Origin of the sequence: Veillonella sp. oral taxon 158 (genome assembly GCF_018376515.1) — a bacterium.
GTDB classification, from domain to species: Bacteria; Bacillota; Negativicutes; order Veillonellales; family Veillonellaceae; genus Veillonella; species Veillonella rogosae.
This window is the reverse complement of sequence record NZ_JAHABE010000009.1, coordinates 1-97,527: the sequence shown is the minus strand read 5'-3', so window position 1 is coordinate 97,527 and position 97,527 is coordinate 1. Positions and strand designations below refer to the sequence as shown.

87 protein-coding genes, 3 tRNA genes and 1 riboswitch are annotated in these 97,527 nt (G+C 39.0%); of the genes, 79 read left to right on the top strand and 11 right to left on the bottom strand.

The features are described 5' to 3' along the window. Positions 1 to 167: 167 nt before the first annotated feature. Genes KH364_RS07005 through KH364_RS06995 form a run of 3 tightly spaced genes read right to left on the bottom strand, consistent with a single transcriptional unit; the run spans position 168 to position 1,207 of the window. Positions 168 to 611: a hypothetical protein gene (locus KH364_RS07005; RefSeq protein WP_273299090.1), complete on the bottom strand. Its 444-nt coding sequence runs from the start codon at positions 609 to 611 to the stop codon at positions 168 to 170. Next, positions 611 to 916: a TM2 domain-containing protein gene (locus KH364_RS07000; protein ID WP_009351153.1), complete on the bottom strand. Its 306-nt coding sequence runs from the start codon at positions 914 to 916 to the stop codon at positions 611 to 613. Before KH364_RS07000 ends, KH364_RS07005 begins: the two co-directional genes overlap by 1 nt. A 15-nt stretch (positions 917 to 931) precedes the next feature. Beyond that, entirely contained in the window at positions 932 to 1,207 is a 276-nt protein-coding gene (locus KH364_RS06995; RefSeq protein WP_273299089.1) for an XRE family transcriptional regulator, read from the bottom strand. 142 nt (positions 1,208 to 1,349) lie between these two features. After that, positions 1,350 to 1,522, top strand: a riboswitch (cobalamin riboswitch). A gap of 387 nt (positions 1,523 to 1,909) precedes the next feature. On the opposite strand from KH364_RS06995, the gene KH364_RS06990 reads away from it, so the two are divergent. From KH364_RS06990 to KH364_RS06965, 6 genes are all read left to right on the top strand, one after another. Then, positions 1,910 to 1,994: transfer RNA gene (locus KH364_RS06990), tRNA-Leu, on the top strand. 237 nt (positions 1,995 to 2,231) lie between these two features. Further along, positions 2,232 to 5,528, top strand: coding sequence for a transcription-repair coupling factor (mfd, locus tag KH364_RS06985; RefSeq protein WP_273299088.1), 3,297 nt, complete (start codon positions 2,232 to 2,234; stop codon positions 5,526 to 5,528). Further along, positions 5,525 to 7,132: a polysaccharide biosynthesis protein gene (locus KH364_RS06980; protein WP_273299087.1), complete on the top strand. Its 1,608-nt coding sequence runs from the start codon at positions 5,525 to 5,527 to the stop codon at positions 7,130 to 7,132. The genes mfd and KH364_RS06980 overlap by 4 nt, the downstream gene beginning before the upstream one ends. Then, the gene (gene mazG / locus KH364_RS06975; protein ID WP_273299086.1) at positions 7,116 to 7,898 is read left to right on the top strand and encodes a nucleoside triphosphate pyrophosphohydrolase; all 783 of its coding nucleotides are present in this window, start codon (positions 7,116 to 7,118) and stop codon (positions 7,896 to 7,898) included. The genes KH364_RS06980 and mazG overlap by 17 nt, the downstream gene beginning before the upstream one ends. Before the next feature lie 52 nt (positions 7,899 to 7,950). Further along, positions 7,951 to 8,250 (top strand): HU family DNA-binding protein, encoded by a 300-nt coding sequence (locus tag KH364_RS06970; RefSeq protein WP_009351071.1) that lies wholly within the window; start codon positions 7,951 to 7,953, stop codon positions 8,248 to 8,250. Between the two features lie 82 nt (positions 8,251 to 8,332). Then, on the top strand, positions 8,333 to 9,487 hold the full coding sequence (locus tag KH364_RS06965; RefSeq protein ID WP_273299085.1) for a glycosyltransferase: 1,155 nt from the start codon (positions 8,333 to 8,335) through the stop codon (positions 9,485 to 9,487). Positions 9,488 to 9,542: 55 nt separating this feature from the next. Here KH364_RS06965 and KH364_RS06960 read toward each other — a convergent pair whose 3' ends face one another. Next, complete coding sequence (locus tag KH364_RS06960; RefSeq protein ID WP_054748625.1) at positions 9,543 to 9,863, bottom strand: hypothetical protein; 321 nt, start codon at positions 9,861 to 9,863, stop codon at positions 9,543 to 9,545. Between the two features lie 112 nt (positions 9,864 to 9,975). Here KH364_RS06960 and KH364_RS06955 point away from each other — a divergent pair, with 112 nt between their 5' ends. The 5 genes from KH364_RS06955 (at position 9,976) to KH364_RS06935 (ending at position 16,150) form a co-directional block, all read left to right on the top strand. Next, positions 9,976 to 11,997: an ABC-F family ATP-binding cassette domain-containing protein gene (locus KH364_RS06955; RefSeq protein WP_273299084.1), complete on the top strand. Its 2,022-nt coding sequence runs from the start codon at positions 9,976 to 9,978 to the stop codon at positions 11,995 to 11,997. 133 nt (positions 11,998 to 12,130) lie between these two features. Further along, the gene (locus KH364_RS06950) at positions 12,131 to 13,597 is read left to right on the top strand and encodes a [FeFe] hydrogenase, group A (protein WP_273299083.1); all 1,467 of its coding nucleotides are present in this window, start codon (positions 12,131 to 12,133) and stop codon (positions 13,595 to 13,597) included. A gap of 297 nt (positions 13,598 to 13,894) precedes the next feature. Then, complete coding sequence (locus KH364_RS06945) at positions 13,895 to 14,524, top strand: DUF47 family protein (RefSeq protein WP_009351206.1); 630 nt, start codon at positions 13,895 to 13,897, stop codon at positions 14,522 to 14,524. Then, entirely contained in the window at positions 14,517 to 15,515 is a 999-nt protein-coding gene (locus KH364_RS06940) for an inorganic phosphate transporter (RefSeq protein WP_273299082.1), read from the top strand. Before KH364_RS06945 ends, KH364_RS06940 begins: the two co-directional genes overlap by 8 nt. A 461-nt stretch (positions 15,516 to 15,976) precedes the next feature. After that, positions 15,977 to 16,150: a hypothetical protein gene (locus KH364_RS06935; protein WP_199176261.1), complete on the top strand. Its 174-nt coding sequence runs from the start codon at positions 15,977 to 15,979 to the stop codon at positions 16,148 to 16,150. Between the two features lie 282 nt (positions 16,151 to 16,432). Here the strand turns inward: KH364_RS06935 and KH364_RS06930 are convergent, their stop codons facing one another. Genes KH364_RS06930 through KH364_RS06920 form a run of 3 tightly spaced genes read right to left on the bottom strand, consistent with a single transcriptional unit; the run spans position 16,433 to position 19,237 of the window. Then, positions 16,433 to 17,437, bottom strand: coding sequence for an ABC transporter substrate-binding protein (locus KH364_RS06930; RefSeq protein ID WP_273299081.1), 1,005 nt, complete (start codon positions 17,435 to 17,437; stop codon positions 16,433 to 16,435). A gap of 19 nt (positions 17,438 to 17,456) precedes the next feature. After that, positions 17,457 to 18,203, bottom strand: coding sequence for an ABC transporter ATP-binding protein (locus tag KH364_RS06925; RefSeq protein WP_273299080.1), 747 nt, complete (start codon positions 18,201 to 18,203; stop codon positions 17,457 to 17,459). 26 nt (positions 18,204 to 18,229) lie between these two features. Continuing rightward, complete coding sequence (locus tag KH364_RS06920) at positions 18,230 to 19,237, bottom strand: iron ABC transporter permease (RefSeq protein ID WP_273299079.1); 1,008 nt, start codon at positions 19,235 to 19,237, stop codon at positions 18,230 to 18,232. A gap of 370 nt (positions 19,238 to 19,607) precedes the next feature. Between KH364_RS06920 and KH364_RS06915 the strand changes: the two genes are divergently transcribed. The 18 genes from KH364_RS06915 to KH364_RS06830 all read left to right on the top strand — a co-directional run bounded on the left by KH364_RS06915 (position 19,608) and on the right by KH364_RS06830 (position 44,997). Then, complete coding sequence (locus KH364_RS06915; RefSeq protein WP_273299078.1) at positions 19,608 to 20,063, top strand: PTS sugar transporter subunit IIA; 456 nt, start codon at positions 19,608 to 19,610, stop codon at positions 20,061 to 20,063. A 21-nt stretch (positions 20,064 to 20,084) separates the two neighbouring features. Continuing rightward, positions 20,085 to 20,360 (top strand): PTS sugar transporter subunit IIB, encoded by a 276-nt coding sequence (locus KH364_RS06910; protein WP_009351056.1) that lies wholly within the window; start codon positions 20,085 to 20,087, stop codon positions 20,358 to 20,360. 31 nt (positions 20,361 to 20,391) lie between these two features. Continuing rightward, positions 20,392 to 21,759 (top strand): PTS ascorbate transporter subunit IIC, encoded by a 1,368-nt coding sequence (locus tag KH364_RS06905; RefSeq protein ID WP_009351123.1) that lies wholly within the window; start codon positions 20,392 to 20,394, stop codon positions 21,757 to 21,759. Further along, positions 21,759 to 22,154, top strand: coding sequence for a YbaN family protein (locus tag KH364_RS06900; RefSeq protein WP_273299077.1), 396 nt, complete (start codon positions 21,759 to 21,761; stop codon positions 22,152 to 22,154). Before KH364_RS06905 ends, KH364_RS06900 begins: the two co-directional genes overlap by 1 nt. 301 nt (positions 22,155 to 22,455) lie before the next feature. Then, positions 22,456 to 23,346, top strand: a complete 891-nt coding sequence (locus KH364_RS06895; RefSeq protein ID WP_337957112.1) for an AraC family transcriptional regulator — start codon at positions 22,456 to 22,458, stop codon at positions 23,344 to 23,346. A 260-nt stretch (positions 23,347 to 23,606) separates the two neighbouring features. Further along, positions 23,607 to 28,631, top strand: coding sequence for a TonB-dependent receptor (locus KH364_RS06890; protein WP_273299075.1), 5,025 nt, complete (start codon positions 23,607 to 23,609; stop codon positions 28,629 to 28,631). A gap of 186 nt (positions 28,632 to 28,817) precedes the next feature. After that, the gene (locus KH364_RS06885; RefSeq protein ID WP_273299074.1) at positions 28,818 to 33,902 is read left to right on the top strand and encodes a TonB-dependent receptor; all 5,085 of its coding nucleotides are present in this window, start codon (positions 28,818 to 28,820) and stop codon (positions 33,900 to 33,902) included. A 35-nt stretch (positions 33,903 to 33,937) separates the two neighbouring features. Further along, the gene (locus KH364_RS06880) at positions 33,938 to 34,555 is read left to right on the top strand and encodes a MotA/TolQ/ExbB proton channel family protein (RefSeq protein ID WP_265138623.1); all 618 of its coding nucleotides are present in this window, start codon (positions 33,938 to 33,940) and stop codon (positions 34,553 to 34,555) included. A 2-nt stretch (positions 34,556 to 34,557) separates the two neighbouring features. Next, positions 34,558 to 34,965 (top strand): biopolymer transporter ExbD, encoded by a 408-nt coding sequence (locus tag KH364_RS06875; RefSeq protein WP_039969325.1) that lies wholly within the window; start codon positions 34,558 to 34,560, stop codon positions 34,963 to 34,965. A gap of 2 nt (positions 34,966 to 34,967) precedes the next feature. Next, a complete protein-coding gene (locus KH364_RS06870) occupies positions 34,968 to 35,768 on the top strand; it encodes a TonB family protein (protein ID WP_273299073.1) in 801 nt (266 codons plus the stop codon). A 45-nt stretch (positions 35,769 to 35,813) separates the two neighbouring features. After that, entirely contained in the window at positions 35,814 to 36,332 is a 519-nt protein-coding gene (locus tag KH364_RS06865; RefSeq protein ID WP_273299072.1) for a flavodoxin family protein, read from the top strand. A 19-nt stretch (positions 36,333 to 36,351) separates the two neighbouring features. Next, positions 36,352 to 37,992 (top strand): heme anaerobic degradation radical SAM methyltransferase ChuW/HutW, encoded by a 1,641-nt coding sequence (gene hutW / locus KH364_RS06860; RefSeq protein ID WP_273299071.1) that lies wholly within the window; start codon positions 36,352 to 36,354, stop codon positions 37,990 to 37,992. Positions 37,993 to 38,204: 212 nt separating this feature from the next. Beyond that, a complete protein-coding gene (locus KH364_RS06855; protein ID WP_273299070.1) occupies positions 38,205 to 39,221 on the top strand; it encodes a PfkB family carbohydrate kinase in 1,017 nt (338 codons plus the stop codon). A gap of 10 nt (positions 39,222 to 39,231) precedes the next feature. Further along, positions 39,232 to 40,593 carry a potassium transporter TrkG gene (locus KH364_RS06850; RefSeq protein WP_273299069.1) on the top strand — a complete coding sequence of 454 codons (1,362 nt, stop codon included), beginning with the start codon at positions 39,232 to 39,234 and terminating at the stop codon, positions 40,591 to 40,593. Between the two features lie 34 nt (positions 40,594 to 40,627). Beyond that, a complete protein-coding gene (locus KH364_RS06845; RefSeq protein ID WP_273299068.1) occupies positions 40,628 to 41,278 on the top strand; it encodes a TrkA family potassium uptake protein in 651 nt (216 codons plus the stop codon). 113 nt (positions 41,279 to 41,391) lie between these two features. After that, on the top strand, positions 41,392 to 42,198 hold the full coding sequence (locus tag KH364_RS06840; RefSeq protein ID WP_273299067.1) for a DUF4116 domain-containing protein: 807 nt from the start codon (positions 41,392 to 41,394) through the stop codon (positions 42,196 to 42,198). A 12-nt stretch (positions 42,199 to 42,210) separates the two neighbouring features. Then, positions 42,211 to 43,311 carry an AAA family ATPase gene (locus KH364_RS06835; protein WP_273299066.1) on the top strand — a complete coding sequence of 367 codons (1,101 nt, stop codon included), beginning with the start codon at positions 42,211 to 42,213 and terminating at the stop codon, positions 43,309 to 43,311. 42 nt (positions 43,312 to 43,353) lie between these two features. Further along, positions 43,354 to 44,997, top strand: coding sequence for a VWA-like domain-containing protein (locus tag KH364_RS06830; RefSeq protein ID WP_337957114.1), 1,644 nt, complete (start codon positions 43,354 to 43,356; stop codon positions 44,995 to 44,997). Between the two features lie 105 nt (positions 44,998 to 45,102). Here the strand turns inward: KH364_RS06830 and KH364_RS06825 are convergent, their stop codons facing one another. Further along, entirely contained in the window at positions 45,103 to 45,780 is a 678-nt protein-coding gene (locus KH364_RS06825; protein WP_273299064.1) for a metal-dependent hydrolase, read from the bottom strand. Positions 45,781 to 45,888: 108 nt separating this feature from the next. On the opposite strand from KH364_RS06825, the gene moaC reads away from it, so the two are divergent. The 9 genes from moaC to KH364_RS06780 all read left to right on the top strand — a co-directional run bounded on the left by moaC (position 45,889) and on the right by KH364_RS06780 (position 54,546). Further along, entirely contained in the window at positions 45,889 to 46,401 is a 513-nt protein-coding gene (gene moaC / locus KH364_RS06820) for a cyclic pyranopterin monophosphate synthase MoaC (RefSeq protein WP_105098502.1), read from the top strand. 28 nt (positions 46,402 to 46,429) lie between these two features. Then, positions 46,430 to 46,915, top strand: a complete 486-nt coding sequence (trmL, locus tag KH364_RS06815; RefSeq protein ID WP_009351231.1) for a tRNA (uridine(34)/cytosine(34)/5-carboxymethylaminomethyluridine(34)-2'-O)-methyltransferase TrmL — start codon at positions 46,430 to 46,432, stop codon at positions 46,913 to 46,915. A gap of 104 nt (positions 46,916 to 47,019) precedes the next feature. Beyond that, positions 47,020 to 47,388 (top strand): YlbF family regulator, encoded by a 369-nt coding sequence (locus KH364_RS06810; RefSeq protein WP_009351130.1) that lies wholly within the window; start codon positions 47,020 to 47,022, stop codon positions 47,386 to 47,388. Continuing rightward, positions 47,360 to 48,292, top strand: a complete 933-nt coding sequence (gene murB, locus KH364_RS06805; RefSeq protein ID WP_273299063.1) for a UDP-N-acetylmuramate dehydrogenase — start codon at positions 47,360 to 47,362, stop codon at positions 48,290 to 48,292. The genes KH364_RS06810 and murB overlap by 29 nt, the downstream gene beginning before the upstream one ends. Positions 48,293 to 48,587: 295 nt before the next feature. After that, a complete protein-coding gene (gene typA / locus KH364_RS06800) occupies positions 48,588 to 50,399 on the top strand; it encodes a translational GTPase TypA (RefSeq protein ID WP_265138640.1) in 1,812 nt (603 codons plus the stop codon). Between the two features lie 315 nt (positions 50,400 to 50,714). Continuing rightward, positions 50,715 to 51,434, top strand: a complete 720-nt coding sequence (locus KH364_RS06795) for a DUF4198 domain-containing protein (RefSeq protein ID WP_105098498.1) — start codon at positions 50,715 to 50,717, stop codon at positions 51,432 to 51,434. A 135-nt stretch (positions 51,435 to 51,569) separates the two neighbouring features. Further along, positions 51,570 to 53,816: an autotransporter outer membrane beta-barrel domain-containing protein gene (locus tag KH364_RS06790; protein WP_273299062.1), complete on the top strand. Its 2,247-nt coding sequence runs from the start codon at positions 51,570 to 51,572 to the stop codon at positions 53,814 to 53,816. A gap of 67 nt (positions 53,817 to 53,883) precedes the next feature. Then, the gene (locus KH364_RS06785; RefSeq protein WP_273299061.1) at positions 53,884 to 54,342 is read left to right on the top strand and encodes a low molecular weight protein-tyrosine-phosphatase; all 459 of its coding nucleotides are present in this window, start codon (positions 53,884 to 53,886) and stop codon (positions 54,340 to 54,342) included. A gap of 129 nt (positions 54,343 to 54,471) precedes the next feature. Further along, positions 54,472 to 54,546: transfer RNA gene (locus tag KH364_RS06780), tRNA-Arg, on the top strand. An 81-nt stretch (positions 54,547 to 54,627) separates the two neighbouring features. Here the strand turns inward: KH364_RS06780 and KH364_RS06775 are convergent. Next, on the bottom strand, positions 54,628 to 55,047 hold the full coding sequence (locus tag KH364_RS06775; protein ID WP_273299060.1) for a hypothetical protein: 420 nt from the start codon (positions 55,045 to 55,047) through the stop codon (positions 54,628 to 54,630). Between the two features lie 230 nt (positions 55,048 to 55,277). Here KH364_RS06775 and KH364_RS06770 point away from each other — a divergent pair, with 230 nt between their 5' ends. From KH364_RS06770 to KH364_RS06760, 3 genes are all read left to right on the top strand, one after another. After that, on the top strand, positions 55,278 to 56,030 hold the full coding sequence (locus tag KH364_RS06770) for a LemA family protein (protein ID WP_265138646.1): 753 nt from the start codon (positions 55,278 to 55,280) through the stop codon (positions 56,028 to 56,030). A 365-nt stretch (positions 56,031 to 56,395) separates the two neighbouring features. Beyond that, entirely contained in the window at positions 56,396 to 57,211 is an 816-nt protein-coding gene (locus KH364_RS06765) for a class I SAM-dependent methyltransferase (protein WP_273299059.1), read from the top strand. A 9-nt stretch (positions 57,212 to 57,220) separates the two neighbouring features. Further along, positions 57,221 to 57,550 (top strand): nitrous oxide-stimulated promoter family protein, encoded by a 330-nt coding sequence (locus KH364_RS06760; protein WP_054746914.1) that lies wholly within the window; start codon positions 57,221 to 57,223, stop codon positions 57,548 to 57,550. A gap of 52 nt (positions 57,551 to 57,602) precedes the next feature. Here the strand turns inward: KH364_RS06760 and KH364_RS06755 are convergent, their stop codons facing one another. Then, positions 57,603 to 57,881, bottom strand: a complete 279-nt coding sequence (locus KH364_RS06755) for a glutaredoxin (protein WP_273299058.1) — start codon at positions 57,879 to 57,881, stop codon at positions 57,603 to 57,605. A 192-nt stretch (positions 57,882 to 58,073) separates the two neighbouring features. On the opposite strand from KH364_RS06755, the gene ilvB reads away from it, so the two are divergent. The 14 genes from ilvB to KH364_RS06685 all read left to right on the top strand — a co-directional run bounded on the left by ilvB (position 58,074) and on the right by KH364_RS06685 (position 73,192). Further along, positions 58,074 to 59,801, top strand: coding sequence for a biosynthetic-type acetolactate synthase large subunit (ilvB, locus tag KH364_RS06750; protein ID WP_273299057.1), 1,728 nt, complete (start codon positions 58,074 to 58,076; stop codon positions 59,799 to 59,801). 8 nt (positions 59,802 to 59,809) lie between these two features. Further along, positions 59,810 to 60,322, top strand: a complete 513-nt coding sequence (gene ilvN, locus KH364_RS06745; RefSeq protein ID WP_105082012.1) for an acetolactate synthase small subunit — start codon at positions 59,810 to 59,812, stop codon at positions 60,320 to 60,322. Between the two features lie 164 nt (positions 60,323 to 60,486). Continuing rightward, positions 60,487 to 61,074 carry a carbonic anhydrase gene (locus tag KH364_RS06740; RefSeq protein WP_273299056.1) on the top strand — a complete coding sequence of 196 codons (588 nt, stop codon included), beginning with the start codon at positions 60,487 to 60,489 and terminating at the stop codon, positions 61,072 to 61,074. Between the two features lie 177 nt (positions 61,075 to 61,251). Continuing rightward, a complete protein-coding gene (locus tag KH364_RS06735) occupies positions 61,252 to 61,470 on the top strand; it encodes a hypothetical protein (protein WP_273299055.1) in 219 nt (72 codons plus the stop codon). Between the two features lie 91 nt (positions 61,471 to 61,561). Further along, entirely contained in the window at positions 61,562 to 62,884 is a 1,323-nt protein-coding gene (locus KH364_RS06730; protein WP_273299054.1) for a metallophosphoesterase family protein, read from the top strand. 312 nt (positions 62,885 to 63,196) lie between these two features. Further along, positions 63,197 to 64,381 (top strand): M20 family metallopeptidase, encoded by a 1,185-nt coding sequence (locus KH364_RS06725; RefSeq protein WP_273299053.1) that lies wholly within the window; start codon positions 63,197 to 63,199, stop codon positions 64,379 to 64,381. Between the two features lie 28 nt (positions 64,382 to 64,409). Further along, positions 64,410 to 65,423, top strand: coding sequence for an ornithine carbamoyltransferase (argF, locus tag KH364_RS06720; RefSeq protein ID WP_288188093.1), 1,014 nt, complete (start codon positions 64,410 to 64,412; stop codon positions 65,421 to 65,423). Between the two features lie 122 nt (positions 65,424 to 65,545). Then, positions 65,546 to 66,496, top strand: a complete 951-nt coding sequence (gene argC, locus KH364_RS06715; protein ID WP_273299052.1) for an N-acetyl-gamma-glutamyl-phosphate reductase — start codon at positions 65,546 to 65,548, stop codon at positions 66,494 to 66,496. Positions 66,497 to 66,506: 10 nt separating this feature from the next. Then, positions 66,507 to 67,364: an acetylglutamate kinase gene (gene argB / locus KH364_RS06710; protein WP_273299051.1), complete on the top strand. Its 858-nt coding sequence runs from the start codon at positions 66,507 to 66,509 to the stop codon at positions 67,362 to 67,364. Positions 67,365 to 67,454: 90 nt separating this feature from the next. Then, positions 67,455 to 68,642: an aspartate aminotransferase family protein gene (locus KH364_RS06705; protein ID WP_009351042.1), complete on the top strand. Its 1,188-nt coding sequence runs from the start codon at positions 67,455 to 67,457 to the stop codon at positions 68,640 to 68,642. Positions 68,643 to 68,780: 138 nt separating this feature from the next. Next, entirely contained in the window at positions 68,781 to 68,963 is a 183-nt protein-coding gene (locus tag KH364_RS06700; RefSeq protein ID WP_009351246.1) for a hypothetical protein, read from the top strand. A 95-nt stretch (positions 68,964 to 69,058) separates the two neighbouring features. Further along, the gene (locus KH364_RS06695; protein WP_273299050.1) at positions 69,059 to 70,237 is read left to right on the top strand and encodes an amidohydrolase; all 1,179 of its coding nucleotides are present in this window, start codon (positions 69,059 to 69,061) and stop codon (positions 70,235 to 70,237) included. Positions 70,238 to 70,416: 179 nt separating this feature from the next. Next, complete coding sequence (dcuC, locus tag KH364_RS06690) at positions 70,417 to 71,772, top strand: C4-dicarboxylate transporter DcuC (RefSeq protein WP_265138656.1); 1,356 nt, start codon at positions 70,417 to 70,419, stop codon at positions 71,770 to 71,772. Positions 71,773 to 72,007: 235 nt separating this feature from the next. Next, complete coding sequence (locus KH364_RS06685) at positions 72,008 to 73,192, top strand: MFS transporter (RefSeq protein WP_009351289.1); 1,185 nt, start codon at positions 72,008 to 72,010, stop codon at positions 73,190 to 73,192. 154 nt (positions 73,193 to 73,346) lie between these two features. Here KH364_RS06685 and KH364_RS06680 read toward each other — a convergent pair whose 3' ends face one another. Further along, positions 73,347 to 74,333, bottom strand: coding sequence for a GMP reductase (locus tag KH364_RS06680; protein WP_009351075.1), 987 nt, complete (start codon positions 74,331 to 74,333; stop codon positions 73,347 to 73,349). A gap of 198 nt (positions 74,334 to 74,531) precedes the next feature. Here KH364_RS06680 and thiT point away from each other — a divergent pair, with 198 nt between their 5' ends. The 24 genes from thiT to mscL all read left to right on the top strand — a co-directional run bounded on the left by thiT (position 74,532) and on the right by mscL (position 97,380). Beyond that, positions 74,532 to 75,062, top strand: a complete 531-nt coding sequence (thiT, locus tag KH364_RS06675) for an energy-coupled thiamine transporter ThiT (protein ID WP_273299049.1) — start codon at positions 74,532 to 74,534, stop codon at positions 75,060 to 75,062. Continuing rightward, positions 75,055 to 76,179 carry a molybdopterin-guanine dinucleotide biosynthesis protein MobB gene (locus KH364_RS06670; RefSeq protein WP_273299048.1) on the top strand — a complete coding sequence of 375 codons (1,125 nt, stop codon included), beginning with the start codon at positions 75,055 to 75,057 and terminating at the stop codon, positions 76,177 to 76,179. Before thiT ends, KH364_RS06670 begins: the two co-directional genes overlap by 8 nt. After that, on the top strand, positions 76,160 to 77,395 hold the full coding sequence (locus KH364_RS06665) for a molybdopterin molybdotransferase MoeA (RefSeq protein ID WP_273299047.1): 1,236 nt from the start codon (positions 76,160 to 76,162) through the stop codon (positions 77,393 to 77,395). Before KH364_RS06670 ends, KH364_RS06665 begins: the two co-directional genes overlap by 20 nt. A gap of 300 nt (positions 77,396 to 77,695) precedes the next feature. Next, the gene (locus KH364_RS06660) at positions 77,696 to 78,031 is read left to right on the top strand and encodes a cupin domain-containing protein (RefSeq protein WP_273299046.1); all 336 of its coding nucleotides are present in this window, start codon (positions 77,696 to 77,698) and stop codon (positions 78,029 to 78,031) included. Between the two features lie 71 nt (positions 78,032 to 78,102). Further along, entirely contained in the window at positions 78,103 to 79,170 is a 1,068-nt protein-coding gene (locus tag KH364_RS06655) for a zeta toxin family protein (RefSeq protein ID WP_273299045.1), read from the top strand. A 14-nt stretch (positions 79,171 to 79,184) separates the two neighbouring features. After that, a complete protein-coding gene (locus tag KH364_RS06650; protein ID WP_273299044.1) occupies positions 79,185 to 80,216 on the top strand; it encodes an AraC family transcriptional regulator in 1,032 nt (343 codons plus the stop codon). A 375-nt stretch (positions 80,217 to 80,591) separates the two neighbouring features. Next, positions 80,592 to 80,858: a SemiSWEET family transporter gene (locus tag KH364_RS06645; RefSeq protein ID WP_009351082.1), complete on the top strand. Its 267-nt coding sequence runs from the start codon at positions 80,592 to 80,594 to the stop codon at positions 80,856 to 80,858. Positions 80,859 to 81,029: 171 nt separating this feature from the next. After that, entirely contained in the window at positions 81,030 to 82,058 is a 1,029-nt protein-coding gene (locus KH364_RS06640) for an AraC family transcriptional regulator (RefSeq protein WP_273299043.1), read from the top strand. Positions 82,059 to 82,441: 383 nt separating this feature from the next. Beyond that, a complete protein-coding gene (gene ttdA, locus KH364_RS06635; RefSeq protein WP_054746885.1) occupies positions 82,442 to 83,344 on the top strand; it encodes a L(+)-tartrate dehydratase subunit alpha in 903 nt (300 codons plus the stop codon). After that, the gene (gene ttdB / locus KH364_RS06630) at positions 83,344 to 83,955 is read left to right on the top strand and encodes a L(+)-tartrate dehydratase subunit beta (RefSeq protein WP_095066276.1); all 612 of its coding nucleotides are present in this window, start codon (positions 83,344 to 83,346) and stop codon (positions 83,953 to 83,955) included. Before ttdA ends, ttdB begins: the two co-directional genes overlap by 1 nt. Before the next feature lie 100 nt (positions 83,956 to 84,055). Beyond that, on the top strand, positions 84,056 to 85,324 hold the full coding sequence (locus KH364_RS06625) for an SLC13 family permease (RefSeq protein ID WP_273299042.1): 1,269 nt from the start codon (positions 84,056 to 84,058) through the stop codon (positions 85,322 to 85,324). A gap of 270 nt (positions 85,325 to 85,594) precedes the next feature. Further along, positions 85,595 to 87,265, top strand: a complete 1,671-nt coding sequence (locus KH364_RS06620) for a formate--tetrahydrofolate ligase (RefSeq protein WP_265138669.1) — start codon at positions 85,595 to 85,597, stop codon at positions 87,263 to 87,265. Between the two features lie 150 nt (positions 87,266 to 87,415). After that, complete coding sequence (locus KH364_RS06615) at positions 87,416 to 88,033, top strand: cyclodeaminase/cyclohydrolase family protein (RefSeq protein ID WP_273299041.1); 618 nt, start codon at positions 87,416 to 87,418, stop codon at positions 88,031 to 88,033. A gap of 260 nt (positions 88,034 to 88,293) precedes the next feature. Next, positions 88,294 to 88,734: an MOSC domain-containing protein gene (locus tag KH364_RS06610; protein WP_265138671.1), complete on the top strand. Its 441-nt coding sequence runs from the start codon at positions 88,294 to 88,296 to the stop codon at positions 88,732 to 88,734. A 26-nt stretch (positions 88,735 to 88,760) separates the two neighbouring features. Continuing rightward, the gene (gene moaA, locus KH364_RS06605) at positions 88,761 to 89,726 is read left to right on the top strand and encodes a GTP 3',8-cyclase MoaA (protein WP_265138672.1); all 966 of its coding nucleotides are present in this window, start codon (positions 88,761 to 88,763) and stop codon (positions 89,724 to 89,726) included. 1 nt (position 89,727) lies between these two features. Further along, positions 89,728 to 90,030: a hypothetical protein gene (locus KH364_RS06600; RefSeq protein WP_009351283.1), complete on the top strand. Its 303-nt coding sequence runs from the start codon at positions 89,728 to 89,730 to the stop codon at positions 90,028 to 90,030. Between the two features lie 74 nt (positions 90,031 to 90,104). Further along, positions 90,105 to 90,180: transfer RNA gene (locus KH364_RS06595), tRNA-Lys, on the top strand. A gap of 218 nt (positions 90,181 to 90,398) precedes the next feature. Further along, positions 90,399 to 90,602, top strand: a complete 204-nt coding sequence (locus KH364_RS06590) for a helix-turn-helix domain-containing protein (protein ID WP_009351164.1) — start codon at positions 90,399 to 90,401, stop codon at positions 90,600 to 90,602. 157 nt (positions 90,603 to 90,759) lie between these two features. Then, positions 90,760 to 90,987 carry a hypothetical protein gene (locus KH364_RS06585; RefSeq protein ID WP_273299040.1) on the top strand — a complete coding sequence of 76 codons (228 nt, stop codon included), beginning with the start codon at positions 90,760 to 90,762 and terminating at the stop codon, positions 90,985 to 90,987. A 143-nt stretch (positions 90,988 to 91,130) separates the two neighbouring features. Next, on the top strand, positions 91,131 to 92,072 hold the full coding sequence (locus KH364_RS06580; protein WP_265138675.1) for a Dyp-type peroxidase: 942 nt from the start codon (positions 91,131 to 91,133) through the stop codon (positions 92,070 to 92,072). A gap of 196 nt (positions 92,073 to 92,268) precedes the next feature. Next, on the top strand, positions 92,269 to 93,768 hold the full coding sequence (gene thrC, locus KH364_RS06575) for a threonine synthase (RefSeq protein WP_273299039.1): 1,500 nt from the start codon (positions 92,269 to 92,271) through the stop codon (positions 93,766 to 93,768). Positions 93,769 to 93,845: 77 nt separating this feature from the next. After that, entirely contained in the window at positions 93,846 to 94,733 is an 888-nt protein-coding gene (locus tag KH364_RS06570; RefSeq protein WP_265138677.1) for a DMT family transporter, read from the top strand. Between the two features lie 174 nt (positions 94,734 to 94,907). Continuing rightward, entirely contained in the window at positions 94,908 to 96,581 is a 1,674-nt protein-coding gene (locus KH364_RS06565) for an AAA family ATPase (RefSeq protein WP_273299038.1), read from the top strand. A gap of 331 nt (positions 96,582 to 96,912) precedes the next feature. Next, positions 96,913 to 97,380 (top strand): large conductance mechanosensitive channel protein MscL, encoded by a 468-nt coding sequence (gene mscL, locus KH364_RS06560; protein ID WP_009351093.1) that lies wholly within the window; start codon positions 96,913 to 96,915, stop codon positions 97,378 to 97,380. The last annotated feature ends 147 nt before the right edge of the window (positions 97,381 to 97,527 follow it).

Below are 97,527 nucleotides of genomic sequence, written 5' to 3'. Positions count from 1 at the left end.
TCAATGGGGTGATGCTCCTGTTTGGAATGAGCTACATATGTCTACAGATTTTCCAACTTATTGGGATTAGTCACACACACTTTTTGTCCTATAACCCTAGAGTCCTTTGTTGTATGTAGATTTTTATACAGAAACTATTATAAACTAGAAATCCGTCTATCGTTGGCCTATTTAAGCTGACCAGCTGCAACAGCAAGGTCACGCCAATAGATGGCTTGCATATAACCATATGTATCTGGTTTTAAGGTAATTAATTTAGCTTTATTACGTTTTTCTTCACGTAATACTTTACCGGTACGAGCGTCAATAATATTACGTTGGTCTTGAACCCATTGAATCGTATCGTTGTCTTGATCAAAGTAATAATGGTTAATATACTCTGTCATATAATATTGAGCTCCTTGATGACTATAGGTACGACCTATAATTTCAAAGTTATTACCTTCACCGGCAATAACTTTAACGCGTTGTTCAGCATAATAATTTTGGCCGTTCATACGATATAAATAGGCATAGCCTCGTGCATTCTCTAAATCAGCAATATTAACTGCTTGTGAGGGGAGGATACCTAAGATAGTGAAAGCTGCAGCAATTAACAAAAATTTTTTCATTATTGCACCTCAGGATATAGCTTTTTAGCTTCTTCAATAGCTTCTTTAATGATAGCCTTATTACGATCTTTAACCATGCCTGGAATACGGAATAAGTCGATTATCATCCAAATACCTAAGCCACCAGCTGTAAGCCAGTAGATAATATTAATAACTGGTTTGTTTAAATAGAAATAATGTACGCCAAGGACGAACCAGAATAGGTAGGCCATACCTGTTTCTTTTTGACGCGCTTGAGCAGATAATACATAGTTTTTTTGCTGCTCTGTTAAGCCTTGTAAAAGTGCTAATACATCAGGTGTCATAAAATCTCCTTTATACTACTTTGCGTGTGGCTGATCAGACTCTGCCACAACATGTACAACTAATTCTTGATCTGAAGGAATCTGTGCCATGACCATAGGCATAGGTACATCCATAGCGGCTGCAATACCTTTGATTTGGCGCATTGCTACGGGTACTACAGTACCATCGTCTTGTACATTTTTCTCTAATACTTCAATTTCAGTAGTAGTTAAACCTGCTTTATTTGCAAAGTCTTCAATGGATACTCCATTGGAGTCGCGATATTGTTTAATGAAATCTCCGATATACATAGATTCCTCCTATTTATAGATACTATTATATTGTAATTAAAAATATGATATATGGCAATAGATGAATAAAAGATGAAGTTAATAAAATTACAAAAATAAATTGACTTAATACGTTAGCGGTGTTAATATTAACTCATAGAAAACATCATATTTGGGAATAGGTGCTGAAAAGCATAATAGAGAAGCTGGTTAAATGCCAGCACGGTCCCGCCACTGTATGGTCGAGCGAGTCTAAATTAAGTCACTGGGAAACTGGGAAGGCTAGATGAGCGATGAAGCCGAGTCAGGAGAACTGCCTATTCAACATTCACCATTTGACCTACGAGAGATAGGGAGGAGAAGTTAATAGCTCCTTTTTACGTACCCGTAAAAAGGATTTTTTAGTTCTATACGTTCTAAATATATTATTTTGATATTTAGATTATAGTTCTTACGACCTTAATGTCGTGCTATGGTCATGGTGGATTATACCTTTTGGTATTACCAGCATGACATACGTTATGACTGTTAATATATTTTATGGTAAATGTAGGGCATGCATTTATTCATCATCATCCTAAAAAAGAGGCTGACCCAGGATTCTAGTAGTTCGGATTCTGGGTCAGTCTCTTTTTATTTTATGAGATACATGAAATTTAAGTTAATTATAAAAAAATGATTGACGATGAATTCTATACATGATATTATTATTTCAGTTGAGACGCGGGAGTGGCGGAATTGGCAGACGCACCAGACTTAGGATCTGGCGCCTTACGGCGTGGGGGTTCAAGTCCCTTCTCCCGCACCAACTTTATTGCACCTTTAGAGGTGCTATTTTTTTGCCTAAAATTAGGTATTTAAAACGGATATAAAAATAACTATAACTATAACTATAACTATAAGCATAACTATAACTATATCTGTTATCGCATTTTTACTATTATATATAACGCGGTCTATAAGCTTAACTACTAGGTTATATGTTATAATAAATGAGTTAGAACTATTTAATTAATACAATCATAGTAATACTATATGGTGCAGTATGGATAATACATTAACTAAGCTGCTTTCACAGAACCCATCCTTTGTGGATGGGCTAAACGCATTTCAGCGGAAAGGAAAGTCAGTTATATATGGTCTTAGTGGTTCTCAAAAGAGTTTCCTCTTAAACCAAGCATTTACTACAGGCCTTACAAAGCTTGTAGTTATCGTAGTCCATGATAAAGACCATAAAGAGATGTGGGAACGGGACTTAGCTTTTTTCATGCCTAATGTTCCAGTCCTCTCATTTCCTATCACAGATCATGTAGACTTTACAACTGTAGCACGTAGCCTTGAAGACCAAGGTGCACAGATGCGAGCATTAGCCCTTCTTGCATGGCAGGAGCCAGCTGTGGTTATTGCTAATGCAGAGGAGGTTACACAATACGTTGTATCTCCACAATATTTAAAAGGACAATCGCTACATTTTGCTTTAAATGATACGATTGAGCGTGATACAGCGCTTGAACAACTTGTCACAATTGGATATGAGCGGGTAGACCAGGTGGAACAACGTGGTCATTTTGCCGTGCGTGGCGATATTTTAGATATCTATCCTGTTAATAGCGACAATCCCATACGTATAGAATTCTTTGGTGATGAAATCGATACCTTGCGGTTTTTCTCTGTAGCGAATCAACGGTCTATTGAACAAATTGATTCTTATACGGTGACGCCTTTCTTCCTTGGTAAAAGCGATGCAGATAGTACCTTATTATCGTATGTAAAGGATGGTCTCCTCATTTACGATGAGCCAGGACGTATTCAAGAAGCGTTAAAGAAATTCCTCAAGGAAGATCCTACACATCGTAAAAATCATTGTGACTGGAGTGAATTGCAGCGCACTGTAGAAGCGATGACTCAAGTGGCTTTTACATTTATGCAACAACGCTCTATTGGTCTTACTGGATTTAACCCTATTGGTATTCAAGGGAAGACGATGACGAGCTTTGAGCGTCAAATTCCTTTATTAACAGATGAAATTAAGCAATGGCATCGCCTAAATCATCAAGTTGTATTGGTATTAAATAACCAACAACGACGAGAAGGCATTGAACGAGCTCTTGAAGGAGAAAATATCGCCTTTATTCATAGTGAAGAATGGATTGCTAAGCCTAATACGGTTGTTATATTACAAGGGTTATTGACCGATGGCTTTGAATTGCCAAATAGCCATTTAGTAGTTGTCGTAGAAGGCAATATTTACGGACAACAAAAGCGTAAGCTTCGCAACAAGCCTAAAAAGGGCCAAGAAATCAATTATTTTACGGACTTAACCCCTGGTGACTATGTTGTACATAGTATGCATGGTATCGGTAAGTATATTGGCCTTAAAACGATAGAAACAGAAGGCATTCATCGCGACTATATTGAAATCGCTTATGCGGGAACGGATAAACTGTTCTTACCTGCAAACAATTTAGATCAGTTACAAAAATACATCGGCAATGAAGGTGATGTGCCTCGTATTCATAAGATGGGTGGCCGTGACTGGGCTAAGGTTGTTACAAAGGCAAAAAAATCCATCGATGATTTGGCAGATAAGCTCGTTGAGATATATGCACAACGAGAAATTACAGAAGGTTTTGCATTTTTGCCAGATCAACCATGGCAGCAAGAGTTTGAAGATGCATTCCCATATGAAGAGACGGAAGATCAGTTACAAGCTACGGCGGAAATTAAAGAATCTATGGAACGACCTGTTCCTATGGACCGCTTGCTAGCTGGAGACGTAGGGTTTGGTAAAACTGAAGTCGCTATGAGAGCTATCTTTAAAGCTGTTATGAGTGGCAAGCAAGTTGCGGTGCTCGTACCAACTACTGTTTTGGCGCAACAACATTTCCAAACCTTCTTGAATCGCTTTGCCCCATTTGGCGTAAAGGTAGATGTACTTAATCGATTCCGCAGTACAGCTGAGAAGAAACAAGTTTTAAAAGGTGTAGAGAATGGCTCTATTGATGTTCTCATCGGTACCCATTCGCTACTTAACAAAAAGGTTGTCTTTAAAGACTTGGGCATGCTCGTTGTAGACGAGGAGCAACGTTTTGGGGTAGCGCAAAAGGAAAAATGGAAAGAGTGGGCTAGTAATATTGATGTGCTCACTTTGAGTGCTACACCAATTCCACGGACCTTACATATGTCTCTCGTAGGTGTTCGTGAAATGTCTGTCATCAATACGCCACCAGAAGAACGCTTACCTGTTCAGACCTATGTGGTGGAATATGACATGAATCTCGTTGCAGATGCGATTAAGCGAGAATTGGCACGGGGGGGACAAGTTTACTTTGTATATAACCGCGTGGCATCTATTAATCACATGGGTGAATTATTAGAAGCGGCGTTGCCAGGTTTGCGTTATGCTATTGCTCACGGTCAAATGACGGGCCGTCAAATTGAAGAAATTATGACCGACTTCTATGAAGGTCATTACGACGTATTATTGTCCACCAGTATCATCGAAACCGGTCTAGATATTCCGAACGCCAATACGATCATCATTTATGATGCGGATCGGTTAGGTTTATCTCAGCTATATCAAATGCGTGGACGCGTAGGGCGCTCTCGCAGACGGGCCTATGCATACTTTATGTATCGACCTGACAAAATGCTTTCAGAAGCTGCAGAAAAGCGCTTAAAAGCTATTGAAGAGTTCACGGAGCTAGGTGCTGGTTTCAAACTTGCTATGCGAGACTTAGAAATTCGTGGTGCAGGCAATTTATTGGGTTCACAGCAACATGGCAATATCGCATCTGTTGGCTTTGGCATGTACGTAAGTATGCTTGAAGAAGCGATTGCAAAGGCTCAAAATAAAGAGGTAGAGCGCGAGGTATCTATTGATCCAGCTATTGATTTAGAGGTGGATGCCTTTATCGATGATGAGTACATCAAAGATAGTGCTCGTAAGATTTCTGTATATCAACGGTTGTTACATATTAAATCTAAAGAACAACTAGATGACATGACAGATGAACTGATAGATCGTTTTGGTACGCCTACAGATCCGGTAGATAGATTATTGCGTATTGCTCAAATTAAAGAGCAAGCACGTCTGCTTGGTATTAAGAGTATCGTCCGTAGAGATAAACAGCTTACGATCCATTGGTATGATGACTCCAAAATGGCCGACTGGGATATGGGGGCTGTACGGGAAGATCTCTGGAAAAAAATGAAATTTGCAGACACCAAGCCAGCCACATTATATGTGAGCCTTAATGGCATGAAAGGTTCTATTTTGACCATTACGGAAGCGGTGATGAAGGCACTGAGCCACAAGTCATCGTCTAAGGAGGGCCTATGAATCGATTTTTAAAGGGTGCCATGATTTTAACCTTAGCCGGTATTATTGTGAAGGTCATCGGTGCGTTTAGTAAAGTTCTTATCGCCCGTGTTCTCGGTGGTGAAGGCATTGGCCTATATATGATGGCCTATCCAATCTACCAAATTATCGTCAGCATTTCTGCGGCTGGTATTCCCGTAGCCATTTCCATTATGATTGCGGAAAAGCTCGCCAATGATGATATGAGGGGCGTACAACAAGTATTTTCTGTATCCTTAAGAGTACTTACTATTTTAGGTTTAGTATTTAGCTTGGCCTTATATGGCAGTGCACAGTGGCTCATAGATACTCAGATTATTACAGATCCACGAGCTCTCATAGCCATTCAGTTGTTATCGCCAGCTATCTTTGTAGTAACGATTCTAAGTTGCTTTAGAGGTTATTTCCAAGGCTTCCAATACATGGTGCCTACGGGGACGAGCCAAATCTTTGAACAAATTTTCCGCGTATCCTCTATGGTTGGCTTAGCTTACTACTTCATCGATAGAGGCTTACATTTAGCGGCAGGGGGTGCTACCTTCGCCACCTTCCCAGGTGTATTAGCAGGTTTACTCGTATTAATTTTCTTTTACTATCGTCAACGACGCGTGCGCGAACAGATGCTTTCACAACAAAATACAAATGCTATCTGTGAAAGCAATAGTGCTGTAGTGAAACGATTATTTAGTCTCGCTATACCAGTATCTATGGCAAATATTATGCTGCCTATGGTATCTCTCATCGATACATTCATAGTGCCGAAGCGTTTGATGGATATTGGGTATTACCTCAATGAAGCAACAACACAGTTTGGATACCTTACAGGGATGGCCACATCACTCATTGGTTTACCTATCATTTTGACTACCTCTTTGGCGGCTAGTTTAGTACCGGCTGTATCTGAAGCTCATGCACAAGGTAATATTAACCGTATTGTGCAGCGGGCAAGTACGGCTATTAAAATTGCCAATATGTTCACGATTCCCGCCTGTATTGGCCTTTGTGTACTGGCGACGCCTATTTCCCTGCTGATTTATGCAACGCCTAATGCAGGGCCTGTTATCGCCGTTATTAGCCTGAGTATTGTATTCTTAGGATGGCAGCAAATTACAGCGGGCATTCTGCAAGGTTTGGGGCGAACTGTAATCCCTATGGTAGCGATTTTCGTTGGTTTATTAGCAAAAACATTTTTAGATTATGAGCTGACAGGAACTGTTGAGCTTGGTATTAATGGTGCTGCATGGGCTACAAATTTAAACTTCGCCATTGCTGCACTCATAAACTATATATTTGTAAAAAAATATGTCGGCTCTGTGCTTAATAAACTTGAATTGCTGAAAATTTCCGTATCTGCTATGGCCATGGGAGGCGCAACGCAAGTTATCTATGTGAGTATTGTAGAGTTATTAGGTAATGGTGGTGCTGTAGCTGCTGCTATTGTAGTAGCCGTATTTGTGTATGGTCTATCTTTGTGGCTTACTAAGGCCGTTGTGAAGGATGATATGTATCATTTCCCAATCATTGGCAAGCGTTTACAAGCTCGTCGAGATAAGGAGGAAGCAAAGCTCTATGAAGAACAATACTAAGGAACCCGTATCTGTACAACCATTAGTGGATGTAGTAAAAGCCTTACGTGCGCCTAATGGGTGCCCTTGGGATCAAAAGCAAACGCATGAATCCTTACGACGCTATTTCATTGAAGAAACCTATGAAGTCGTAGATGCCATTGATAATAAAGATATGCCCAACCTTCGTGAAGAATTAGGGGATGTATTATTACAAGTTGTCTTTCATAGTCAACTAGCAGAGGAAGCGGGTCATTTTACCTTACAAGATGTAATACATGACGTTACTGAAAAAATGATCCGTCGTCATCCTCATGTTTTTAATCCTGAAAATGATGAAAAATCATACTCATGGGATGAATTAAAGGCAAAAGAAAAGAAAAATATTCAAAAATCTGTATTAGATGGTGTGTCTAAAGGTTTACCTGCTTTAGTGGCCGCTTATAAGCTTCAGGAAAAGGCCGCGAAGCTAGGTTTTGACTGGGATGAGCTCGATCCGGTTTGGGCGAAAGTTTCCGAAGAAATGGGTGAATTTAAGGAGGCTATAGCACAAAAAGATAAAGAAAATATGGAAAAAGAGGCAGGAGATGTGCTTTTTTCCTTGATTAATCTACTCAGATGGTATAAAATAAGCGGTGAAAATGCACTAAATCGCACAAACACAAAGTTCCGACAGCGTTTTTTACATGTAGAGGCTTGTGTTAACCAAAGCGATCGCTCATGGGAAGACTTTTCATTAGCTGAGCTGGATGCTTTTTGGGAGGAGGCTAAAGTGCAGGAAAAGTAGCCTAGAGGTTTTGCATACTTCTAAGGTATTGTATTTTTAAGGAGGTTCTGTCATGAACAAAACAGAATTAATCGCAAGTGTTGCACAAAAAACTGAATTAACAAAAAAAGACGCTGAGAAAGCGGTAAAAGCTGTATTTGACACAGTTGCTGAAGAATTAGCTGCTGGCGGTAAAGTACAAGTTATCGGCTTCGGTACTTTCGAAGTTCGTGAACGCGCTGCTCGTGAAGGCCGTAACCCACAAAACGGTAAAACTATCACAATCGCTGCTTCCAAATCCCCTGCATTCAAAGCTGGTAAAGGTTTGAAAGAGCAAGTTAACGCTACAAAAGCTAAAAAACGCAAAAAATAATCCCTAAAGGATATGAAAGAGACCTTTCGAGGTCTCTTTTTTTGGTCTATTTATGGTATAATGCACAGAGAAAGGGTGCACTATGAATAACGAAACATCACGGAAGGTTCTCATTGTGTCCGCCTCTATCGGGACAGGACATATGCAGGCCGCAAGAGCCATAGAAGAATATTGGAAAGAAAAAGAGCCACACGCATCGATTACTCATGTGGACTTTTTAGATACAGAAACTATGTCTGTAGAGCATTTGATTAAGGGGACGTATATTAAGATGATCGACGTATTCCCTATGCTTTACGATATGATTTATCGTGTATCAAAAGGGGAGCGACGAGGGACTATTTTGCAAACTGCATTGTCCTATCTCCTTAAAAGTCGTATGCTCAAGCTGGTTCAACAAGAGAAGCCAGATGTGATGGTCTTTACCCATCCATTCCCTTGTGGGGCCGCGTCAATTTTGAAGCGCCAAGGTCATATTGATGTGCCATTGGTAGCGATTATGACGGACTTTAGTAGTCATCAATTTTGGCTCTATCCGCAAATCGATACGTACTATGTAGCGACTGAGTCTATGGTTACCGAAATGGTATCCGCTGGTATTGATGAAACTCGTATTCATGTGTCTGGTATTCCTGTGCGCCGTTCCTTTTTCCGTGATGCTATTGAGGAATATAGCTTAGAGGAACCTGTGAAAGTACTCGTCATGGGTGGTGGTCTTGGTTTGGGGTCCCTCGAAACGGCACTTAAACATTTAGATGATGTTAATGGTATCGGTGAAATTACTGTAGTAGCCGGTCAAAATACATCTCTTTATGAATCCTTAGTTACCCTTAGTGATTCTATGAAAACAAAGACTACTGTATATGGCTATACTACAAATATTTCTGAGCTCATGAAATCGTCTTCCCTACTCGTTACAAAGCCTGGTGCTTTGACTTGTATGGAGGCTGTTACAATTGGTTTGCCTATGGTATTCTTTAATGCCATTCCAGGGCAAGAAGAGGCCAATGCAGAGCTATTAGAGCAACGCGGCTGTGCTCGTTGGGCCCGCGATATTCACAACTTAGAAGACGTTGTGACCGCGCTTCTTATTAACTCTCCAAGACTACAACAAATGTCTGAACGCGCTCGTGAATGGCATGTAGATGGAGCAGCTAATATTGTAAATAGCTTAATTGAAATTTTAGACGCTACAAAGCAAGAGGAATTAGTACAAGCTGAAGAAGTAATTGGCTAATTAAACTGTGATATATAGTAAAAAAAGCGATGATCCAAAGGTCATCGCTTTTGTATTATTGGTATTGCTCAATATGTTCTTCTCTAATTCTTTGTAGTGTTTCTAAGAACTCATCTGTGCTTTCAGCACTATCTAAGAGATCTTTTAATTGGTAGGAATCATCTAATGTCACACTCCATTGGAAGGAGTCGTTATCATCGTATACATTGAATACGATTGGTGTCTCCAAGTCCTCAGGCATATGACCGTCGTCGTCAGACACAGTTGCATAGGTGCCATCTTCTAAAAGCTCTGTAAATAATGTGTCATACCCATCGATGTCGATAAGTTCAAAGTTAATACTTTCATAAAAGTCTAAAAGCATATCCGTCGCCATGTGGACCTCCTCATGAATATATATGTTACGTTTATTCTACTGAGGGTGAATGTTACTGTCAATGGTAATGTGTAGTATAATAAGTAACAGAATTACAAAATAGGAGCATAACATGAATGTTATTAGTTTACAAAATATAGAGAAATCATATGGCACAAGGCTGTTGTTTAAAGAGGTAAATATTACATTTACCACTGAAAAAAGACTAGGCCTTGTGGGCATTAATGGTACAGGGAAATCTACGTTCTTGAAAATACTGGCAGGTCAAATGGAGGCTGATAAGGGCACTATTGAGCGCAATGGCAAGGCGTCTATCCATTACTTGGCGCAAACACCTGATTTTGATGCGGAATCTACCTTATTAGAGGCCGTTCTAGATGGGGACCATCCTCGTCTACAAATGGTAAAAGCCTTTGAACGTATTAGTCGTGAGTACCGTCAAATGCAAGAGTCTGGTGGAGATGATGCTAAATTGTCTCGCAACTATATGAATGCTTTAGAACAAATGGATCACCGAGATGGGTGGCAAGTAGAGCAGGAGGCTCGTATTATTTTATTTAAACTGGGCTTTCCCGATGTAGAGCAAAAGGTAGCCTTGTTATCGGGTGGTCAAAAACGCCGTTTAGCACTTGGTCAAGCTCTGCTATATCCTTGCGATTTATTATTGCTAGACGAACCGACAAACCATTTAGACGAAGACAGTATCGACTGGCTTGAGTCCTATCTAAGTGCCCGACAAGGAGGGCTCTTAATCAGTACCCATGATAGATACTTCCTTGATTCTGTATGTAATGGTATTTTGGAATTATCTAATCGACGCATGTACCAATATGATGGGAACTACGAAGAGTTCATTGCTTTGAAAGCTGACAGAGAAGCACGGGAAGCTGCTACAGAAGAGAAACGCCGCCAGTTTTTAAAACGAGAAATTGAATGGGTTCGCCGCGGGGCCTTGGCGCGAACTACAAAACAAAAGGCTCGTTTAGACCGCTATGAAAAACTAAAGAATATGGAGAAAACGCGTCGTCCAGACCAAATGGATCCCATTGCATTAAAGACGCGTTTAGGTAAAACTATTTTTGATATCGAGCATTTAGAGTTTTACTTTGATGAAAGGCCTATGATCAAAGATTTTACCTATCATGTAGTGCGCCATGATCGTATTGGTATTGTAGGGCCTAATGGTGTAGGGAAGTCTACCTTTATGAATATTCTTGATGGTACCTATGAGCCTACAAGGGGCACTATCGGTAAGGGAGAGACGGTTCGTATTGCTCACTTTAAACAAGAACTACCAGAATTCGACGAAGATATGCGTGTTCTCGATTATATTCGTGAAGACCATTCCTATATGGTACTCGGTGATGGTTCTACCTTGAGTGCCGGTCAAATCTTAGAGCGATTCCTCTTTACACCTGAACTTCATGGTGTGCCGATTCGCAAACTTTCAGGTGGCGAGCGTCGCCGTTTATACCTCTTAAAATTGCTTATGAGCGCGCCTAACGTATTATTGCTAGATGAACCGACTAATGATCTTGATATCCCCACCTTAGAGGTGCTAGAGGATTTCCTTGACTCTTTTAGCGGTGTCATCGTTACCGTATGTCATGATCGGTATTTTCTTGACCGCGTAGTAGATAAACTATTTGTCTTCACTGGTGATGGTCACATTGAAATTGTTCATGGCTCCTATTCTGATTATAAGGATACTCTCGATGAAAGTAGTGGTGGAAAACGTCCGTTTTATATGACAAATGGTAGCACAGCTACTAGTGCCAAAACTGTAAGGGGGACAGAATCTGAGGAGGTTGATACCAATACTGATGACTCTAGAGATAATCAAAGTAAATTCTCCAATACATCTGGAGATAATAGTGGTATAATTATAAATACAGCAGATACTTTCAAAGAATCCCCTAAGAAAGGCCTCAATAAAGCAGAAGAGGCAGAGTATGCGAACATTATGGATGAGTTGCCAAAGCTGGAGCATTTAGTTAAGGGCCTAGATGTGATGATAGGCCAAGTCGCTACTGATTATGAGAAAATGCAAGCCTTGCTGGCTGAGCGAGAAGAGACTCAATCCCAAATAGATGCGCTCACCGAACGGTGGATGGAATTGGAAGAACGTCTATAAATCCACGTATCATGCGATTTACTAATACCTGCTATGCAAAGGAATTACAAGTACTTTTATTGATAAAAGTCACATTCTATAGTATAATTTCTTCGATTAACGATAACAACGTTACCTAAGTAGGAGGAAACTCATGAGTAAGTATGAATTTTTAGACCGTCGGGTACCAATTGAAGACGGAAATATTGCATTAGTTCAAGATTTGTCTAAATGTAAAAATTGCTCTTTATGTCGTAAAGCTTGTGCTGTAGACATGGGCGTATTTGATTATTATGATTTAACCACTAATGGGGATCATCCTATTTGCATTCATTGTGGTCAATGTGCATCTATTTGTCCATTTGATTCTATTAATGAACGCAGCGAAATTGATGAAGTAAAAGCAGCTATTGCTGACCCTAATAAAATTGTCTTTTTCCAAACTGCACCTGCTGTACGTGTTGGCTTAGGTGAAGAGTTTGGCCTTGATGCGGGTACATTCGTAGAAGGTAAAATGGTAGCTGCTCTTCGTAAATTGGGTGGCGACTATATCCTTGATACAAACTTTGGTGCTGACATGACTATCATGGAGGAAGCATCTGAGTTGTTGGAACGTGTTATCAACAGTGATGCGGTATTGCCTCAATTCACATCTTGTTGTCCTGCTTGGGTTAAGTTTGCTGAAACATTCTATCCAGAATTTTTACCAAACTTGTCTACTGCTAAGAGTCCAATTGCAATGCAAGCGCCTACGCAAAAAACATATTTTGCTGAAAAAATGGGCCTTGATGCAAAACAAATCGTTGCTGTTGCAGTAACACCTTGTACAGCTAAGAAATTTGAAATTCGTCGTGACGAAATGAATTCCTCTGCTGAATACTGGGATGTACCAGAAATGCGCGATACAGACTACTGTATTACTACACGTGAGCTTGCAAAATGGCTACGTGCAGAAGAAATCAACTTTGATGAACTTGAAGATTCCGCATTTGATCCATTGATGGGTGAAGCCTCTGGTGGTGGTATCATCTTCGGTAATACTGGTGGCGTTATGGAAGCGGCTATGCGTGCGGCTTACAAATTAGCAACTGGTGAAGATGCACCTCAAACATTGATCCCATTCGAAGCAATTCGCGGTATGGATGGTGCTCGTGAAGCAGACGTAGTCATTGGGGACAAAACATTACATGTAGCGGCTGTTCATGGTACAGGCAACTTGCGTAAATTCATCGAACGCATGCGTGCAGAAAATATCCATTATGACTTCATCGAAGTCATGGCTTGCCGTGGCGGCTGTATCGGTGGTGGTGGTCAACCACGCGTTAAATTACCAATGGCAGACAAAGCTCGTGAAGCTCGTATTGCCTCCTTGTACACTCGTGATGCGGAAGTAAAAGTAAAAGCTTCTTGTGATAATCCAGATATCCAAAAATTATATGCTGAGTTCTTCGATGGCAAACCTATGAGCCATAAAGCACATCACATGTTACATACTACATTTGTGAGCCGTGCAGAAGACTTAGGTCCTAATGGTGCTTGTACGCCTGCTACATGTCCAACATCTGTGCCTAATTTGAAAAAGGCAGCAGAAGCGGCTAAAGCAGCAGCGGAAGCGAATTAATAAAATGTGAAGCAGATAGTTGATGATTTAGTCAGCTATCTGCTTTTTTTGAAACATATTTTTGAAACATATCTTGGAAATATATTTTATGATGATATTTTATGATGATATTTTATGATGATATTTTATGGCGTACCTATAGATAATAAAACTTTCACATAGTTGAACAACACATATGCTATATACGCATAGAGGTTAAAATATAGAGATTGGTAAATTTGTTTAGGATTTACAGTTAGTGTGCTATAATTAAGATATTATTATAGAAGCAATCAATACTGTTTCAGGAGGATCTTCATGGCTTTTAAATTAAAAGGAAAAGAAGAAAAATTTTTCAGTATTTTAGAAAATCATGCTGCTCTTACATATGAAAGCGCAGAGATGATGGAACGTGTGTTTAAAGGCGAAATCTCTAAAGAAGAGGCTTTTCTTGAAATTGATACAAAGGAAAAAGCTGCCGATGAATTAGTAACCGAAACTGTAGAACGTTTGCGTAAAACATTCATCACTCCAATGGATCGTGAAGATATTCAGCTCTTGATCGACCAATTGGATACTACATTGGATAATATCAAAGAAATTATGGACAAAATGGTTATGTATCACGTAGGTAAACCTAGTGATGGTGCTATCCGCATGAGTGAAATCGTTGTAAAATGCGTTAAGCATATCAATAAATCTATCGGTTACATGGGTAGCCTTAAAAAGGACCATGTGAAGGTAGAAGGCCGTGTACACCAAGTATTGAAACTTGAGTCTGAAGCGGATAATATTTACCACGAAGAAATGGCAAAACTCTTTACTGAGTGTACAGATCCAATTGAAATTATCAAATGGAAGGAAATCCTTAGTGCCATGGAGGATGTAATCGATGGTTGCGAAGATTTGGTTGGTACATTCCGCCGGGTAGTATTGAAGTATGCTTGATGCTCAATATTTAGTATGGCTAGTTGTATTTCTAGCATTAGCCTTCGACTATATCAATGGCTTCCACGATACGGCGAATGCCATTGCTACATCTGTTTCGACCCGTGCTATTGAACCTAAAAAGGCAATTATGATGACTGCGGCACTCAATTTCTTGGGGGCCATGGTTAGTACAGGCGTAGCAAAGACAATCGGTGGTGATATCGTAATGTCTGCGTCTCTCATTAATAGTGCGATTATCTCAGCAGCTCTTATTGGTGCTATCACATGGAACTTGCTTACATGGTATTGGGGGATTCCTAGTTCCTCATCTCATGCTCTTATCGGTGGTATTATCGGTGCTGTAGGTTGGTCCGTAGGGTTCGATGCTTTAAATGAGGCAGGGATTATAAAGATTTTCTTATCCCTTATTTTATCTCCAATTGTAGCCATGATTGGTGGCTATATTGTGATGAAAGTATTGTTGCTTATCTTTGGTAGATTTTCTCCAATCGTATTGAATGATAGATTTAGATCCATGCAAATTGTATCTGCCATCATGATGGCCTTTTCTCATGGTTCTAATGATGCGCAAAAGGCGATGGGGATTATTACCTTAACATTACTTAGCGGTGGCTTTATCGATACATTAGATGTACCATTATGGGTTAAACTTTGTTGTGCTACGGCTATGGCCATGGGTACAGCAGTAGGCGGTTGGAAAATCATCTCTACTATGGGGACTAAGATTTTCAAATTGGAAACTATCAATGGTTTCGCTGCTGACTTAAACTCTGCCATCACTATTTTTACAGCTACATTCTTACATTTACCTGTAAGTACTACACACGTTGTAAGTGGTTCCTTATTAGGCGTTGGTTCCTCTAAACGTTTGAAAGCTGTTAACTGGGGCGTAGCAAGATCTATGGTATTGGCGTGGTTTGTAACAATTCCATTATCTGGTATCGTAGCTGCCGTCGCTTACGAAGTAGGTCACTTACTATTTGGTTAATACATAACTACATAACTATATAACAATAAAAAGACTGCGAAAGCAGTCTTTTTTTCTTGTAGGACCTAAATTATACTTTGAAAAAGTATTTTTAATAGTATGTTGTAATTAGAATATACTGTTTATTATATGAGTCGTTAAATTTTGAGGTATCTCAATTAATAAAATCGTGTCTTATAAATAGGTAATAGAGTTAGATTTTGCCTGGTTTTAAATACTATATTCTATAAAAGCGATTTATCTATATTTGGCAACGTTGATGTTGGAATTCAAGTTGTATAGGAAGAAAAACTTATAAATATGTGGTTTTGTGAATTATGCGTTTTGTTAATAAATGCAGTTTATTACTCGTTTATAGGTTGTTTTTGGTTTGTTTAAAATGAATAACTATTGCATACTTATGTAATGGAGGTTATACTATCGGTAGAAGGAGTTTTTTAAGTGAAAAGTGAGGTAAGTATATGGCATGGGGTGGAACTAGACGCGGTGCCGGGCGCCCACGTAATCCTATTAAACGTATTGGTAGAACTATTCGACTCAGTGATGAAGAATTTCTTTCACTAAAACCCTTGATCATGGCCATTAAGGCAAATAATGATAAACGATATAGGCAACAATGTACTAGAAACGCATAAATATATATAGATAGATAAATATATAAACACATACATAACTAATTAGGCATTGTCACAGCATATACAACTTAATAAACTTTAAATCTAATTTACAATAACTCATTATTCCTAAATCTTTCAACTACAACACATCTCTACTCTCTAAATCATATGCTGTGTGCAATACAAGTAGTACGAAAAAGGTCCCAATTCATTTGAATTGGGACCTTTTTCGATTGTTATATTGCTATAATTTTAGGAATCCTTATATTACGTAGCGAATTTTTGAATCACTATAGTTTATTAGTCGATTTTTACACCGTGAATTTCTTCAGCTAAACGTTTTAGGGCATCAACTGTACGTACACCAGGAGTGATTTCAGAAAGTTTTACACGGATAAAGTGACCTTCTTTAACTGCTGTAATATCTTGAAGTTGAGGATTTGCTTTGATTTTTTCGATTTTTTGTTGGAAATCGTCGTCGTTACGAATAGAATTACCATAGTCAGCTATGATGATGTAGTCAGGGTTTTGCGCGATTACTGTTTCCCAAGAACCTTTAGCCCATGTTTTATCAACGCCTAAGCCGCTCATTACGTTGTCAGCACCGATGAGTTTCAATATGTTAGTAGTGTAACCTTCGAAGGCTGTGAATGGTTGGCCGTCTTCGGAGTCATAAATGAATACACGTTTACGAGGTAAGTCTTTTAATTTAGCTTGGATAGCCTCTAATGTTTTACGTTGACCTGCAACCCATTCTTCAGCTTTCGCTTTAACACCGAAGATCTCACCTAATTTAATCATGTCGCTAAAGTTAGTTTCTAGATCTGCTTTAGTAGATAACATAGATTCAGGAAGCCAGATATTAACCTTTTGTGCAATCATTTTGTCAGCAGGGATAGCACGTTTGCTGAAAGAGTCAGGCCAGCCTGTAGCAAAGTCAGGTTTTACGGACATGAACACTTCGTAAGAAGGCCATTTTTCTGCTAATACTTTTACCTTGTCATAAGATGCTTGAAGAGGTGGATAGATTTCTTCCTCTTTAAATGCAGTGCCTGCCATTTTGTCTTCAAGGCCTAATTGAAGCATCATTTCTGTCGTTGCTTGAGACATGGATACAGCATGAGTAGGGGAGGATTTTACAGCAAATTCAGTTTTTGTACCGTCAAATGTTTCACTCCACGTTACAGATTTGCCGTTGTCAGCCGTGTTTTTAGTTGTGTCAGAACCACAACCGGCGATAGCAAATGTGGCACATGCCATAGCAATTAATACTAATTTTTTTGATTTTCTTAAATTTTGGAACATAGTAAGCCCTTTCTTTTAATTAATAATATAAGTGATAGCGCCCTTCATCCCAAGAGGTTTTGAACGGAACTTCAAATATAGGTTCAAGAATTTCAGGTGTTAGTACCTCAGTTGGGGAACCTTCCTTGAGGATTGTTCCTTGATTCATAATCACGATATGATCACAATATTGAGCCGCTAGATTTAAATCGTGTAGAACTACGATCGTTGTACCATTGAAAGCTCGTAATTGTTTCATAAGTGCTACCTTATACTTCATATCTAGATGGTTAGTAGGTTCATCTAAAAGAAGTATTTGAGGTTTTTGTGTTAACGCTTTCGCAATAAAAACGCGTTGCTTTTCGCCACCTGAGAGATGATGAATTTCTTCGTCAGCTAAATGTGTAATGCCTACTTCGTTCATATAGTGCTCTGCGATCTTTACATCTTCTGCGCTATAGGTGCCGAAGTGTTGCTTATATGGATAACGGCCCATGAGGACGATATCTTTTACGAGAAAATCATCGATCATAGAGTCCCTAGACTGTGTTAAAACTGCTACTAATTGAGCAAACTCACGACCTTTATAAGACTCTAAGGGTTTATCATTTAATATAATTTTGTTTTTAGATGGTTGAAGCCGATATAGATGGCTAAGTAGTGTAGACTTACCACATCCATTCGGTCCAATTATGGCTGTTATTTTATTAGCCGGAAATGTTACAGAAATATTCTTTAACACTTCCTTTTTCTCATACGAGAAGGACAGCTGATTAATTTGATACATAGTATCTCCTGTAGACATGATATACACTAACCATTATGTTTGTAACGATTCATAATAATCCAAATGAAGAGTGGAGCCCCTAGTAAGGATGTAAGAACACCGATTGGAATTTCTTCCGGACTATACAGCGCTCTTGATAATACATCTGACCATATCATGACGATACTACCGATTAGAGCACTAAAGAGTAATGTGTTTCTATGCTTAGGACCACCCATAATTCTAGCGAGGTGTGGAATTATGAGTCCTATAAAGCCGACTACCCCCACTTTTGATACTAATGTGGCAATGACAATAGAGGATATAATAACGATGCTTAGCTGTAACTGTTTAACTGATAAGCCCATTTGTGCTGCTTCATGATTACCTAGTAGTAGCACATCAAGATCTTGATTAAACATATAGATGTATAGCATAAACAAGGTTACAATAATAGCCGTTAATGGTAAATCACCCCATTGAATGCCTGCGAAGCTACCTAGTAGCCAGAACATAGCACTTCGAACTTGTGCCTCGTGCTTGGCTCCGTAAATAATCATCATAGTTAAAGCCGAGAATACACCAGTCATACCCATACCTATGAGGATGAGCTTTACAGGGCTGTTACTTTTACCGACACAGAGTAATACCATTATGATGGAAAGAGCAGCGCCTAAGGCGGCAAAAATAGGCGTATTATACTGGCCTAAGAAGGGAAGACCACCCATGATGATAGCAAAGACGGCACCTGTACTAGCACCTGATGAAACACCTAATACATAAGGATCAGCCAGTGCGTTTCTTGTTACCGTTTGCATTAACAAACCCACAAGCGATAGGCCAATGCCTGTCAGTACCGAGTAGATAAGTCGTGGTAAGCGTATATCTGTAATAATCGTATCTGTCATCGAAGCTTTGGCGTTGGGATCAATCATCGACACAAGAGCTGAAATAATTTGATCTAAAGGGATAAAATTAGCCCCAAATTGCAAAGCTGTTACTAAGGAAATACAAAGTAGTACCCCTAGTATGAATACTTTTACCGAAGTCTGCATAAATTCTCCTTATTCTGTTTTGTGTAGGTGAAATATACCTCATCTAAGTATAGAGAGTTTTCAATATATATACAATATACATACCTGTATAGGTACAATTAGTATAGATATTCTATAGAAGTTTTATGATGCTTAAAGGTCTAGATGTAGAGCTGATAGTGTAATGGTATTGAATAATTTAAGTATAATTAGTGAAATAATATGAGTGGATATTCATGTGTTGGGTTGATATTAAAAAATTATAAAATGATTATTTTGATGTTAGATTTATTCATTTTTATAAGCTTATTGTTATTTTGATATATGAAAAACTGCTTAGAATAGCTATAATAGAATTATATGTATAGATGTAAGCTTAGGAGGTGTTAGCTTGTTACAAGATTTATTATCCGAGGATAATGTATCGTTTCACTATCCCGCTGAAACGTGGGAAGAGGTAATTCGTCACGGTGGCCAACTCATGGTTGATGCTGGTTTTACTGATCCATCTTATACAGAGGCTATGGTTGAGGTGGTACGCGAAATGGGTCCATATATTGTATTGGCCCCAGGTCTTGCGATGCCACATGCTCGTCCTGAACATGGCGCAAAACGAGTAGGTACAGCCTTAGTAACGTTGGAAAAACCATTGAACTTTGGTTGCCCAGATAATGACCCTGTATCTGTAGCATTGTTCTTATGTGCTCCTAATAAGGATGAACATATTCAATTATTGACAGATATCGCTACTTTGTTTGAGGATGAAGAATTTTTAGATGCCGCCGTTGAGTTTGAAAGTATAGATGATGTACAAGCATTCTTGGCAGAGCATTTAGACGATCAATAATAGATATAAAAGGAGGCAAATATGATTTCTGTATTAACTGTATGCGGTAATGGCATTGGTTCTAGCTTGATGCTAAAAATGAAAATCGAAGAGATTTGTGCTGAAAACGGTATTGATGCACAAGTTGAGTCTATCGATTTTAATGCAGCACAAGGTCGTAAGGCTGATCTTATCGTAACTGTAAAAGAATTAGCAGAACAATTCGAAGGTAAAAATATCGCTATTGTTCGCAGTTATATTAATAAAAAGAAAATCACAGAAGATGTTCTTGAAGCATTAAAACAAGCTGCGCAATAATTTTTAACAACTGTATATAGGAGGTAGTGCCATGGAAATGGTATTAGAGTTCTTACGTGACGTGCTGTCTCAACCAGCACTTTTAATTGGTATTATGTCATGTGTAGGCTTAGTTGCTTTGAAACGTCCGTTTCATAAGGTAATGACAGGTACATTGAAACCGATTCTTGGCTACTTAATGCTCGCAGCAGGCGCTGGCGTTATCGTTAGCAATCTTGATCCACTAGGCAAGATGATTGAACATGGCTTCCATATTACTGGCGTTGTACCAAACAATGAAGCTATCGTGGCGGTGGCACAAAAGGTTCTTGGCGTTGAAACGATGTCTATTCTCGTAGTAGGCTTATTGATGAACTTATGTATTGCTCGTTTCACCAAGTTCAAATATGTGTTCTTAACAGGTCATCACAGCTTGTTTATGGCATGTCTCATGTCTGCCGTACTCGGTACTGCAGGTTTGTCCGGTATGGAGCTCATCCTTGTGGGTGGTTTCTTGATGGGCGCATGGTCTGCAATTTCTCCAGCGATTGGTCAAAGCTACACATCTAAAGTTACTGATGGTGATGAAATTGCGATTGGTCACTTTGGTAGTTTAGGTTATTATCTATCTGCTTGGGTTGCTCAATATGTAGGTAAAGCTGAAGATAGCACAGAAGATATTGAAATCCCTGAAAAATGGGGCTTCTTGCGTGACTCTACATTATCTACTGCATTGACTATGATCGTATTCTATTTGATTGCAGCTATTGCAGCAGGCTCTGAATTCGTATCTACTTTATCTGGTGATATGAGTCCTTACTTATATGCTGTTATGAGCGCTATGAACTTTGCTGTAGGCGTAACAATCGTATACTCTGGTGTACGTATGATCTTAGGCGATTTGATTCCTGCCTTCCAAGGTATTGCTACAAAAATTATTCCTAATGCCATCCCAGCTGTAGACTGTGCTGTATTCTTCACATATGCTCCAACAGCTGTTGTATTAGGCTTCCTTAGCTCCTTCATCGGCGGTATCATCGGTATGCTTATCCTTGGTGCTGTAGGCGGTGTATTGATTATTCCTGGTCTTGTACCACACTTCTTCTGTGGTGCTACAGCAGGTATCTATGGTAATGCTACAGGTGGTCGTCGTGGTGCCGCAGTAGGTGCATTCCTTAATGGCTTAGCTATTACATTCTTACCAGCGATGGCGCTTCCAGTTCTTGGTCAATTAGGCTTCCAAAATACTACATTTGGTGATGCGGACTTTGCCGTAATGGGCCTTGTATTAGGCAATGCTTATGAATGGGTGGGTATGGCTGGTATTTATGGTATCGTAGCTATTGCCGCATTAGTACTTATCATTCCTAACTTTATCAAAACAAAAGGTAAAGTAATTAACTACGTAGAAGAGGACTAATGAAAACAACTATGCAACATAGTAATGTTGTAGTTAGATATGTATTTCTGACCATTGGTGCAATCAGTTTTGCCCTCGGTACAGCAGGCATCGTACTACCACTGTTGCCAACAGTTCCGCTTTATATGCTAGCATTATTTTGTTTAGCCCGAGGATCTGAACGACTTCATAAAATGTTTTTGGAGTCTAGTTTATATCAAAAGACTGTTGGTGCTTATGAACGCGATAAAGCGTTGACATTGCGGACAAAGTTGTCCATTCTCGCTTCTGTTACTACCATAATGGCTATCGGCGCCTATTTTAGTCAAAATATGCCAGTTGCTCTTATCGTGATGGGTCTCGTATGGATTGGTCATGTAATAGCATTAGCCTTTATTGTAAAAACAAAAAAATAAAGAATTATCTCTGATAATTCTGAATATAGCCTTGTAAGTTAGACTGCATTGGTTTAACTTGCAAGGCTTATTTTATTGTAAAATCAATAATACATAGGTAGGCGGTGTAATGCATAGAGTCTAATGAACAAAGTCTTATATATTACTGAAAATATCTTATATAGATTACAAATAGGAAAACTTATATTATTAAAGAAAAATGAATTATTACTATTTATAATTTGACAATGGATATCAATAAGTATACTATAATAATTATGTATTTATTAATTTTTATAGTATTTGTGTATATGGTGATCGTATGAATCCACATAATCATGCAGTTTCACATGCAGGAAATTCTATGTCGAGACATACAGTGTTTGACGGTATCGATTTGATGTTCCTTGATGTGAAGCAAGAAACGATTCAATTTTATGCAAAATCACATACAAAGACGTTTGCCATAAATCATTGTGAAGAGGGGCGCATTGAGTGCAAGTTTACATCTGGTGACTATTTATATATGGGGCCAGGTGATATGTCCATAGGATGGCATATTCATGCTGATTATCAACATGAGAACTACTTCCCTACAAAGCTCTTTAAAGGGATTGTATTACTCGTAGATGTTGAAAAGGCTCAACCCGTATTAGATGCACTTGTGACTGAAGCGCGCATCGATTTGACTCAATTAGCAAATCGATTCTGTGAGCATTCTGACTTTGGTATGATGATGGAAGAGACTGAATCTGTTCGTCAGATTTTTTCTAGTTTATATAATGTGCCTGATCAAATTAAGGGACACTATTTTAAATTAAAAGTTATTGAAATCTTCTTACTGTTATCTGTTATTTCGACAGCTAATCATGAAAAGAGAAGCTCCTACCGTAAACAACAAGTAGATATTGTAAAAGCTGTTAATGAACATATATCTACACAGTTTATGAAACGGATAACCATAGATTCCTTGTCTGAACAGTTTGATATTCCTACATCAACATTAAAGCGTTGTTTTAAAGGGGTATATGGTACGACAATCCATCACTATTTAAAGGAATGCCGTATTAATGCATCTAAGCGCTTGCTTCAAGAGTCAGATCGATCTATTTTAGAAATTGCTAATGCCGTAGGCTACGAGAATGGTAGTAAATTTACTAGTGCATTCAAAGAGGCCACAGGTGTAACGCCTAGTGCTTATCGTAAAGTATAAATACCTTAAGTTAAGCTGTACCAAGCCAAGGCATGCATTATGGTGTTAGTAATATTTAAAATATAAGTATTCAAGGCTTAGAACGAGTAGGTTATAAAACTTAATATTGTCCGAAATGTATATTTTTGGTCTTTTCGGAGTAGATATGCAAGATACACTTTGCTACTATTAAAATTGTAAATGATTTTCAATGTCATTAAATAGTGGCGGAGTGTATTTTTATATACCTAGTTTGATATATATTATTTGGAGGAGCGCTGATGAATAGGCGATTTACACGGGCGAGCCGATATCTCATACTGTCTTGTGCAGTAGCATATTGGTTGCAAATGCCTATCACTACCATGGCAGAAAATGCAACAGTAACAACTGATGTTGTACATGTTCGCGGTACATGGGCTGAAGAATTAGCAAAACAAGAGTCGCAACAAACGACAATTATTACAAAGCAAGATATTGCAAAGAAACAAGCAAAATCTGTTGAAGATATTGTATTTACAGAAACTGGTGTATCTAGAACTGTAGACGCCATGGGGCGTGTCGGTGTATCTATTCGGGGGGCAGATCCACGACATACATTGATTCTCGTTGATGGTCAACCTGTCATGGGGGATCTTGCTAAATACCAAGGTGCTGGCGATGAGTTGCAACGCCTAGGTACAGAAAACGTGGAACGTATAGAAGTCATTCAAGGTGCAGCCAGTGCCAAGTATGGCTCTGATGCTATTGGTGGTGTTATTAATGTTATCACCAATAAACCTAAGAAGAATGCATCCGTTCAATTTAATGCGGAAGGTCGTAGAGAAAAAGGGGATGGCGATGTTGTGCCATATTCTAACTTCTTTATGCGCGCAGACTCAGGTTCTTTAGGTAAATTAAAGGTTAATATTCACGGTAGTAAACGTGATATTATGCCGATTTATGCCAGTGAAGCTCGTCGTGCGACGACTATGACAAGTGACGAGGACCATGGTTTCTTAAAGAACTCTTTACGTTACTATGGTACAAACTCCAATGTAGGCCTTGGTGCGACTTATGATTTCAACGAAAATCACTCCTTAGGTCTTCGTATTGATCGTTATAATGAGGACTTAGAGCGCTATGTAAAACGTAGTGATTCTTTCATGGAGCCACAAGTACATTACAAGCGTGATTTAGATCGTAATAATCTCAATTTGAGTTATACAGGCAAAGATAAGAAAAGCTCTTGGAAGGCTGAAGTAAATTATACGCGCACGAAAGAGGATGATTTAACCTTAACAAGTGATTATGGCAATAGTACATATGAAGGTAAAAATACATTAAACTATGTTGATAATGTAGACCATCGTCAATGGAACTTAACATTTGGTGCTGACACACAGCTCAATAAAGATCATCTCTTATCCTATGGTGTAGGTTTTGTTCGTGAAACTGGTGAAGGTAGCCGTCTTAAAAATGCACCTACAACCTATAAGCGTCATATCGACCCATGGGATTACGATAAAAGCTTAGCCGTTAAAAATGGTGTGCCATCCTCTACGATTTATGACCATTCTTTCAAAAAGAATGAAGCCGGCGTAGAGCAATGGAATAAGGAGAAAGAGTGGTATAATGGCGACAAAAATACGCCTAGCACATTGCCAGAGTTTACTTATGAAGAGTATGTGCAATATTTAGATTCTAATGATAATGATTCATCTGCAGTTATGGGCTTAGTTGATGGTCCTACTACGGAACGAACATTGAAGAAGCTTAATCCAGAAGCTTATGCTCGTTATCAACAATTTGCAAAACGCTTATTAGAAGAAAATAAAGCTTTCATCGAAGATTATCATGCTAATAAAGAAGGTAAAACGGATGCAAATGGCAAGTACTATCCTGCATTACATGATGCGTATTTACCAAGTTTCTACTATGGCGCTGTATCTGGCTTTGATAATACACAATTGAAATTAAATGGTTCTTATTTTAAAGAAGAGTATTTAAAACGTGTAAATCAACAAACGGCAGGTCGTGCTGAAATTAAGAAGTTTAACTTCTATGTACAAGATACATGGCAAGTTAATAAGAATACTACTTTATCTCCAATTGTCCGCTTAGATCACAGTGATAAGTTCGGTTCTAACTTGTCTTTCAACTTGGGCATGACTCACAATGTGAAAGGCAATGTACATCGCCGATTAAAAGCGAATGTAGGCACTAGTTATACAGAACCTGGTATGGGCGAATTGTACTACAACTGGGAAATGTATGGGCCTAATATTACCTTCGCTACTATCGGTGGCGGTGAAGCTCGTCTAGGCTGGTATTGGGTAGGTAATCCAAACCTTAAACCAGAAAAATCAATGAACTTTGATTTGTCTTTGGAAGGGGAAAATAAAAATACCTATGCGAAGATAGGAGTGTTCCATAACAATATCCGCAATTATATGTCCATCTATAATACGGGATATTTGATGGACTTCCATCCACAATACGATGAATCCACTACGCTAGGGGCGTCCAAATTCGGTCATGCGCCTGATATGATTTATAGTTTCCGAAACATCGGTAAAGCTCAAATTACAGGTCTTCAATTTGAAGTAAAACAAACATTGAATAAGCACTGGAAAGCTCGTTTAGGTTATACTTATTTGCGTGCCCTCAATAAGAGCGACAAGGATATGCCTAGAGAACTATTGGATAAGCCTCGTCATAAAGTTGATATCGGCGTAGACTTTGAAGATAAGGCCAGTGGTTGGAGCGGTAGCTTATGGGGCGATTATTACATTCGCATGTTAGATAGTAATTCTCTATCTGGCGGCGGTAATTACATGGTTTCCTATGTCGACCCTAACGATTCCAATAAATCTGTTATTCGTTATAATTTGAACAATAGACGTAGTGCCGATATGTACGACCGTAAAACCTATGGTATTTGGAACTTTATGATTCAAAAGAAAATCAATAAAGATTCTCGCGTATACTTTGGCATTGATAATATCTTTAATCATCGCGACGATAACCGTGCGTTGTCAGCCCGTGTATATCGTGTAGGTTTAAATATGAAATTTGGTTTAGGCTCTGGTGAAAGTAAAGCAAAGCTTACGAAAGAACAATTGGAAGCATTACCACCAGCAGTGCTTACCGACTTCATTACACGCCCCTTTGATGAATCTAAATCTCGTGGCGTAGAGCTAGTAGGCGATTATCGCGTGCGTAATGATAGTCACTTAGGGTCAGATCGTCCTGAAACGAAAGTAACACCAACGAGCTATGTAGCCGATGATGCAGCGAAGAACTTGGCTGATCGCAAGGAGCATGGCTTAAATCAACGTATTCGCGTCGGCGTTGATGCTCGTATCAACGACAATACTAATGTGCGTGTTGTAGGTAGTGCTTCTGGTCAATCTGGCGTAGACAGCAGTCATGAAACAGAAGGGTCTAAAGGCTTTAATCATCAACGTCTTGAAGAGTTTGATGTAACACATCATGGCTCTAAATGGGATCATAGTGCAGGTAGAATTACCGAATCGATGGGCGTTACAGGGTACTGGTTCAACAAGGAGTACGATGGTATTCGCAGCGTTTGGACTAATAAGAATACCCAAGTTCGCGTAGGTGTTGGTAGCTTTAAACACAGTACCGGTATCAGCGATAGTGCCTATATACATGCTATTTATACGAACTTTAAACGGGTTCCTACGGTAGATGAGTTCGTAGGCATTACGGGCGATACTGATGGTAGTAATAAAGAGCTTATCGTACCTGAAGCAGGGGATAAGATTAATTTCTATCAACAATTAAAAGCATTGCGTGATAAGGAAAGCGCTTTAGAAGGGGAAGTTAAGGATTTAAAACAAAAAATTGAGGACCTTAACTCAGATATTTGGTGGAAAGAATTTATTGATGAGTTGCCAGCAGACCAATTAGCTCCACTAAAAGCAGACCTTGCGAATTTACAAGCTAAATTACCAGAGGTAGAGGCGCGCGTAGCAAAAGAGCGTGAGCCATTACGTGCGGCTCAGTTTGATGTAGTTCGTCGCATGCAAGAAATTGTAGCAAAAGCCTATGGTCCTGATGCGGATAAACAAAAGGTGTTGCTTGAAATGCCAGAAGTTAACGCTAAGTTTACTTATAAAGACAAGCGTTATGATGAAGACACTGAGCAATGGGTTCCTGATGAAGGTACCATTAATACGAAGATTTCTGCTGGTAAAATCGGTTTAACTGAAAATGATCCGTTATTTGAAGTTAAGTTGAGCGATACCTCTGTATTAGCAGATAATGGTAAAACATTCTTAACGAATTGGTACAACCAAAATAAAGCGGCTATTGAAGCGGCATACCGTAAAACAGCACAAGATCGGGCAGCTCTTATCTTTAACAAAGATGCTACCTATACTGTTAGCTTCGACGATAATGCTTTTGATGGCTTAGAAGATAATATTTATAAGGTTAACTCCGTTGATGTTAAAGATTACGGTTTATCCAATGTGATTAATGTAAAAAATAGTGATCATTACCCACAATTATTGGCGTCCTATTTTAATGGTTTGACTCGTCTTCTTGAAAAGGCTGATGGCCATAGTAGATTGCCTAGAGAAGCATTAGGTAAATATACTGGTAATGTTATTCCAACGACTGGTATTGTATTACAACAAGATATAGTACCACCAATTGAAAAAGCTGCCTATGTTCAAGTTAAACATATGGTGACACCACGCCTTGGTTTAGCGGCTTGGTACTTGCGCTCCTTCGGCGGCAGCGATTATCGTTTCTATACAGCAAATGGTAATGCTACTGAAGAACATGCATTTAACAATGTAGCTAATGTATTTGGTGTAGGTGCAAAATATCAATTAAATCATAACGCAAGTATTTCCTTCGATTATGGTCAAAACCGTAGTGACTTTGGTCGCTTCTTGAATGGCAATACTCATTATGAGCATCAAGCTGGTTCCTCTCAATTTGATATTAAAGGTCGTGATGTTGGTGGTACACCACACTTCTGGGCATTGCGCTTCGATGTAGGCCGTGCAGATATGAATAAACCAGGCTCTTGGAATGCCTATGTGGATTATAAATACTTCGCACATGGTTCCTTCTTCGGCGGCAATGGTACAGAGGCCGTACCTGATCGCTACTTAGATGGTATTAAGAGCTTCACCTTTGGTGGTGGTTATGTACCAACTAAAGATCTACTTTTACAAGCATTCTATACATTTGATGCAAAAGGGATCAATAAACGAGATACCTTATATGGATCTGAAAACTTCAAACTTGGGAATTATACTCGTTTCCAAATGACGTATAAATTCTAAAAATTTATTCCGATTTGTCCAAAACGTATATTTTTGGTCTTTTCGGAGTAGATATGCAAGATACACTTTGCTAACATTAAAATGTGAATGATATTCAATGTCATTATATGTTGGTAAAGTGTATCTTTTTTCTTTTTGTGTGGGAGATACAAAACTTATGGTTAGTTAGAATTTGAGGAGGGCACAATGAACAGGTGGGGACATACAAAGCGCAACATCATTCTGTCTAGTGCAGTTGCCTTATGGCTTAGCGCGCCTCTCGTAGTTTGGGCGGATAATGCGACTGTCACGACAGATGTGGTTCATGTTAAAGGAACATGGGCTGAAGAAGCAGCAAAATTAGACTCACAGCAAGTGCAAATCATTACCAAGAAAGAGATTGAAAAGAAACAGGCGAAGTCCGTCGAAGATATTATATTTACTCAAACAGGTGTATCTAGAACCGTTGATGCTATGGGCCGTGTTGGTGTATCCATCCGCGGTGCCGAAGCGCGTCACACACTGATCCTTGTAGATGGGCAACCCGTACTAGGCGATTTTGATAAGTACTCTGGTGCAGCAGACGAAGTACAACGGTTAGGTACGGAAAATGTTGAGCGTATTGAAGTTATTCAAGGTGCTGCTAGTGCTAAATACGGCTCTGATGCTGTAGGTGGTGTAGTTAACATCATTACTAAAAAGGCACAAAAGAAACCATCTTTGCAATTAAATGCAGAAGGTATGCGCCGTAAGAGCGATGGCGATGCGTTCCCATTCCAAAACTTCTTCATTCGTGCCGACTCTGGTCAAATGGGGAAATTGAAGGTCGGTTTATCTGGTAGTAAACGAGACCTCATGCCTGTATTGGCGTCAGTTAGCCGCCGTGCATCTGGTATGGCTTATGACTATGCAAAACATAATTTTAAGCCCAATGTACTTCGCCACTATGGTGATGCGGCCGATATCGGTCTTGTAGCAACTTATGATGCAAACGATAAAAATAAATTTGAAATGCGTCTCAACCGGTATACAGAAGATCTTGTGCGCGATGTTAAACACTCTGACTCCGACTTAGAGCCTCAACAACACTTTAAACGTACTGCAGATCGTAATACGGCAAACTTGCAATGGTCCTCTCGAGCTGGTAAAAGTGACTGGACTGTTGAAACTAACTACTCTCGCATCAAAGAAAATGACGTAGCCCTCATTAGTTATACTGGTCGTTCTGCTTATGAAGGCTCCAATGAGTTGCGCTATATCGATAATATCGATCACCGTCAATTAGACATTCGAGCTAATGCGAATACACAACTCAACAAAAATCACTTGCTTAGCTACGGCGTGAGCTATGCTCGTGAAGAAGGCTCTGGTAGCCGATTGAAGAGCTCTCCTAATACAAGCACAATGTATATCGATCCATGGGAATACGATAAGAGCTTGCTAGTGGATAAACTTGATCGTCTTGTAAGACGTAAGGGTGATAACAGTATTAAGGTATATTCTCACATCCACGACTACAAATTCATCAATTCCGGTGGTGGCATGCCGCAATGGGATATGGATTATGAATACTATGGTGCCGAAACAGATGCTCAAAAACCAGGTATTACATACGATGACTATATAAATTATGGTTTATCTGAAAGCCGATTAAGTGATTGGTCTAGTACATCCCCTAATAATCAACCTGTAACGGATGAGTTTAAAGCTCGTTATAAAGCTTTAGAAGATCGTTTAAAAGCAGAAAACCCTGTATTATCTGCTACACGTGCCAATATCGTAGGTGACTACTTTAAATATGGCGAGTCCAATGACCCAGAAATGCGTAAAAAAGCGCCTAAGTTAAATGGTAAAGCCTTCTTAGAAGAGTACCGTAATCGAGACCAACGATTGACTACTGGTAGCGGTTCAATCCGCAAGTTAAACGCTTATATTTCTGATACATGGCAAGTAAATAAAAACTTAACATTATCTCCAATTCTTCGCTTTGATAACAGTAGCTTGTTTGGTTCTAACTTATCTGCTTCCTTAGGTATGACCTATAACGTAAATGGTAATACACACCGTAGATTTAAAGCCAATGTAGGTACTGGTTATACAGAGCCTGGTATGGGTGAATTGTGGTATAACTGGGAAATGTACGCTTCTAACCCTGTAGGGATTGGTGTAGCGAAACTCGGTTGGTACTGGGCTGGTAATCCTAATTTGAAACCTGAAAAATCTGTCAACTTTGATATGAGCTTGGAAGGTGAAAATAAAAATACTTATGCGCGCGTAGGCGTATTCCACAACCGCATCAAGAACTATATGTCTGTATACTTCACAGGGGACTTCATGGACTTTGCACCATACCTCAAAGGCGATGCGAAGTACCAACGGGCACCAGATATGATTTACAGCTTTAAAAATATTGGTAAAGCAGAAATCACAGGTGTTCAAGCGGAAGTACAACAAAAGTTCGGCAAATATTGGTCTGGTAAGTTAGGGTATACATACTTGCATGCCATCAACAAGAGTGATCCAAGTATGCCTCGTCAATTGCTTGATAAACCAATGCACAAAGTTGACATCGGTATTACTTATGACAATCCTAAATCCGGTTGGAATGGCTCCATTTGGGGTGATTATTATATCAACATGCTTGATAGTAATACCCTTAACAATGGCGGTAACTACTGGCCAGATATCTTGTCCGGTGATGCAGGCGTTTATAATAAGCAAACCTATGAAAAGAAAACATTTGGCATTTGGAACGTAATGGTTCAAAAACGATTCAATAAAAATGCCATGATGTACTTTGGTATCAACAATATCTTTAACCATCGCGATGATGACCGTGCTACACAAGAACGGGTATACCGCATGGGCGTTAACCTTAAATTCGGCGGTGGAGATGGTACCAAAACGACGGCTATTGGCAAGACGAAAGATGGTGCAAAGGCTAGTGTAGCAGGTGCCAATGTAACGGGCGCTAATGGCGAAGTTACAAATGCTGAATCCGGTGTACAAAACGTAGCTGATGTAGTTCGTTTAACTGACTTTATTCGTTCTGATTTTGATACCACAAAAGAGCGTGGTGTTACATTAGTTGGCGACTACAGAGCGCGCTGGATGGCACATGATGGTTCTAATAGACCGCAATCTCCATTTAGAGCGAACTCTGCTATTGGTTCTGCGAAAGCGAATATGTACGATGCTAATCGTCATAGCTTTGAACAACGCTTGCGCCTTGGCTTCGATGCACGCCTTAATGAGTTTACAAACCTCAAAGTTATCGGCAGTGCGACTGGCATGAGTGGTGTAGATACAAGCTGGACTCAATCTGATTCTAAAGGCTTTAACCATCAACGACTCGATACAGTGGATCTCACGAGACGCGTTAAAAAATGGGACGTATCTGTAGGCCGCTTAACAGAGCCTATGGGGGCGAGTGGCTATTGGTTCGGTCAATCTTATGACGGTGTTCGTGCCGTTTGGAACGGTCATGACTCTCAAGTTCGTATTGGTGTTGGTACTTTCAAACATAGTACAGGTATCACTGATTCTGCCTATACTCACGCAGTACATGAAGTTATCTACAGACCGCCAACAGCGGCTGAGTTAATCGGTATTAATCGCGATGAGTTCCCATACGATATTGAAAGTGCTACTAAAACCGGTTCTGATGGTGAGAAAAAATCTAGTGAAGATACAGCTGCACCAGATAGCCCTAATGGTATTTATGATTCTACTTATAAAGGTAAGACAGATAGCATCTACTTCTATCAACAGCTAAAAGGATTACAAGCTGAATATGAAGCTTATAAAGCTACATTGAATCTAAGTTGGAGCAATCCGAATCGGGATCAAGAAATTGAAAAGGCTAATGCAAAGCTTGCGGAAACACAACAAAAACAAGCTCAAGTAATGAGTCGCTTACAAGATATTCTTGCTAAGGCATACCCTACAGATATGGCTGAGAAGAAATTCTCCCTCGATATTCCATCTGGTGGTTATGCAATGTATGAAATCACTAATAAGAATACAGGGGAAAAACTCTATAAGACAGGGGACATTATGTATAATGTGAACTCTTCTTTATACCCTGAATACTTAAAAGAAAAGGCTAAAGGTCTTATCGTATCTGCTGATAATAAAGATGCTTTAGTAAATCCTAAAGCCTATGTTGAAAAACATAGTGACGAGATCAATCAATCCGTAGCAGAAATTGCTAAATATAATGCTACAGATAACTGGAGCAACTATAACAATAGTGAGCTTGATGTGGTTTGGGTTAAACAGCCAGATGGCACATTCAAACAATCTTATGATTACTATGGACAACCAGCTAGTGATTATGAGTTCACTGGATACTTAGGTGCTAAAACATATAAATACGATAGTGGTAGCTATGTATTTAACGATTTTGATGCTAAAGATGCGATTTACAAAAAGAACTTTACAATGGCCTCCAATGATTGGGGTGAAGGTAGTTCTTACTATGGTTGGGGCATGCCAAATGCATTGTTCAACTATATGTATAATCTTGAAAAGGTTGTACATGATGCAGAGTCTGAAAACAAATTACCACGTGAAGCGATTGGTAAAATCATTGGCAACTTGATTCAAACAGAAGGGGTAGTTCTTGAAAAAGACAGTGTACCAGCAATTGATAAAGCCGCCTTTGTTCAATATAAGAAACAAATAGGCTCTCGTCTTGGTTTACAAGCGTGGTATTTACGCTCCTTTGGCGGTAAAACGCATACATACCTAAATGCAAATGGCAACGGTAATGATGAACATAGCTTCTCCAATGTAGCTCATGTATTTGGTATCGGCGCTAAATATCAATTAGGTGCTAATGCATCTGTTACAGTTGATTACGGCCAAAACCGCTCCAACTTGGGCCGTTATTTAAATGGTAACACTGTATACCAACATGAACGTGGCACAGCAGACTTTGCTCTTAAAGGTCACGAAATGGGTGGTACACCACACTTCTGGATGGCTCGTCTAGATATTGGTCGTGCTGACCTAGATATTCCAAAATCTTGGAATGCGTTCATCGATTACAAACACTTTGAACATGGCTCCTTCTTCGGTGGCAATGGTACTGGCGCGGTACCGGATCGTTATCTTGACGGTATTCGCAGCTTTACATTTGGTGCTGGCTATGTACCTCGCAAGGATTTACTCCTTGAGGCATTCTACACATTCGATGCGAAGGGCACTAATAAACGAGATACTTTATATGGTAGTGAAAGCTTTAAGTTAGGCGATTATACAAGAATTCAAGGGACCTACAGGTTCTAATATTCAGTCTGTAAACAGGCAGAAAGGTTACTAATATGGAAAACTTAAATTATGTCATTCACTTGTTTCATAGCGGCGGTTATGTAATGTATCCATTATTACTCTTGTCTTTCATGGTTATCGCTATCGCTGCAGAACGAGCTTTCTACTATCGCAAATATGCCGGTAAAACTTTTGTTGTTACCCATGCAGTCAATGAACTAGCAAAATTACAAAATTGGGCAGAAATTGATAAAGTAATCAAAGAAAACCCATCTATTGCGAGCCGTATTGCAGAAGCAGGTTTAAATAATGCTTCTAGCGAGGAAGCTATGAAAACAGCCTTTGCTGACCAAATGGGTGTAGATGCAGTAGGCTTCCGTAAATATATGGACTACCTTAGTGCTACTGTTACAATCTCTCCATTATTGGGCCTATTAGGTACAGTAACAGGTATGATTGGTTCTTTCAGTATCCTCGACTCCGGTGCGGGCGCATCTGCTATCACTGGTGGTGTTGGTGAAGCCCTCATCGCTACAGCATCTGGTTTGTGCGTAGCCATCATGGCCTTTATTGTATACACAGTATTTAGTCATCGTTTGGATTCTATCATTAACCAAATTGAAAATATGTGTGTTAGCATTGTTAGCGCTAAACGAGAAGGGTGGAAATAATTATGAATTTGCAAAGCTTTCGTATGAAAACTAAGCCGGAATTCATGATCATTCCAATGATTGATATCATCTTCTTCTTGTTGGTATTCTTCATGATGAACAGCTTACAAACAGTGGCTCAAAAAGCATTATCTGTACAATTACCACAAGCTACTAGTGCATCTGCACCGGCTCAGTTGCCAGTTGTATTTACACTTGATGCGGAAGGGCATATTACAATTGATAACAATCCAATGAGTATTGATCAAGCAGAAGCTATGATTAAACAACGGATTCAAGAAAATCCTAACGCTAGTGTTATCTTACAAGCCGATAAACGAGCAGCTCATGGTCAAGTAGTCGCGATTATGGACATGCTAAAACAATCTGGTGTTAAACGCTTGGCTATTGCAGCTGAACAGAAAGGATAACTATGGGACTAGGCATATCATGGAAAAAAGCAGCCATTATATCCGCCGTAGTTCATCTAGTTGCTCTATTTATTGCAGTTATCTTTTTCGTAGTGGTTCCAGCGATTCAAGAAATGGAAACCTATGAAATCGACCTCACACAAAGTGTTCTCGATGATGGCGGCAGTGGTCATGCCGGCGGTGGTGGCGGTAATAGGTCAGACCTGTTCCCTAAACCATTATCGGCTGATGAAGTAGCGGCAAGAACAAAGGCTGTTGTAGCAAATGTTGATCCATCTCCAGCAACAGATATTCCTGATGCAGTAGATGTAGCCAAAAAAGGTGGCGAACATAAAGGTAATACCTCTGGCGATAATTCCACAGGGGGTTCCGGCCCCGGACATGGTGGCGGCTCTGGCGGTGGAAACGGTACAGGTGATGGTACTGGCACTGGTGATGGTCAAGGTCAGGGGAATGGTAAGGGTGACGGCACTGGTAAAGGTGACGGTCATGGTACAGTGAAAGCTGTATTTGATAAGGCCGGCTTCTATGCTGCAGTAGATAGCCAAAAACAAATTCCTTATGCAGCGATTAAGCGTAAAATGAATGTAGATACTACCATTTTGGTATCGGCTCGTTTAGATACAGAGGGTAACTTAATTAGCGTTTCACCATTGAGTGGCGGTGATGAGCTCTTTGTAGAAGCTGCCCTTGATGCAGTACGCCGTGCCACACCATATCCAAATCCTACAGGTGATATACAACCGGTAGAGGTTCCAGTACATTTTGTTGTACAAGCTGATGGTGAAGATGAAGAAGAATAGACCTATTTTAGTAATATACTCATCCAAGAATTAAAGGAGCTAATTATGAAATCAATTATTTTATATTCTTCCCTCACGGGAAATACAAAAAGTGTTGCAGAAGCAATGGCTTCCGTAATGCCTGAAGGTACACCTTGCGTTCCTGTTAAGGACGCACCTGAAAATTTAGCTGATTATGACACCGTTTTCGTAGGTTTCTGGGTAGACCGTGGTACAGCAAATAAAGAGGCTGCAAAATTGATTGAAACCTTAACAAATCCTAACATCGTATTCTTTGCCACATTAGGCATGTATGCAGATTCTGATCACGCTCGTGAAAGTATTGAAAAAGCATCTGAATTACTACAAAATAAAGAGTCCCTTGTAGATGGCTTCGTATGCCAAGGTAAAATTGATCCGAAAGTCATCGAAATGATGTATAAAATGTTCCCACCTGGATCTGCTCATGGTCAAAGCCCTGAACGCGATGCCTTACATAAAGCGGCTGAAACGCATCCAGATGAACAAGACTTTGCAATTGCAAAAGAATTTACGAAATCTGTACTTGCAAAGTTGCAAGCCTAAACTGAAAGGGGATTGGAGTATGAGTTTAGCAAGTTTCTTTGAATCCATTCCGGAGAAACAACGCAATCTACAATTAGGTTTAGAATGCGATAATCCGATGAGTGGTGCCTTCCCTCATAAACGTGTTGTTCATGCAGGGCTAAATGGTATCTTAGTTTCGCCAAAGGAAACACAAGCCGTTTGGGATACATTAATGAATGGCACACCTAAAAAGAGTGAAATGCAATGTGCCTATATTCACATTCCGTTTTGTAAGACTAAATGCACATATTGTGGCTTCTTCCAAAATGGTACGAGTCAAAGTGTAGAGGACCAATATATTGATGGTCTTGTTAGCGAGTTAAAACTAGCTAGTGAGCGTCCAAGATTAAAAGATGGATTAATCCACGCCCTATTTATCGGTGGTGGTACACCAACATCGTTATCTCCATCAAACTCGGAACGATTGTTGAAAGCAATTAAAGAGTATTTGCCACTAGCTAACGATTACGAGCTTACCTTAGAAGGTCGTATTCACGATTTGATTCCTGAAAATCTCGATGTGTGGATGGCAAACGGCGTAAACCGCATGTCTATCGGTGTACAATCTTTCAACACAGAAGTTCGTCAAATGGTAGGCCGTCTAGATACGAAAGAAACCGTATTAGAACGTCTAGCAGCATTAAAGGCCTATGGTCAATGCTCTGTTGTTATCGACTTAATCTATGGTTTGCCTGGTCAAACTATGGAGGTTTGGGAACAAGATTTAGCTGATTTAGTAAGCTCTGGCGTAGATGGTGCTGACCTATATCAATTGAACGTATTTGATGGCAGTGATCTTAATAAAGATATTGCAAAAGGTAAGGTGCCAGCTGCTGCGACAACAGCAATGCAAGGGGATATGTTCAAATTCGGTCGTAAGTACCTTGATGAGCGTTCCTATCGCCGATTAAGCGCTGCTCACTGGAGTGCTAATAATCGTGAACGTAGCTTGTATAATATCTTGGCTAAAGCGGGCGTGCCTATGTTCCCATTTGGTAGCGGTGCCGGTGGTAACGTCGATGGGTACGGCATGATGTTGCATCGTGCATTAAAGCCATACGAAGATATGGTTAGTCGCGGTGAAAAACCATTCATGGCTCTTATGAAACAAAGTGAGTTACAACCCGTCGTAAATCAAGTGGTAAGCCAACTTGAACAAGGGTTCCTCAATATTATGAGTTTGGTAACACTAGATCCAAGACTAGAAGAATTAAACTGGCTCTATAAATTATGGGAAGAACGTGGTCTTGTAGCTTACAATGGGTTACTCTATAAATTGACTGCAGCTGGTGAATTCTGGACGGTAAACCTTACACAAAGTACCTTGGAGGCTGTGGAGTATATCATGACTGGTAAAAACTCCTTCGCTATGGAAGCGGTGGCCGCCCAAGATACGAAAACAACATCTAAAGATAATCCTAACCAAGAGGTACGTGGTATTGGTCAAGGTAAAGCTAATATTTCCGTACCAACAGATGAAGATTCCGAAGCACAACGCAAGGAAGCCCTTATAGCTAAGGCAAAAGCAGAAATCGCAAAAAGCGGTGCATCTGGTGAGTCAGCAGAGCGAATGGTAAAGGCTATGTACAATTTGAGTGCTGATGAAATTGAATATATGATGGAACGTATGATGTCTTAACCTGTTATATTACACCTTATATCTAACAACCTTTCTCACACACAACATATACTAAATAAGACAAACTACGTGACATACAGTACACTTTGTACTACAAAGTAGCCCCAGACCATGGTCTGGGGTTTACTTTTTATAAGGTGAAAGGTATTCTGTAACTATAAGAAGTAATATTGTTGTATGAATAGTTATGTTTTCGGAGTTAGGAGATTAGTATGAGTACATTTCCTCAAAAACATATAGATATTGTTGGCATAGGTGCCAGTACATTAGATCGATTTATCGTCGTCGATCATTATCCTACAGGCCGTGAGGTACAACAAGTCGTATCGTCTACTACAGATGGTGGTGGGCCAGTGGCTACAGCACTAGCGGTGGCAGGAAAATATGGTGCCCGTACAGCTATGATTGATAGCATTGGTGAGGACATGGTAGGTCGTCATATATTAGATGACTTTGAAAAATATAATGTTAATACAGAGGCAATTCAAGTTGAACGCGGTGCGAAGAGCGGTGTGGCAACAATCCTCGTAAAACAGAGTACTGGTGAGCGTGCTGTATTTTTTGAACGGTCTACTGCAACTGAGCCTGAGTTTTTAGATACCCATAAGCAGCTGATAGGATCTGCCTATATTCTGCATATCAATGGTCGACATCGCCAACTCATGCGCTCTGCTATGGCCGTTGCAAAAGAGGTAGGCACTATCATTTCTTTAGATGGTGGTGCTCAGCGTTACGATGAAGACATGAAGCCTATTACTGAAGCCAGTCACATCGTTATCGTAGCTCGTGATTATGCTGAAAAATATACGGGCACAACTAATCTAAAAGAGGCTTGTCGTATCATTCATGAACGAGGTTCATGTATTGCAGGTGTTACGGATGGTGCAAATGGTAGTTATTTTGTTTGGCCTGATGGAACATTTTATCGATGTGAACCATTTACTCAATCTACCGTAGTAGATACAACGGGGGCTGGGGATAGCTTTCATGGTGCTTTTCTAGCTAATTTAGTATATACAATTAATCATATGAAGGGGCAAGACACAACTTCGACGACTAAGCATGACCGTGCATCTATACATGCTGTAGAGTTGCTCAAAGCTTGTGCACATTCTGATTTAGAGAAGGCCGCTATTTTTGCATCTGCAGTAGCTTCTTTAAATACACAAGGCATAGGCGGGCGCAGTCCACTACCAACGTTAAAGTCAGTGCAGGAACTAATAGGATAGGACTATAGTTATGTGGAAAAATACTTCAAAAAATCAAGTTCAGCAATATATGCAACAAAATCCTTATCGCCTATTAGCCCTTAGCTTTTTTGCTACCATGACTATAGGGACGATATTACTCATGTTGCCCATATCACATGCTCAAGGCCTTAGTACAACGCTTGTAGATGCAGCTTTTACCGCAGTATCTTGTGTTTCTGTAACTGGATTGTCAACAGTAGATACCTATCATCATTGGTCCTTGTTTGGCAAAATCGTCATGGTAATCCTTATCCAATTAGGTGGTTTAGGGATTGTTTCCTTTACCACTATTATTGCTCTAGTATTAGGGCGACGGGTAGGTCTGAAAAATCGCGTGCTTTTGTCAGAAGATGTAGGGCAAGATGGCATGAAAGGGCTTCTACACATTACGAAGAAGCTAACCATTTATACCTTTTGTGTCGAAATAATTGGGGGTATTATCTATACCATTCAGCTATATCCCTATATTGGTGATGCTGCTTTATATACGGGGATTATGCAATCTATTTCCAGCTTTTGTAATGCAGGATTTATATTCTTTGATAATGATCTACCTTATGCTATGGTGGGCGATGTATTATTTAATATGAATACAATGGCCCTTATTGTAATAGGTGGTTTTGGGTATCTCCCGACTTTTGATATTTGGTCGCATCGCAAGCTACGACGATTTGTAGATTTAAAACTACATACAAAAATAATGTTAGTTGGTACAACGGCGCTCATCCTTTTAGGGACTATTATTTTCTTGGGGGTTGAGTGGGCGAATCCCAAAACGTTTGGTCCTTTACCTATATGGAACAAGATCATGGCATCTCTGTTTCAATCGATTACACCTCGTACAGCGGGGATTGCAACTGTAGATTATAATGATTTACATCCAATTACACTGTTTATTACCATCATTTTTATGTTTATTGGGGCAGGTCCTAACTCTACAGGGGGCGGTGTTAAGATTAGTACTATTGCCGTCGCTTTTCTAGCATCGCGTACATTATTTAATAACCGTTCTGATACAGAGGTTTTTGAACGTCGTATCTCGTTGATTACTGTACTTAAGGCAAATGGGATAATCTTTTTATCTATCCTTTTTGTTTTATTTGCTACTTGTTATTTGGCTTGGGATGAGCCATATGACTTTATTCGACTGCTTTTTGAGGTAACTTCTGCCTTTGGGACCGTAGGTCTTACAACGGGTATTACACCTAATTTATCTGAAAGTAGTAAATGGGTGTTGATGCTTGTTATGTTTACAGGTCGTGTAGGGGTTATGACTGTTATTGGTACTTGGGCGCTAAGAACGGCACCGACTAAACCAATTAGCTATGCAGAAGAGCGTGTATTGTTATAAAAATAGATTAGATTGAATATAAAAGAGGTCATATATGAAACATAAAACGATAGCAGTAATAGGTCTTGGTCAATTTGGAGGCACTGTTGCCAAGATGTTAGCTTCCATGGAGCATGAGGTATTAGGTGTAGATATTGATCCAGAAGTTGTACAGAAAATTTCGCCATTTATAACACATGCTATAGTTGCAGATACAACTGATGAAGAGGCAATCAAAGAATTGGCCCTAAGCCAGTTTGATATGGTTATTGTGGCTATAGGTGGAAATCTTCAAGCTAATTTAATGACAGCTATGCTTCTTAAAGAATTAGATGCACCTAAAATTGTGGCCAAGGCTGAAAATAATATACAAGGCAAAATGCTTCATAAAATAGGTGTAGATCAAGTGATTTATCCTGAATACGATATGGCATTACGCCTTGTACAGTTTTTAACTAGAGACCATGTGATGGATTATTTACAACTATCTAAAAACATTAGCCTCATAGAAATTAAGGTGCCAACATTCTTGGTGGGGTCTAACTTAAAGGATTCTAATTTGCGTGAGAAATATAATCTTAATGCAGTAGGCATAAGACGCGGTGAAGATTTAGAAGTTCCACCAAACCCAAGTACCATTCTCGGTGAAGATGATAAATTATTAGTCATTGGGAATAATTCTGATTTAGATGCATTAACGATGTAGTGAGTATACGAAAGAAATATAACTATATCGAAAAATTGTGATATAATTAGAGTAGAATTCAGTATAGGTCATACGTATTCGTATGGCCTTTTTACATAGAAAAGAAGGTTATTATGACAGAGGAACAATATATAACAGCGCTGACCAATAACCCACATGGGATTCGGAATATTCCAAACCCAACGGAAACGATGCAGCTTACCTGTGTAGCTCAAAATGGTATGTTGCTTCAATATATCAAAGACCCTACTCAAAAGGTTATTGAAACGGCGCTTTCACAAGCACCACGAGCAATACAGTTCGTAGAAAACCCTACAGAAGAATTGTTAAGTGCCTTAGTTGAAAAGGATTGGGCTATTTTAGAATATATAAACAATCCGTCTGACTCGCTAATTCGAAGTGCATTAGCACAATCTGGTTGGGCCATTCGCTATATAGCAAATCCGTCAGAAGAGTTGCAATTAGAAGCGGTAAAGGCAAATTACGATGCGCTACAATATATTAAAGAACCTAGCGAAGTAGTCCAATTACAAGCTGTACAGGAAAATTATTTAGCCTTGCGCTATATTAATGAGCCAAGCGTAGCCGTGCTAGAAGCGGCCGTGAAACAAGATCCTCAGGCGATGCGTCAAATTACAAATCTTTCAAAGGAATTGGCATTACACCTATTTAAAGTGAGTGCACCTATCTTAGGCTATATTCCTAATACATTAGGTGTTACGGTGGATGAAATTAAGGCTATTATCGTAGAAGCTATTTCTAGTGATACCATTGATGCGGACTATGTTCGTGAATTGATCAATAATAAAGCTATCGGTGGACGCCAATCTAAATGGCCTATCGATCTATTGTCACTCATTGATGCATACGGCACTAGAGCAGTAAAGAAAATTGCAGTAGGCGAATATTTGAAGTATTAGAACGGAGATACAATGAACTTTATAGATACAATGGCGAGCGTTGAATTAGTGCTTGCCGCAAATCAAGTACCATTGCTCGTCGGTGAAACGGGCATCGGTAAAACATCTCTCGCAGCGCGCGTAGCAGATGTACATGATTGGGAACTCGTTACTATCGACGGTAACCTTTTAAAAGAAGGTGAAATCGGCGGTTTACCTACGGTGGAAACTGTGACGCACACAGATGGTCATGGCCGCACTCGTGAAGTGAAAACTACGGTATATGCTGTGCATCATACGTTAGAACATGTGGCACAAGCCGTAGATAAAGGCCGCCAAGTATTGCTGTTTATCGACGAAATTAACCGTGCGGAACATGCGGTACAACAAGAGTTGATGAACCTTATCTTGAACCGTGAAATCAATGGTTTCTCCTTGAGTGATCAAGTGCGTATTATCGCCGCTATGAACCCTGAGGATTCCTTTGATTACCAAACGATTGATATGGATCCAGCCCAACAAAACCGTTTTGTATGGCTCTATATGCATGCGGATTACATGCAATGGATCGACTGGGCTATCGGCGCAGGTATTGAAGAAAAGGTTATCGAATTCATTTCTTCTTATCCTGAATATTTAAATCAACGCCACGAAGACGATATTGATGCCACACCTCGTTCCTTTGAACGCGTATCTGGACTATATACGATTTATAAAAACCAAGAGGGTTCAGCTTATAGTCGTGACGTATTTATGAATGTTATCCGCGGTAACGTTGGTAAACTTATTGCAGAGGCTTTCGTAAGCTTTATCGAGTCCGATCAAGAACCGCTCATTACCTTTGATGATGTATTAGGGGCAGTTCAAAAACCAGGTGCTATTATGTCTATGGCTGAACAGGTTAAAGGTGAAAGCCCAACTCGTCTATATGTAGCGGCTAAAAATATGTTGCATCGTTTAAATCGCAATAGTAATGCAGAGGAAATTCATCACTTTGTGGAATTCTTAACACTATACCCAGGAGATTTGCGTGTAGCAGTTATGAAAGATTTACGCAACACTTATGAGCGCGTATACGCCTATGCCATTGAAGATGACTTGTTCGTCGATACCTTCTTTGAAGCACAAAAATAGTTCCAAATAAAATCTGATGTTTAATGAAAAGGAGGTGGAATGATGCAACGAAATTTAGATAAGGACGATATTCGCGATGCGTCTGACCTACTGACGCATATTGATGGTTGGGAAAAGACTGGCTCTTATGATGTGGATGCCATTGAGGCTCTCGATCGTTGGCACGCGAAACGAGAGCGGATTCATCGCGAAGCAGAGGCTTTATATGCGCAAATATATGCAACCTATGAGGCCTATGTAGATAGCTATGAAGAGCAGCATCATAGTATGGCACCAGAACGTATAGCAGCGGACTTGATGAACCATAATATGTCTGATAGCCATATTGGCACTATTGGTCGAGCTCTTGAAGATATAGAGGTAGAAGGCACAAATCTTGCCGTTATGCAGCAAGCAGTTATGACACCTGCCTTTGAGCAACGATTATGGAATATTTTGCATGATGTAAATAGCCTACTCCTTGAAGAGGATCAATTCTTTGGTTATTTCTATTTGCAAATGGCTCATCGCATTCGCTTTGATATGACTAGCGCTTTTGGTATTACCCTAAAACAAGGGGGCTATGTACTTTATGTAAATCCGTTTATCTTATTACGCCAACCGCCGGATGTAATGAAGGACGGTATTAAGCGGGAAATTCTTCATATCATTTCGGCTCACTTGATGCGGGTGAAAGCATTAAGTCAAGGCTTTCACAAAACAGCCGTTCACATGGCCATGGATATGGTGGTAAACGATTATCTTGAACATGTGGACCGTGATGCGGTAACGGTAGCTAATGTGAATGAGCGCTTTGGTTTATTGTTAAAACGGTTCCGTACCATTGAGTACTATGCTAAGGCTATCGACAAGGTCATGAAAGAGAAGCCTGATCTCTTTGTGCCTATCGACAATGCAGAAACGGCAGTAGCCATGGAGTTTGATCCTCAAACAAGTCATGATATTTGGGATGAATCTGATTCTATTGACACCGATACTATGGATCAAATTACGGAGCGTTATATTAACGAAGCCTCTAAAGGCGATATGGAAGGCTATGTGAAAAGTCTCATCGATACGTTTCAAAAGACGCGTCGAGCCTTGCCTTGGTATTTTTACCTTAAAAAATTGATGGGTAAGGTAGCCAGCGGCTACAAAAAAACGACGATGCGTTGCAATCGTCGTCAGCCAGAGCGCCTCGAATTATCTGGTACCTTGCGACAACATAAGGCGAATGTATGGGTAGCCCTCGATATGAGTGGTAGTATTACCGATGTTGAGTTTACCAATGCATTAGAGCAAGTATTGCAAATCGTGCATGCCTATAATCACCGCATTACCGTAGTAGAATGCGATAACGAAGTGCGTCGTACCTATACGATGGAATCGGTGAAGGACGTTAAGCCGCGCCTCGATGTGCGTGGTGCCACAGCCTTTGCACCTGTGTTCTCTTTAGCTAATCAAAATCGTGTGGATTTACTAGTTTACTTTACGGATGGTAAAGGAGAGGAGCGCCTCCGGGAAGCTCCAAAAGGCTATAAAGTACTTTGGGTACTGACAGGTGAGAACCCTCAATTATCTTTGCACAATCCATATGGTTTAGTTCGAGAGCTAGGCTATGTAGGTGTAGATGAAACACAAGATATTGATGAGTTTGTACGCATGTCCAATCGTGGTGGCTTCTCCATGGCAAACCAAGAATTCTAGGCCAATAGGAAATCACTTTATTTCATTAGGTTTTGTTTAGGACCTAACAATAAAAAAATGACGCAATTCCAATGAATTGCGTCATTTCTATGTCATGTTTTGGGATTAGCTATTAAGCTCGATAGAGGAACCTGGATCGATAATGAGGGCTGTTTGATTGTATTTGCCTTCAACTAAGCTTGTAAATACACCTGGTTCACGGTCGATAACAGGCCATGTTTTGTAGTGAATTGGAATGGAGATACGCGCTTTTACATAAGAAGCGGCAAGAGCCGCATCTTCAACGCCCATCGTGAAGTTATCACCAATAGGAAGTAATGCGTAGTCGATATCGCCAAAGCGATTCAATAATTTCATGTCGCTAAAGAGTGCTGTATCGCCAGCGAAGTAAAGAATGTCGCCGTAGAAGTCTACGATGCAACCTGCTGCATGACCGCCTGGGATACCAGCGCCGTGGAAGGCAGGAACCATGCGAACAGAACCGAATTCGAAGTCGAATTTGCCGCCTAAATGCATAGCATGAGCACGGCAACCAGCAGCAGCTGCTTTACCTGCTACCTCTGCAGTAGAGATAACGAGGGCATCATTTTCTTTGGCGAGGTACTCTGTATCGCCGTAATGGTCGTCATGACCATGGCTAACAAAGATATATTGGCATTTAATATCTTCTTTTTTAGCGATGTCCCATGTATTGCCCGTTAAGAATGGGTCAAAAATCATGGATACATCACCGCGAGTGAGCATAAAGCAAGCGTGGCCGAAATAAGTTAGTTTTGTTTTCATAGGAACACTTCCTTCCTTATACATATAATTGTTAATTCTATTGTATAATATAACTAATGAAAATAAAACTATAGATGATAATTTATGCATGATTAGTAAGGATATAGTATGGATTTAACACATTTTGATCAAGATGGTAATGCCTGGATGGTAGATGTGTCTGACAAGGATATTACATCTCGCACAGCTGTGGCTGAAGGTTTTATTGCCATCAACGACGCTATTTATGAGCGTATCGCAGCAGGTACTATGAAAAAGGGCGATGTCCTTAGCGTAGCGCAACTAGCGGCTATTATGGGGGCTAAACAAACGAGTAATCTCATTCCCCTATGTCATCCGTTGGCATTGACTAAGGTTGAGGTTCACTGCACCTTAGTAGATGGTGAAAGCCCGGCTTGTACCGATGAAAATCACAACAAGGCCGTTAAGGTGAGTGCTATCGTTAAAACAACTGGTAAAACAGGCGTTGAAATGGAGGCCCTTACAGCAGTTCAAGTGGGCTTACTCACCGTATACGATATGTGTAAGGCCATCGATAAAGGCATGATTATGGGCCCTACATACCTTGTAGAAAAAGAAGGCGGTAAAAGTGGACATTTTGTGCGTTCCTTTGTAGAATAATATAGATATAAAGAATAGGGGAACGATAATGGAAATAGTACTTTATGAGCCAGAAATCCCTGGCAATACAGGAAATATAGCGCGTTTATGCGCCGCCAATCACATGACCTTGCACCTTATCAAACCGCTGGGCTTTTCCATCGATGATAAGCATGTAAAACGAGCGGGACTTGACTACTGGCATTTAGTAGATGTGCAAGTCCATGAGAATATTGAGGAACTATATGAGAAATATCCAGATCGTAGATATTTCTATGCTACGACAAAGGCTAAGCATACACATTCCGAGGTCAACTATGAAATCGGGGACATGCTCGTTTTTGGTCCTGAATCGAGAGGCTTGCCTGAAAGTCTTTTAGAAGGCAAAGAGGATACTTGTATTCGCATACCAATGGTCGATGAAGCCCGTTCTTTGAACCTGTCTAATGCAGTGGCTATCATTGCCTATGAAGGCATGCGTCAACTTGATTATCCAGATCTTAAAGCTGAAGGAAACTGGATTCAACCTAAATAATTATACTTTCACTATAAAGGGATATAATATAAGTATGTGTTAAAGGACCTACCAAATCTCTATGACAGGTAGTGTTTCGTACGGTGTTGTTAGAGGAGGATATTATGAACTACGATAAAGCTCATGATTTAGCTCACGCTATGCGTGAATCCGAAGAGTACAAAGAGTTAATGGCTGCTCAAGAAGCAGTGAAGGCTGATGCAGTAGCAACGGCTTTGGTACGCACATTTATGGCACAACAAATGCAATGGGAATACGCTAAGTTGTCCGGTGCTCCAGAAGCAGATGAATTGCAAAAGAAACAAGAGGAATTGATGCCTCAAATTCAAGAAAATGCTGCAGCGACTTCTTATTTGCAAGCTCAAATGCGTTGGAGCCAGATTTCTAATGATATCTATAAAATCATTAGCGAACCAATCACTGAGGGGATGAAAGTGTTAGATCATGGCGAACAACAACAACCAAAACATTAAGGCCTTAAAAGAAGCCTTATTAGAGAAATTACCTAGTACACGTGTGCGAGAACAGGAGCTGCTTTGTCATCATACGACATTTAAAATTGGTGGTCCTGCTGATTTATTTATTGAACCTACGACGATGGATGAGTTGAGCTTTACGCTACGCACCATTCACGAATTACAAGTGCCTGTAACGATTATTGGTTGCGGCTCCAATATTTTGGTGAAAGACGGTGGTATTCGCGGTGCTGTCGTATCGGTTCGACATATGACACAAATCATGGATTGCAATGATAATGTATTATGCATTGGTTCTGGTTATATGTTAAAGGATGCTTCTGAATTTGCTTGGGAAAACGGGCTATCTGGCCTTGAATTTGCCATTGGCATTCCAGGTACGCTCGGTGGTGCTGTATTTATGAATGCAGGTGCTTATGACGGGGAAATGAGCAATGTAGTCACTACAGTACGCGCCGTAGATTTCCAAGGCAATATTAAAGAATACGATGCATCTCACTTAGATTTTGGATATCGTCATAGCGTATTCCACGATAACCATGAGGTTATTGGGGAGGTTGTTATGACGTTACAACCTGGCGACAAGGATGTTATTAAGGCTCGCATGGATGAGCTCACAGAAAAGCGCGAATCTAAACAACCTCTAGAGTATGCTAGCGCAGGTTCAACCTTTAAACGCCCACCAGGGTATTTTGCAGGTACTTTGATTGAACAAACAGGTCTTAAAGGATTATCTGTTGGTGATGCACAAGTATCTCATAAGCATGCTGGCTTTGTTATCAATACTGGCAATGCTAAAGCCAAAGATGTGCTTGATCTTATCAAAGAAGTACAAAAACGTGTATATGACCAACATGGTGTACAGCTAGAACCAGAAGTACGCATGATTGGGGAAGAATAATACAATACTAATAAAAGATTTCTTATGTAACGTTCCTCTTATCTTATTCGAGGCAAGTATCATGAGGAATCTTTTTTATTATCCTATGCTTAGATAGCTAACTTAGCCTTAAGATGAGTCAAAAGTATAATCAAATGTAGAAATTGCCATGATTGGAAATCCTGTACTTCTTTGACTTTTTTCTATAGACTGCGTTATAATTAACTGTTGCCAATTTTGGGAATATACCTACATAGCTACTTTCAAAAGCGCTATGTGATATAGAATATACTGAAGGAATTAAAGGGAGGATCTTATGATTCGCGAAAATCTTCGAAATGTAGCGATTATCGCCCACGTTGACCATGGTAAAACTACTTTGGTGGACGCGTTATTAAAACAAAGCCATGTGTTCCGTGAAAATGAAAAGGTAGCAGAACGCGTAATGGACTCCAACGACTTGGAACGTGAACGCGGTATTACTATCTTGTCTAAAAACACTGCAGTTATGCATAATGGCATCAAAATCAACATCGTTGATACTCCAGGCCATGCTGACTTCGGTGGCGAAGTAGAACGTGTACTTAACATGGTTGACGGCGTATTGCTTCTCGTTGATGCATACGAAGGTCCAATGCCTCAAACTAAATACGTTTTGCGTAAAGCTTTAGAACAAAAATTGAAACCAATCGTAGTTATCAATAAAATCGACCGTCCAGACCAACGTGTTAAAGAGGTTGAAGACGAAGTTCTTGAATTGTTCATGGAACTTGAAGCTGATGATGATCAACTTGATTTCCCTGTAGTATACGCATCTGCTCGTTCTGGTGTGTCTAAAACTAACTGGGATGACGAAGCGGTAAACATGGAGCCATTGTTCCAAACATTGATCGACGAAATTCCTGCACCACAAGGTGATATGGAAGGTCCTCTTCAATTCATGATTACTACACTTGATTACGATAACTTCATCGGTAAAATTGCTGTAGGCCGTATTGTTCGCGGTAAAATGAAAACTAACCAACAAGTGGCTATCATGAATGGTGAAAGCACTCGTAAAGCGAAAATTGGTCGCGTATATACTTATAATGGTTTGAACCGCGTTGAAACTGACGAAGCTGAAATGGGCGATATCATTGCATTCGCTGGTATCGACGATATCAATATTGGTGAAACTGTAGCTGATGCTGAAAATCCAGAAGCATTGCCATCTATCTCCATCGACGAACCAACATTGTCCATGGTATTCTCCGTAAACAACTCTCCATTCGCTGGCCGCGAAGGTGAATTCGTTACATCTCGTCACTTGCGTGATCGTTTGTTCCGCGAAGTAGAAACTAACGTTTCTATGAAAGTAGAAGAAACTGATTCTGCAGATGCTTTCAAAGTATCTGGCCGTGGCGAATTGCACTTGGCTGTATTGATTGAAACTATGCGTCGTGAAGGCTACGAATTACAAGTAGGTAAACCTCGCGTAATCTTCAAAACTATTAACGACCAATTGTGCGAACCACTAGAAGCATTGACTATCGACGTACCTCAAGAATTCATGGGTACAGTAATGGAAAACCTTGGTCAACGTAAAGCTGAATTGACTAACATGGTCGAATTAGCTGGTTACCTTCGTATGGAATTCGTAGTTCCAGCTCGTGGTTTGATCGGTTTTCGTGCACAATTCTTAACAGCTACAAAAGGTAATGGTATCATGAACCATGTATTCCATGGCTATGCACCATATAAAGGTGAAATTCCTTCCCGTACACGCGGTGCTTTGGTAGCATTCGAAAATGGCGAAACTACTCCATATGGTTTGAACTCTGTTCAAGACCGTGGTACATTGTTCATTGGCCCTAACCAAGACGTGTACGCAGGTCAAGTTATTGGTGAAAACACTCGTGAACTTGATATGGATGTTAACCCATGTAAGAAAAAACACGTTACTAACATGCGTTCTAGCTCCTCTGATGAAGCAGTTCGCTTGACGCCACCTCGTATCTTCTCCTTGGAGCAAGCTCTTGAGTGGATCAATGACGACGAACTCGTTGAAGTAACACCAGAAAGCATTCGTATGCGTAAAACAATCCTTGATCGTAACGCACGTGCGAAAGCTGCTAAAAACAAAAAATAATATCTATATAGATAGAAAACGACGCTCCTTAGGGGTGTCGTTTTTGTGTTATAACAGAATAAGAATAGCATTTCATACATGGTAGAAAATAATAGATTTCATTGTTTAGTATGAGTAAGATAATCTCATTTATTATATCCACATGAAAAATAGATGATAATTTTATCAATTATGTTAGAATGGCATACATAGGAGTGTATATATTAACTATGCATACTAACTTGACTATAGGGGTATTAGTATATACGAAATGAGTATAACGCTGTATAATAATAACAAGTTTGTTGAAATAAATTATTGATTATGGAGGTTCTTATGAATAAGAAAATCTTAGCTTCTTTGTTCGCAGTAGGTTTAGCAGCAGGTTGTGTGTGCTCTTCCGTTGATGCTCATGGCGTATTCTTTGCTAACCGTCTAGATGAAAAAGTATTAGTTCTTGGCGAAGGTCCTTTGGATAACGCTTACAAACCTGAAATGGTAACAGGTCTTGTAGGCTATGACAACAATGGTGCAGTAATCCCTGTAGAAGTTGTTAAACATGAAAAAAATATTGCTGTTGTGCCAACAGATAAATTAGGCGTAACAGCAACTAATTTCGACTATGGCTATTGGACAAAAGACAAGGATGGCAAAACTGTTCATAAACCAATCACAGAAGTTCCTGGTGCACAAAAAAGTACACATGCTATCAAATATGACGTTCACTACTGGAATGCAGAAGCAAAACCTTTAGACAATAAAGACGCTTTCATCCAAATCATTCCATCCGTTAACCCATTGACACTTAAAAAAGGTGATACCTATGAAATCCAAGTCTTGAAAGAAGGCAAACCATATGCAAATGCACCTCTTATCAAAGACGTAATCAATGATCTTACTAGCGAAAGCCAAGCTGATGCAAACGGTAAAGCAACTGTTACAGTAAGTGCTAATGGTCTTAACGTAGTAGGTGTTGAAGTTGGCTTCCCAACTCAAATCAAAGGTGAGCAAAACAAATACTTCAGCGCATTGTCCTTCATTATCAATCCTGAATAATTAAGTTTTATTTTACCGAGTGTGTGGATATACAAGACCTCCTAAGTTGGACTTAGGGGGTCTTTTTATATTTTTGTGTCTATGTCGTTCTGTGAGGGTACCAACCTACAAGGTAGGGAAAAAGGAGAGATACTTATGAAATTACAACGTCATGTGTCGGCTGTGATGGCTGCGTTAGTGTTAACTGGCATGTCTTATTCTGCAATGGCTACAGAATTTAATGCTACCAGCGATAAAGCAGAGCAATTGCTAGGCTTAACAATGGGGTCACCAGTACAAACGCAACCTGAGGTTAAACACATAGAGGATACATTAACCGTTAATGTACATGGTAAAAGTTTAACAGAGGCCGGTAAAAGTAAGAATGTTACAGGTATTTATAATGGCTTTGGTTCACAACTAACGGTAGATAAAGACCTTATTGTACGATTAAAGAATGATGCACCAGCATCGAAGAGAGAATTAGGTCATTATTATATGAGTGCAGTCTATGCTGGTTATGGCGGTAAGGTACCACGTCTAAGTAAAGATAACCCTGATCGAGACTATGGTGATACTAATATTCATGTGAAAGGTAATGTGGATATCGATGCTATCGGTGTAGGTTTACAAGCTAATCAGCGCGGTCATATTATTGTTGATGGTGGTGGTCGTATCATTACCCATCCTTTAGAAACATCTGATACGTACTCTGTAGTAGCTGAAGAGGGTGATGTCTATGTAAATGCAGGCTCTGATGGTAAACATCCAGGTACCAAAGACTTGGTTGCTGTTGGTAATGTAGGCTTAATCGATAAGGATTATGGTCGCGATCCAAACCATAATGAAGAACCGACGAATGTTGGTTTAGCTTTCACAACACCAAACTCTAGCCTTACTGGTGCTGTGTTAAATGAATATGCTGAAAGCAATAAAAACCCTCATAATTCTGGTGCAGATATATATCTACAAAATGGTGCTACTTGGAATAATGAGTGGATTGGTAAGGAGCGCCCTACACCTAAAAAAGAACGTCCATCAGGGGATAATGCAGCGTACCTATACAAGGGCAGTAAGGTTCGCAATCTTGTAGGTGGTGTTAACCCAACTGCAGCAGGTAACATTCATCCTATCGATGCTCGACCAATTACGATCCAAAATTACAGCGGTTATGTGAATGCTATTTATAAATCCGGTGTGCCGGCTAGCGATACAGGAAAAGGGCAAATCATCGTTGAACATGCGGCGGATAATAGCCATATTACGATGCAAGGCGACCATTCCGGTAATACCATCGATGATGCAAGCTACAAAAAAGATATTCAAGCATTAGCTGAGAAATTGCAATACACAGGCAATGATAAGAAGCTTAGCACAACAGTTCAAATTAATGAAGGCATCACTACACCTGGTGCTGTTGCAGACCTAGGGGCAAATCATTTTGATTCTCAAGGTCATCTCGTTGTAGATGATACAACAAAGATTACTCGTAGTAGTGAATCATCCTTGGTGAGTGGTACAAAATCAGCCCTTACTTCAACAGTTATGGCGTGGAAAAATAATACTAATGATTTACAACGTCGTTTAGGTGACCTTCGTTTAGCTAATACAGATAAAGGAGTATGGGCTAAATATATAGGTGGTAAATCTAAGGTTACAGATGGCGCTGATGCACATATGACATATAACGGTGTACAAGTAGGCTACGACCATAAAGCATCCAATGGTTGGATCTTTGGTGGTGCTATTGATTACAGTACATCTAGTAATTCATATGCTAATGGCAGTGGCGATGGTAAACTTGGTGGTGTTGCCTTATATGGTACAAAACAACACGATGATGGTCGTTATCTAGATATTATCGCTCGTGGTAATAGATTATCCAACGACTATAGCCTTAACTCTATGAGCGGCCAACGATTAAATGGTAACTACCATACATTTGGTACATCCTTGAGTGCTGAATATGGTAAGCGTATTAAGAAACAAAATGGCTTCTACATTGATCCTAGTGTAGAATTTATCTTAGGTCGTTTAAAAGGTGTATCCTATGATGCGTCTATTGTTGGCGGTGGCTCCATGCATGTTAAATCTGATGCTGTGAACTCTGCTGTAGGTAGACTCGGCATTGGCATTGGCAAAGAAACAGAAAAATCAAATATCTTTGCTAAATTAGCACTAGCTCATGAATTCTCTGGTAAATTGAACACTACATACTCTGCACCAGGTAACCCAACAGTACAAACTACAGTTGACTTGAAGGATACTTGGCTTGATGCGGAAATCGGCGGCTCTTGGAGCATTCGTCCTAGTACATATCTATATAGTACATTCACTAAAAACTTTGGTGCTACCATAGATAATACATGGCGTATCGATGCAGGGGTACGACACAACTTCTAATTAAATATTGCACTAATAGTCCTTATAGCGTATGCTGTAAGGACTATTAGTATGTAAGGAGTATATTATGACTAAAATTTTATTCATCTGTCACGGTAACATCTGCCGTTCTACGATGGCAGAGTTTTATATGAAGCATATTGTTGATAAGGCTGGATTAAGTGATTCTATTTATGTTGAATCTGCCGCTACATCTCGTGAGGAGATAGGCAACGATACTCATTATGGAACTAAGCAAAAGCTAGATGAAATGGGTATTCCTTATACTCGTCGTAAGGCTCGCCAAGTGACCGTTGATGACTATCACAACTTCGATTACCTCGTTATTATGGATGAAAATAATGGACGTAATTTAAAACGTATCATTGGAGATGATGTAGATGCTAAGGTGTATAAGGCTATGTCTTTTATTGGTGATAGCCGTGATGTAAAGGATCCTTGGTATACGGGGAATTTTGATGAAACCTATGACGATGTAAGTCACAGTTGCGATGCTCTATTAGAATTAATTAAAGAGAGTCTTTAATTAAAATATCCCCTAATATTAGTTGATATACAACTTAATATTAGGGGCTTTTCTATATGAACCTAGTGTTTGTATATACTTTGTACTACCGAACCATAGCGTTATATGGTATAATTTTTAGGTATTCATGCGCCTATAGCTCAGGGGATAGAGCGCCGGTCTCCGGAACCGGGTGCGCAGGTTCGATTCCTGCTAGGCGCACCAAATAAAAGGCTTCTCGATTTCGAGAAGCCTTTTTATGTGTCTTTATTCTTTAGGTTGATGTATAGTTCAGAAAATTATATGTTAGCATCTATATTTAGTACAACGAATTCCTCGTGCTTGGAATTCATTCATCAGTAAGTCTATTGATTTATCAATGATTTCTTCATTAGTTATATATACCATCTTTTTGTAATAGACAGTACCATCAAATTCTATCCAACGGCTTGTTTTACCATTTAGTTTGCAAATTTGCATTCTGCCGGCCCAGCTGCCCATGCTACGGAATTTTTTACCTTTAGAAAAACGTACCTCACGAATATCGCTTAATTTAAATGTTCTTCTTACTAAGCCAATGCCTATAGAGACTTGATCATCCTTAAAGTAAAGAAGTTTATAACGCTCTTCAGGAGGCATAGATCTAATTATAGATAAGTTATAAGTAGCAAAAACTACAGCAATAGCGATCAATAGAAACATAAGTATTATCATATATTTTCCCATACTTTCAAAGCCTCCTTTTCTTTATTATAATAAATATAAATAATATATGAAACAGCTATATTAATTCTAGTAATAGGAGAGAAACGAATGGAAATACATGCACGAACTACTAAATGGAGTATTCAATAATTTATGCTTCATGAATGAAATTTCATATTTCTTATATATTCGGTATGATATAATATTCTCAAATTTGCATTGTTATTTGTAATAGAAATGGAGAGGGTTCTATGCTTTCAACACTAATATTTTTCTTAATTGTATTCTTGATTTACTTCTTTATTAAGCAATACAATTTATTGCAAAATTTGACTGTAGAGATAAAAGAAGCACGTGCTAATATTATCGTTGCTTACGAGAAAAAGGTTGCTATCGTAAACCAATTTACAGGTCTTGTAAATGAGTATGGTGATTATGAAAAACTAATTCAGTTGAAAGTTTCTGATAACTTTGTAGAAATGGCTCGTGAAACATCTAAGGCGGTACAAAATATTACTGCCTTAGCAAATCAATTCCCTGATTTGAAAGCCAATACTCAATATGGTAAATTCTTAGAAGCTATTAGCGAAAACGAAACATTTATTTCCAATAAACGGGAAATTTATAACTATGCAGTTAAGCAATACAACAGTGCTATCGCACAAATTCCGATGGTATTTGTAGCATCCTTATTAGGTTTTAAACAAGCTCCGTTCTTTGATCCAAATAATGAAGGTGCGTTGGCTGAGTTCAGTGGTGCCGATCCAGAAGCGATTAAAGAGCTTGCATTGAAAGGTCGCGATAAATTAAAAGAAACTACTGATAAAGTTAGTGAGTCCTTTGAAAAGAGAGAACAAGAGGCACAAGCTAAGCGAGAAGAACGTATCAGACAAGAGCGTGAAGCTGCTAATAATGAGAGTGTAACGACTGAAGAGAAAACTGAAACAGAAGCTCCTAAAACTGAAGAGGCGCCTGCTCCGGTAGAGAAAAAAGAAGAGAAATAATCATATACTCAATTGATGTATATGAGCAGATAGTATAAACCTATTTGCAAAACGAGAGATAAAAGACTCCACTTACTGAGTGGAGTCTTTTGTTTTTGTAAAAAGCACATTCAATAGTCTTTATGTGAAAATACATATTTAATAATATTGAAATAGCATAATAAATGTGACTTGAGTAACACATTTTATTTTGAGAATGATGTACAATAAAAATAGCTATATGAAAATCTGAACCTCCTAGACGGAACACTAGGCATATAGGGGAGAGTTAAATTACATTGTAAATTTAACTGAGTGAAAACTACTTATAACTTATATATCTATAGCTTGTACATATTTGTATGTAGCTAATTAGAGGGGATATTATGACAAATACAATACAAGAGCTTACGGTCAACGAAGCTTGGCGCGATGAGCAAGATGCGTGGAATCACCGTTCCGAATATTTTGTGGAAATGCACAATCGAGAGGATCGAAAAGCACAAGTAACTGAATTTTTAGCATTTTTAAAGGATGAAAATCTATTACCCGCAGCTGGTGGACGCACTTTAGACATAGGCTGTGGCGTTTGCGATTATGCCCTAGGATTAGCACGTGAAGGGTATAAGGCAACAGGTATCGATTTATCTGACGGTATGATTCGAGGTGCTAAACAATTGGCAGAGGCAGAAGGTCTTGACTTGAGCTTATATATCGCACCTTGGTCTGATGAAACACGTCGAGAACTCAGTTGGGATAAGAGTTTCGACTTGGCGTATAGCATTTTCTGTCCCATCATGTTTGATGTAGAAAATATTCGTGCCATGCACGAAGCAAGTCATGATAAATGCTTGTGGATTGCTTTCAGCGAGCGCAGTGATGAAATGGTAGATATGTTATCTGAACATTTCTTTGGTCGCGACTCATTCCCTTGGGATGGAAAGATGAAAGAGTGCTTAGAGGCTATCCATGAAATAGGGCATAATGTGAAAGTAACTTATAAAACGGTTCCTGAAACAGAGGTTATGTCTCTTGAGAAGGCTGTTAATTACTTTACTATGCGCCTTCATAATAACGGCTGGGGCGCAATAGATGATATGAAAGAAGAGATTAGAAATCTCATTGAACCACTAGCTATCAATGGTGAAATTCATAATAAGACCGTTGATAAGGTCGCTTGGGTTTCTTGGTCTGTGAAATAGGAGATTAACGTGACAGTTGATGAAAAACGTAAGTTAGAACTAAAAACTATGTACCAAATTATTGGCATCTATTGTCGTGATAAACACCACACGCCTAAAGGTGAACTATGTGAGGAGTGCCAAGACGTTTGGCATTATGCAGAGCATCGTATTGATGTATGTCCACATATGGAAAGTAAAACCTTTTGCAGCGTATGTAAAACACATTGCTATGGACCAACATATCGTGAAAAGATACGTGAAATCATGCGATATGGTGGGCCTAGAATGTTATTTGTATCACCGATCCAAGTAATTAAACATATGTATCTTGAATGGAAAGACAAAAAAAGAGGCTAGCACTGCTAGCCTCTTTCTTAATGGATTTATCACATTTTTATGTAATACTAGATTACGCGATTGCTTTGTCCAATACAGCTTTGATTAAAGCTTTTGTTTGTTCATAGCTTTCACCAGGTTGAGCCTCGTATTGTTTGTCGAGGTCAAACCACAAGTTTGGATAGTATTCATATGGATGAGTTTTGAAGAGCTCGTGAGCATCTTGATCTTCAACCCAGTTAATATGAATATCTGCGTATGCAGGGTTTTCTGCAACGAGTTCATCGATAGCGCGGAATGCGTTTGCGCAGTAAGGGCAACCGTTCAAGTGGAAACCTAAGATTTCTTTCATGTTACACAGTCCTTTCCAGATAGAATCAACACATACTTATATAATTTGAGATTTTATACATACTCATGTACCACAACATATGATACTATATTGAGTATAACACATCTATATAAGATATTCAATTTTTTAGATATAACTAATGAGAATATTGAGAATGCAATATGCATGTATTACATAGATAAGGAGACACCTATGATTTCAGGCGCGCAGTATTTGGTAAAAGCCCTTCAAGAGGAGCAGGTAGAAATCTTATTTAACTATCCTGGGGCTGCTACTATTGATATTATGGATGAATTATATAAACAAGATCAGGTAAAGGTTATTTTGCCTCGTCACGAGCAAGCCTTAGCTCATGCTGCTGATGGGTATGCTCGTAGCACGGGTAAGGTAGGGGTTTGTATGGTAACCTCTGGGCCTGGTGCTACCAATCTTGTAACAGGTATTGCTACTGCTTATGCAGATAGTGTGCCTCTCGTTTGTATTACTGGCCAAGTAGACTTAGGTCTTATGGGCAATGATGCCTTCCAAGAGGTGGATACAGTTGGTATCGTCCGTAATATTTGTAAATATGCTGTCACTGTGCGTGATCGTAAAGACTTAGGTCGCATTTTGAAAGAAGCTTTCTACATTGCTCGTACCGGTCGTCCAGGTCCTGTAGTAGTAGATGTTCCTAAAAATATTCAAAAGGCGATGGGGTCTGATGAATATCCTACAGAGGTTAATATTCGCGGTTATAAACCGAATATGGCTGTTCACGTAGGGCAAGTAAAAAAAGCTTGCTCCATCATTTCTAAGGCTAAGCGACCACTGTTCCTATTAGGTGGTGGCGTCAGCATTAGTGGTGCCAACCAGCTTATGATGGATTTAATTGAAAAAACAGGCATTCCAGTTGTAACGACCTTGATGGGGAAAGGGGCCGTAGATACACGTCATCCTCTATACCTCGGTAATGTAGGGATTCACGGCGGCTATGCACCAAATGTGGCACTCACAGATTGTGATGTAATGATTTCTATTGGTACTCGCTTCAATGACCGCATTACGGGTAAATTAAGTACCTTTGCACAAAATTGTAAGATTATTCATATCGATGTAGATGCAGCATCTATCTCTAAAAATATTAAAGTAGATATTCCAATCGTAGCCGATGCTAAATTGGCTATCGAAAAACTCTTAGAGTATATTGAGCCTCATGATCTTGGTGATTGGCCTGAACAACTGCAACAGCTTAAAGCAGAACGTCCTGTAACGCAAGCTGATGAAGAAGGTTTAACACCTCAAACAGTAATTGACTACATCAATAATCACTATGATCGTCCAATTGTTACTACTGACGTAGGTCAAAACCAACTATGGACTACTCAGTTCTTAGAGGTACAAGGACAACACCAAATGCTGACTTCTGGCGGTTTAGGAACTATGGGCTATGGCTTCCCTGCAGCACTAGGTGCTCAAATGGGGAATCCAGATAAGCGCGTATTTGCCATCTGTGGTGATGGTGGAGTGCAAATGAACATCCAAGAGTTTGCTACCGCTATGCACTATCGTTTACCTGTGACGCTAATTGTTTTAAACAATGGCTTCCTCGGTAATGTTCGTCAATGGCAACAATTGTTCTACGATAAACGGTATGCTTGTACGAATTTGATGATGGATGAAAGCTCCATTGTTACACGAGATATCATTGATAATGATGAGTTTGAATATGTGCCAGACTTCGTGAAATTGGCAGAGGCTTATGGTGCTAAGGCAATGCGCATTACTAAAGTTGAGGATATTGAAAAAGGGTTCCAATTGGCGGATACTTTCAAAAATGGCCCAACCTTACTAGAGTTCATCATTCCTACAGAGCTCAACGTATTGCCAATGGTACCAGCAGGTAAATCTTTAAGTGATATGTTATTAAAGGATAAAAAATAGGAGGGGCTATGGAAGTACATATGAAAAAGCGCTGCATTTCAGCGTATGTAGAAAACCAAATCGGCGTATTGGCCAAAATTTCAGGCCTCTTTGCAGGTAAAAACTATAATTTAGATACATTGACGGTAGGGGAAACAGAAGATCCTACTATGTCTCGTATGACGATTGACCTTACTTGCGATGATTTGACGTATGAACAAATTATTAAACAATTGAACCGCAGTGTAGAGGTCATTAAGGTTATCGACTTTACGGATATGCCGATTACGAAAAAAGAGTTATTATTTATCAAGGTTAATAACTGTAAAGAAGCAGATAAACAAGAAATCTTTCGTATTGCTCAAACCTTTGATCTCTTAGTGGTGGACTATAACCGTAAGTCTGTACTGATACAATGTGTAAAGACCGTATCTAAAAATAATGACATGATTGCCTTATTTAAAGATATGTTCGTGAATCGCATTGAAGTTGTACGCGGTGGTAGCGTGGCAATCGAGGCATTATCTACACCTGATAAATAAGAGATGTTTTAAATCTAACTTAAGTCCATTTATAATGTAAGTGTATTACAGAAATGGTAATGGTTTAGAGTGTGTAGAACTGCATATGATATAATATTTATATCGACCATTATTGATGTAAAGACCTTGGTTGCTGGCCAAGGTCTTTTTTTATAGGAGGTACTATGAGTTTATTAGATGATATTTTGGCCCATAATAGAGAATACGTAGAAGATCAAAATACAGGTTATGTAGATATCGATACAAAATGTAGTAAAATGCCAAGTCGCGAAATGGCTATCGTTACATGCATGGATACACGCCTTGTCAATTTCTTAGAGGATTCCATGGATATCGGTCGCGGTGAAGCAAAAATCGTTAAGACTGCTGGCAACTGCATTACAGGTCCTTTTGATGGAGTTGTACGCAGTTTGTTAGTCTGTATCTATGAACTCGGTGTTAATGAAATCTTTATCATTGGTCACCACGAATGTGGTATGGCTAAAACAACAGCTGAGAACTTAACACAAAAAATGTTAGCTCGTGGCATTGCACCTGAAGCGATTCACATGGTGCGAAAAGAAATGGAACGCTGGGCAGATGGCTTTACACATCCTGCTGAGAATGTAGAGGATACAGTAGACGAGTTGCGCATGAACCCATTAATTCCTAAAGATGTGCCTATACACGGTCTCATCTTCCATCCTAGAACTGGTGAAATCGAAGTTATCGTTAATGGCTATACACAAATGAAGCAATATTACGAAAAATAACAGATAAATCTTCTTTCTACCCAAATTAAATCGTTAGATGGTCTAGAATGGTCTTTTGATAAAGGCTCCACTAAGGTTTGTAGTGCTGACGAAAAGGGCTTAAAAAAACGCTGTAAAGTTGGTATAAAATATAGATTGCAGGTCGAGTTATCTCAAGCTGAGGCAGAAACTATTTGGATGGAATTTAGTCGCTTTTGGGGTGCCACTAATTTAAATCAGCTTGAAAGAGTATGTAGCAATGAAGAGTTGGGGCGCTATCAATTTATAGCTAATAACTCTATAGGCGATGAGCTTTCCTGTGATATCTATTTACCTAATGAATGGAACATACCGCAATTAAATATGTTGGGCTGTGTTTCTGCTAGATATAGAAATGTAGATGTTGAAGAAGTATAGCAAAATCTTATTTGACTTAAAGTTAAGTGTAAGTTTTATAATGTGTTCATATTAAATATTAGTCAAACAGTTTAGTTAATAAAGGAATTATATGAACAAAAAAAGATTAATTATATCCTTACTAGCTATTATTACCGTGGTTGGTGCTATTGTAGGTAGCTATGTATATAGGGATACTATATACAGTCGAATTGCTCGGACTGCAGCTGTTGTGAGTGGTCAAGAGATAAAACCGCTCCTTGATTCTGAAAGCCGTTATATTCGACAAATCGTAGCTCAAGATAATAGCACAAGCCGAACCATAATGTGGCAATCAGATAATAGCGAAGCTGATGCGGTAATAGAGTATCGTCTAGAGGGCGCTGAAAAGTCCCAAACGATAGGCGCTACAGATAAAGCTTTTACCGATGATGGTAGTACTACCTATATTCATGAGGCCACATTGACAGGTTTGACACCTAATACTAAATATGAATATCGCGTTGGTTATGGTAATGATCGTCGTAGTGATTGGTACTCTCTGGAAACAGCTGGCGTTAGTGTATATGATGTTCTTATCTATCCAGATTCTCAATCAGGGGATTATTCTCAGTGGGAAGAGATTGTAAAGGACTCAGCACATCGCAATCCAAGGACCGCTCTGTATATTAGTATGGGTGACCTCGTAGATAATGGAGAGCATGCCTATCAATGGCGCACTTGGTTAAATTCCATTAGACCATTGAGTGCTAATGTGCCGTTAGCAACGACCTTAGGCAATCACGAGATGTATACATTAGATTGGAAAATGCGTGAGCCTTATGCGTATTTGAATTACTTCGCAGTACCGCCTAATGGGAATGAAATTTTTAATCGTCGTTATTATTCCTATGACTTCGGTGATGTTCATTATGTTGTATTAGATACGCAACTTTATGAAAGCAATCATGACGACAATCATGATACGCATCATCCAGATCTTTATGATGTACAGATTCAATGGTTACGCCAAGATTTAGCAGCTAATACTAAAAAGTGGACTGTAGTCCTCATGCATCGGGATCCATTCCAATATGCCTTTGATCGCCCTGGTGCAAGTCGTGATGTAGGATTCAACGAAGAGGGCGTATTGTTTATGCCTATCTTTGATGAGTTTAATGTAGACTTAGTTCTGTCAGCTCATTTACATTCCTATCGTAATAGAGGGCATGTGCGCAATTTTGATCGAGATTCATCTGGTCCTCTTTATATCCTTACTGGAATCGCAGGTGATGCTCGCCGTCCTAAGTGGAAAGCGCATCCACTAGATGTATATGTTGCGCCAGATCGTGACAAAAATAACTATATGACTATGACTGTTACACCAAATAAATTGATTGTAAAAGCATTCTTGCCTGATGGTACACAGCTCGATGAATCAGTCATTGAAAAATAAGATTATAATACTAAATAAGATGAAAGAGAGAAAAGACACCTTCTTTGAAAGGTGTCTTTTTGTTTTTATACTAAAAAAATATTAGCCATATATTAATTGTTTTTATGAGAAATCTCCTAAGACTGTAATATGTTAACGTTAAGTTTACAGTTCTATGACTAAAATTAATTTGTAATATATCAAATAAAAATACATAAATTACGTATAAATACTTGTGATTTATGATTTGAGGTATTATAATACGTACATAAGTTATAAAAATACACAAAATACGTATAAATAATACATGATGTGTATAAAGGAGGTACAGTAATGAATACATTACAAGATTTAATTAAACAATACGCCTCACAATATATAGAACAAGTTATAGCATGGCGGAGACATATTCATAGTCATCCAGAGTTATCTGGTGAAGAGCAAAATACATCTTTATTTATTCAAAAGGTTCTCACCGAACTAGGCATCCCTTTTGTAAATGATATTTCTGACTATGCGGTAATCGGCAAGATCGAAGGAGCTCATACAGGTCCCGTTATTGCATTGCGTGCCGATATAGATGCATTACCCATTCATGAGGAAACAGGTTTACCATTTGCGTCCCAAAATAAAGGTGTTATGCACGCTTGTGGACACGATAGCCACATAGCGATTTTGCTTGGGGCCGCAGCCATTTTACAGTCTATAAAAGACCAATTGCACGGCACTGTAAAGCTCGTATTTCAACCTTCGGAAGAAGAGGCTTTATTCCCAGGTGCTCAAGGTATTGTAGATAGCGGTATCCTCGATGACGTAGATGAGATATATGGTCTTCATGTGTGGCCTCAACTACCAGTGGGAACTGTAGGACTGAAAAAAGGTAATCTCATGGCTGCTTCGGATCACTTCCTCGTACACATTAAAGGGAAGGCTACTCATGGTGCGGAACCTCACAATGGGATAGACGCCATCGTGGCTGCTGCAAACTGGATTGTTAATGTAGAGTCTATGGTGGCTCGTGAAACGAATCCAATGGAAAATCTTGTGTGTACTATCGGTGTCATCAATGGTGGTGACCGATATAACGTAGGCTGTGGTGATGTGTATCTAGAGGGCACTTGCCGTACCTATGAACCAGAAAAACGAGATTATATTGAGCGACGATTAGGTGAAAGCTTACAGGCACTTGATGTGATGTTTAAAACAGAAAGTACTTTAGATTATAAACGTGGTCATGGTGCTACTATCAATTATCCAGAGGCTATTGATTATGCCACATCTATCGTAGAAAAATACCTTGGTAAAGAGGCGGTGGTACATCCCGATTTTCCATCCATGGCGGCAGAGGACTTCTCCGCATACCTAAGTAAAATTAAAGGTGCATTCCTTTGGTTAGGCACAGGCTTTGAAGGTAATCCTGCCTTGCATAACGCATGCTTTACCATTGATGAAAGCATTCTGGAACCTGGTATAACAATGATGGCTGCTATTGCCGCCGAATTTTTACAAGAAAAGTAGTTAAATAAGTAGTTTGAAATAAGAGGTTATCATGAAGAGTTTACAACATACATCATTTAAAACAATGCTTCAATACACACCAGAAGAAATTAAATACTTCTTGGACTTAGCAGCAAAATTGAAAGCAGATAAAAAAGCGGGTAAAGAAATTAAAACATTAGAAGGCAAAAACTTCGTTCTTATCTTTGAAAAAGATTCTACCCGGACTCGTTGTGCCTTTGAAGTAGGTGCTGCGGATCAAGGGGCTCAGACAACATATCTTGGCCCTACAGGTTCCCAAATGAATAAAAAGGAATCCTTAAAAGATACAGCTCGTGTTCTAGGATCTATGTATGATGCTATCGAGTTCAGAGGCTTTGCTCAAGAGGATGTAGATACCTTGGCAGAATATTCTGGGGTTCCTATTTGGAACGGTCTTACCGATATGGATCATCCTACACAAACACTAGCGAATTTTTTGACGCTTCAAGAAAATATTGATAAACCATTGAATGAAATCTCCTATGCTTATGTGGGTCATGGTCAATCTAATATGTGTAATGCCTTAATGAGTGGCGCCGCTAAAATGGGTATGGACTTTAGACTTATCGGACCTAAACAATACTGGCCAGCCGGTCCATTCTATGAAGAATGTTTGAAGGTTGCAAAAGAAACAGGTGCTACCATCACATGTACAGATAACGTAGCTGAAGGGGTTAAAGGCTTAGATGTAATTTATACAGGTGTATGGGTAACTATGGGTGATACATACGATATGTGGGAAGAACGTATCAATACGTTTAAACCATTCCAAGTTAACGCTGAAATGATGGCATTAACAGGTAATCCAAATACCAAATTCTGTCACTGCTTGCCAGCATTCCACAATACAGAAACACAAGTAGGTAAAGATATCTTTGAACGGTTTGGCATGAATGGTATTGAGGTAACGGAAGAGGTATTTGAAAGTCCAAATTCCTTAGCATTCCAAGAAGCAGAAAATCGTCTCCATACGATTAAGGCCGTTATGGTTGCTACCTTTAGTGACTATCCAATGAAATAATTTCATCTCCCTAGAAGGTGATGAATCGTATAGTTTGTTTCCTATTTATAATCGCTGAAAGTAATAACTGAGAATTGAATAAATAGGTGTGAGTCACCAATAGGTGAGAATTGAGGTTTACTATGACACCCTATAAAGTATTTATTGTCGGTCATGAAGGCACAACAGGTTTAAGAATTCATGAACGGTTATCCGATAGAAAAGATATAGAGCTATTAGCTACAGCTGATGAGGATCGTAAAAATGTGGAGGCTATTAAAGAGGTAGCTAAAGGGGCAGATATTGTATTTCTCTGCTTGCCTGATGCGGCATCTAAAGAGATTATGGCTGCTATCGGTGAGCTACCTTGTAAGGTAATTGATACATCTACTGCGTTTAGAACTGCTGATGAATGGGCCTATGGTTTCCCAGAACTCGGTACTGATTATAAAAAGGCTATTGCCACAGAAAAACACATTGCAAACCCAGGATGTCACGCGAGTGGCATGATTGCTTGCATTGCGCCCCTTATAAAAGCAAATCTTGTGCCAACAGATTATCCTTTCACCATTACATCCTTAACCGGCTATAGCGGTGGTGGTAAAAAAATGATTGGCCAATATGAAAGTAATCCAAAGGATTATTTCCTCTATGCACCGCGCCAATATGGTCTAAGTCAACAACATAAGCATTTGCCAGAAGTTCAACATGTATGTGGTCTTAGTGAAGCACCTATTTTTATGCCTATCGTTGACGATTATTATTCTGGCATGGAAGTAACGGTAGGCGTTCACAGTCGTTTATGTCAAAAGCCAATAAGCATTGATACAGTGCAACAGGCATTGGAAAACTTTTATAAAGGTAGCCCGATTATTACTGTCGTACCATTTACTGAGAACAGTAATATCGGCATGTTAAATGCAAATCAATTGAGCAACACAGATAGCATGAAAATCTATGTGACTGGCAACGATGAACGCATTATGATTCATGCTATTTTCGATAATTTAGGTAAAGGTGCATCTGGTGCAGCCGTTCAATGCATGAATATTGCGTTAGGCTTGCCAGAAGAGACTGGATTAGCATTGGGGTAGAGGTAATACTATGAAGGATGTATCAAACGCAATGCGGGCGCAGATACTAACGGCGGCCGTTCCATATATAAAACAATATACAGATCAGTACGTAGTCGTTAAATACGGCGGCAATGCCATGATTGATGAAGAATTAAAAAAATCTGTTATGAAGGATTTGTTATTACTCCAATTAGTAGGCGTAAAGGTTGTTCTCGTTCATGGCGGTGGTCCTGCCATTAATAGTACTTTAGAGGCTATGAATATTGACTCCCATTTTGCTAATGGTTTACGCGTTACCGATGAAGCGACGATGGATGTTGTACAAATGGTGTTAGCTGGTAAGGTTAATAAAGGTCTCGTAGCAGATCTTACCGATCTTGGTGGTAAAGCAATCGGTCTTTGTGGTGTAGATGGTAATATGATTCAAGTTCACAAACAAAATGAAGAACTTGGGTATGTCGGCTCTGTAGATACCATTGATACGAGCATTATCCATGATGTCATTAGCCGTGGCTATATTCCTGTTATTTCGTCTATTGGTATGGGGGCTGATGGCAAGACATATAATATTAATGCTGATACGGTAGCCGCAAAAATTGCCGGTGCCCTTAAGGCAGAAACAATGGTGGCCATGACAAATATTGATGGTGTGCTACGTGATGTACATGATCCTAGTTCTCTAATCTCTAAAATCACTATGGCAGAGGCGGATCAATTAAAAGCAGAAGGTATTATTGCTGGCGGTATGATCCCAAAAGTAGATTGCTGCTTAGAGGCCATTAAATCAGGAGCTCAAAAGGTATTTATCATCAATGGTGAGATTCCACATGCTATTCTTATTGAGCTATTGACTGATGAAGGTCTTGGTACCATGTTTGTAAAGTAATACAGTAGGTATAACGATGGTAATTGTTTATTACTATCGTTACCTTTCACATAGATAGACGACGGCGCGACCGTACGTTCGGAGGATGTAATGAGTAATACAATGGATTTTGAACAACAAGATAAAGAATATATAGCCAATACGTATGGCCGGTTTAACGTATGTTTTGAAAAGGGGAAAGGCTCCCTTTTATGGGATGTAAATGGTAAAGAATATATAGACCTTGGCTCTGGCATCGGTGTAACGGCTTTTGGTGTAGATGATGACGAGTGGACTGAAGCTGTGACAAAGCAATCTCATGCATTGAATCATATCTCTAATTTATACTATTCCTTGCCACAAATTGAACTAGCCAAACAACTATGTGCTAAAACAGGTATGAAGAAGGTATTCTTCTCCAACTCTGGTGCAGAGTCTAATGAATGTGCCATCAAAGCAGCTCGTAAATATAGCCATGACAAATACGGTAAAGGTCGTCATGTCATCGTCACCTTGGTTAATAGCTTCCATGGTCGTACTATTACTACCTTGTCTGCCACTGGCCAAGATGTATTCCATCAACATTTCTTCCCATTTACAGAAGGCTTTATTCATACAGCCGCCAATGATATTGATGCGGCCTTAAAAGCTCTTGATAATCCAGCAGTTTGTGCCATCATGATGGAACCTATTCAAGGTGAAGGTGGCGTTATGCCTCTAGATAAAGAGTTCGTACAAGCAGTAACAAAATATGCTCATGAACAGGATCAACTCGTGTTAATCGATGAAGTACAAACTGGTAATGGCCGTACTGGTAGTCTATACGCATACCAACAATTTGGCATTGAGCCAGATGTAGTATCTACTGCAAAAGGTTTAGCAGGTGGCCTTCCTATGGGTGCTACATTATTCAATGAAAAGATGCAATATGTGTTAAATGCTGGTGCACATGCTACAACCTTTGGGGGCAATCCAATCTGTGCGGCAGCAGGCAATACTATCATTAATCGTTTAACACCAGAATTCTTAGATTCTGTAAAAGCAAAAGGGGACTATGTAAAAACTACCTTAGCAGGCAAACCTGGTATTCTAGGTGTGAGCGGCATGGGCCTCATGCTTGGTATTGAAACTACAGTAGATCCAAAAGCAGTCATTCCGAAATGTCTTGAAAAGGGCGTTGTATGCTTATCTGCAAAAAATAAAGTACGCCTTTTGCCAGCTCTTAATATTCCTCAAGACCAATTGGAAAAAGCGATTACCATTGTAGCTGAAGCTATTGAAGAGTTAGCTGTAAAATAATTTTAAGGATAACTTTCATAAATATCATTTAAAATAGTTACGTAACCGTGTAATTATTGGAATAAATCGATGAATATATAGACTTTAGTTCTCATTCGTGTTAACCTAGAAGAAACAGTCTATATTGGAGGAGTAAATATGAATACAGAATCCTTACGTAATGAAGTATTGGTTCCTGCTGTAGCAAAAACTTTGGATATTGCTGCTAAAGCAAAACCTACAAAAGAAGAACTTTTCACAACAGCAAAAATCACTGCTGCTGTGGCAGTTGCAACAGCTGTTGTATCCTTAGCGGTACAAGCAGTATTGCGCAACCGATAAGAAACTAAGAAAACGACATGGCACTGCCTGTCGTTTTCTTTTACTTTTACCCTGTTATTCCCCTTGATTATGGGATTTTATAAGGAGGCGATATCATGCATAGTCGCGATTTAATAGAACAATATAAAAGCTACGTTCAAGATTGGCGTAGATATTTCCATAAACATCCTGAGCTCAGTAATGAAGAATTTGAAACAACTAAAACCTTGGCTAAAGAATTAGAATCTATGGGCGTAGAGGTTCACGTCGATACAGAGCGGGGCATCGGCTTAATTGGTATCATTCGAGGTGGTAAACCTGGCAAAGCCATTGCTTTGCGCGCTGATATTGATGCATTGCCTGTTCACGAACATAATACAGTAGACTATAAATCAGAAACTGAAGGCAAAATGCACGCCTGTGGTCACGATGGTCATATGGCTATTTTGTTAGGCGCTGCAAAGATGTTAATGTCTATGAAAGAGCGCATCGAAGGCGACGTATATTTAGCCTTTCAACCTGCTGAGGAGACAGGAGCGGGTGCACCAGATTTCATCAAATTTGGTGATTGGTATGATAAGATAGATGCTATCTTTGGTGGTCATGTATGGATTGACTTACCAGCAGGACTCATATCTGTTGAGGAAGGTCCTAGGATGGCTGCAAGTAGTCAAATTACTATCAATGTAAAAGGTAAGCAAGGCCATGGTGCACAGCCACATCAAGCAGTGGATGCTATCGTAGTGTCTAGTGCCATTGTAATGAACTTGCAGACTGTAGTGTCTCGTAATGTGAGTGCCTTAGATTCTCTTGTACTCACTATTGGTAATATTCACTCTGGATCTGAATGGAATGTTATCCCTGGTGAAGCTAAAATGGGTGGCACCATTCGATTCTTTGACCCAGATCAAGAAGAGTACTATGTAGAATCCATACGACGCGTAGTAGAACATACTGCTGAGGCTTATGGAGCAACTGCTACATTAGAATATGTAAAAAAAGTACCGCCTACTATTAATGATCCTGCATCTAGCGAATTGGCGGAACGTGTCGTTATTGATACATTAGGTAAAGATAAACTTTCTAAAATGCGTAAAGTAATGCCAGGCGAAGACTTTGCATGGTATTTACAAGATAAACCAGGTTGCTTTGCTTTTATTGGGATTCAAAACCCTGAAATCGAGGCTACGTACGATCATCATAATAATCGATTCAATATGGATGACTCCGTACTATCTGCGGCATCAGCCGTATATGCAGAATATGCTATTGCATGGTTAAAAGAGCATAAATAAAAGTATAAGAAGGAATAAAAGTACTGTTATCTTAGGATAATAGTGCTTTTTCATTGTATCTTTATTTATCTTTTGTGCATGATATAGGTATAATATAGGTATAACATGGGTTTAATACAAGTGTAGTATACATCTTATATAGGTCTAATATATATTCTCTAGTTGAGAGGTGCTTATTTATGAATATAGTTATATGTATCACCATTATTGCTATTACAGGTATATTGTTAATGAAGCGCTATCAACCACAGCCAGTTTTAATTGGTATGGGGATTCTCATGATGTTTATTGCTTATGAAGCAAATTGGATTGATGCTATACTCGTTGAGTCTCAATCTACAGGTGTCTTAGTATTTGATGCTATGGATATTGTGCGAATTACGACGTCCGAGAATATAGTAAATTTAGGCCTCATGATTATGACCTGTGCTGGTTATGCAAAATATATGGAACATATTGGGGCTGGGACGAGATTGGCACATACATTTATACGTCCTTTATATCGTCTGAATCGCCCATATATTGTACTGGCCCTAATGTTTCTTCTTAATATGGGACTGTCTATTTGTGTACCTAATCCATTGAGTCTTGCCCTCCTTATGATGGTTACTATGTATCCCGTATTGCTTCGCCTTGGAGTGAGCCCAGTGGGGGCTGCAGCGGTTATTGCTACGGGACATCTCATGGACGTAGGACCTGGTGCGGTATCTACCTTACTCATTGCAAAGACCTTGAATATGCCCGTGCCAAACTATTTTGTAGGCTACCAGTTGCGTCTTTATTTCTTAGTCGCTATTGTGACGGCTATAGCACACTTTTTCTGGCAGAAATATCGTGATCGAGTGGAGGAACCTAAGACTATAGATGCTTGTGAAAGTATTCCAGAGGCTCCAATAGGGCCTAAGCTGTATATGATATTCCCATTATTACCATTGTGTTTTATCTTGGGCTTTAGTCAATATGGTTTTCCTGGTGTGAAGATGAATGTAACCCTGGCTATGATGCTCGCTTTTGGTATTGCCTTGTTAGCGGAATTGATTCGACACCGTGATTTACAGGCAGTCCTTAAGAGTACGACGATTTTCTTTGAGGGTATGGGAAACCAGTTTTCCTATGCAGTGACCCTTATTATAGGGGGACAAATCTTTGCGCAAGGTTTAGTTAGTCTGGGCATTATTGACTCATTGGTTAGTGCGCTACAAATACTATCTCTTAACTCCGTTGAACTTACCTCTGTCCTAGGGGGCGGTATGTTAGGTCTTAGCATGGTAACGGGCAGCAATGTGGCACCTTTATTTACATTAGTTCCACTAGTACCAAATATCGTAGCTCATTTAGGACTTGATCCGATTACTACTATGCTTGGTATGCAAAATGGTGCAAGCCTAGGATTATTCCTTAGCCCTATTAGTCCCGTAATGGTCGGCGTAGCAGGTGTGGCGCATATTAAGTCAGTAGACTTACTTAAACGAACTGCTGTTCCTGTTCTTGTGGCATTACTTACAAGCTGTGTGGGGATATGGATCCTTTACTAACTGACATCTAAAATACTAATTAGTTATATTTAACCACATATACTTTATATTGCTTTTTAAATTTAGTTTAAATTTACAAAACCCTCTTTACATGTATCGTAAAGAGGGTTATTATATTCCAAGATTAAATCATATGTAATTAAAATGGTTTCCTGCAATGATGCAAGTTTTAGCGCTTTGCGGATAAAAAAGGACCTTTCTTCGCCGGACGGTTCTAGAAGCCAGAAAGGATGTAATGAGCAATCAAGTTTCTATTTCAACAGCAAATATTCGTGGTGCCTTTGGAGGATTCTTTATCCCAGGTATGTATACAGCTTTATGGGCTGGCTTTGTGCCATATTTAAAAGCAAAGCTTAGTATCGGTGAAGATGTACTGGGTTCCATGATTTTAGTGCTCGGTGTAGGCTCTTGTTTGTCCATGGCCATAGCTGGTAAGCTAGTAGAGAACTTTGGATGCAAGAAAGTCGTTTTACTAGCTAGCTTTATTGGCATGTTATCTCTTGCGGTTGTTACCATGTGTTCTACAATTGCTACGACCACAGCCGCTTTGTTCTTCTTTGGTATTGGCGTCGGACTCAGTGGTGCGTCTGCCAATTTACAAGCTATTTTGACCGAAAAGGTGAGTAAGAAACACTTAATGGGTGCCTATCACGGTGGGTGGAGTTTAGGCGGTTTTGCCGGTGCTGGTGTTTTACTGGTGCTCTTAAAAATATTATCCTTACCTGTTAATGAAAGTATTTGGGGACTTCTCATCGTATTATTTATTGCCATGGTTGTGGTTAGCCAATTTATGTTGACCTTTGGCAGTGATCCAAATGCAAAGGTTACAAAAAAATCTAAAAGCCCATTATCTTTCCATCCCATTGCCATTATCTTTGGTCTTTTATCCTTTGTATCTTACTTAGTTGAAGGTGCAGTAGGGGATTGGAGTGCGTTATACCTGTTCGAAGATAAAGGTATCGTTATCGAAGAGGCTGTTATGGGCGTTATGCTATTTAATGGTACTATGTGTATCGGCCGCTTGCTGGGGAATACAATTGGTAAACATTTGACCTCTAAACAAGTTGTTATTGGTGGGTATTTGTTAGGCGCTATTGCAATGGGCCTTATCGTATTCTTACCTGGCTATGGTTCTATGTATACCTACTTATTACTTGGTATCTCCTTAGCTATGGTAGTACCAAACTTGTTCTCTGCTATGGGGGAACAAAATGTAATTCCTATGACACAAGCTGTGGCAACATCTACAATGCTAGGCTATATGGGAATTTTGATGGGACCAGCATTGATTGGTTTCATCGCTCATGGTACAAGTCTTACTGTTGCATTTATCGTATTGACTGTATTACTCGTAGTAAGTGCAGGTATTGGTAAATACGCTTATATGTTAATGGATAAATCAAAAGAAACTGAAGTTTAAACTTAAATAATAGCCCCAGAGACAATGTGTCTTTGGGGCTAATTTTTTATATTGAAATATTATTTTTAAAAAATATTACCTCATAATCAATAAGGAGAAGGGGATACAAAAAAGCCACAGGGTGAACCTGTGGCTTTTGTATGTAGTATTGATTTTAGCGATCGCCGTTGAAGATGGAGTTTTTAACAAGTACGTAGTCTACTTTGCGGATTGCTTGTAAAGTAGTGCCGCCAGCATAAGAAATAGCAGATTGTAAATCTTGTTCCATTTCAACTAATGTATCAAAGATAGAACCTTTGGAGTCGATGAAGATTTTTTTACCTTCTACGTTTTTGCGTTCCCCTTTTTGGAACTCAGAAGCAGAACCAAAGTATTCTTTTACTGCTTTACCGTCAACAATTTTTTCATCTCCTGGGGATTCTTCGTGACCAGCAAAGAGGGAACCGATCATAACCATAGTCGCACCAAAGCGAATAGATTTAGCGATGTCGCCATGGTCACGGATACCGCCATCAGCGATGATAGGTTTTGTAGCTGCTTTTGCGCACCAGCGAACAGCAGCTAATTGCCAGCCACCAGTACCAAAGCCAGTTTTTAATTTAGTGATACAAACTTTACCAGGACCAATACCTACTTTAGTAGCGTCAGCACCAGCATTTTCAAGTTCACGAACTGCTTCTGGTGTACCAACATTACCAGCGATAATGAACGTTTCAGGTAAGTTCTTTTTAATGTATTGAATCATTTCGATTACTGCATTGGAGTGACCATGTGCAATATCGATTGTGATGTATTCAGGTGTTAAATTTGCTTTTTTGAATTCATCAACTAAAGCAAATTCTTCAGCTTTTACGCCGATAGAAATGGAAGAATATAAGTTAAGGTCGTGCATGCGTTTTACAAAGTCCATACGACGTTGAGGTTGGAAACGATGCATGATATAGAAATAGCCTTCGCGTGCTAATTTTTCAGCCAACTCTTCGTCAATGATAGTTTGCATATTTGCAGGCACCACTGGTAAGCGGAATGTGCGTTTACCTAATTTTACATGTGTATCACATTCGCTACGGCTACTGACGATACATTTATTAGGAATCAATTGCACGTCTTCATAATCAAAGATGTTCGTTGTGTTAATCATAGTTTCTATATCTCCTTCGGGTATTACATATTGAACCTGTACCATTATACAAGAGACTCGCAAAATTTTCAATACGTTCCGAATATTTTGTTTGGTATCATAAAAAAACTGTAGTACAATACAAGTAGAATGTATAAATAGAAAATATCAGTTAAAATACATATATGAAAACATATAATTGTGAGGAGGTCGATTGAAATGGATCAATCAAAAACTCGTATGCTTACTGAAGCAGGCGTGGCAATTGCTATTGCACAAGTTTTGTCATTTATTACGCTTTTCCATATGCCACAAGGGGGATCTATTAAGGCCGCAGCTTTAGTGCCACTTATGATTTATGCGTACCGTTGGGGCGGTACACGCGGTATTTTTGCCGGTGTTGTGTACGGTATTCTACACTTTATTTTAGGCTTTAAATCATCTGTTCATTATTTAAGTATTATCTTAGACTACTTGGTAGCGTATGGTGTTATTGGCGTTTGCGGTTACTTCAAAGATTCTATTTCTGGACTTATTACAGGATCTATTGTAGGTATCGCATTGCGTTGGGCAGCATCTGTTACTAGTGGCGCCGTAGTCTTTGCTAGCTATGCACCACAAGGGCAAAATCCTTGGATTTACTCTATGGTTTATAATGCTTCCTATATGGTGCCAGATGGCATTTTAAATATTGTAGTTTTATTATTCATCTATCAAGGTGTTAAACGAGGTTTACGACGTCGTGGATAAATTAGGTTTAATTATTTTAGCTGGTGGTCTTAGTACCAGAATGGGCCAACCAAAGGCTTTACTGTCTTGGGTTGGTGGTGAAAGTCTCATATCTCATGCCCTCCGCAAGGGGCTTGATGCAGATGTACATGATATTTTGATCTCTATTGGGGACGATGAGCAATTAGGTCATGCCATACAGACTCATATTATTGATACTTTATCGAACGATGAACAAGAAAAAGTTTCTATTGTTCGGGATTCTATTGAGCGATGTGGGCCGTTAGGAGGCCTGTATAGCACCTTGGCGGTAGGACCTAGCCCTGCTTATGCAGTTATGGCCGTGGATATGCCATTTATGGAGATGGATCTCTATTTTGATTGGCTATACCAAGTAGATCATAATGATTGGAACGCCATTGTTCCTTATGGTGACAGTGAAAAAGCTGAGCCTATGGCTGGTATTTATAGAACGCATATTGCATCTTTAATTCAGTCCGTTCTCGTCGGTGAGGATATGTCTTTGCATCATGCCCTTGATGTTATCGGTCATGTTGAGTATGTAGATGCTAGTGATTATACTTGGGAACTAAGTAATATTAATCGATTTGAAGACTACCAATGGGCACGTGCTTTAGCAGAAAATGAGTTCCGTCGTGTGCCGCTCATTAGTGTAGTGGCATCTAAACGGAAAACAGGAAAGACAACGGTAGTAACACGTCTAATATCAGAATTACAACGAGTTGGTTTATCCGTCGGTGTTGTAAAGAGTGATAAACACGGCTTTTACATGGATCATGAAGGGACAGATACAGACCTTGCCTATAAAGCAGGGGCTAATGCGGTTGCTATTGCCGGACCTATTGAGACGGCGATTCGCATACGAACAAAAGAACAATCCAATCTGTATGATTTGACACAGCATATGCCAGTCGATATAGTTATACTAGAAACACGGTCCCAAGGTATTGCCCCTATTATAGAGGTTACAAAAGAGGGACATACGGAAGATCTTATCTCGGATGCAATGGACCGAGTGGCGACAATTGAAATTGGCAAGTTGGATCAAGACGTACCTGAATTGGTACGCCATATACAGGAAATGATGAGGTGTTTATATGGCCGTCGTTACTGTTGAGAAGGCACTCCAATTATGGGATGAGGCCTTACAAACACAAGTTCATAAAACTGAAACTATTGCTGTTAAGGCTGCGAAGGGATACGTATTAGCTGAGGATGTTTTGGCCTCAACTGATGTACCAGCCTTCCCTAAATCTGCCATGGATGGCTATGCTATCGCCTACGAAGAAGGTCGTAATGAATATATCGTTGACGGTATTATTGGTGCCGGCGTTGTGTGGGAGAGGCCTGTTGAACCTGGTCATGCAGTACGTATTATGACTGGTGCACCTGTGCCTAATACATGTGATACGGTTATCATGCAAGAACAGGTAGTTGGCTCTGGAGAACCGGGTACAACAATCACAATTCAAGGTAAATACAAATGTGGCGATCATATTATCCCTCAAGGTGAAGAGTGCGTTGCGGGAACCCTTGTGATTCCTCGTGGAACAGAGGTAACTTCTACGGTACAAACCATTTTGACTGGTCTTGGGCTGACTGAGGTTATTGTCAATGTGATGCCTCGCGTGTTAGTTCTTACATCAGGTCATGAGGTAATTGAGCCTGGTGAAAGCTTAACACCTGGTAAAATCTATAATTCTAATCGAGCTATGATTTGTGGCCTCTTAGAGGATTTAGGCTTTCACAAGATTACACACTATCACGTAAGCGATGCTCCTGAGGAACTAGATTCTGAAATCAATCACGTGTTGAAACTTAGTGAAGAGGCAGACATTATCATCAGTTCTGGTGGTGTATCGGTAGGTCTCTTTGATACAATGCCACTTATTTATGAGAAACTAGGTGCTCAATCTATTTATGCACGTATTCAAATGCGTCCTGGTGCGGCATCTTATGGTGCTGTGACCCCGAAAGGTCAAATTATCTTTGGTCTATCGGGTAATCCAGGGGCTGCCTTTAACGGTTGGCATTTAATCGTAGCACCAACCTTGAAGCGCTATAAAGGTTTGGCAAACTGGACTACACCAGTGGTGGCCTGTGTTATGGATTCGGAAATTTTTAAACGCAATGCTTTTGATCGCTATGTACAAGGTAAAGTAATCTTTGGTGGTGGTGCGCCACGCTTTGTGGCTAACCGTCACTTTAACAGTAGTAGCATGTTAGGCTTATATACGGTTAATGCATTGGCATGTATTCCGCGTGGTGTACACGAAGTGCGGCCTGGCGATACTTTCGATGTGTATCTATTAGGACTGCTACCTGCGATTTAAATTATATGAGATTAATAGTTATAGACGTTTAACATTTCAAAATTTAGGATATTACATATCTGTAATATTTAGTGATAAAAATAATAAGACGAGGTCTCTCTAGAGGCCTCGTCTTATTGTTTATATAAAATTATTTCAATTCTGTTGCTATAGGTACTGAAATTAAATCTCAATTAATTTATAATAAACTCAACGAAAGGATAAACCTTTTAGTTACATCAATTAAGTTTTGACAAAATTTATTTCAATCTACTTTTTAATTACTTTTACCATTATATAGTTATATAAGGAGTGATTTCTATGAGTAAGACTTTCACAAAAAATATCCCAGTCAACGAAATTTTACATCTAGGCCATCGTTTAGAGTATAAAGAAGGGCAAGTGATTAGTATTACGATTGCCCAAAATGAACGCCTCAGTATTACCTTATTTGCGTTACCAAAGGGCGAAGAAATCTCAACGCATGTAACTGTAGGCGATGCGATTGTGCAAATCCTCGATGGTGAGGCACACATCGTCGTTGGTGATGTGGAACACAATGTGAAAGCTGGTGAAACATTGATCATGCCATCTGAAGTCCCTCATAGCCTCGATGCCCGAGAAAACTTCAAGATGCTGTTGACCGTAGTTAAATAAATATATCATAATGAATGCATCCCTTGGATTATAAGGGGTGCATTTTTAATGCGTTGAGAGAGGTCGAATGTATGAATGTCGTTGAACAGTATAATTTAACGTTACAAATAGAAGTTCTAAAAGAACAAAGCGCGGAAACATTAGCGCGTCTCTGTAACTTAGTTGAGGGGAGTGGCACTAGTGACTGTGTAGAGCTATTAAAAGCGTATTCTCATATTGTAAATACAGAGTTATATTTAGCTACGTCTATACATGAGTTAGATATTCTAAAGTTAGATATGGTAAAACTTGAAAATACTATTACAGAGTCATTAGCACAAGCTTCTCATGACATTAGTGATGTTAAAGCGGTTAAAGAGACTAGTGATGTACAATCTATTGAGTCCTATAATTCTGAAGACTTTGATAAGGCCTTAGAACGTACCATTAATTTATTAACGTTTAATAAAAATATATCTAGTACACCTAGTGCTGTTATTTTAGGTGGTCAAAGTGGAGCAGGGAAAACCACAATTCATCGTGTGAAAATGCTAGAGTCAAAAGGTAATTATATTGTCATTGATGGCGATACATATCGTGCTCAACACCCGTATTTTAGAGAGTTACAAGAGAAATATGGTGTTGATAGTGTAGATTACACAAAAATGTTTGCCGGTAAGATGGTAGAGGCTGTAATTGATAAATTAAGCTCTTTAAAATACAATTTGATTATTGAAGGCACATTACGTTCAGCCGCAGTACCAATTAATACAGCTACATTATTAAAATCTAAAGGCTATACCGTCGACTTTTGTTTGATAGCCACTAAGCCTGAGTTATCTTATTTGACGACGCAATTGCGCTATTTAGAAATGATGATTGTGGATCCTTTACAAGCGAGAGCCACACCTAAAGATCATCATGATGGAATTGTAAAGTCTTTGGTCTCTAATAGTAATGAACTTGAACAGAGTGGACTTTTTGAAAGCATTCAAGTGTATAAACGTGATTTAGAACAAGTATATAATTCAAAATTATGTACTGAATCTGTTGAAACTGTTGTAGACAAAATTTTATTTGGTCCGTGGACTTCTGATGAGTATGCCTTGTTAGAAGTGAGTAAATCACAGGAGCAGGAGTTAAGAGCGAAATTACATTAGGGAGTAACAGTGTAATGGATTACTTCGACTATTCATATAAACATAATTACATAGAGTTTAGTAGCACCATATATCGTGTTGGTACATACCATTACAACTGGCATGGGGAAACAGAGATTCTCATCCTATTAAAAGGGCGCATTGAGATGAGTTGTAATGACGAGGTGTTTACCTTAGAGCCTTTTGATGCAGTTATTATTTCACCTCAAGTGGGGCATTCAACATTAGCCCTTGAGGAGGATGTAATAGCTTTTACAATTCATGTGGGGAACGAGTTTTATCAACAGTATGATCCCGATTTTGGATCCTATCAATTTGTTGTGCGTTCTGATGAAGATACTAGGTATAATCAAATTTTTACCACCTTACGTCACCATGCGGCGATGATGATGTTGTTGATGGCTAAAGGTGAAAGCCCCGTACATCGCATGTGGGTTGAACATCATTATTTAGCGTTAGCAGGTGATGTATTTAGAGAGTTTGAGCCAGTTAAACTTGTCCATGAAAACGCACGACCTGGCGATATTAAACCGGCTACCTTTGATAAGATGATTGCTTATATTGATGAACACTATCGACAAAAGCTTGAGTTAGAAGATATTGCTAAGATTGGTGGATATAATGTGGCTTATACGTCTCAATTCTTTAAACGCCAAATGGGGATTTCCTTTGTAGATTATGTACTGAGATTGAGATTAAGAGATGCAACTGTTCAGCTGACGAGTTCAGATGAGGCGATCGCTAGGATTGCGAGTAGTTGTGGCTTTGCAGATATTAAAGCCTTTAATGTAGCTTTCAAAAAGTATTTCCGTATGACTCCCACCGAATATCGAAAGCAAGTAAAAGCCATTGGCCGTAAAACTACATTGCAAGACGGCGTAGAAATCGTATCAGTTGAAAATCAAGATGTCCTTGAGCTACTACATTCGTTTTTATCTTATGAAGATGATTCGCGTGCTAAGAGTGAGCTAGAGTTTATGAGTCAAAAACTAGAAGCTTTAAAAGCGAAGTTGGCCGACGTGGTAGACGTGGTAAAGGCATTATAATTAATATTCTAATTAATCTTCTGATTGATGACTTAACTCCACTATGGAGTAAATAGAGTTTGGACTAATGTAAATTAAATTTTTGGGTCATATAGAAACATTAGAATTGGGTGATTTTCTATATATTAAAATTAGAATAATTGATTTAAAAAGCACTATTCATTATGAATAGTGCTTTTTTGTATGTGTTCTCTAGGGGAATTTATATATGTATATGTCATCAGAATAAGAAAAAGATAAGGAAAACTATACTTTTGGCTTGATTTCATTCAAAAATTTACCTTTTATATTGGATAGTTAGATTCCTTAAAATGAGTAGAATATACTTCATCAGGTATTACAAACAATCGTAAATTAATCATTTTGGAGGATATAATGAATCAAGTAAAATTTATGGAAAACTTAGGGAAAGTTGCAACTGTTACTGCTGTAGCAATGTATGTATCTTACTTCCCACAAATTATGAACAACTTAGCACATCCAGGTACTGGTGATTGGATCCAACCTTTAGTAGCGGCTATCAACTGTACATTATGGGTATTATACGGTTTGTTTAAAGAACATAGAGATATTCCAGTAGCATTAGCCAATGCACCAGGTATCTTCTTCGGTTTAGCAGCAGCGATTACAGCTCTTATGTAATTTTTAATTAAGTGTAATAGTAACAGTAATGTGTATATCAACATTTTAGCAGGCTTAATAGATAAAAATTAAGTTGCTGTTGACCTTAGTTAAATATATATATCATAATAAATGCATCCCTTAGATTAATAAGGGGTGTATTTTAAATTTACTAGGGAGCATGTAATTGTTATGGATTACTTTCACTATACATATAAACACAATCATATAGATTTTAGTAGCCATATATACAAGGTTAGTACGTATCATTATAATTGGCATGGAGAAACGGAAATCCTTATCTTATTAAAGGGCCGTATTGAGATGAGCTGTAATAGTCAGGTTTTCACGATGGAGCCTCTAGATGCTATTATTATTTCTCCTCAGGTGGGGCATGCTACCCTTGCTCTTGAACAGGATACAACGGCTCTAGTTATTCATGTAGGAAAGGAATTTTTCCAACAGTTTGATCCTAATTTTGGAATGTATCAATTTGTGATACGTTCCAATCAGTCTAATCGGCATAATCCTTTCTTTACTGCTTTACGATATCATGCAGCTATGATGATGTTGATAAAGGTGAATGGTGAAAGTTCTGTTAATCGAATGTGGTTAGAATATCACTATTTAGCATTGACTAGTGCTGCATATAGTGAAATTGATGCGGTTAAGTCGATTCATATAAATTCAAAGCCTGTTGATATGACTGTAGCTACCTTTGACAAGATGATTACTTATATAGATGATAATTATCAGCAAAAGATTGAATTAGAAGATATTGCGAAAATAGGTGGCTATAATGTGAACTACACGTCTCAGTTCTTCAAACGTCAATTAGGTGTTTCATTTCTAGAGTATCTCTTGAGGATGAGATTAAGAGAGGCTACAGTTCGTTTAGCTAATTCTGATGATGCAGTAGCACATATTGCGAGCAGTTGTGGCTTTGCAGATATTAAAGCCTTTAATGTAGCTTTTAAAAAACACTTCCATACGACGCCAACGGAATATCGCAAACAAGCCAAAGAGATGGGGCGTAAAACAAAACTACATGATTGGAAAGAGATCATTTCTACACAAGAGGAAGATATTGTAGAGCTATTACAATCTTGTTTGCCGTATCAACCTGATTACAAATATAAAATTGAACTAGATGAGGCTAATCAAAAGTTACAAGATATTAGGGAACAGCTTGAGTCAGTTGTTAAAAAATTACAATCCTAATTTTTATTAATACAGCTAATTGTAATTAGTTATAATTTCAATGGTTTTACACATTGCATTTAGGAAGATATACAATCATTAGGTATAGGTGATTCTGTATATATGTAATTCCGAGCACATAAATAGAAAAAGAGCACTACTTTGTGATAGGTAGTGCTCTTTTTGTGCTTGTATTAGGTGAAATTGTATATTTTGTATGCGTTAAAATATTCCTATATGGGTAATTTGTTATGATTTTCTAGAGCTTTCACCATCAAAAATTAACTGGTAAATTGGATAGTTATATCCTGAAAAAAGAGTAGAATGAAATCATCGAAAGGAGCTAAGGTTCCGAAACAGAAATAATTGCGTCTTAAATAATGAAGTCCTTTTGGAGGTTTACGATGAGTACGAAAGAACAACAAGTGCAAGAAATGACAAATGTCATCGCAAAGTTCATTGCTTATGTAGCAAAGAAATTACCTGATGATGTAGAGGCAAAAATTAAAGAGCTTGCTGCAGATGAAAAAAATCCATTAGCTAAAACAATTTATGAAACAATGAAAAAGAATCAGGAATTGGCCTTCGATTTAAATCGTCCATCCTGCCAAGATACAGGTGTGTTACAGTTCTGGGTAAAAGTAGGTTCTAACTACCCATTGATCGGTGAACTCGAAGAAATCTTGCGTAATGCTACATACCAAGCTACACAAGATGCACCACTTCGCCATAACTGTGTAGAAACCTTTGATGAATTTAATACTGGTAAAAATATTGGTCGTACAGCTCCGTACATTACATGGGATATCGTACCTGGCCGTGATGATGTAGAAATCTTCCCATATATGGCTGGTGGCGGTTGCTCCTTGCCAGGTTCTGGTAAAACATTGATGCCAGGTGAAGGTTACGAAGGTGTAGCTAAATTTGTACTTGATTTGATGACAAGCTATGGCTTAAATGCATGTCCTCCATTATTAGTTGGTGTAGGCATTGCAACATCTATCGATACAGCAGCAGCTATGTCTAAAAAAGCATTGATGCGCCCAGTATCCTCTAAAGCAGATAATGAAAAAGCTGCATATATGGAACAATTGCTTGAAGATGGCATCAATGCATTGCACATTGGTCCACAAGGCATGGGCGGTGATAAATCTGTAATGGGTGTTAACATCGAGCATGGCTCCCGTCATCCATCTGTAATTTCTGTAGCTGTTAACGTTGGTTGTTGGAACCATCGCCGCGGGCATGTAGTATTTGATAAAGATGGTAAGTACGAAATTCTATCTCACAAAGGAGTGACATTCTAATGGCTAAACATATTTTGACAACACCAATTCAAGCATCTGATCTTGAAGGTATCAAAGCAGGGGATATTATATATTTAAATGGTCATATCACAACATGCCGTGATGTTGCTCATCGTCGTCTTGTTGAATACGGCCGTGAGTTACCTGTAGATGTACGTAACGGTGCTATCTTGCACGCAGGTCCAATCGTACGTGATCATGGGGATGATAAATTTGAAATGATTTCCGTAGGTCCTACAACATCTATGCGTATGGAAAAATTTGAGTACGAATTTGTAAAACAAACTGGTGTACGCCTTATCGTTGGTAAAGGCGGTATGGGTCCTGAAACAGCACGTGCATGTAAAGACTTTGGTGCACTTCACTGTGTATTCCCAGCGGGTAATGCCGTACTTGCTGCTACAGAAGTAGAAGAAATCGAGTCTGCTAACTGGCGTGAACTTGGTATGCCTGAAACATTATGGACTTGCCGTGTAAAAGAATTCGGTCCACTTATCGTATCCATCGATGCAGAAGGTAATAACTACTTTGAAAATAAAAAAGTAGAATACAATGCGAAAAAAGATGAAGTGTTAGAAGAGATTTATAAACACGTAAGCTTCATTAAATAATCTCATTGTGAGTTTTAACTACATAAGAGGATTATACGGTTGTGGTACAATCCTCTTTTTTGTACCCATTTTTAGGTATTACACGTAGTGGGAGGTATGTATGGATACAAGTGTAATGATTACCCTGGGCTTCTTGGTATTTGCCATCGTCATGTTTGCATGGGAGAAAATCCCATTGTCTATTACCGCTATGGTTGTAGCTGTCGGCTTACATCTAAGTGGGGTATTATCCGCTAAAGAAGCATTCGCAGGTTTTGTAGATCCAAATGTCTTACTATTTATGGGCATGTTTGTTATTGGTGAAGCTTTCTTTGCAACAGGCGTAGCTGTAGGCGTAGGTAATGTAGTTCATAAGTTTGCTAAAACTGAAACATCTTTACTCGTTGCAGTTATGATGATTACAGGTATTTTATCCGGTTTCTTATCTAATACTGGTACAGCTGCTGTACTGATTCCTGTAATTATTGGTATTTGTAAAAAAAGTGGTTTTAAACAAACTAAATTGTTGATGCCTCTTGTATTTGCTGCAGCTATGGGGGGTAATATTTCACTTATCGGTGCTCCTGGTAATATGATTGCTCAAGCAGGTTTACAACAAGCTGGCTTAGGTTCCTTTGGATTCTTTGATTATGGTCTAGTAGGTTTACCAATTCTTATTGTAGGTACTATTTTCTATGCTACAATTGGTAAACGTTTCTTACCAGATGCTCCAAGTCATCAACCAGATGGTGCCTTTGAAGGCAATGACGATTATAGCCATGTACCGTCTTGGAAAAAATGGACTGCTGCAATTGTATTAATTTTGACAGTTGTTGCTATGATCTTTGAAAAACAATTAGGTGTAAAACTTTATGTTAGTGCCTGGGTAGGTGCTCTTGTATTAGTTGCTACCAATGTTATAAGTGAAAGTGCAGCTGTTAGATCTATCGATATGAAAACAATCATGCTCTTTGCTGGTTCCATGGCCCTTGGGGACGCAATGGTTAAAACAGGTACTGGTTCTGTAATTGCAGATCTTATCGTAAACAGCCTTGGTGCTAGTCCATCTCCAATTGTTGTTCTAGTGGTAATCTTTGCGCTTGGTGTGTTCATGACGAACTTCATGTCTAATACTGCTACCTGTGCGTTATTGGTACCAATCGGTCTTAGCTTAGCATCTCAATTGGGATTCGATCCAAAAGCGGTGCTTGCGGCTATCGTAATTGCTAGTTCCTTGGCCTATGCTACACCAATTGGTATGCCTGCTAACACTATGGTATATAATATAGCAGGCTATAGTTTCATGGATTATGTGAAAGCTGGTTTACCACTTATCGTTGTATCTAGTATCGTGGCACTTGTATTATTGCCAATTTTATTCCCGTTCTAAGTTATTTTAATATAATAATTGCCTAGCGTATAAATGTATGCGCTAGGCTCTTTTTATCTATTTAGTTATGTACTAAACAGGCGTAATATATTAGATGAAGTACTAAAATTGTTAGATATAACTATTAGACATAAGATGTACTTTCATATATAATAGATTACTGTAGCTGTACAAAGATACATCTACAGTAGACATTTAATATTGAATATTAGATAGCAAGTTTATAGTTGTTATATAGTTGATAGATGGCCATGGTGCCGAGGAGGCTTTATGTTAAGCGATATTGAGATTGCCCAACAGAATGAAATGGAGAAGATTCAGGTTATTGCCGATAAATGTGGTTTAACACCTGATGACATTGAACAATATGGTCATTATAAAGCGAAGATTTCCTTTGATGCCATTCGTCGATTAGAATCTAAGCCAGATGGTAAATTGGTGTTAGTTACAGCTATTACACCGACGCCAGCAGGTGAAGGGAAGTCTACAACGAGCATTGGTCTTGTACAAGGCTTACAAAAAATTGGTAAAAATGCTATTGCCACATTGCGTGAACCATCCTTAGGTCCTGTATTTGGTATTAAGGGCGGTGCCGCAGGGGGCGGTTACGCTCAAGTTGTACCAATGGATGATATTAACCTTCATTTTACAGGTGATATGCACGCTATTACAGCAGCTAATAATTTATTGTCTGCTATGATTGACAATCACATCCATCAAGGCAATGAATTACAAATCGATTTGCGCCAATTATCTTGGACTCGTGTTCTAGATATGAATGATCGTGCCCTTCGCAATGTAACGGTTGCTCTTGGCGGTAAAGTGTGTGGTTTCCCTCGAGAAGATCACTTCATGATTACTGTTGCTTCTGAAATCATGGCTATTCTTTGCTTAGCTAAAGATCTAGAAGATTTAAAAGAACGCTTTGGTCGTATCGTTATTGGCTGTAATTTAGCAGGTGAGCCTGTTTATGTTCATCAACTTGGTTGCCAAGGTGCGATGGCGCTTCTTATGAAAGATGCTATTAAACCAAATCTTGTACAAACGTTAGAACACACACCAGCTATCGTTCACGGTGGTCCATTTGCAAATATCGCTCATGGTTGTAACTCCATCGTAGCTACAAAGCTTGGTCTTAAATTAGGTGATATCGTAGTTACAGAGGCTGGCTTTGGTGCTGATTTAGGGGCTGAAAAGTTCCTAGACATCAAATGTCGTTACGGTGATATTTTCCCTGATACAATTGTAATCGTTGCTACATTGCGTGCTCTTAAAATGCATGGTGGTGTACCTAAACAAGAACTTAGCACTGAAAATGTTGAAGCTGTTACAAAAGGTTTCAGCAATTTGCAAAAAGCCATCGAGAACATGCGTTACTTTAACGTACCTGTCTTAGTGGCTATCAATAAATTTGCTACCGACACAGATGCAGAAATAGCTGAGTTAACTCGTCTTTGCGATGAATTTGGCGTACCTGTAGAACTTAATGAATGTTGGGAAAAGGGTGGCGAAGGCGGTACTGATATGGCGAAAAAGGTCGTAGAGTTGCTTGAAGGTCCAAAACCAACACCTAAATTCGTATATGATTTAGAAGATAGTTTGGAAGAGAAAGTTAATAAAATTGTTAAAACCATTTATGGTGGCGAAGGCGTTATCTTTACAGACAAAGCTAAAAAACAAATTAAACAATTAGCAGATTGGGGGCTTGATCGTTTGCCTGTATGTATGGCTAAAACACAATACTCCTTATCTGATAATCCAGCACTCTTAGGTGCTCCAACAGGCTTTACCATCACTGTATCCGATATCCGTGTTGCTAATGGTGCCGGTTTTATCGTATGCCGTACAGGTGATGTAATGGTTATGCCTGGCCTTCCTAAACGTCCTGCTGCTCTTAATATGGATATCGAAGCAGACGGTACGATTAAAGGCTTATTCTAATATAAATCCTTTACAGTAGACATTTTCTTAACTACCTATTGGTAGTGTCTGCTTTCACTAGTTTATATAGTGTGTTACCTGTATATTTTTATAGAAATGACAAAGCGATAACAAGGATATCTTGTTATCGCTTTTACATGAGGTCTTGTTATGAATTTAGTAGAACAACGTGTTATAGATTTTGTAGCTGCTACTGCGTCTAAAGAGCCTACACCAGGTGGGGGTGCCATTGCAGCCTTAACTGGAGCAACTGGTGCAGCATTAGCAGAAATGGTAGCGAACTTAACCTTTGGTAAAAAAGGCTATGAAGAGGTTCAGTCCGAAATGGAAGAACTTCAAACTAAGTCCGAAGCGATTCGTAATCGCATGCTTGAATTATCTCAAGCTGATGCAGATGTATTTAATATCTTTATGAATGCTTTAGGTTTGCCAAAAAATACAGATGAAGAAAAGATTGCTCGCACAGCGGCGATTCAGCAAGCTTATAAAGACGCGGCGATGGTTCCCTTTGAAATCGGTGAATTAGCGTATCATATATTTGATTTAGCGGAACAGGCATCTCGTAAGGGCAATCAAAACCTTATTACCGATGGTATTATTGCGGCAATTAATGCACGTGCGGCGGTGAAAGCAGCATTTTTAAATGTACGTATCAATTTGTCTGGTATTAAAGATGAGGCTTTTGTAGCAAATGTAACGGCTAAAATGAATGCTATTGAACAAGATCTTGATGCTAAAGAAGCCGCTATTATAAGCTTATACAAATAATAAAAGCTGTTATAATACTCTTTTTTTAATACGTCGTTAAATTATAAAAATGAGAACTCTATTCGTTGAGAATAGAGTTCTTTTTTTAGTGATTAAATTCACAGGGAAAATGTACGAATACTATGTTATAATATATAGATAATTGTAAAAGTATTTTGTGATGCTTTCACCAAAATGAGAATCACAAGTTTATTTTGCAATTAAATGTTTATATAAAGTTATGTATATATGGTATGTTCCCATAAGAAGGGAAGGGCTACATGGCAGAAGGAAAAATTATTGCTATCTCCATTAGTGAGAAAAAAGGGCAAAAGAAACATAATATTGAATCCGCAAATCTTATCGTAGATCATGGTATGGAAGGTGATGCTCACGCAGGCAATTGGCACCGTCAAATTAGTTTGCTTGGCATTGCAAGTATCGACCATATGCGTGCTCAAGGGGCGGATGTAAAACCTGGTGATTTCGCTGAAAATATTACAGTTGAAGGTATGGTACTGTATGAATTGGCAGTAGGTACACAACTACAAGTCGGTAAAGACGTTATTCTTGAAATCACACAAATCGGTAAGGAATGTCACCATGGTTGTGAAATCATGAAACAAGTTGGTTCTTGCATTATGCCGACACAAGGCATTTTTGGTAAGGTTCTTAAAAATGGTACAATTTACGTAGGTGATGAAGTATCTATTATTAAATAATTCTGTATTGGTAAACGAGGTGTGTTATGAAAGACGCATGGGGCCGTACAATTGAATATGTACGTCTGTCGCTGACAGATGCGTGTAATTTCTGTTGTCCCTATTGCCGACCTGCAGAAATTACGCCTCAAAGTCAAACACAACTATTAACTGTTGATGAATGGATGACTATTTTAGAGGCTTTCCATCAGATTGGTGTAAAAGCTGTGCGCCTTACTGGTGGTGAGCCATTGTTATATCCTCATATTGAAGAGCTTCTAGGTCGCATTAATGATACAGGTTGGTTTGAAGATATTTCGATGACTACTAATGGTAGTCTCTTGGCATCTCGAGCGCAACGGTTGAAAAAACTCGGGTTAAACCGCGTGAATATTAGTTTAGACTCGCTTGAAAGTGAAGCTTTTGCTACTTGTGTAGGTAAAGAGGGGCAACTTGAGTCTGTACTAGAAGGCATACGAAGTGCTATTAATGCTAATTTTAAATCTGTAAAGATTAATACCGTTTTATCTCGCTACTGGTCTGATGAAGAAGTTAAATCTTTATTGCAGTATGTAGAAAAGTGGCCTGTTGTTTGGCGTTTTATCGAGTATATGCCGTTCCAAGGTGATGCATTTCATGGTCCAACCTTTGATGAGTGGAAGGCTCAATTGGAACGTGTGAGTGGAGGACCTCTTACGGAGGTTCACTCTATATATGGTTTTGGACCTGCTACGTATTTAGCATTACCAAGTGGTAAGGCGGTAGGCTTTATTTTCTCAATGTCTCATAGCTATTGTGATACATGTAATCGGGTTCGACTCACATCAGATGGTCAGATGCGCTTATGTTTACTGCGTGATGATGAGGCCGATTTAGTTTCCCTTGTGCGAAATGGCGCTACAGCAGAGGCATTAGCTGAGCATATTGAGCGTGCTTTACAACGTAAACAAGAACGACATGATGGTATAGGGATGGATAAACCAGAACGTCCAATGTGGCGCATTGGAGGGTAGTATGGGATTTTTTGATTTTCTAAAACCAAGATCAAAAGAAAATATTGAATCATGCTGGCCTGGTGGTAAATTTCTTCAAGTCCATATAGAGTACGATACTGTAAAAGCTGTATTTACCTATTTTGGCCGTTACGGTTTGCAATTTAGTGTACCTAAGGATACTCTAACACATGTCGTTGTTAAAGAGGTAAGTCGTACACATAGTGTGCTTCAACTATATAGTGGTGAAGACTGCGTAGGAACGAGTGATTTACTCCCTACAGAGGCTTGTAATACCATGAAAGATTGGGTGTTACAATATTAATGCACATGTTTTATAGGAATGTAATAAATATTCTTTACATTCCTATAAAAGAGGCATATAATTAGTCGTGTCATGGACCACTAGCTCAGCTGGCAGAGCACCTGACTCTTAATCAGGGTGTCCAGGGTTCGAACCCCTGGTGGTCCACCAAATAAACCCGCACTACTGTGCGGGTTTTTCTTGTTATTGTTTTTAGATTGGTTCGTGACGTAGTCGTGAATCATAAAACCACCCGCTATGCGGGTGCGGCAACGAAAGTTATACAAAAAAATCACCTTGCTTAAGTATACAAGATTAACTTTAATAATTAGTATTATTGCCTTTATATTAACCATATATAATCTATTAGTAATATTAGGAGTACTATAATGAAACTAGATGACGTGATGACTACACAAGAGGCTGGTGAAAGATGGAATGTACCAGCTGATTCTATTAAGCAATGCTGCTTAAAGAGATATGCAAATAAACAATTTACCGAAGATGAAGCTAGAAAATCTGGTAAGAATTGGCTTGTAACCCGTCAAGGAATGGAAAGACTATATGGTGAAGAAATGGATCATCACATATAATGTATATATTTTATGACATCATTTTGACATCATTTTATTAAAAATATGTAGAAATATAGGTAAATAAGAGAATATAAAATGCAGTAAAGTACTCTATTTGTAAAATGACAGCATTAATTTTATTGGAGTGATTTTTATTCGTATAGAGGCGGGTTAGATGAATACAGAAGTAGAAAATGCACTTATACAATTAAAAAAACTTACAGATTTATACTTAGCCATATTTGGTGAAAACTCTTTGGATAGAGTTATTTATATGGATCCTCTTTATGGCTATGAGCTATCCGAAATAGAAAAAGGAATTGATGCCTTAGCGACTGCGATTGAAAAAAATAAGCCTATTGAACAAATACCAAAAAAAATATATGATCAATTGATATTTTAAGCTTTTAAATGTCACCTTTTCTGAAAGTTTTCTAATAGCTGTGATGAGTTTATTGGGTATAGCATGTCTTATATCTTATAGACAATACGGGCTTAATAGCTTATGATTACTATATAAGAATTTTTCTCATTAGGAGGTACTCGATGGCAGTAGATATTTCTAGAACACAAGATGTGTATAAAGATGCTGGCCAAAGTGTCAATTTCACAACATTGTTATTAAACCGCGAGGATCATAACGCAGAGCTTGAAGTGATTCAAGATATGGCAGATAGAATCCAAGCAATTAAACGTTCTGTAAGTATTCGTGCAAATGGTGCAGGTTTGGGCATTGCTTTTGGTTTCAGCCGTAAAGCATGGGATTATTTATTCCCTAATGCACCTGTACCAAAAGAGTTAGAAGACTTCCAAGGTATTAAAGGTGATAAACAAGACGTACCAGCTGTAGCAGCTGATTTATTCTTGCATGTACGTTCCAATGATGAGTCCGTTACATATACTGTAGTGGATCAAATTATGGAGTTCTTACGTCCTATTACATCTGTAGTAGATGAAACTCATGGCTTCCATTATGAACAAGGTCGCGCCATCATTGATTTCGTAGATGGTACTGAAAACCCTGTTGGTCAAGAAGCTGTAGAGTGGGGCGTTATTGGTGATGAAGATCCTGAATTCACTAATGGTTCTTATGCATTTGCTCAAAAATATGAACACGATCTTGATGCGTGGCGTGCTCTTCCTACAGAAATGCAAGAAAAGTTCATTGGCCGTCGTAAATTCAGCGATATTGAGTTAGAAGATGATGAAAAAGATCCAGCAGCTCATAATGTAGTGGCTCAAGATAATCGCGATGATAAAGAACATAAAATCGTGCGTATGAATGTAGCATTTGCTCAACCTGGCCAAGGTGTACGCGGCACATACTTTATCGGTTATGCTCGTTACTGGGATGTAACTAAAACAATGCTTACTAATATGTTTACGCAAAACGATAAGTTGCTCGACTATTCTAAACCGATTACAGGCATGTTATTCTTCATCCCATCCCTTGATACATTAGACGCGATAGCAGAAGGTGAACTATAATCGATTTGAATTTATAGGTGTTGCCAACTTCAATATTCCTATAATAAGTCAAATAACAGGTTAATTACATTAGTTAAATCTTTATATAATAAAAATAATATATTATTCTATAGAAGCGCCCCTTTTAGGGCGCTTTTATGCTATAATAATTCTATTAGACTCGAAAAATACATTGTAGTTATAAATGAGGTATTCAATGAATTATACTAGCACCCGCGGTACCGTTGCGGTAAATGAAACATATGCATTGTTGCACGGCTTAGCAGAGGATGGTGGTCTATACGTACCATCTCTATTCCCTACGAACTGTTTAACTTACAATGATGTGAAAGATAAAAACTATCAAGAGGTAGCAGCTGTTGTATTAGCTAAGTTGTTCCCATGCTTCTCTGAGGCTCATTTAAATGAAATGATCAACTCTGCCTATTCTGATGCTAACTTTAGCACACGCGATATTGCACCATTACATTCTATCTTAGAAAAAGTATCTGTCTTGGAACTATTCCATGGCCGTACACAAGCTTTCAAGGATATGGCATTATCTTTATTCCCTTACCTTTTAGTAGCTGCTAAAGAAGCAGAAGGTGAGAATAAAGAGGTTCTTATCTTAACTGCTACATCTGGTGATACTGGTAAAGCTGCTCTTGAAGGATTTAAAGATGTGCCTGGTACACATATCCAAGTATTCTACCCAACAGATGGCGTAAGCCCAATGCAAGCCGAGCAAATGCAAAAGCAAGAAGGGGAGAACGTTAATGTAACTGCTATTCACGGCAATTTCGACGATGCTCAACAATTCTTGAAACGTTTATTTGTAGATAAAGCTACAGCCGAAGAGGTTGCTGCAAAAGGCGTTATGTTCTCTAGTGCGAACTCCATTAACATCGGCCGTTTGGCACCGCAAGTAGTGTACTATGTAAATGCCTATGCTGAGCTCGTAGCACAAGGTGCTATCCATGAAGACGAAGCTTTTAACGTAGTTGTTCCAACAGGTAACTTCGGTAATATCTTGGCTGCTTACTATGCTAAGAAAATGGGTATTCCTATTGGCAAATTGGTTTGTGCATCTAATCAAAATAACGTACTTACTGATTTCTTTGAAAATGGTACATACGATATGAATCGTCCGTTCTATACGACGATTTCTCCGTCCATGGATATTCTTGAATCCTCTAACTTTGAACGCTTCTTGTACTATATTTCTGGTGAAGACAGTGAACGTACAGCAGGTTGGATGAAAGATCTTAAGTCTACTGGTAAATTGACTGTTAATGAAGAAGAGTTCAAACGCGTTAAAGCTAATTTTGCTGGTGCTTACGTTAGTGATGAAGAAACAAAAGCGATTATTCAACAAGTATACAATTCCTATGGTTATGTAATGGACCCTCATACGGCGGTTGCTATGGGTGCGTACATGAAGGAATTGGAAAAACATCCTGAAGATGGTGCTCGTCACACTGTAATTGCATCTACTGCACATCCGTTCAAATTCCCTACACCAATCTGTGAGGCGTTGGACATTAAGGTGGGCGAGACTCCTTATGAAAGCTTAGATAATATCTCTGCTGTAACAGGTGTGGCGTTCCCTAAACAATTAGAAGCATTACAATCTAAACCATTGCGCTTTACAAAAGCAATCGATAAAGAGAATATGAAGCAAGAAATCTTGGATTTTGTAAATACATTCTCTAAATAATACAATGCCGCCTTTCATTAGAAGGGCGGCATATATTTTGTTAAGGGATAGTATGATTTAGTATATAGGGAGGTAGTATGGCTAAAAAAGGCCTAATGTATGCACTGCTGTCGGCTCTCTTGTTGAGTACGATGAACTTGTTTGTAAAAATGCTAGGCTCTAATATTCCGTCTGGGGAAATTGCCTTCTTCCGCGGTTTATTTGGGACCGTAGCAGTTCTCATCGTTATGTATACGCAAGGCATTCGGTTCTCTAAAGAGGATAGAGGTTATCTTATCATGCGCGGCCTTTACGGTGGCTTTGGTATGGTATGTAACTTTATTGCATTGGTGCATTTAAAATTGTCCGATGCAACGATTCTATTTCAAACATCTGGCATATTTGTACTTATATTTAGTTCTGTATTTCTTAAGGAACGTGTGCCTAAAGGGGCAGGTAAATGGCTTCTTTTAATCTTTGTAGCTGTAATGGTAATGGTAAATCCATTTAGCTTTACTGGTTTTACTTGGTATGCCTTGGTGGCAATTTTAGGTGCTGCCTTGTCTGCAGGGGCTTATACGACAATCCGATTGATCTCTAAACGTGGTCAACATAGTAATTTTGAAATTATGGCTTATTTCATGATTACTGGTATGATTGCAGGTCTAGTGACAACTGATACATTGGTTATGCCACAAGGTACAGACTGGCTTATTATTTTAGCCATCGGTGGTATTAGCGTGGTGGCTCAGTTCTTCTTGACCGGTGCTTTTGTTACCACAAATGCTGTAGTGGCTCAATTCTTGCAATACGTTGGCGTATTTATTAGTTCCTTCTATGGATTCTTGTTTTTTGGTGAAAGCTTATCCATCGAAACCGTTGGGGCTGGTATTGCCATGTTTGTGTCCTCTGTTATGCTAGCACGCCTTAAAGCGCAAAGTGGTCCTTTGCGTGAAGGAAAGGTTATAGAGGATAAAATTAAATAAATGTCGAATATATACAATATCAAACGTTGTATGACAGTGGGGTGCTGATCACATTCGTGATTGGCACCTTTTTACATATAGGTGTGGAAAATATCTGAGATAATGATGTATCGGATTGTTATTAAAATATACTAGGGCTCTTTCGTTTTGAAAGTAGCTGCAGAAGGAGGGGCTATGTATATAAAATGGATGCATATTGAAAACTATCGCAACTTGGCTGATGTGACCTTGAGCTTTCACAATGATATTAATTATTTCGTTGGTGAAAATGCAGTAGGTAAGTCTAACTTTTTAGATCTCTTGGAAATTGTGATGGAATGTCACGGTTTTAATGAGCATGATTTTACAGATGTACATAAACCGATTCGCATAGATTTTGAACTATCACTTGGTGAATTAAATTATAAAAATATGTTTACCCCTAATGAGGGGCCAACCTATCGACTGCGATTAGAGCAAGTGGTACAAGAGGTATATCCGCGCCTATATAGCGTGACTGATAAAGGTGTTGAACCTATGGCGCTATCTATGATTCGGCATGCTTTATATATGTGTCATCGAGATACTTCTGAACAAGAGTTGTTTACTATTCCATCTTCAGTTTATGTAGAGTTAGGTAAGCTATTAGAGGACTATGTGTCTAGATTGGAAATGGTAACCAATGATGTACAACGTGAAATCGTCAGTTTGCGTAAGGATTTAGATCCTTATTGTATGCTTAATATTCAACACCTCATAGAGGTGTTGTCCACATCGTCTGCGATGGAACGGAAATACTCTTCTGATAATGTGCGTTTAATTATGGCCGTAGCCCTTAAGATTTTGGCGCAAATCTATATGAAGATTAATAGTGCTACCACGAATTTAGAGTCCCTTCTTGTATGTGATGAAAAGGGGCGTAAGTATTTACCTATTTTTATTAGTGTCGATGAGCCAGAGTTACACTTAAGTCCGTACTTGCAACGAGCCGTGCTAAATTATTATCGCCAAATTGCAACGAATGAAAACGAAGAATTTTTGGCGTTGCTAAGAGATGTATTTAACATTGATGGTCTTTTAGGCCAACTCTTTGTTGTTACCCATAGTACGGATGCGCTAGTTGACGACTATCGTCATATCATTCGTCTGTATCGTGATGAGCACAATATGGTTTGTGCTGCTTGTGGAGTGACCTTTAATTTCCCTAAGGAGGTAGAAAAGCACTTAATCATGCACTTCCCTGAGGCTAAAGAGGCACTTTATGCACGGTGTATCATCCTTGTAGAGGGTGAAACAGAGTATGGTAGTTTTGCTGGCTTTGGGAAAAAATTAGGTGTAGATTTTGATTACTTTGGTATATGTCTTATCAATGCACGTGGTGAGTCTTCTATTAGTAAACTACAAAAACTGTTTAATCGATTTGCCATCCCTACTGTTGCTCTCTATGATCGCGATGTAGAAGGGAAATACGCTAAAGCCCATAGCAATATATTCTATACAGAGGAAATATGTTTTGAAATGGACTTTGTTACTCATCTATTATCCTTGCGTAAACGTTTCATTATGGATGCTATTATTAAGGATATAATTGATGATGCAAGGCCAATGGTGACAAAGGATATGGCCCGACGAGGTTATGCTAAGCTAGGGATTATGAAAAAGCAAATTGTACAACGATGCTTACCAAATATTTCAGATCACAAATTAGATGATTTACATATTTATTATTTCTCTTGGTTCTACGCTAACAAAGGTGTTATTGTAGGGCGTCGTATCAGTCAATTCTTAGAGGCCGAAATGATACCGCCGGCATTTGTTGCAGTTATAGAACGGGCTAAAGCTCTTTCCTTAGGTATAAACATATATTAGATATAAACATATATTATATATAAACATATAATAGTATATATAATATATAGGACTATAAATTATTTTTTCTAATTAATAGATTCTAAGCGATATAGGATTAGACTCTATTTTTTACGTATTTCAAATAAAATTTTTGGAGAAATATATAATGATATGGTGCGAAAAGTACGCATAATTGCTGGTTTATTACAATAATAGATAAATTTATGAAAAACTATATTAAATAAATTCGAAAAACTAAATCGAAAATTCTTGACATCTCTTCATCTTTCCTTTATGATTAGTACAGTTATTAACGCATTCTCAATTAAGTGTATCTAGGAGTAGTGAAATGAAAGATTTTTTGAACGATTTTAAAGCTTTTGCCTTCAAAGGTAACATGATGGACCTAGCTATTGGTATGATTATTGGTGCTGCTTTCACAGCGTTGGTTAACTCTGTTGTAAGCAACTTGTTCATGCCTCTTATTAGCTTATTCACAGGTGGTATTGATTTCAGCAACTTGTACTTGCCATTGAGCGCAGGTTCTAAAGATGCATTCATGGCTGGTGCTGATATTGCTACAGCTCGTGCAGCTGGTTCTGTATTGCCATACGGTACATTCATCACCGACTTGATTCAATTCTTGATCTTGGCATTCGTTGTATTCTTGATGGTTCGTGCATTGGCTAAAATGATGAAAAACGCGAAAGAAGAAGAAGCTGCTGAAGCACCAGCAACTAAAGAATGTCCATTCTGTAAAACAGAAATTCATGTTGATGCAGTTAAATGTCCTAACTGTACAGCAGATTTGAACTAATTCAAATTAAAATGCTAAATTAAAGGAGTAAGGCCTAGGCCTTACTCCTTTTTGTTATTGTCTTTAGACTGGTTCGCGACGTAGTCGCGAATCATAAAACCACCCGCTATGCGGGTGCGGCAACGAAAGTTATACAAAAAAATCACC

Coding starts and splice junctions, on each gene's coding strand:
- KH364_RS06945 (WP_009351206.1), top strand. CDS start 13,895: ATGGCTTTTAAATTAAAAGGAAAAGAAGAAAAATTTTTCAGTATTTTA.
- KH364_RS06625 (WP_273299042.1), top strand. CDS start 84,056: ATGGATACAAGTGTAATGATTACCCTGGGCTTCTTGGTATTTGCCATC.
- KH364_RS06920 (WP_273299079.1), bottom strand. CDS start 19,237: ATGCAGACTTCGGTAAAAGTATTCATACTAGGGGTACTACTTTGTATT.
- KH364_RS06740 (WP_273299056.1), top strand. CDS start 60,487: ATGAGTTTATTAGATGATATTTTGGCCCATAATAGAGAATACGTAGAA.
- KH364_RS06965 (WP_273299085.1), top strand. CDS start 8,333: ATGAATAACGAAACATCACGGAAGGTTCTCATTGTGTCCGCCTCTATC.
- KH364_RS06890 (WP_273299075.1), top strand. CDS start 23,607: ATGAATAGGCGATTTACACGGGCGAGCCGATATCTCATACTGTCTTGT.
- KH364_RS06620 (WP_265138669.1), top strand. CDS start 85,595: ATGTTAAGCGATATTGAGATTGCCCAACAGAATGAAATGGAGAAGATT.
- KH364_RS06680 (WP_009351075.1), bottom strand. CDS start 74,333: ATGATTAACACAACGAACATCTTTGATTATGAAGACGTGCAATTGATT.
- KH364_RS06775 (WP_273299060.1), bottom strand. CDS start 55,047: ATGGGAAAATATATGATAATACTTATGTTTCTATTGATCGCTATTGCT.
- KH364_RS06755 (WP_273299058.1), bottom strand. CDS start 57,881: ATGAAAGAAATCTTAGGTTTCCACTTGAACGGTTGCCCTTACTGCGCA.
- KH364_RS06725 (WP_273299053.1), top strand. CDS start 63,197: ATGAATACATTACAAGATTTAATTAAACAATACGCCTCACAATATATA.
- KH364_RS06645 (WP_009351082.1), top strand. CDS start 80,592: ATGAATCAAGTAAAATTTATGGAAAACTTAGGGAAAGTTGCAACTGTT.
- KH364_RS06855 (WP_273299070.1), top strand. CDS start 38,205: ATGAGTACATTTCCTCAAAAACATATAGATATTGTTGGCATAGGTGCC.
- KH364_RS06835 (WP_273299066.1), top strand. CDS start 42,211: ATGAACTTTATAGATACAATGGCGAGCGTTGAATTAGTGCTTGCCGCA.
- KH364_RS06845 (WP_273299068.1), top strand. CDS start 40,628: ATGAAACATAAAACGATAGCAGTAATAGGTCTTGGTCAATTTGGAGGC.
- KH364_RS06825 (WP_273299064.1), bottom strand. CDS start 45,780: ATGAAAACAAAACTAACTTATTTCGGCCACGCTTGCTTTATGCTCACT.
- KH364_RS06895 (WP_337957112.1), top strand. CDS start 22,456: ATGAATCCACATAATCATGCAGTTTCACATGCAGGAAATTCTATGTCG.
- mazG (WP_273299086.1), top strand. CDS start 7,116: ATGAAGAACAATACTAAGGAACCCGTATCTGTACAACCATTAGTGGAT.
- KH364_RS06980 (WP_273299087.1), top strand. CDS start 5,525: ATGAATCGATTTTTAAAGGGTGCCATGATTTTAACCTTAGCCGGTATT.
- KH364_RS06810 (WP_009351130.1), top strand. CDS start 47,020: ATGAACTACGATAAAGCTCATGATTTAGCTCACGCTATGCGTGAATCC.
- argC (WP_273299052.1), top strand. CDS start 65,546: ATGACACCCTATAAAGTATTTATTGTCGGTCATGAAGGCACAACAGGT.
- KH364_RS06925 (WP_273299080.1), bottom strand. CDS start 18,203: ATGTATCAAATTAATCAGCTGTCCTTCTCGTATGAGAAAAAGGAAGTG.
- KH364_RS06770 (WP_265138646.1), top strand. CDS start 55,278: ATGCTTTCAACACTAATATTTTTCTTAATTGTATTCTTGATTTACTTC.
- KH364_RS06640 (WP_273299043.1), top strand. CDS start 81,030: ATGGATTACTTTCACTATACATATAAACACAATCATATAGATTTTAGT.
- KH364_RS06790 (WP_273299062.1), top strand. CDS start 51,570: ATGAAATTACAACGTCATGTGTCGGCTGTGATGGCTGCGTTAGTGTTA.
- KH364_RS06880 (WP_265138623.1), top strand. CDS start 33,938: ATGGAAAACTTAAATTATGTCATTCACTTGTTTCATAGCGGCGGTTAT.
- KH364_RS06955 (WP_273299084.1), top strand. CDS start 9,976: ATGAATGTTATTAGTTTACAAAATATAGAGAAATCATATGGCACAAGG.
- KH364_RS06660 (WP_273299046.1), top strand. CDS start 77,696: ATGAGTAAGACTTTCACAAAAAATATCCCAGTCAACGAAATTTTACAT.
- KH364_RS06850 (WP_273299069.1), top strand. CDS start 39,232: ATGTGGAAAAATACTTCAAAAAATCAAGTTCAGCAATATATGCAACAA.
- KH364_RS06570 (WP_265138677.1), top strand. CDS start 93,846: ATGGCTAAAAAAGGCCTAATGTATGCACTGCTGTCGGCTCTCTTGTTG.
- KH364_RS06590 (WP_009351164.1), top strand. CDS start 90,399: ATGAAACTAGATGACGTGATGACTACACAAGAGGCTGGTGAAAGATGG.
- KH364_RS06935 (WP_199176261.1), top strand. CDS start 15,977: ATGGCATGGGGTGGAACTAGACGCGGTGCCGGGCGCCCACGTAATCCT.
- moaC (WP_105098502.1), top strand. CDS start 45,889: ATGGATTTAACACATTTTGATCAAGATGGTAATGCCTGGATGGTAGAT.
- KH364_RS06865 (WP_273299072.1), top strand. CDS start 35,814: ATGAAATCAATTATTTTATATTCTTCCCTCACGGGAAATACAAAAAGT.
- KH364_RS07005 (WP_273299090.1), bottom strand. CDS start 611: ATGAAAAAATTTTTGTTAATTGCTGCAGCTTTCACTATCTTAGGTATC.
- KH364_RS06665 (WP_273299047.1), top strand. CDS start 76,160: ATGGCCGTCGTTACTGTTGAGAAGGCACTCCAATTATGGGATGAGGCC.
- ilvB (WP_273299057.1), top strand. CDS start 58,074: ATGATTTCAGGCGCGCAGTATTTGGTAAAAGCCCTTCAAGAGGAGCAG.
- KH364_RS06940 (WP_273299082.1), top strand. CDS start 14,517: ATGCTTGATGCTCAATATTTAGTATGGCTAGTTGTATTTCTAGCATTA.
- KH364_RS06580 (WP_265138675.1), top strand. CDS start 91,131: ATGGCAGTAGATATTTCTAGAACACAAGATGTGTATAAAGATGCTGGC.
- KH364_RS06930 (WP_273299081.1), bottom strand. CDS start 17,437: ATGTTCCAAAATTTAAGAAAATCAAAAAAATTAGTATTAATTGCTATG.
- KH364_RS06565 (WP_273299038.1), top strand. CDS start 94,908: ATGTATATAAAATGGATGCATATTGAAAACTATCGCAACTTGGCTGAT.
- mfd (WP_273299088.1), top strand. CDS start 2,232: ATGGATAATACATTAACTAAGCTGCTTTCACAGAACCCATCCTTTGTG.
- KH364_RS06970 (WP_009351071.1), top strand. CDS start 7,951: ATGAACAAAACAGAATTAATCGCAAGTGTTGCACAAAAAACTGAATTA.
- thrC (WP_273299039.1), top strand. CDS start 92,269: ATGAATTATACTAGCACCCGCGGTACCGTTGCGGTAAATGAAACATAT.
- KH364_RS06785 (WP_273299061.1), top strand. CDS start 53,884: ATGACTAAAATTTTATTCATCTGTCACGGTAACATCTGCCGTTCTACG.
- KH364_RS06700 (WP_009351246.1), top strand. CDS start 68,781: ATGAATACAGAATCCTTACGTAATGAAGTATTGGTTCCTGCTGTAGCA.
- KH364_RS07000 (WP_009351153.1), bottom strand. CDS start 916: ATGACACCTGATGTATTAGCACTTTTACAAGGCTTAACAGAGCAGCAA.
- thiT (WP_273299049.1), top strand. CDS start 74,532: ATGGATCAATCAAAAACTCGTATGCTTACTGAAGCAGGCGTGGCAATT.
- hutW (WP_273299071.1), top strand. CDS start 36,352: ATGAGTTTAGCAAGTTTCTTTGAATCCATTCCGGAGAAACAACGCAAT.
- KH364_RS06900 (WP_273299077.1), top strand. CDS start 21,759: ATGAAAACAACTATGCAACATAGTAATGTTGTAGTTAGATATGTATTT.
- KH364_RS06705 (WP_009351042.1), top strand. CDS start 67,455: ATGAGTAATACAATGGATTTTGAACAACAAGATAAAGAATATATAGCC.
- KH364_RS06995 (WP_273299089.1), bottom strand. CDS start 1,207: ATGTATATCGGAGATTTCATTAAACAATATCGCGACTCCAATGGAGTA.
- KH364_RS06650 (WP_273299044.1), top strand. CDS start 79,185: ATGGATTACTTCGACTATTCATATAAACATAATTACATAGAGTTTAGT.
- KH364_RS06585 (WP_273299040.1), top strand. CDS start 90,760: ATGAATACAGAAGTAGAAAATGCACTTATACAATTAAAAAAACTTACA.
- dcuC (WP_265138656.1), top strand. CDS start 70,417: ATGAATATAGTTATATGTATCACCATTATTGCTATTACAGGTATATTG.
- KH364_RS06950 (WP_273299083.1), top strand. CDS start 12,131: ATGAGTAAGTATGAATTTTTAGACCGTCGGGTACCAATTGAAGACGGA.
- KH364_RS06655 (WP_273299045.1), top strand. CDS start 78,103: ATGAATGTCGTTGAACAGTATAATTTAACGTTACAAATAGAAGTTCTA.
- KH364_RS06615 (WP_273299041.1), top strand. CDS start 87,416: ATGAATTTAGTAGAACAACGTGTTATAGATTTTGTAGCTGCTACTGCG.
- KH364_RS06840 (WP_273299067.1), top strand. CDS start 41,392: ATGACAGAGGAACAATATATAACAGCGCTGACCAATAACCCACATGGG.
- KH364_RS06910 (WP_009351056.1), top strand. CDS start 20,085: ATGATTTCTGTATTAACTGTATGCGGTAATGGCATTGGTTCTAGCTTG.
- typA (WP_265138640.1), top strand. CDS start 48,588: ATGATTCGCGAAAATCTTCGAAATGTAGCGATTATCGCCCACGTTGAC.
- argB (WP_273299051.1), top strand. CDS start 66,507: ATGAAGGATGTATCAAACGCAATGCGGGCGCAGATACTAACGGCGGCC.
- KH364_RS06685 (WP_009351289.1), top strand. CDS start 72,008: ATGAGCAATCAAGTTTCTATTTCAACAGCAAATATTCGTGGTGCCTTT.
- trmL (WP_009351231.1), top strand. CDS start 46,430: ATGGAAATAGTACTTTATGAGCCAGAAATCCCTGGCAATACAGGAAAT.
- KH364_RS06875 (WP_039969325.1), top strand. CDS start 34,558: ATGAATTTGCAAAGCTTTCGTATGAAAACTAAGCCGGAATTCATGATC.
- KH364_RS06735 (WP_273299055.1), top strand. CDS start 61,252: ATGGAATTTAGTCGCTTTTGGGGTGCCACTAATTTAAATCAGCTTGAA.
- ttdA (WP_054746885.1), top strand. CDS start 82,442: ATGAGTACGAAAGAACAACAAGTGCAAGAAATGACAAATGTCATCGCA.
- KH364_RS06870 (WP_273299073.1), top strand. CDS start 34,968: ATGGGACTAGGCATATCATGGAAAAAAGCAGCCATTATATCCGCCGTA.
- KH364_RS06905 (WP_009351123.1), top strand. CDS start 20,392: ATGGAAATGGTATTAGAGTTCTTACGTGACGTGCTGTCTCAACCAGCA.
- KH364_RS06830 (WP_337957114.1), top strand. CDS start 43,354: ATGCAACGAAATTTAGATAAGGACGATATTCGCGATGCGTCTGACCTA.
- KH364_RS06885 (WP_273299074.1), top strand. CDS start 28,818: ATGAACAGGTGGGGACATACAAAGCGCAACATCATTCTGTCTAGTGCA.
- murB (WP_273299063.1), top strand. CDS start 47,360: ATGGCGAACAACAACAACCAAAACATTAAGGCCTTAAAAGAAGCCTTA.
- KH364_RS06600 (WP_009351283.1), top strand. CDS start 89,728: ATGGGATTTTTTGATTTTCTAAAACCAAGATCAAAAGAAAATATTGAA.
- KH364_RS06610 (WP_265138671.1), top strand. CDS start 88,294: ATGGCAGAAGGAAAAATTATTGCTATCTCCATTAGTGAGAAAAAAGGG.
- KH364_RS06765 (WP_273299059.1), top strand. CDS start 56,396: ATGACAAATACAATACAAGAGCTTACGGTCAACGAAGCTTGGCGCGAT.
- ilvN (WP_105082012.1), top strand. CDS start 59,810: ATGGAAGTACATATGAAAAAGCGCTGCATTTCAGCGTATGTAGAAAAC.
- KH364_RS06730 (WP_273299054.1), top strand. CDS start 61,562: ATGAACAAAAAAAGATTAATTATATCCTTACTAGCTATTATTACCGTG.
- moaA (WP_265138672.1), top strand. CDS start 88,761: ATGAAAGACGCATGGGGCCGTACAATTGAATATGTACGTCTGTCGCTG.
- KH364_RS06695 (WP_273299050.1), top strand. CDS start 69,059: ATGCATAGTCGCGATTTAATAGAACAATATAAAAGCTACGTTCAAGAT.
- ttdB (WP_095066276.1), top strand. CDS start 83,344: ATGGCTAAACATATTTTGACAACACCAATTCAAGCATCTGATCTTGAA.
- KH364_RS06960 (WP_054748625.1), bottom strand. CDS start 9,863: ATGGCGACGGATATGCTTTTAGACTTTTATGAAAGTATTAACTTTGAA.
- mscL (WP_009351093.1), top strand. CDS start 96,913: ATGAAAGATTTTTTGAACGATTTTAAAGCTTTTGCCTTCAAAGGTAAC.
- KH364_RS06795 (WP_105098498.1), top strand. CDS start 50,715: ATGAATAAGAAAATCTTAGCTTCTTTGTTCGCAGTAGGTTTAGCAGCA.